We start from the raw sequence: 114,880 nt of genomic DNA, 5'->3' as shown, positions 1-114,880 counted from the left end.
AGACTGATCTTGCATTTGAAGCACCTCCAATATTGATTAGGTGTCCAATAATTGGGGTGCAGTACAGTTTTACGAGGAGGCTCGGGCGTTCGTCCGCGGAAAGGGAATGGTCTGTGCTCCTGGAGGCAAGAAAAAAAGCTTGTAGAAAAACACGAGGTTTCTCTACAAGCTGAGAAGCTGTATGAAATATACAGCTTCTCCTTCCAAGTTGTTTAGTTGTTTCCTTGATTCTGCACCATTTTGATCATGGTATTAGCAAGTGCTTGTTGTTCTTCTTCAGAAGCAGCGTTCCATAGTTCTCTCAATACTGCTTCCTCACTATTCTTCGCTTCCACATTCTGAGCCAGGTAGTCCCCGACTTCTTCGGCCATATTGGAAATGGTCTGTTGGCTCATTCCCTGCTGTTGTGCCTGTTGCAGCTTGTTCGCTAAGAAGCCTTTCCAAGAATCAAAGTTATCCAACACTGACATAGCTTATCCTCCTTCAATATTATCATGTATAGTATTTGAAGTAACCAATGGTTTATACATGCTTGAAGGAAGAATTATATCTACCATCCGCCACTGATTTTAATAATTTCTCCTTGAATATAGGAGGATTTCTTTTCCAGCAGGAAACTTACGACATGAGCTACTTCGTCCGGTTTTCCTGCCCGGCTTAAAGGAATTTCTTCCATGATTGCCTCTCTTTCCTCACGCGAGATCTGTTGATTCATTTTCGTTTCAATAAACCCTGGACTGACGGCATTAACGAGAATTCCGCTGGGACCAGCTTCCTTTGCCAGAGCCTTGACAAACGCATTCTGAGCTCCTTTGACCGAAGAATAGATCACCTCGTTGCTTGCCCCCTCTTCTCCCCAAATAGAAGTGACTAGGACGATATTGCCAGCTTTGTCCTGGATCATACGAGGAAGTAAATGCTTGGTAATCATCCAAGGAGCCTTCACATGAAGCATGAGCATTTCATCCATGATTTGTTCAGGGGCTTCTTGAAAAAGCCCGTAATGAGCCATTCCACTGGCAAACACAATATGATCCACTGGGAAGACCAGTTCTGTCAGAAACCTTTTGATTTCCTCTTCCCTCGACAAGTCAGATTGAATGACCGCAAGAACGGATTCTCCCTCCAACTCTTCCCTCAGCGTATCGATCGGCTGCCTGTTTCGGTTGAAATGAAGAAGCAGATGATATCCCTCTTCGGCAAGCCTCCGGCTGATCGCTATCCCGATATCACCGCTAGCACCGACTACTAATACATTTTTCTTCACCGTCAGCTCATTCTCCTGCGATGGTAAGGACGGTTATCCGGTCTTCTTCCATCCAAGTGCGTAAAAACCCATTGGCATCCTCAAGTGTCAATTGCTCAATTTGTGGAATGATTTCAAATAAATCAAGACCAAACATATGATAATGCGTATACTTGCTTGCAATGAACTCCAGAGAGTTCATCGACCGGAGGAGCTGGCCGATTTTCTTCTTCTTCATTCGGTCGAATTCATCAGCATTCAACTCCGCCTGGTTCGTGGATAGCAATAGTTCCTTCATTTTGGCAGAGAATCGCTCAGGGTCTTCCGTATTCCCACCAATCAAGGTATAGCCGAAGTTTTTCTCCAGGGTCGTTTCAAAGTGAAAACTGCTGTCAATCAGATTTTCTTCATATAATTGCTGGTAAAAATCTCCGCTGGTAGAAAAATAATGATCCAGCAACATATTGATCAGCAGGTCTTTCTTGAGAAGTTCATCCCGGTCCAAGACAGTAGAAGAATCTTTTATGCCGACAGTACACTTTGGAACAGATACAGGCATAATCATTTTTTCTTCCCTCTTTACTACTTCTTTCGGCTCATCCGGAAACTCCCTGTCTATTTCCTCCATTTTCTGAAAGTCTTTCCGCTTCTGGTTTTCTTCAATCAGTTCGAACATGCTATCCTGATCAAAGTTTCCAGCAATGAAGAGTACCATGTTCTCAGGGTGGTAGAACGTGTTATAGCATGTGTAAAGGTCATCTTTCGTGATGGAAGTGATCGAGTCGACCGTACCGGCAATATCTACATTGACCGGATGATGATGGAACATGCACTTGATGGTTCCCATGAACGACTGCCAGTCCGGCTGATCATCATACATTTTTATCTCCTGTGAAATAATTCCTTTTTCTTTCTCTACAGATTCCTCTGAAAAATAAGGGTTCTGTACAAAATCGATCAGTGTCTCTACATTTTTCTCGATATGATCTGTTGCAGCAAAAAGGTATGCAGTTTTGGTGAATGAAGTATAGGCATTCGGAGAAGCACCTTGCTTTGTGAAATCTGCAAACACATCCCGATCTTCTTTCTCAAATAGCTTATGTTCTAGAAAATGGGCGACTCCTTCCGGCACAGTTATTTTTTCTTTCCTATCAATCGGTACGAACCGCTGATCAATCGAGCCATAATCTGTTGTAAATAAGGCATAGGTTTTGGACATTTCCTGTTTGGGCAAGAGATATACCGATAGACCATTCTCCAGTTTTTCGGAGTACAGTGTTTCATTTATATACTCATACGTGTGCTTATTCATCTAAACTCCCTCCTTTGCTCGTCAACAGGTAAACAGTGTCTTCCTGTACCTTCCCAGCCACTTCAATAACCTGTTCTTTCGTCACTTTCTGAATCGCATCCATAAGCTGCTGTGGGCTGCGCTCTACAGATGCAGCTTCCTGTTGATAAAGCAGTTCTATCATTCCCTGCGGATGATCCATGGTTTCAAGTAGCTGATTCATAATAAGGTCCTTTGTCTCAGACAACTGTTCTTCTGTAAAATCGCCTTTTCTCATAGCTTCCAGCTGTAGTCTTATAATATCTCTTGCTTTCTCGTAATCGCCTGGGGCTATCCCGCTGAATACAAGCATCAACCCTTTATGACTTTCCAGTCTTGAGGCAGCATAATAAGCAAGACTATTCTTCTCACGTACATTAATAAACAGTTTGGAACTCGGGAACCCTCCAAAAAGTCCGTTAAAGACCTGAAGAGCCGGGTATTCTTTGTCACCAAACGTCGTATTCGTCCGATAACCGATATGGAGCTTGGCCTGATTAACCTGCTCTTCCTCCACTACTTCCTTTGGCTCTTGGATATCCTTATCCTTTTTATCGGAAGCTGGCGGCCTGCTTTCAGTCTTCTCCTTGTGTGAGAAAGCTTTTTCCATCTCGTTAAGCATTTCTTGAGGATTGAAATCCCCAGTGACATAGATATCCATTTGGTCTTGTGCAAGCATTCCCCGATAATGCACATATAAATTTTCAGGGGTCAATGTCTGCAAATCTTCCATATAGCCATGTACATGGAGTTGATATGGTTCATCTTTACACATTTCATCAATTAGCCTCATATTGGCATATTGCATTTTATCATCTTTAACGGAGCTTATTTTTTGTTTTAGCGTTTCTTTTTCCCGCTGGAATGCCTTGTTTTCAAAAGCTTCTCCGTCAGTGTTCGGTTCAAATACGATTTCCCTGAGAAGGTTGACCCCTTCCTGAACGATGGAGCTGCCATCAGGGATGAACTTTTCATTCGCGATATCGAGCCGGAAAGTGATGATATGATTTTCACCCTTTTTCCCTCCATTTATGGAGAAAGATGCTCCATATAGTTCATCCAACCTGCGTTGCAACTCTTTCCTGCTGGGGTAATTCTCTGTTCCTTGTTTCAGAATATATGGCAGCAGTGCCCTCTTGGTAATAGTTTCCCTTTTTAATGGTGCTTTCAGCTTTACAGCAAAATGGATGGTCTTGAACTTTTTGCTCTCCACAAAATGAAAGTTGATACCATTTCTGCTCATGCGCTGTTCTTCAATTATTGTCATTGCATAGCCTCCAGTCCGATAAGAATCCAACATTATTCTGTACAATTTTTCCAGTTAGCATCCATTATACGGTAAAAAAAAAAGACTTGCTATGAATTCATAGCAAGTCTTCGGCATGATACCCCGGATTAATTACGCGTTCTGAGTACATGGAAGCTGAATGTATCGGAACGAAAATAGTTGGAAGAGTACAGTACCGGCTCATCCTCTGCTGTATAATGCATCTGTTTCAATAGCAATAAGGATTGATCCGGCTCACAATTGAGCAGGTCATAAATTCGGTCGTGATAGCTGATTGGCTCAATATATGTGACCGCATATTCTATTCGTTTCCCTGAATGTTCTTCCATAACTTTGAAAAGGGAGTCCTCTTTATTTACAGACTCAATCGGGACCAGACCTTCAGGAACCTTATCAATGCAAAATACGACGGGACGTCCGTCAGCTGTCCTGATTCGTTCAATTTTTGCCAGCTGTTCCACTTTGACAGGCGAGAATCTCATGGAATCCTCGTCCGTAGGGCCAAGTATTTCCGTACTCAGGTATTGGGACCCTGCAGTTTTACCGGATTGTTCAATCATAAATGTCACACTATTCAACTGTTCTATGCCAGAGGAAAATATCGGCTTGGCATTTACAAACGTACCTACACCATGACGACGTGTAACCACATTATCCTCTTCCAGTATGCGGAGTGCCTCACGTAAAGTCGCACGGGATACTCCAAGCTGTTTGGATAATTGAAATTCGGAAGGAAGCTTTTCTTTTTCCTTATACACTCCGTTCTCTATATCTCTTTTAATCTCATCAATTACCTGTAGATACAAGTGTCTTGCATCTGTTTTAATCGACAAAGACTCCCCCTCCTTTCCTGTTGATTAGACATCAGACGTTCAACCGGAAGTTGTCTTATAATAATATAGCATTTTTCAGAGAAATAATAAATACACGAAAATACTTCTGTATTCTCTCGATTATATAATCAAAACCAGTATGCAGGCCTCTAGCCATCCATGCATACTGGTTTTTAGACTTTCCTGTGTATTAAGAGGATTTTTCCTCCGGACTACTGGGGACTAGAACGGATCTAGGCTTACTACCCTCATAAGGTCCGACAATCCCTCTATCCTCCATGGCATCTATGAGCCTAGCAGCCCGGGTATAACCGATGCGAAAACGTCTTTGAAGCATAGATACACTAGCACTCTGCATTTCAGTTATCAATTGCACGGCTTCTTCATACAGGTCATCATCCACTTCCTCTGCAGCTTCGTTCGTATCCTCTGGAATCATCTCCTCCTGATAAGCAGCCTTTTGTTGGTCAATACAGTGATCAACAACACGCTCAACTTCCTCGTCCGATAGAAAAGCTCCCTGAACACGGGTCGGTTTGGAGTTACCGACAGGCATGTACAGCATATCACCTCTGCCCAGCAGTTTCTCTGCACCACCCGTATCTAAAATTGTACGGGAATCCGTTGCAGAAGATACACTAAAGGCGATTCTTGAAGGAATATTCGCCTTGATGACGCCTGTAATGACGTCTACGGATGGCCGCTGGGTCGCAATAATCAAATGGATGCCGGCGGCTCTTGCCATTTGTGCAAGCCTTGTAATGGCATCTTCTACATCATTGGAAGCGACCATCATCAAATCGGCCAATTCATCGACCAGGACAACAATGTAAGGCAGATTAGGTTGGGCCTCGTCTTCCCCGACCGTCTGGTTGTACTTTCGGATATAATCATTATAGCCCTCTATATTTCGAGTACCTGTATCAGAAAATAGTTCATATCTTCTTTCCATTTCGGAAACCACTTTTTTCAGCGCCCTGGATGCTTTTTTCGGGTCGGTTACAACAGGGGCAATCAGGTGAGGGATACCATTATATACATTCAGCTCCACCTTTTTCGGATCGATCATCATCATTTTTACTTCATGCGGCTTGGTTCTCATCAAGATTGTTGTGATAATGCCATTCACACAGACACTTTTACCGCTTCCTGTAGCCCCAGCAATCAGTAAATGCGGCATCTTATTCAATTCTCCGACTACAGCGTCTCCAGATATATCCCTTCCAAGTGCAAACTGCAGCTTGGAAGATTGTTTAGTTGATTTGTTATCTAGCACTTCCCTCAATGATACCATTGCCACTTCCTGGTTCGGGACTTCGATGCCGACGGCAGACTTTCCAGGGATTGGAGCCTCGATCCGTATATCCTTTGCTGCCAGAGCCAAAGCAAGGTCATCGTGCAGGTTGACAATTTTACTGACTTTCACGCCTGCTTCCGGATAGACCTCGTATTTCGTAACAGCGGGACCAACATGGACCTTGGTGATCCTTGCTTTTACCCCAAAGCTTTGGAACGTCTTCTCCAATTTTCTTACAGTCCTTTGTATCATGGACTTCTCTTGCTGTTGTGAATTATAAGAGGGTTCAGCTAATAGATTCGAAGGTGGCAACTCGTATTCGTGGTTCTCTGTTTCTGTCATAGGCATCGGTGATAGAGCAGTATCCTCCCGCTCGTCCGAGTTATCATCTTCTGGGGTTTCATCTGCCTCTGTCACCGGGTTCTCCTCGGTTTCTGGAGCAGAGTAAGCCACGTCTGTAAAATCCTGTATAAAGGGTTCCTGCTCTTCAGTTTCTTCCGTGGCAGGGTCGGTGGCAGGTAGAGACGATATTTCTGGTTCATTACGTGATTGTTGTTCCTCCCTTTTCACCTTCCACTGCTGCCAATTGTTGATGAAGAATCCTTTCACCTTATCCCATATTATACCGAAAATCTTGCCTACAGAGATCTCAGTCATAAACAGGAAACCGATAATGATGGAAAATGCTGCCACAATTTGGGAACCCGCAGAAGAAAATAGATAAAAACAAAGAGTATATAGCAAAGCCCCGATCATTCCTCCCCCTGTCTGCGTGGCAGTCCCTTGACCGTCAAGATAGGAGATGAAAATATACCAAGTAGATCCAAGAATAGACTCGCTAGACGGGTCAATCAGAAGGCTTTCCAATGTCTGAATATGTGTGAGTAACAGTACTCCAGTAAAAAGAATATAGAGCCCAATCATTTTTTTGCTGCCAAAATCAGGTAGCCGGCGTTTGATCAATAGAAAGAAGCCTGTAATAAATAATGTGATAGAAGCAGTAAAGTACCAGATTCCAAAGAAGAAACGGAACAGGTTTTCAAGCCCTCCTGGTATTGCCCCATCACTGATTGCACTGGCCCCGCTGCCGAATATGGCAAGGAAGACGAATAACAATCCAAGCATTTCCATTTTCACATATTGTTTTAGTTTTCTATTTTTACGTTTTTTCCTTTTTTTCGGCATATTAGTCACCTCACTTCATATAGCCATTTATCACAGAACAGTAAACCCCTGCCTGAGTTGGCAAGGGTTTACGCACTATACAATTATTGTCATTATACCATAAAGTGAAACTTCATTCAGTGGCTTTACCGCGTGTGCCTATATAAACTGACTGACTTTATAAGCCGTTGGCCTTGCACTCCAACTGAGCCACATATTAATGGTTTGCACATATGGCAATGACTAAGTGTATTTTTATTCCGTTAGGTTGGCTCATTTTTAGTAAGGTGACTTGCTTGACTATCCTATAATGCTGCCTGGGCTGAACGTTTCATCCATATAATCCTGTGGATTTGTTGAAAGCAGTTGAAGAACTTGATAAGAACCATCTTGCTGTCTCTCAGCGTAAACAGACCTTCCTTGAATGGATAGCAGGTGTTTATTGGTAAATTGTTCTGCTTGCTGCGGATAGATGTCATACTCAGAGAGAGGGGTATAATGGATCATTGGATCACCTGATTTCCTGCTGTTTCCTGTGTACCTATCATCTCATTGACTTTTTCCATTGCTTCCTTCACTCCGCCTATTCCATCAATCAAACCATATTCAACGGCATCTGTTCCCACTACATTGGTTCCAATATCCCTGGTCAGGTTGCCTTTAGCAAACATTAGATCCTTAAACTTTTCTTCCGGGATATCGGAGTGGTTTACTACGAAGTTAATTACCCTGTCCTGCATCTTATCCAGATATTCAAACGTTTGCGGAACTCCTATGACCAGACCATTCAAGCGGACCGGATGAATGGTCATGGTTGCTGTTGGAGCAATATAAGAATGGTCCGCGGCTACAGCGATCGGCACTCCAATCGAGTGGCCACCTCCTAAAACGATGGAAACCGTCGGCTTGGAAATGGAAGAAATCATCTCTGCCAATGCAAGACCTGCTTCCACGTCTCCCCCTACTGTATTCAGCAAAATGATCAGACCTTCAATTTTCGGGTTTTGTTCTACTGCGATCAATTGGGGTAGCAAGTGTTCGTATTTTGTCGTTTTATTTTGAGGAGGAAGCTGTACATGACCTTCCACTTGGCCAATGATGGTTAGAACATGAATATTGGAATCCGGCGCCTGTGCTACATTAGATGAACCTAGTTGCTGGATTTTTTGTACTAAGGCAGAGGAATTCTGCTTATCCCCCTGATTCTGATCTTGGTTCGGGTTTTCCTTTTTATCCGTTTCATTATTCATCTGCGAACAACTCCCTTTAAATTGAAATCAATATGTTTTTAGTATGTGCGTATCATATCGGCTTCATGCAGAGAGTACATCGCGCTTTTTTATAAAGCGCTGGTTCCGAGACGAAAGTAAAAATTTAAATATAAAAAAATACCGGCCTCTCAGCCGATATTTTTTAGCTATCAAGCAGTTGTTTCAATTCTCCTCTTTCCTGTTCGGTTAAATCCAGCAGTGGTAGACGGACTCCGCCTGTATCCACGCCTTTCATTTGAAGAGCTGCTTTGGTAGGCGCCGGGGATGGCTGCTTGAACAAACCTCTCATCAGAGGAAGCAATTGACGGTGCAGTGCTGCAGCCGTTTTATAGTCGCCATTAGTAAAAGCCTTGACCATCTGCTGTAGTTCATTCCCTGCCACATGGGATGCTACGGAGATCACCCCATCAGCCCCGATGGAAAGCAATGGAAGTGTCAACCCATCTTCACCACTGTAAACCGTGAAATCATCTGGTGTATTTTGAATGACCTCTGAAGCTAAATCAAAGTCACCTGATGCCTCTTTCAGCGAAACGATATTATCGATCTTGCTCAATTCTACAATTGTTTCTGCGTCCACTTTGACAACAGAACGTCCAGGAATATTATACAACACAACAGGAAGAGTAGTTGCCTCAGCAATTGTTTTGAAGTGTTCATACATTCCCCGTTGTGTCGGTTTATTATAATACGGTGCAACAATCATGACAGCGTCTACTCCGATTGCCTCCGCTTCTTTGGTCAGCCCCACGGAGGCATACGTATCATTGCTGCTTGTTCCAGCGATGACAGGAACTCTTTTGTTGACTACTTTGACCACGTGTTTAAATAGGTCGATTTTTTCCTGAATAGAAAGAGTCGGTGATTCACCGGTTGTTCCATTGATCACCAGACCTTCTGTCCCATTCTCCAATAAATACTCAATTAGAATGGTGGTTCTTTCCAAGTCCATTTTACCTTCTTCATTGAATGGTGTAACCATTGCTGTCAAAACCTTGCCGAAATCCATTGCATATCACCCTTCTTTTGCATTTCTCGATTTCTCCATACTCAAGCCGAACACATCATGCAGCGCATTGACTGCTTTCTTCAAATCTCTATCATGGATTAGAATCCATATTGTGGTACTGCTATCAGCAGACTGCAGGATCTGTATTCCCTTATTGGTTAATGCCTGCACCATTTTAGAAATTACTCCGGGAATACCTGCCATCCCAGCTCCAACTGCTGATACCTTCGCACAATTTTCAGTTACAACCGGCTGAAACCCTAAATTTTCCAGTATGCCGACCGCTTTCTCTGTATAGATATCGGGAACAGTATAAATGACATCACGAGGCGAAATATTGATGAAATCAACAGAAATTCCCGAAGCGGCCATCGCTTTAAAAACCGCCGGTTGCAGATGATATGCTTCTTCTTTTTTTGCCGGTACCCTAATCTGTGTAATGTTAGTCATATGAGCAATCCCTGTAACGGTTCCATCCCCAGGTTGCATATGCCCCTTCCTATGAAGGGAGGAAGTGACAAGGGTTCCCTCATCTTCCGTATAAGTGGACCTTATCCTTACTGGTATATCAGCCTGCATGGCAATTTCCACTGCCCTTGGATGTATGACTTTGGCACCTTGATAGGCCAAGTTGCAAATCTCCTGATAGGTGACCACGTGAAGCGGTCTCGCTGCATCTACGACTCTAGGGTCGGCTGTCATGATTCCATGAACATCCGTGAAGATATCGATATATTCGGCATCTAAGGCGGCACCGAGAGCAGCTGCTGTCGTGTCGCTGCCGCCCCTGCCAATGGTAGTTATTTCGCCGCCGATCGACTCTCCCTGGAATCCGGCAACGACAATCACATCATTTTGCTTCAACTCTTGCAGTATACGTGACGGATTAACTTTTTTTATTTTTGCCCGAGTAAAATCCTCATTAGTTAATATGCCTGCCTGCGGGCCGGTTAATGCCATCGTACGAATCCCCTCTTTCTGCAGTTCATTCGACAGAACTACTGACGAAATGACCTCTCCGCAGGACATGAGCAGATCCATTTCCCGGTTTCCGGCTGCATGGGCAGGGTAATCAACCAATCCAAGCAACGTATCTGTAGCATAGGGATCAGGATTCCTTCCTAATGCAGATACCACCGCCACCAGCTTATATCCTTCCTGTAATGCAGCTTTAATATGTTTGATGACATGTTCTCTGTTTTCCTCTGATTTTACAGAAGTACCACCAAATTTTTGTACTAATATCTGCATTATAACACTACCTTACAGCCATTTATTTTGAATCAGACTCTGTGCAATCTGGATCGAGTTCCATGCAGCTCCTTTCAGCAGGTTGTCGGATACTACCCATAGATGGAAGCCGTTCTTCTGATCCAGATCCTTTCTCACCCGGCCGACAAATACTTCCTCTTTGTTTTCAGCACTTAAAGGAGTCGGGTATGTTTGACTTGCCGGATCATCTTCCAAAACAACACCATCTGCTCCCTTTAGTGCTTCCCATAGGTCAGCCACTTCAAGTCCATCCTTTTCTACTTCAATATATACACTTTCTGCGTGAGAGGTGAAAAACGGCAATCTTACACAAGTGGCTGCTACATTCAACTCAGGAGCATGCATGATTTTCTTTGTTTCGTTTATCATCTTCATTTCTTCAAACGTATATCCATTTTCCTCAAATACATCAATTTGCGGAAGCGCATTAAATGCGATCGGGTAATGCTTTTCTTCTCCTTTTACCGGCAGAAGCTCCGCCTTCATTTCTTCCCCGTTCAGCTTCGCCTTCGACTGCTCTTCCAGTTCTTTGTTGGCTTCATTTCCGGCACCGGACACTGCCTGGTACGTAGAAACAATGACTCGGTCAAGGCCAAAGGCATCTTTGATCGGTTTTAAAGCAGCTACCATCTGGATGGTCGAACAATTCGGATTGGCAATGATTCCATTATGTTTGGCTATGTCCTCATTATTCACCTCAGGTACAACCAACGGTACATCTTCGGTCATACGGAAAGCACTTGTGTTATCCACCACTACTGCCCCGCGTTTCACTGCTTCAGGCGCCAATTTCTTTGAAACGGAACCGCCGGCAGAGAATAAGGCAATATCAATACCATCAAAACTTTCCGGTGTTGCAGCCTCTACTGTTAACTCTTTATTTTGGAAATTTATCTTTTTCCCGGCTGACCTTTCAGAAGATAATAGTTTCAGTTCATTAATTGGAAAGTCCTTAGCATCCAGAAGGTCGATGATCTTCTGTCCAACTGCACCTGTAGCCCCCACTACTGCTATATTAAATGTTGTTTTTTCTGTCATGTACAAAACTCCCTTTCCTATGAAAAATCAAAATCATCAGTTCTTAGCATATTATTCTATCATATATTAGGCATTATGAGTAATGATTACAGGCTGAATTTGTTTTCCTTTTAGCGCAAATTCGACAGTTTCCGGCAATTTCTCCATATCAGCTACCAATGAATTCGGTTTATCATAGGGGTTATCCTGGCCATATGGAATAAAATAAATGAATTTGGTCGCCATCAGTTTCATCAAATTTACTCCATTGAGCCCTAAAGCATCATTGGTGGAGATGCCCAATACGACAGGCTGCTGATTACGGATCGTTGACTTAGCGGCCATTAAGACGGGAGAATCAGTTAACGCATTCGCCAGTTTACTTAAGGAATTACCAGTAAGTGGAGCAATCACCATACAATCCAACGGGTCTTTGGGACCAAATGGTTCTGCCTCCGGAATGGTGGAAACTACTTTTTTTCCTGTGATTCTTTCGAGTTTGTCGATATGATCTTGGGGTTTTCCGAACTTAGTGGTCGTATTTTTTACAGTACTGGATATTATTGGTATGACCTCTGCTCCATCGGCAATCATTTTTTCTATCTGCGGAAAGACCTTGGCATGCATATGATGTGACCCGGTCAATCCAAAACCTATCCGCTTGCCTTTCAATTCCATATGGATCTCCTTTCTTCCAATAATATTTGCTTGATAACATCGGCCAATATTTTCCCAGCCGTTTTTGGTGCCACGATCCCTGGAAGACTCCTTGCAAGGATGGCCTGGATTCCACGCTGTTTCGCATAATCGAAATCAGTTCCCCCCGGTTTGGAAGCTAAATCCAATATCAGGGCGTGCGGCGGCAAGTGCTGAATGGATTCCCTCGTTATTACAGGGGCGGGAATGGTATTGATAAGAAGGTCACAATTCTCGGCAGTTTCCTTCAGATTATCCAATGGTACAGCTTTCAGACCCATTTCACTTATTCGGGCCAAATCTTTACTGCTTTTGGTGCTTACACTTACCTCTGCACCCAAAGCGGCAAATTTGTTGGCTACAGTCTGGCCGACTCTTCCAAAACCGACCACAACCACTCTCGATGAGTGGATAGTATAGTCCGTGTGTTCAATGGCCATCATAATAGTCCCTTCAGCAGTCGGGATGGAATTGTAAATGGCTACGTCATCCCGCTCCAATAACGGTATTAATGATATGCCCGCTAGCTCAGCAGCGTTCCTCAAGTAATCATTCACGATGCCACTGAATATTACAGCATCCTTCTTCAAATCTTTCATCCAATCTTCCGTTAATTGAATATGCTGGTCAGAGAATACCGTATCAACGTTTCCTTCTGTATCGGTTCCAGTTATAGGTAGGATGACAGCGTCCAACTGATCTTGCTCCAATTCTGTAAAATCCATTTGCTTCATACCAGTAAATCCTTGTTCCAATTTATCGAAGCCCACCAGTATAATATCGGTGCCGGGTAGTTCCTGAAGCTGACGGATTAATTCGAGATATCGGGCATCTCCGCCTATTACAGCTATTTTATGTTTCATCGTCATGAGACCCCTCCAGACATTCAGCCTTTAATATTTCTTTATAGCTTATGAATTTCCACGCGGAGAGTGATAATGTTTTGTTAAAAATGCCGTAACTATGGGGCTATATCCAATAACTAAAAAACTCCGGCCCTGTTGCTGCCGGAGTATCGCTTATTCATCCAATTCGATCATAATCATGTCATCACCGATTTTCCGGATAGAATTCCAGTAAATCTTTCTTTCTTCTCCTTCTTTCTTGAGTCCGAACCATTTGTAATTAGGAAGGATCAAAGCTAAGATTTGGCCCGTATTCTCATCGATTTCCAGGTCCGTCTGTCCCAGTATGCCCAGCCTGGCCCCCTGATTAATGTTGACGATTTCCTTGCCGCTGACCTCTTTGTACCGCATGATTATCCCCCATTTTGGTCGTTTTCTTCCTATGTATATGCAGTAATAAGCCAGTCATTCTTTCGTTTCATTTTCTTCCTCGATAAAAAAAACCTGTGCAGGTACACAGGTTTTAATCAGCTTTCGGAGCAATCAACGCCGTGGAAGGAGATTGCTTGAAAATTCTCTCTATTACACGTTGAATGGATTGATGGTCCACTGCATCGATCTCTTCTACCATCTCGTCCAGACTCCGATGACGGTTCAACAACATCTCATTCCTTCCATTACGGCTCATCCTGCTGTTGGTGCTTTCCAAGCTGAGCATCAAATTCCCTTTCAGTTGTTCTTTGCTGTTCGTCAATTCCTTGTCAGTAAGTCCCTTTTCGATTAGATGGTCGACCGTCTGATCCATCGTATCCTGAAGCAAAGGGAGTTGGTCTTTTCCAGTACCAGCATAGATTGTCAACAGACCATTATCAAGAAAAGATGAGTGATAGGAAAAAACAGAATAGGCTAATCCTCTTTTTTCACGGACATCCTGGAACAAACGAGAACTCATACTGCCGCCGAGCACATTATTCATGACGGTAAGACTGAATACATCTTCATCCCCCACTGCCAATCCGTCATATCCTAGACAAAGATGTGCCTGTTCTGTATCTTTGTTCCGTTCAATTTTTTCAGCGATGAAATCTGGCTTTACCAACGCCGAGCTCGTCTTATTTCCTTGGTATGAACCAAAATAGCCATCCACTTTTTCTAAAAATGGCTGATCGACATTTCCAGCAATAGAGACGACAACATTTTCAGGTCTATACTGCTCCTCCATATAGTTCCTCAATGTGTCGGCTGTAAAGGACTTCAGCTGCTTTTCCGTACCTAGAATAGGGTACCCAAGCGGGTGCTCGCCATAAGAAGCTCTGGCTAAGAGATCATGGACAATATCATCCGGAGTATCCTCATACATCTTGATTTCTTCATATACTACTTTTTTCTCCCGCTCCATTTCTTCTTCATCAAAAGAAGAATGGAAAAACATATCAGCCAGTATTTCTAGTGCATACTCTTTATGGGTATCAAGCACCTTTGCGTAGAAACACGTATATTCTTTGGAAGTGAAGGCATTCACCTGGCCGCCAATAGAATCAAAAGCTTCGGCAATTTCTTGAGGAGATCTTTTATCTGTTCCCTTGAAGAACATGTGCTCTAGAAAGTGAGAAATCCCGTTATTGCGATCTGTTTCATTTCTTGAGCCGGTAAGGACCCAGATACCTATAGTTACCGAGCGTACTGAAGGTATATTTTCCATCACTATTCGAAGACCGTTTTTGCTTGTATGTTTTTCAATCATAGTTTCCCTCCTACATATAGATACCCTATCTTTCTTCTCTTAATAGCTTATCAATCGTATCGATCTTATAACCTCTACCTTTAATATTCTTGATCAACGGTTCCAGTCCTTCCACAATAGCCGGAGTCGGGTGCATCAGAATGGTGGCCCCTCTATGAATCCTGTCATTTACCCGGTTTATCATAACAGAAACAGATGGATTCTTCCAATCAATCGTGTCCACGGTCCACAGAATCGTCTCCATTTCCATCTGATGTGCAGTCCTGACCACTTCATCCGTATAATTGCCGCTAGGCGGCGCGAACCATTCTGGAGAAATACCAATTGTCGCTTTGATGATGTCATTGGTTCTGGAAATCTGTTCGGCAATATCTCCCGAGGAGAGCTTTCTCATGTCAGGATGATTATACGCATGGTTGCCAACAACATGTCCTTGTTCATGAATCATTTTCACGTACCCTGCATTTTCCTTTGCCCATTTTCCCTCGATAAAGAATGTAGCCTTTACGTTATTCTCTTTTAGTACCCGGAGAATATCGGGAATATGTTCCGTCCCCCACGATACATTGATCAAGAATGCAACCATTTCTTTGTCCGGATGGCCTCTATATATAGGAGAGGCGGGCAAATCCTTCAATTTCGTAGCCGGAGGAATCTGCTTGTATTCCAGAAGTGCCTCATCATAAGAGCCCTTTTCCTTCATCTTTTCATAGGATGCCTGTATGTCTACTTCCAATCCATTTCTACCTGGTGTCTTATGCCAAACTTGATCTATGTAGGCGTCTTGCGGCTTTTCGGCCAATTCTCTGCTTTTTTCCTGTATTTCTTGATATAAAGGATCCTCAGCAGACATGCTGGTTGATATGGCAGGAAATTCTGAAACGAAAAAGGGATTGTGGTTTATATCAAATGCTAAAGCCACAATAATGATAAACACCAGCAAATGAACAGCTTTTGAAAGATGACGCATGGCTATCCCCTCCTGTTAAACTTTATGTAAGGAAGGGACAAGGTATGCCATCTATTGTCTTCGATTGTTGCTGTATTTGCTTTAGAGAAGCCTCTTAAAAGGTACAGCCTGCCCCATGTACCGTTATAAATCCCAATAAAAAAAGAAACTGGAATCCAGCTTCTTGTTTTTAAGACATTTTATTGTTGGGCCTTCTCTGCTTCTTCTCTCTCTTCTTTCAGCACAGCTTTACGTGACAAATTAACCCGGCCTTGGCGGTCGATCTCTTTGACTTTAACTTTAATCTGATCACCGATGGATACAACATCTTCCACCTTATTGGTGCGTTCTTCCGCTAATTCGGAAATATGGACGAGTCCGTCTTTTCCTTTGAACAACTCGACAAACGCCCCGAATTTTTCGATACGCTTCACAGTACCCAGGTATATTTCACCAGCTTCTACTTCGCGAACGAGGTCTTCAATGATTTTCTGAGCTTTTCTGTTCATATCTGCATCGGTGGAAGAGATAAATACATTACCATCTTGCTCTATATCGATTTTCACACCTGTTTCATCAATAATCTTGTTGATCTGTTTACCGCTTGGTCCAATGACATCACGGATTTTATCCGGATTGATTTGCATCGTCAAAATCTTTGGCGCATACTCGGATAGTTCAGCCTTTGGCTGTTCGATGGTCCCTTGCATATGTTCAAGAATTTGCAGGCGGCCCGTTCTAGCCTGTTGCAATGCCTCCTGTAGTATCTCTCTTGACAGTCCGTCTATTTTGATATCCATTTGTAATGCGGTGACACCCTTCTCTGTACCGGCCACTTTAAAGTCCATATCGCCAAGGGCATCCTCCATGCCTTGAATATCAGTCAGGATAGAATAATCTTCTCCTGATTTGACAAGACCCATAGCAATTCCGGCAACAGGTGCTTTAATTGGAACGCCGGCAGCCATCATAGCTAAGGTGCTTGCACAAATACTGGCCTGTGAAGTGGAGCCGTTCGATTCGAGCACTTCGGAAACGAGACGGATGGTGTACGGGAATTCTTTTTCATTTGGAACTACTTTCTCCAATGCCCGCTCTCCAAGTGCGCCATGGCCGATTTCACGACGTCCCGGTCCTCTGATTGGTCCTGTTTCCCCAACACTGTATTGTGGGAAGTTGTAATGATGCATGAAACGCTTGGACTCTTCCAGATCCAATCCATCTAGAATCTGAACATCACCCAAGGCTCCCAGGGTACATATGCTCAATGCTTGTGTCTGTCCTCTAGTGAAAAGACCTGATCCATGCGTACGGGGAAGTACATTGATTCTGGATGACAGTGCACGGATTTCATCGAGGCCACGTCCATCCGGTCTTACCTTTTCTTTGGTAATGAGCCTGCGCACTTCCTCTTTCACCATTTTATCCAATACATTTTTCACTTGTTTGATAACATCCTCTTCCTCTTCTTCATAAGAGTCAAGAATTTCTTCTTTCACATTGCTGATTGCTTCTTCCCTTGCATGTTTCTCTTTCACCCGGATTGCCTCAGGCAATTTATCTTTTGCTTGGGCTTCCACCTGGGCGGCGATCTCTTCGTCAGTTTCGACCAAAGTTACCGGTGATTTAGGAACACCGACTGCTTGGACGATTTCCTCTTGGAACGCAACCAGCCTTTTGATTTCCTCATGGCCGAACATAATGGCTTCAAGCATCACTTCTTCGGGCACTTCGTCAGCACCGGCTTCCACCATATTGATAGCATCCTTGGTTCCTGCCACAGTCAACTCGATATCGCTCTGTTCCTCCTGCTCTATTGTCGGATTAATGACGAACTCTCCGTCAACCCTGCCGACATGTACCCCGGCAATAGGCTCTTCAAAAGGTATATCAGAGATGCTTAATGCAATAGAAGAACCGATCATTGCTGCAATTTCGGAGGAACAATCCTGATCTACACTCATTACAGTGGAAATGACTTGTACTTCATTTCGAAAACCATCAGGGAAGAGAGGACGGATTGGTCTGTCGATCAAACGCGATGACAAGATTGCTTTTTCGCTTGGTCGCCCCTCTCGTTTGATGAATCCTCCAGGTATTTTCCCGACCGCATAAAGACGCTCCTCATAATTTACAGTCAATGGGAAAAATGGCAGGTCTTTTGGTTCTTTGGAGGCTGTAGCAACGGATAGCACAGCGGTATCTCCATAATGGATCATACAGGCACCATTCGCCTGTTTAGCTAATTCGCCAACTTCAACGGTAAACGTCTTACCGGCGATTTCTGTAGAAAATAAGCGTTTTTCTTCTGACATTAATCAACGTGCTCCTTTCAGTAGAACATTCTCCACCCCATTTTATAGTTTATAACTTAAAATGTAAATTTTATGTAGGCTGGGATGTATACATATTAAAAAAAGCAGGATTTCTCCTGCTTTTTGCTTATCGACGTAGGCCGAGGCTCTTAATTAGTTCACGGTAGCGGGTAACGTCTTTTTTACGAAGGTAGTTCAGCAAATTACGACGCTTACCAACCATTTTCAAAAGACCGCGACGTGAATGGTGGTCTTTTTTATGAACACGCAAATGTTCATTTAATGTTGTGATCTCTTCAGTAAGTACAGCGATCTGTACCTCTGGAGAACCAGTGTCATTTTCATGAACCTTGTATTCATTGATGATTTCATTCTTACGTTCTTGTGTGATTGCCATCTGGTTCACCTCCTATCAATCTGTCTTATCCCCACTCCCCTAGCAAACGCCGGAGTTGCGATTTGCCAAGCGATGGTTCTACCTTGATAATCTTACCTTGTTTTGTACGGAAATGCAAGGGGAAAGCTGGAATTCTTTCATTCCATTCCATTGGCGGCGAAAAAGGAACGAATTTCACGCTCGTCCTGAGCAATACGCTCCACAAGTTCTTTTACCCCATTGAATCTCTCTTCTTCCCTGATATACCTGTACCATTCAACCTGCAGCATTTCTCCATAGAGGTCGTTATCGTAATCAAGAATGTTCACTTCGATGGATAAATCTTCCCTCTCTGCCGTGAAGGTTGGGTTGGTCCCAATGTTGGCCATCCCGTAATGAGTTGCTCCTTTATAGTTCACCTTTACTGCATAAATCCCTGGTTTTGGCAGCAGGGAATCATGGTCGACTTGCAGATTGGCTGTAGGGTATCCAATTTCTTTTCCACGTTGGTCTCCATGTATCACGAGACCCTCCAAGATGAAAGGCCTTCCCAGTAGTTCATTCGCCTGTTCCATCTCTCCTGATACCAACAGTTTCCTGATCCGGGAGGAACTTACTTTTTCTGAATCCATGGTTACCTTATCAACGGTGGTATGGGTAAAGAAACCTCTTGTATAATTTTCCAGGTTGTCCATGCTTCCCTGACCTTTATGGCCAAATGAATAGTCGAAACCAGCCACCATGTGTCTAATATTCAAACCGATAATAAAATGATCTACAAACTGCTGAGGAGAGAGGGAGGACAATTCCTTGTTGAAACGGATGATATACAGCCTGTCGACGTCCATCTGTTCCATTATTTCTTGTTTCTCTTTTAAGGTGGTCAGATATTTTACCTGGTCTGCCCCTTTCAACACTACTGATGGATGTGGGTGGAACGTGATGACCGCACTTTCCATCCCTCTCTCCCGGGCTTCAATAACAGCCGTTTCAATAACTTTTTGATGTCCTTGATGAACACCGTCAAAAAAACCGACGGCACTCACAGTTTCTGGCAGCTCTCCTTGTTCAAAAGAATGAGGATATTTCAATTCAAACGTTCTCAATATCTTTCACCTGCTTTTTCACACCTGAAAGACCCGGACCGGCTTGATTTGTCCGTTCTTCTCTGGGTGATTTTGATAGATTGCCAGTAATTCCCGGCCATGCATAACTCTGAAAGGATCCGTTTTTATCGGTTGCTCGGGCTTTTCTAATTTCCTGCCGTTTTCCACCTTTCTCTTGATACTCTCGTCTACTTGCAGTTCATCAAGATGGTCTACCCCCCTGAGTAAGGGGCAAAGCAGCTGTTCTTCCTTCTGATTCATAACAGCCTCTTCAATTTCCGTGAAACTTAAGCCATCTTTCTCATCAAATGAACCTGTCTGGGTGCGACAAAGATCGGACATATGGGCAGGATATCCAAGTTTTTCACCAATATTGACACACAACGTACGGATATATGTACCTTTGGAGCAGACAACCTTGAAACGGATCTTCTCTTCTTGCAGAGAAATTCTCTCTATTTCAAAAATGGTTACACTCCTTTTTGGCCGTTCCACTTCTAAATTCTTCCTGGCATATTCATACAGTTTTCTGCCGTTCACCTTGACGGCAGAATACATCGGTGGTATCTGAGTAATCTCTCCTTTGAATGATTGTAGCACATTATCCACCGTTTCTTCAGTGGGAAAATCGGTCACTGGCTTTCTTTCTATGATTTCTCCCTGATCGTCTTCCGTCTCTGTTGACCAACCGAGCTTAAGCTCCGCAATATATGTCTTTTTTGTATCGGTCAGGAAAGGAACGATTTTGGTAGCCTGCCCAATACAGATAGGAAGAATACCTTCTACCTCAGGATCCAACGTACCTGTGTGCCCCACTTTTTTAGTTTTGAATAATCTCCGAATTCGTACGACACAATCATGGGAGGTCATCCCTTTCGGCTTCCATAAAGGCAGAATACCGTGCATATCATCAGCCTCCAAAATGTAGTAGTTGCAGTAAAAATCTGACCCTATATAACCTAAGGTCAGATTCAGATGTCCCTATTTATTGAGATCTCGCAGAATGGATTCAATCCTATTGCCATAAGCATACGCTTCATCAAATTCAAAAGATAATTCAGGTGTCTTCCGCAGTCGAATACGTCGGCCGATCTCTGAACGGATGAACCCTTTAGCTTTAGCAAGACCCAGAAGTGTATCTTTTTTTTGCTGATCATCGCCCAGGACAGAAATGAAGATTTTGGCCTGCTGTAAGTCTCCGGTTACTTCTACATCTGTTACTGTAACAAACCCTACTCGGGGGTCTTTAATTTTTCTAGTAAGGATTTCTCCCAACTCTTTTTTCATCTGTTCTGCGACTCTGTTCGCACGCAAATCTGCCAACATTTTCACCTCATTCATTCGAGAATACTGGTTCCATTTACCTTATGATTGATCAATGAAGGGGAGGTCCCCTTCCGACCAATGGAATTGTAGGTCAGCGGCGCTCCGTGTTTGTAAGGGTTCTTTCCATCTCCGGATAAGAATCAATGACCCTCAACACTTCTTGAATGACTTTTTCGGCATGTGTGCCATCTGTAGAGATGGTTACTATGCCAATTTTAGTCCGCTGCCATAGATCATGATAATCCATTTCTGTCAGTGATATATTGAAATCTTTTCTAAGCTTGGAAAACAAGCGTTTGATCACTGACCGTTTTTGCTTCAAGGAATGCCCCTCATACAACATACATTCCACTTCTGCGTACAGGATCATTAGCGTGCAATCTCCTGCATGATAAATGCCTCGATAATATCGCCTTCTTTGATATCATTGAAGTTTTTAATGGTAATACCGCACTCGTAGTTTGTAGCAACTTCCTTCACATCATCCTTGAATCTCTTCAAGGTATCTATTTCACCTTCATACTGGACTACACCATTACGGATAAGTCTTACACCGGAATCTCTTGTGATCTTTCCTTCTGTAACATAACTCCCGGCAATGGTACCGATTCTGGAAACTTTGAAAGTCTCCCGTACTTCTGCCTGGCCAATCACTTTCTCTTCAAATTCAGGGTCAAGCATACCCTTCATTGCAGATTCAATCTCTTCGATGGCTGTGTAGATGACCCGATGCAGTCTAACATCCACTTTTTCCGATTCAGCCGCTTTTTTGGCATTGGCATCCGGACGGACATTGAAGCCGATGACAATGGCATTTGATGCAGAAGCAAGGATGATATCAGACTCGGTAATCGCTCCGACACCTGAATGGATAATCTTGATGTTTACACCTTCTACATCGATCTTTTGCAGAGAACCGGCCAGTGCTTCTGCTGACCCCTGTACATCGGCCTTGATAATGATATTGATTTCTTTCATATCTCCCTGCTTGATCTGCTCAAAGAGGTCATCAAGGCTCACTTTTGTCTGTTCCCCACGGTTTTCCATTATTTGTTTCTGTTGGCGGGCTTCTCCGATTTGTCGAGCTTTTTTCTCGTCTTCAAATACCAAGAATTGATCCCCTGCCTGTGGTACATCATTCAACCCGGTGATCTCAACCGGAGTAGATGGAGCAGCCTCTTTCACCCTTTGTCCAAGATCATTGACCATTGCCCGTACACGACCGAACGTATTTCCGACAACGATGGAATCCCCTACCTTCAGTGTACCATTTTGTACAAGAAGCGTTGCTACAGATCCTCTTCCTTTATCGAGCTGGGCTTCGATCACAGTGCCAAACGCTTGTGTATCGGGGTTTGCTTTCAACTCTTCCACCTCAGAGACAAGCAGAAGCATTTCCAGCAGATCATCAATCCCCTCACCTTTGATGGCAGACATATTGACAAATATGGTGCTGCCGCCCCAATCTTCGGGTATCAATTCATATTCAGTCAATTCCTGCATCACCCGATCTGGGTTTGCTCCTTCTTTATCCATCTTATTAACTGCGACGATAATAGGTACTTCAGCTGCTTTAGCATGGTTGATGGCTTCTACTGTCTGAGGCATGACACCATCATCTGCAGCAACTACTAATACCGCAATATCAGTCACTTGAGCACCACGGGAACGCATACTGGTAAACGCAGCATGGCCTGGTGTATCTAGGAACGTGATCCGCTTTCCATCATTCTCAATTTGGTAAGCACCGATATGTTGTGTAATTCCTCCTGCTTCACCGGCTGTTACCTTTGTATGTCGGATGGAATCAAGTAATGTGGTTTTACCATGGTCGACATGGCCCATGATGGTGACAACGGCAGGACGCTCCACAAGGTTGTCCGCATCGTCTTCTTCCCTGTATTTATCCAAATCGGTATCTTCTAGAATTATTTCCTTCTCTACTTCCACATTGAACTCTTCGCATATCAGTTCTACAGCGTCGTCTTCGAGGTCTTGGTTTTTAGTGGCCATCACACCCAGGAACATCAGTTTCTTGATGATTTCAGCTGATTCCTTGTTCAGTTTCTCGGCAAGTTCACTGACCGTCAATGTACCGCTATAAGTGATTTTCTCTGGTGTCGGTTTGGAAGCAGGTTTCTGGGCACTGGTGGTGGATTGGTCTTTTCTACCTTTATTGTTGCGCTGGTTGTTTTTCTGCTGGCCCTTCCCCTTTTTATTCTGTTTGCCAGAATGATTGCCTGACTTCCCTTTATTGTCCGGCTTTCCGCCTTTTTTATTCTGCTGGTTGTTAGGCCTGGAATCCTTACCATTCTTTCCCTGCTGCTGATTCTTTTCTCCGTTACCCGCAGGTTCAGGGCTGAATTTCTTGTCCAGCTTGGCAACTGTGTCATCTGATATTGTTGACATATGATTGGAAACTTCTATTTTTGACTCTTTCAGATAATTGATCACATCTTTACTTGCTATATTCTTTTTTTTGGCATATTCATATACTCGCATTTTGCTCATACGTTCACCCCCGAAATTATTACCCGAGCAGCGATTTAATTTTATCCGCAAAACCTGCATCTAAAATGGCAACAGCTACTCTTTGGGACTTGCCGATCGCGTGTGAAATAGTTTCCCTGTCATCCACTACCTCGACCGGTATTCCATATGTCTTGCATTTATCCGTAATCTTCTTTTTTGTCTGGGGCCCTGTATCATCGGCAAGGATGACCAGTTTCGCCCTCTTCTGTCTTATATCCTTCATTACAGCCTCTCCAGTGGAACACTTTCCTGCACGAAAGGCTAATCCAAGAATATTTAAATAATTATTTTTCATTCTCGACACGGTCTCCGGTGAGCTGTCTTAAATCTTCATAAATGGAAGCATCTACTTCTGCATCCAGTTGCCGATTCAACACTTTCGTCTTCTCCGCCTCGGCAATGACATCCAAATCCTTCGATAGATAGGCTCCACGCCCATTCTTTTTACCGGTCGGATCAACAAACACTTCGCCGTCTTTATTACGTACAATCCGAATCAATTCCTGCTTCGGTTTCATTTCATTAGTGACTAAACATTTGCGTTGAGGTATTTTCTTTTTCTTTGCCATAAGACTTCCTCCTTATTCAAACAAATCTTCTTCATTGTCAGAATAAGTCTCCTCCACTTCTGATTCAGCTTCTGTCAAGAGGCCTTCTTCCCTGGCTTCTGACTCACTTTTGATATCGATTTTCCACCCTGTCAGCTTTGCAGCAAGCCTAGCGTTCTGGCCACGTTTTCCTATTGCAAGGGAAAGCTGATAATCAGGCACAATTACTGTGGTGGCTTTCTCTTCTTCATCGACCAGGACTTCTACTACTTTGGAGGGACTGAGTGCATTGGAAACATATACCACCGGGTCTTCTGACCATTCGACGACATCAATCTTTTCACCTTTCAATTCATCGACGATCGCCTGGACTCGTTGGCCCCTTTGCCCCACACAGGATCCGACCGGATCTATGTCCGGGTCAGGTGCATGGACGGATATCTTGGATCGGTCGCCTGCCTCCCTGGAAACAGACTTGATTTCTACAATTCCATCATAAATTTCAGGAACTTCCATTTCAAACAAACGCTTCAACAGACCGGGATGTGACCTGGAGATGTAGATCTGTGGACCTTTGCTGGTATTTTCAACCTTGGTCACATACACTTTTAAACGGTCATGGATATTGTATTCCTCTGTTGGCATCTGCTCAGGCTCTGCCAATTTGGCCTCAATCTTTCCAAGGTTCACATAGATGAAGCGGGAATCCTTCCTCTGGATGATTCCTGTCATCACATCATCTTCCCGATCGGAATACTCACTGAATATCACACCTCGTTCAGCTTCACGAACACGTTGGGTCACAACTTGCTTTGCTGCTTGTGCTGCAATCCGGCCAAAATCTTTCGGAGTTACCTCTACTTCAATGATATCGTCCACTTCGTAATTAGGGTCAATTTTCTTGGCCTCTTCCAAAGAGATTTCTAATTGATGATCTTCCACTTCTTCTACCACCGTTTTTCTGGAATAAACAGCCATTTTGCCTGAATCTTCGTCAAGCTCAACCCTGACATTGCCTGCAGATTTGAAATTTTTCTTGTATGCAGAAATGAGTGCAGCTTCAAGTGCTTCCATCAAGACCTCTTTATCAATACCTTTTTCTTTAGCTAAATAATCAATCGCGTCAAACAACTGACTGCTCACTTTTATTATCCCCCTTTAAAACGTAACAGCAAGTCTCGCTTTTGCTATCTTATCAAATGGAATCTCCACCGTGCTTTTCTTTGTCTTCACTTTGTATTCAATTATTGCCGTATCATCAGAAAAACTGGAAAGAATCCCTTCATATTCCTTATTGCCATCGATTGGTTCATACAACTTGACATACACATTGCTGCTAATATTGGCAGCAAAATCTTCTTTCGTCTTTAATGGCCTTTCAACACCCGGAGAGGAAACTTCAAGGAAATAAGCATCCTTAATAGGGTCGGCTTCATCCAGCTTATTGCTAAGTTCTTCGGAAACCTCTCCACACTCTGCTATATCCACTCCACCTGGTTTATCGATATAGACACGGAGAAACCAGTTTTTTCCTTCTTTCACATATTCTATATCAACCAGCTCCAGCTTTTTCTCCGTGAGGATTGGCTGGATTAATTCTTCGGTTGTATTGACTACTTGAGAACTCAATATACATCCTCCTTCAATTCAACATTGTCATCTGATTCCATTACCCAAACAAGCAGTACATTCCCACCTAAACAATACAAAACCCCTGCCTGGAGATGTGGCAAGGGGGAAGGATAACTCAAAGTCAGGTCGAGGTATGAAGAAAGAGTGGGTGTCTGCCCACTCTTTAGCCGTTCGTATCATTACTTACCAAAAAAATTATATCATAACGGTTTTCATGATGCAAGCTTGGGAGTTGCTATTATTATATCCTACATGATCTCCCTTTAAACCAAATCCGTTATATTTCCGGTTTGCTCAGATATATCCTGTCGGAAGTAATTCTCCAAGGCCTTTTGCAGGGTTCCCCTAGCTTCCACTTTCTTGCTAAAGTCCATATCCACTTCCTGGATGCTTGTTACCACTTCTGGTCTCAAACCGGTAACGACCGCCCTGCATCCCATCATGGAGAGTCCATCCAAGAGTTTAAGGAAGTGTTGTGTAGCCTCTATATCCATCTCCGCTATACCAGAGAGGTCCATAATCAAGGTTCCCACACGCATTTTACCTACTTCTACCAGGACTTTTTCTTCTATGATTGTAGCACGGTAGGGATCAATCGTTCCGATCAACGGAAGGATACTGACAGAAGATGAGATGGGAATGATCGGAACAGACAGATTATCCACCAATTCTCGTTGGGATTCTATCAGTTCATCCTTATATTTGGAATAATGGATAAAAAATCCCTTGAAAAATTCATCTATAAGTGAATTTATTTTATATTCCATTTCATAGAATTGGTCCCCGTTATATCCTTTTTCTTTCTCTTCATCAAATTTAGAAAGGAAGTACCACATCGTCCTGCGGATGGTTTGCACCCATTCGAGTTTGAATGCTAAGGTCAATTGGTTCTTTGCCCAGGCAATACCTTCCTGTTTGGCAAAATCAACGACTTCCTGCTCCTTTTGCTCGACTACATAGAGTGCCAGTTTATGCGCATTTTCAATGAGATTGATATTTCCGATCAGCTTGATCTCTTCAATTTTATCCCTTACATTGACTGCTTCCGATAACAGCCTTTTCTCAAAATCCTCCCTGTTTTGTAAGAAGAATTCTTTCATATCATTATCAGGTTCGAAACTTTTTTCCCTCATTACAGCCACATCCTTCAGCATGTTATTCTCTATGGATTCAACAGACATCCAATCATATATACTAAACGCATGTTGTATTATAACACACTATCTTCTGTTGATTTAAACAGAAAGGGCTGCACAAGATGAACTGAATGGGTTGGAATAGTGTCAAATTAGAAAAGTGATAATTGATTTTTCTCAGCCATTCCTTCCAAACAGCCATGATTATCCAGATACTCCAATACTGTTTTGGATATTCTGCTCCGTTCACGGAGGTCTTCTTTAGATAAGAACTCTCCTTCTTCTCTAGCTTTGACAATGTTTAATGCTGCATTAGTACCCAGCCCTTCCACTGCATTAAACGGTGGAATCAACTGATTTCCCTCTACGATGAACTCCGTGGCGCTGGATTTATAGAGATCCACCTTGCTGAACGAATAACCCCTCTCAGACATCTCCAAGGAGATTTCAAACACAGTCAGCAAACTTTTCTCTTTAGGTGATGCATCATTGCCTTTGGACATGATTTCTTCTATCCGTTTTCTGATGGCATCGGATCCTTTTACCATGGTATCCAATTCAAAATCTCCCGCTCTGACAGTAAAGTAGGCAGCATAAAAGAGAATAGGATGATGCACCTTAAAGTAAGCAATACGGACAGCCATCAACACATATGCCGCAGCATGGGCTTTCGGGAACATATACTTGATTTTCTTACAGGACTCAATATACCAATCAGGTACACCGTTATTCTTCATCTCAGTAATCCATTCATCTTGCAGCCCTTTGCCTTTCCTCACAAATTCCATGATTTTAAAAGCAAGTGAAGCCTCAAGCCCTTTATGCATCAGATAGACCATAATATCATCACGGCACCCGATAACGTCTGGCAGTTCGCAAATCCCATCATTGATGAGGTCCTGGGCATTCCCCAGCCATACATCCGTTCCATGGGAAAGACCGGAAATGATAACCAGTTCAGCAAAGGTGGATGGCTTTGTATCTTCCAACATCTGTCGTACAAATCGAGTGCCGAATTCCGGCACACCCAATGTACCGGTTTTACAATTGATTTGACCGGGGGTGACGCCAAGCGATTCGGTACCAGAGAATATTTTCATCACTTCCGGATCATCAATCGGTATCGTCTTCGGATCTATCCCACTGAGATCCTGAAGCATACGGATGACTGTGGGATCATCATGTCCGAGTATGTCTAATTTCAACAGGTTATCATGAATGGAATGGAAATCAAAATGGGTAGTTCTCCATTCACTGGTGCGGTCGTCCGCCGGATACTGAATAGGTGTGAAATCGAATATTTCCTTATCTTCAGGAACAACAATAATACCGCCCGGATGTTGTCCGGTAGTTCGCTTTACACCGGTACATCCTTGGACAAGACGATCAACTTCGGCATTTTTATAAACAAGCTGGTGGTCCGAAGCATAACCTTTCACATACCCATAGGCTGTCTTCTCCGCGATGGTTCCAATTGTCCCTGCTCGGTAGACATTGTCCACCCCGAACAGTTCTTTAGTATAGTTATGGGCGGTCGGTTGATAAGCGCCAGAGAAATTCAAATCAATATCCGGAACTTTATCCCCTTTGAATCCAAGGAAGGTCTCAAATGGTATATCCTGTCCATCTTTTGTCAACTCTTCTCCACAGTTAGGACAAGCTTTATCTGCAAGGTCAAAACCGCTTCCCACCGAGCCATCTGTAATAAACTCATTGTAATGGCAACCCATACAGACATAATGGGGCGGCAACGGGTTCACTTCTGATATTTCCGTCATCGTTGCAACGAAAGAAGATCCTACAGAGCCCCGAGAACCAACAAGATAACCATCATCCAATGATTTTTTCACCAATTTTTGCGAAATTAAGTAGATGACAGCAAAACCGTTGCCAATGATGCTTTCCAATTCTTTCTCAAGCCTGTCTACTACAATCTTAGGGACTTGCTCTCCGTATATAGCCTTGGCACGATTGTAGCACAGGTCTCTGATTTCCTGTTCGGCACCTTCAATCGTTGGTGTATACAATCCGTCCTTCACAGGGGAAATATCCTCGATCTCGTCTGCAATGGCGTTTGTATTATCAATAACAATTTCCCTTGCTCTATCTGCTCCTATAAATTGAAAACTTTCCAGCATTTCTTCGGTAGTACGGAAAGGCGTATCCGGCAAAGTCTGGCGGTTCAGCGGATTACCTGCCTGGGACGCAATCAAAATCTGGCGGTACATTTTATCATGATCCTCAATGTAATGCACATTGCCAGTAGCAACAACTTTCTTATTCATTCTGCTGCCCATCTCTACCAGTTTAGAGAGGATATCCAGTATTTGGGCCTCATTTTGCACCAAGTCTTTTTCTACCAGGTGAACATAATTTGAAGGCGGCTGGACTTCGATATAGTCATAGAACTCTGCTGCCTGTTCAGCTTCCTCTGCTGATTTCTGCATCATTGTTTCAAAAACTTCACCCTTGTCACAGCCAGATCCTACTAGCACGCCTTCCCTGAACCTTTGCAGCAAGGAACGAGGCACCCGCGGAACTCGGTAAAAATAATCGATATGGGCATGGGATACTAATTTATAGATATTTTTCAAGCCTTCTTGCGTTTTAGCCAGCAGGGTACAATGATATGGTCGTGAACGCTGATAGGCATTCCCTTCTCCCATATGATCATTCAATTGACTATGATTGTGGATATCTTTGTTTAACAACCGCTGAACAAGCTTCCACAACAAATAGCCAGTTGCTTCCGCATCATAGATGGCCCTGTGATGTTGGGTCAATTCAATATCCAACTGCTTACAAAGTGTGTTCAATCGATGGTTTTTTAATTCTGGTAACAGAAACCTGGCCAATTCCAAGGTATCAATCACCGGATTTGTGGCTTTATCATATTCAATCCGTTTAAACCCTTGATTAAGAAAGCCCATATCAAAACTTGCATTATGGGCAACAAGAATATCATTTCCCATCCATTCGTGGAAGTCCTTCAATACCTGTTCCACTTCCGGTGCATCCTTGACCATATCATCTGTGATGCCTGTAAGATCTACGGTTGTTTGAGAAAGCGGATGATGGGGGTTGGCAAAGGATTCAAACCGGTCGACTATTTCCCCCTCATGTACTTTAACTGCTGCCAATTCGATGATCGTATCATAGACAGCAGAAAGTCCAGTGGTTTCCACATCAAATACTACATAAGTATCAGATGCCAGATCACGGTTCTGTTCATTGTAGGCAATCGGAACCCCATCATCTACGAGGTTAGCCTCCAACCCGTAGAGAACCTTTATCCCATTCTTTTCTCCTGCTGCATGTGCCTCAGGATAAGCTTGAACGCCGGCATGATCGGTGATGGCGACAGCCTTATGCCCCCACTCAGCAGCCTTTGACACCAATGCTCCAGGTGAAACCACTGCATCCATCTGGCTCATGGTTGTATGGGCATGCAGCTCTACCCGTTTATCTGTTGCTTGGTCTTTACGAGTTTCTACTTTCACCTCATGTATATCGTTGGCCATCATAGCAAGTTCGTTTGTATACATATCTGTTTGGATACTGCCTCTTGCCTTTATCCAGATTCCTTTCTTGACTGCGTCAAATTTTTCCGCATCTTCTTCCCCTTTGGAGAACATTTTTATTTGTAGGGAATCTGTATAATCGGTAGCCTTGATGATCAGGAGACTCCTTCCGGAACGAAGCTTTCGGACTTCCGCATCAAATATATAGCCTTGTACAGTAACCCTACGCTCTTCTTCTAGGATTTCCTCCATTTGGATAGATTCATCTTGAATCTTGTACCCAAGCATAAGAGGTTTATCCTCATTGGCAGATTTCTTCTTATCTCTCTTTTCTTTTTCCTGGACTGTCTTTAATACAGCTTGCTGGTCTTCCAACGCCTTTTGCTCTTTGAATTTCAGGATATCTGCCTGGTCCGCCTTCACTGAAACTTCCAACGAGTAAGACGCTGCACCAATCTTGCTGCAGTACTGGCGAAAGCTGTCCTCCAACCGCTTTTTGAGTGCTGTGGCCTCTGCTTCATTCCTGGCAGTTAACATAATTTTATTATTGTTTACTGAAGGTTTCTGTTCGTGGACAAGTTCTTTGTATGCCGGGGAGAGATTGGTGAGTGATTGGATAAAGCTGCTCCAATAGCTGCATATCATGTCTTCTCCGCAATTTTTATCGTCTGTTTCGATGGTCAAATCAACAGTGGCCATCTGCTGGAATTCTTCCTTCAGCTTTCCAAAAAGCAGATGGTAAATTTCTACAGGGAGTACCCGGGGCAGATGAATATGAAAATGCCAGGTTCTCTTACTCTTATGAACTTGAAGCTTATCCAGATATGCTCCATCAAAAAATTCTTGCCTATATTCATGGGGTATTTGCAGCTGTTCCAACAATACGTCCATTTTTTCCTTTTTTGAAATATCCATACGATCCCCTCCTGCTGCGAAACACAGCTGTAATGATGGAAACCCTTGCCAGGAAAAAGACAAGGGTTTCTATAAAATCCTTCTGCTATTTGCTTCTATAGGAACAGGCGCTGAATATCATTCCAAGTAACGATGATCATCAGCAGCATTAACAAAGCAAACCCGACGAAATGGAAGACACCTTCCTTTTCAGGAGAAATCGGTTTTCCTCTGACGGCTTCCAATCCTACGAACATCAGCCTCCCGCCGTCTAAAGCCGGGAGGGGTACGAGGTTGACTACTCCCAAGTTGACACTTAATATGGCCGTCCACATGAGGAAATTCATGAGGCCAGTCTGCACTACCTGATCGGTGGCATCGTATATACCAACCGGGCCTGAGAGGAGTTCAATGGAAACCTGGCCGGTAATAAGCATCATGAGGTTCGTCAGAATGGTCTTCGTCGTATCGACTGTTTGTGTGAAACCATACTCAAATGTTCCAAGGAAAGATTTTTCAAAAGCTTGATAGACTCCTATCTGGCCAATTGGATCTTGACCCTCTATTGGGACTTCAGCAGGCACTACGGTGATTTCTTCCTGCACCCCATCCCTTAGTATGGTCATGGAAAGTTCCCTGCCTGGATTTTCCCTTACAATTGAAGTGAATTCTTCCCATGTTGACACCGTGTTTCCTTCAATTTCAACCACTTCATCACCTGGCTGGAATCCAGCTTCTTCTGCCGGTGTGTCCGGTTGTACTTCACTCATCTTCGCTTCATCCACCGGTATGCCCTGCACGAGTCCGATAGCTATGAAGAGTAGAATTGCCAGCAAAAAATTCATCATTGGCCCGGCAAACAACTGCATTGCCCGTTGGCCTGTGGTTTTGGAAGCAAACTGGCGGTCATAAGGGGCAATCTGCGTCTCTCTCTCATCCATCACGAAAAAGGCCTTAGGGTCTACGTCAAAATGGAGCTTCTGATTTTCTTCATCAATATCATAACCTTCAATGACCAGTTCATGATCAAGGTCCACTCTCTCAACCTCAAGCGGTCTGGCGTTTGGATGCTTGGACTTGTTATTAACAATGATTTTCTCCACTTTACCTGTTTCGTTGAATTCCAAGCCAATATGATGTCCGGGTTTTAACTCAATAATCTCCGGATCTTCCCCCGCTACACGCACATACCCTCCTGCAGGAATCAGACGAATGGTATATAACGTTTCATTTCTCGTAAAGGAGAATACTTTTGGACCAAATCCGATGGCAAATTCACGCGCAAGCATACCTGCACGCTTTGCAAAAATTAAATGTCCCCACTCGTGCACAAAAACAAGCAGGCCGAACATGAGTATAAAAGCGATCACTGTAGTCAACTGTTACACCTCCTAGAGGGTATAAGTGCGGGTAATCCTGAATCCATAACAAAAATATGCTTATCTTTCCGAATAAGAATTCCACCCATCCAGTTACTGAATAAACCCTATGAAATGAAGCAAGGGAAGTACAAAAAGCAGGCTGTCAAACCTGTCCAGAATGCCGCCATGGCCAGGAAGCAGTTTTCCAGAGTCTTTGACACCATAATGGCGTTTAAAAGCAGATTCTACCAAGTCTCCTATCTGGCCAAAGATGGAAGCAAGAACAGTAGCACCTATTACGACCATCATGGGAAAAGAAAATGGATGAACCAGCTGGAATATTGCTGCAATGAAACACGCAAGCAAGACTCCTCCCAAAGCTCCCTCAACAGTCTTATTGGGACTTATTTGTGGCCAAAGCTTTTTCTTACCGAATTTCTTGCCAAACAGATAGGCACCTGTATCTGTTGCCCAGATGATGAATAGAGCAAACAATAAGTAATCAAGCCCCGCATCTTGTGTTTTGATAAGATATAAGAAGCCCGTCCCTACGTAAAGGACTGAAAGTAAGATAAAGCCTGTGTCATCAAAAGTGAATTTGTTTTTAACCAGTACCGTGTAGGATAACAGTAATAGAACGAACAACATGATGATTTCTGTCTGGCTCATCCATGCCGAACCGCTCCATTGAGGGTACAGGATCAACCATAACAACCCTGCTGCCAAAACAACCGGCAGTGAAGTCAACTCTATTTCGTGCATTTTCATTAATTCGGCCAACCCTATGGTAGCTAGAATATAGACAAAGGCGACAAATGGCCAGCCTCCATAGATGACAAATGGCAGTAAAATGAGTATTGCCACGAATGCTGTGATTGTACGTTGTTTCATAAACCTTTCATCACCTTAAATACCTCCATATCGCCTTTTCCGCTGCTGATACTCTAAAAGGGCCGCATTGAATGTATTTTCATCGAAGTCCGGCCAATACGTATCAGTAAACCACAGTTCGGTATAAGCTAGCTGCCAAAGCAGGAAATTACTCAATCGCTGTTCACCGCTCGAGCGGATAAGCAAGTCCGGATCTGTGAGCCCCTGTGTAAATAGATAGTCCGAAAACATTTTTTCATCTAATGAATCTATGGTGTTTGCAGAGTGTTCTAAATCGGTCATGAGCTTTTTGACGGCCTGTATGATTTCAAATCTACCACCATAGTTTAAAGCAAAATTCAATAATAATCCATTGTTATCTTTTGTCTGTTCTTTGGCGTATGTAACTGCTTCCTGTGTATACTCGGGAAGTGCTTGGATATCTCCGATTGTTTCTATCCGTACATTGTTTTCCATAAGGTCAGGCAGATAGACATGAAGGAATTCCTTCGGCAGTTTCATAAGAAAATCTACTTCTGAGGCTGGCCTCTTCCAGTTTTCGGTAGAAAAAGCATACAAGGTAAGTACTTTGACATGGGATTGGGCTGCCGCCCGAACCACTCTATTTATTGCTTTAACACCTTCCCTATGGCCCGCTATGCGAGGGAGCCCTCTCTTCTTTGCCCATCGTCCGTTCCCGTCCATAATGATGGCAACATGATCGGGCGTACTGCCTGGGTCTTGCTCATCACTTTGTTCCGTTTGTTTTTTCTTAAAAAAAGGAAGTTTCATTGACATATTTTGTCCTCCGAATGCTGTTGTTTACCCTTTGCAATCCATCAGCCAACTCTCCATTCACATGGGTAAGGGGCTTAGAAGATTGTATGAATCACCATTATATCATTAAAACCCTAACTAATTATATCTATTTTCTCACCAGAATACAAAATGATTTTCAAGGGCAAATTTGAGGTACAGAAAGAAAATAATAGCCCCCTTAGTAATAAGAGGACTATTATAGCTTATTGAGCATTCTTATGAATTATACTTCCAGAATCTCTTTTTCCTTATCTTTTGCGAGTTGGTCGATTTGAGCGATGTGGCTGTCCGTCTCTTTTTGTACTTTATCCTGGGAAGACCGCGATTCATCCTCTGTAAGATCCCCGCTTTTTTCGGCTTTCTTCAACTGGTCATTGGAATCTCGACGGACGTTACGAATTTGCACACGAGATTCTTCCGCGTACTTTCCGACGAGCTTCACTAAATCTCTGCGCCTTTCTTCCGTCAGTGCCGGTATGTTGATACGGATGACGTTGCCATCATTGTTCGGAGATAAACCAAGGTCAGCCTTCTGAATAGCTTTCTCCACCTCAGGAAGTGCGGATTTGTCGTATGGAGTAATCATCAGCAGCCTTGCTTCTGGTGCGGAAATGGTGGCCAATTGGTTCAATGGTGTGGAGGCTCCATAGTAATCCACGTAGACACTATTCAGGATACTTGGATTAGCTCTTCCCGCCCTTACAGTAGCAAGGTTTCGAGAGAAGGCTTGAACTGCCTGCTCCATCTTTTCGCGCGTTTGTTTCATGATTGCTTCTGACATGACTATTTCCCCCTTATCGTAGTTCCGATTGATTCGCCTTCAACAACCCTTTTAATATTACCCTCTTCAGTAATAGAGAATACCACCAACGGGATATCGTTGTCCATGCATAATGAGGAAGCAGTAGAGTCCATGACACCCAGACCCTCATTAAGCATCTCCATATAGGATAGATTATCATATTTCTCGGCATTTTTATTGATTTTCGGATCATCGGTATAGACACCATCTACATTATTCTTCGCCATCAGAATCACTTCTGCTTCAATCTCAGCAGCCCTGAGTGCGGCTGTTGTATCTGTTGAGAAGAATGGGTTTCCAGTCCCAGCTGCAAATATTACTACACGTTTTTTTTGCAGATGCCGGATTGCTTTTCTTCTTATGTAAGGTTCTGCCACCTGACGCATTTCAATGGATGATTGCACTCTGGTTTCTACACCGATATTTTCCAAGCCATCCTGCAATGCAAGAGAATTCATGACGGTTGCCAACATTCCCATATAATCAGCGGTTGCACGGTCCATTCCCATCTCGCCGCCAACCTTACCACGCCAGATGTTGCCCGCACCGACGACGATTGCAATCTCAACCCCCATCTCAGCAACTTCTTTCACCTGATTGGCCACGGATTGGATGATTTTGGGTTCAATCCCGTATCCCTGCTCACCACTGAGGGCCTCTCCACTAAGTTTTAGCACAATTCTCCGGTAACGAGCTGTTGTCATAATTACCTCCATGGAAATGAATTTGTAGACACTGAGTTCTCCAGCTGAAAATAAGCCAGGGAATTCAGAAATTTGCCTGATTATGGAAGAATAGGGAACATTGCATGTCCCCTATTCTTTTTTTATTTATTTTTTGATTTGGCTCATCACTTCATCAGCAAAGTTCTCTTCGCGTTTTTCCATTCCTTCTCCTACTTCATAGCGGATAAAGGATTTAACGCTGGCGCCTTGATCTTCTACATATTTTTTCACTTTCTGGTCCGGATCTTTGACGAAGTCCTGCTCAAGCAGCACGATACCTTCAAAGAATTTGCCTAAGCGGCCTTCCACCATCTTTTCGACAATCTTTTCTGGTTTCCCTTCGTTAAGGGCCTGTGTTTTCAAGACTTCACGCTCACGGTTTACTTCCTCTTCAGCAACCTCATCACGGGAAACATACTGAGGGTTTACAGCTGCAATATGCATTGCAACGTCTTTAGCGATTGCTTCCTCCTTCGTTCCTTCAAGCAGAGCAAGGACACCAATACGTCCACCTGCATGCAAGTAGGCACCGAAGGCATCATTATCTGTTTTGTTCACTACAGCGAAACGGCGGAGGGAAATCTTCTCACCAATTTTAGCAATTGCAGAGTTCAAATAAGCTTCCAAAGTTTCACCTTCACCATGCAACTTTTGTTGTAGTGCTTCTTCTACTGATGCCGGCTTTTGGGAAAGAATATGCTTGCCAAGTTCGGAGAGAAGCTGTTGGAACTGCTCGTTCTTTGTTACAAAGTCAGTTTCACAGTTCACTTCGATGATGGCTGCTGTATTGTTATCCACTTCAATATGTGCAGAACCTTCTGCTGCAATACGGTCCGCCTTTTTGGCAGCTTTAGAGATGCCTTTTTCGCGAAGATAATCAATTGCTTTGTCGATGTCGCCATCCGTTTCTTGCAGGGCTTTCTTACAGTCCATCATACCTGCACCAGTTTTTTCACGCAGTTCTTTAACCATTTTGGCTGAGATTGCCATATATAATTCCTCCTTCAAAAGTTTGTTTGAAAAAGGGTGATAAAAGGCTCTTATCCTCTTATCACCCTCACCTTTTTAAAAAGTATTATGCTTCAGTTGATTCCGTTTCAGCCTCTTGGCCAGCTTCAGCTGTGTCTGCATCTGCTTCTACTTCAGCTGTTTCTTCGCCTTGCTTTACTTCGAGAACGGCATCAGCAATTTTAGAAGTCAAAAGCTTCACAGCACGAATAGCATCATCATTGGATGGAATGACATAGTCAATTTCATCCGGATCACAGTTTGTATCAACCATACCGATGATTGGAATGTTCAATTTATGAGCTTCAGCGATCGCAATACGCTCTTTGCGGGGATCGATAACGAACAGAGCATCAGGAAGCTTGTTCATTTCCTTGATTCCGCCCAAGAACTTCACAAGACGATCTTTCTCTTTCAATAAGTCAACTACCTCTTTTTTCGGCAATACTTCAAATGTGCCGTCTTCTTCCATTTTTTCAATATCCTTCAAACGATTGATACGTTTGCGGATTGTTTGGAAGTTTGTCAATGTACCTCCCAACCAACGTTGGTTGATATAGTACATACCAGCACGGGTCGCTTCATCACGTACAGACTCCTGTGCCTGTTTTTTCGTACCTACGAAAAGAATTGTGCCGCCATTTGCCACCAATTCCTTAACATAGTTATAAGCTTCATCAACCTTTTTCACTGTTTTTTGCAGGTCGATGATGTAAATGCCGTTACGCTCCGTGAAGATGTATTTTTTCATCTTCGGATTCCAACGGCGTGTCTGGTGTCCAAAATGCACACCAGCTTCAAGCAGTTGCTTCATGGATATTGCTGCCATAAAAAATTCCTCCTAAATGGTTTTTTCCTCCGTCCAGATCATCTTTGCATAGCAACCAGTTCAAGGAACATGGCACCTGCTGTACAAATAACTGAACGTGTGTATTTTCCGCTCGCCCTCTGACAGGGACAGAGCATTTACACCAAGAGTTAATATACCACACTGTTTTTACTTAATCAAGTATAAACAGGTATTTATGGATAATCTGTTCCTTACTAATATACCTGAACCCGTTTTATACCCCTGAATAGTGCCCAATGGCAAGAAGACAGTAAAAAAAGCCAGAGAGCAACTCTGGCCTTCTTTCCAATGGACATTAAGAACTTACCTGGAACGCAGTTTTTCCAACTCAACAAGGAACTTGCTGTTAAGCACTTTGATATAAGTTCCCTTCATTCCTAAGGAACGGGATTCAATCACTCCAGCACTTTCCAGTTTTCTGAGAGCATTGACGATGACAGACCTGGTAATTCCCACACGATCTGCGATTTTACTAGCTACCAACAGCCCCTCATTGCCATTCAATTCTTCGAAAATATGATCGATTGCTTCTAGTTCACTGTAGGATAGTGAACTGATTGCCATTTGTACAACTGCCTTGCTTCGAGCTTCCATCTCGATCTCTTCTGTTTTCTCATGAAGGATTTCCATACCAACTACAGTTGCACCATATTCAGCGAGAAGAAGATCATCATCATTGAAACTTTCATTGATTCGTCCGATGACCAATGTGCCCAAGCGCTCTCCTCCGCCGATAATAGGTACAATTGTTGTAAGGCCGTTCTGGAACAATTCACGGTTCTCTACAGGGAAAACAGTGTGCGGGCTGTCTATATCCAGGTTGGCAGTAGTTTCATGGATATTGGATAACCCTTGGATATAGTCCTCTGGAAAACGCCTCTCTTCCAACATGTTTTTCATTCGTTCATTTTCAATTTCCTGATTGATCGCGAATCCTAATAACTTTCCTCTTCTGCTGACAATATAGACGTTTCCTTTAATAACATCCCTCAGAGAACCTGACATATCGTTGAAGTTCACCGACTTCCCTGTGGCTCCTTGCAGCATTGCATTGATTTTTCTTGCTCGTTGTAATAAATCCATGATAATCCTCCATTCATTTCTTTGAGTTATAGTATAAATTGGCTTAAGTCTTTGTTTTTTACGATATTGCTCAATTTTTCATCTACATAGGCTGGGGTTATTTCTATTTCTTCCATATTAATATCCGGAGCCTCAAATGATAAATCTTCCAATAGTTTTTCTAGAATGGTATGAAGTCTCCTTGCACCTATGTTATCTGTCTCTTGATTCACTTCATAGGCAACCTCTGCTAATCTTTCTATAGCTTCGTCTGTAAAAATAACATTTATACCTTCCGTTTTCAGAAGACCCTGATATTGTTTGAGCAGTGCATTGGAAGGTTCCCTTAGTATTCTCTGAAAATCTTCCACAGCCAGTTTTTCAAGTTCTACACGTATAGGGAATCTACCTTGCAATTCAGGTATGAGGTCAGAGGGCTTCGCCATATGGAATGCACCGGCAGCAATGAACAACATATGATCTGTCTTTACAGCACCATGTTTGGTGACTACAGTAGACCCTTCCACTATCGGCAGAATATCCCGCTGGACACCTTCGCGGGACACACTTGCTGAGTTCTCCTGTTTCACTGCAACTTTATCTATTTCATCAATGAAGAGAATGCCAGACTGTTCTGCCCGCTGAATAGCCTCTTGGGAAACCTCTTCCATATCAACAAGCCTCGCTGCTTCCTGTTGGGTAAGAACCTTTCTCGCTTCCGAAACCGGAAGCTTTCGGCTCTTTTTCTTTTTCGGCATGAACTGACCGAAGACATCCTGCATGTTCATGCCCATTTGTTCCATACCCGACCCCTGCAGCATATCAAACATGGAAGGAGGAACATCGTCGATCTCCACGGTGACCATATGATCCTCCAGTTCACCTAGAGCCAATTGGTGTTCCACCCTCTTGCGTTTATTTCGGATTTCGTCATCTCCATCTGATGAAGTACCATCCTCATCTGCATCATGGTTGGAAAACAGCATCTCGAAGGGGTTTTTGACATTATTCTGCTTCTTCGCCTGTGGGACCAATAACTCAACAAGTCTCTTGTTAGCAGCTTCTTCTGCTTTACCCTTAACTTCTTCCATCTTTTCTTCTTTCACCATGCGGACCGACATTTCAACAAGATCACGCACCATGGACTCGACATCCCTGCCGACATAGCCCACTTCTGTAAACTTGGTTGCTTCCACTTTTACGAATGGGGCTCCAGCCAATTTCGCCAGCCTTCTTGCAATTTCTGTCTTACCCACCCCTGTCGGACCGATCATCAGAATGTTTTTAGGGACGATCTCCTCTTTAATGGATTCATCCAACTGCATTCTGCGGTATCGGTTGCGCAGAGCTACTGCCACAGATTTTTTCGCCTTCTTCTGGCCAATGATGTATTTATCCAATTGTTCCACTATTTGCCTTGGAGTATAATTGATCCCCATGGTTGCACCAGGCCTCCTCATCAATCAAGTACCTCTAAGGTTATTTGATCATTCGTGAACACACAGATTTCGCCCGCTGTCTCCAGTGCGGCTTTAGCTATATCCTTAGCGGAAAGGTCACTAGAGTATCTTGCCAAAGCTCTTCCGGCGCTTAATGCAAAATTGCCGCCTGAACCTATGGCAAGAATCCCATCATCAGGTTCTATTACCTCTCCCGTACCAGATAACAGAAACATCTTTTCTTTGTTCAGAACAATAAGCATTGCCTCCAGTTTACGGAGGACCTTGTCGCTCCGCCATTCCTTCGCCAACTCAACGGAGGCTCGCGTCAAATTGCCATTATAGGTATCTAGTTTCGCCTCAAATTTTTCAAACAAAGTGAAGGCATCAGCCACGGAACCTGCAAATCCTGCTAGAACCTGGCCATTGTATAGAGTTCTTACTTTTTTGGCTTTATGCTTCATTACGACCGAGTTACCTAAAGTCACTTGGCCGTCACCACTCATCGCACTTTGCCCTTTATGCCGAATGGCAAAAATGGTGGTTGCATGCATCTCATTCGCCAATCACCTCACCCCTTCCGTAGTACATTCTATGCACGAGGATGGCTGTTTAAATAAACATCCCGTAAATGATTTTTAGTTACATGGGTATAAATTTGAGTAGAAGAAAGATTCTCATGACCTAATAATTCCTGGACTGTTCTTAAGTCTGCACCTTCATTAAGCATGTGTGTTGCAAACGTGTGCCGAAGTTTATGCGGATGCAAATGAACAGTTAACGCAGCGCGTTCCACCATCTTATTCAAAATCAGCCGGATCCCTCGCTCAGTCAGCGGGTTTCCCCTGGCATTCAAAAAAACGGTATCTGTTGCTACGCCTCTTTTTTTCATCAATTGTTCCCTTCCATCCCTTATGTAGGTATCCAAGACAGTCGACGCAAAACTGCCGAATGGAACATAGCGTTCCTTTCTGCCTTTTCCTTTTACGAAGAGAGTGCCTATCGTGAAATCGATATGGGAAAGCGAGAGGTTCTTGCATTCACTCACCCTGATCCCGGTAGCGTATAGCACTTCCAAGATCGCCTGATTACGTTGTCCCAGTGGGTCTGTCAGATCACTGACCTCAAACAGTTTCTCCAACTCCTCGGCATAAAGGAATCCCGGTATCGGTTGATCTTGTTTAGGAAGGCTTACATGCATAAACGGGTTAGTGGTGATTTTTTCTTCTCTCTGAAGAAAACGATAAAAACTTCTTAATGAAGAAATCGTACGGGAAACAGACCTCCTGCTTAAACGTTGATGGTACAGACCGGTCAAGAATAATCGGACCACCCGGTAATCCACATGCTCCAGACCATCAATTCCTTCTGCCGATAGAAACAAAAAGAATTTTTCCAGATCATTCTGATAATACTTTACAGTATAAGGTGAAGCATTCTTCTCTATTTGCAAATATTCAACGAATTGTTTGGATGGTTCCATATAATCATTCAATCTTCACACCTCAATTAGCTAATAAATCATAACACACATAATTTACAGCTGCAATAGATTTAACAAAATTGCAATAAAATTCTGAATTGGGCCTAGACTTGCTGATCTATCCCTTGCTTTTTAAAAGTCCAATGATCGTTTTCTATTACTCATACAAAACGACAAGACCAGCAAATTACACTAAGGTGTCAAGTAAGTTACCTTACCAATGCGTTATTATATCTGTTTCAAATTCAATAGTCAATAAACTCCCTTTCCTACACTTCCACAAAATTGATCACTGTGAAAAGTTTGTGAAAACATGATACTAAAGGTATGGCCAAATAGTTAGTTTATTATTCCTAATTCACTAATTTTTTCTTTCGTCTCTTTGGTACCCAACTCATATACTTTTCGATAGACTTCCACCATGTGTTTGTTATAGGAAGCCCTTTCCTCATCTGCACCCCACTCATCGAATGGCTTGTGGACATAATTGGAAGCATTCACTGCGTTTTGATTGCGTTTTATAAATAGGTGGCGCAGCTCTTCCACCTGTCCTTCGGTTGCTTCGATTTCAAATTCAATGCCACTATCAGGAATAGACACTTCCCGAATCTCTTCCGTATCAATGGTTACAAAGTATTGTTTTTTCTCTGCCATCCTTATCCCCTCCTTTATTCCACCTCTTCCCTAATCTCCGTAAATCAAACCATGGGGCTCCTTCCGCAAATTCAAAAAGCTGCCCGGGGTTCCGGGCAGCTTCTAATTCTGTGCGCTCTCTTCATAGTCACAATTAGTACATTGGATTTGTGTTTCTTTTTTCTTGCGTTTTTCCACTAGCAGGGAATCACATTTAGGACATGGCCGGGAAATAGGTTTATCCCAAGAAACAAAGTCACAATCAGGGAATTGATCACAGCCGTAGAAAGTGCGGCGTTTTTTGGACTTCCTTTCTACGATGTTCCCATCTTTACATTTAGGGCATTTGACTCCAATTTCCTTGAGAATAGGCTTGGTATTCCTGCAGTCAGGAAAGTTTGAGCACGCAAGGAATTTTCCATAACGTCCCATCTTGTAGACCATTTCATGCCCGCATTCCTCACAATCTATTCCAGCAGGCTCGTCTTTTATTTCTACCTTTTCCATCTCTTTTTCAGCTGTCTCCAACCGTTTACTGAAACCTTGGTAAAAATTGTCAATGACTTTTATCCACTGGCTTTTTCCTTCTTCAATTGAATCAAGATCTTCTTCCATTTTCGCGGTGAACTCTACACTAATGATTTCTGGAAAGAATTCTTCTACCAGGCCGCTCACAATCGTTCCAAGTTCTGTTGGAAGAAAACGTTTGTTGTCTATGCTTACATACCCTCTACGTTGGATGGTGTCCAAAGTGGGAGCATAGGTAGAAGGTCGGCCGATCCCTAATTCTTCAAGCGTCCGTACAAGTCGTGCTTCGGTATATCTTGGAGGAGGCTGTGTAAAGTGCTGATTTGGTGTGATTTCTTTCGCTTGTACTTTCGTGCCTTCTTCCAAGTCAGGAAGCAGTTTGTCTTCTTCCTTCTTATTATCATCATTTCCTTCCACATATACCTTCATAAATCCTTTGAATTTTATCTTGGAGCCGGTAGCTCTGAATTCCACTCCGTTAGCTGTCAAATGGACTGTCATGGTATCCATTATTGCAGGGGCCATTTGACTGGCCAAAAACCTTTCCCAAATCAATTTGTACAATCGATATTGATCTCTGGATAGGTTATCTTTTAATGACTTAGGGTCCCGCAGGGCTGAAGTGGGCCTGATAGCTTCGTGGGCATCTTGTGCTCCCTCGCTGTTTTTAGCTTTTTTTGCTCCGCCAAGATATTCTTTGCCGTATTTTTCTTCTATATATGTGGTTGCCTCATCTTTGGCTGTTTCAGAAATTCGGGTGGAGTCTGTACGCATATAAGTTATAAGACCGGTGGTGCCTCCCGCCTTCTTTCCTAAATCTATCCCTTCATATAGCTGCTGGGCAACCATCATAGTTTTCTTTGCTCGGAAGTTCAATTTCCTTGCTGCTTCTTGCTGCAGAGATGAGGTGATGAACGGCTGTGCAGGGTTCCTCTTTCTCTCCCGTTTTTTTACCTTGTCCACAAGAAATTCCTTTGTATCCAATTTCTTCGTAATTTCCTTGACATCATCTTCTGTTTTCAATTCTTTCTTCTTGCCGTCAATTCCATAAAAATTCCCTTTGAATGATTCCTTGTCTTTGAGAAATTCAGCATCAATGGACCAGTACTCTTCCGGCTTAAAATTCTCAATTTCTTTCTCTCGGTCGATGATCATTTTCAATGCAACAGACTGAACACGTCCTGCACTCAATCCTTTTTTCACTTTTTTCCAAAGTAATGGACTGATATTATATCCGACCAGTCGATCGAGGATTCTTCTGGCTTGCTGTGAATCGACCAGCCCTTCATCAATCGAGCGGGGATGTTTAAAGGATTCTTTCACGGCATCTTTTGTGATTTCATTAAAAACAACCCGGCATTTGGAATTCTCATCAATATTAAGAACATGCGCCAGATGCCATGCAATTGCTTCCCCTTCTCTATCAGGGTCGGCAGCTAGATAAACTTTTTTGGCTTTCTTCGCAGCAGATCGGAGCTCTTTGAGTATGTCTCCCTTTCCACGTATGGTGATGTATTTCGGCTTATATTCATTTTCAACGTCTACAGCCATCTGACTCTTTGGCAGATCCCTTATATGGCCCATGGAGGCTTTAACTTTATATTTTTTTCCTAAGTATCGTTCAATCGTTTTCGCTTTTGCGGGTGATTCAACGATTACCAGATAATCTGACATGATCTTTCCTCCCAAAATGAGGTTGCAATAAAAATTAATAAATCGTCACTAATACTAAATAGATACGAAACATTTGTCAAACATATGTGAAAAAACTATTCAGTAGAGTAAGCGTTTTCCAACTATTTTATTAAAGTGAAAAATCCCTCTGGTGTATTTGCCAATCTTCCAAAATATCTTTCGGCTCCATCACCAATTTTGCTCCATCCTGGATCATACGGTGACAGCCTTTGGTCTGGGGGCATAAAGGAGAACCAGGCAAGGCATATACCTCCCTGCCTTGATCCAGTGCTTGACCTACGGTAATCAGTGTACCACTTTTCTCGGTGGCCTCTATGACTAGGGTCCCAGAACTCAAACCACTAATAATACGATTTCTCTCTGGAAAGTGAAATTTCCTAGGGGGATTATTAGGAGGGTACTCTGATACCAAGAGACCCTTATGTGCTATCTGTTCAAATAACGCTTTATTCTCTTTGGGGTACATATGCCAAAAGCCACTTCCAAGCACTGCTATCGTCTTTCCTCGATGGGAAAGAGCCAATCGATGGGCATGGCTGTCAATACCCTTGGCCATCCCGCTGACGACCAACCAGCCACGCTCGATCAATGGCTCTAGAATAAATCTCATTTTAGCTGGAGCTTCCATAGTAGGATTTCTCGTCCCAATGACACTCAATGACGGGCGATGTGTAAGAAGCCTAGTATCTCCCAAGGTATATAGAACGAGCGGCTTGTCTTTAATTGGTTTTATCATAGGGGGGTAGTTTTCGTCAACCATGGTGATGATTTCATAGTCTTGTTCATCTCTTTCTACTTGATACCACAATTGATCATGGTGATAGTCAGTATATAGTAGGGAAGCATTCTTATAGGGCAAGGTAAAGAAATTGGAAATCTCTTGAGGGGAAAGGGTTGGAAGAAGTTGTAAAGACGGGTCTGTGTGAAGGATTCGCCGGATTACTCTCCTGGTTACACCTCTGCATCGATGCAATACTATTAAATTTTTGCGTATCTGTTCCAAATCATTCACCAACCTTGGGGAAGTATAGTGAACCGGGCCTTTTCCCAGGCCCGGTTCACTATGGTCTTAATGTGTTTTACATTTTTCCTTTAGTCCTTTTTCCTCCAACACAGTAATCATTGTTTCCCCGATAACTGCCGGAGTTTCAGCAACTTTGATGCCACACTCGTTCATCACTCGAATCTTCTCATCTGCAGTACCTTTCCCGCCGGAAATAATGGCACCCGCATGGCCCATCCGCTTTCCTGGGGGAGCAGTAGTACCACCAATGAAGCCGACAACCGGTTTGGACATATTTGACTTCACCCATTCTGCGGCTTCCTCTTCAGCAGTTCCGCCAATTTCCCCGATCATGACAACTGCCTCTGTTTCAGGATCTTCATTAAATGCTTTCAGTACATCAATAAAGTTTGTGCCGTTGACCGGGTCACCACCGATGCCTACCGCAGTAGTTTGACCATATCCTGCTTCCGACAGCTGGTGTACTGCTTCATATGTCAGGGTACCAGAACGGGAAACGACGCCAATGTGCCCTTTCTTATGGATGTACCCGGGCATAATACCGATTTTTGTTTCGTCTGCAGTAATAACTCCAGGACAGTTCGGTCCTACAAGTCTTGTATTCTTGCCTTCCAAGTAACGCTTCACTTTTACCATGTCCATTACCGGAATATGCTCCGTAATGCAGATGACAAGCTCAATCTCAGCATCGGCAGCTTCAATAATGGCATCTGCTGCAAATGGAGCTGGAACATATATGACAGATGCGGTTGCACCTGTCTCGTCTACTGCATCTTGTACAGTATTGAAGACAGGGACCCCTTCCACTTTAGTGCCACCTTTTTTAGGTGTAACACCGCCAACTATCTTGGTTCCATAATCCAACATTTGTTTTGTATGGAATTTTGCCGTACCACCAGTAATCCCCTGGACAATCACTTTTGTATCTTTATTGATATATATACTCATCTTCGTCCGTCCTTTCTATATGAACTGTACGTTTTGTCCGTAATAATTAAAAGTATAGATATTATTTCACCATGGAAACGATTTTCTCGGCACCGTCTGCCATTGACCCTGCAGCAGTGATATTCAATCCAGACTCGTCAAGAATCTTTTTACCCAATTCCACATTCGTACCTTCAAGTCGCACAACGAGCGGTAGTTCTAAACCAACTTGCTTGGTTGCCTCAACTACTCCTTCAGCAATAACATCACATTTCATGATACCACCGAAAATATTGACAAATATTCCTTTTACATTGGAATCAGACAAGATGATCTTGAATGCCTCGGTAACCTTTTCTGCAGTTGCACCGCCCCCGACATCAAGGAAGTTTGCGGGTTCTCCGCCGGAATGTTTGATAATATCCATTGTGGACATGGCGAGACCAGCTCCATTAACCATACAGCCGATATTCCCATCTAATGCTACGTAACTCAAATCATATTTGGAAGCTTCGATTTCCTTCTCATCCTCTTCATCCAAGTCACGTAGATCTTGGACGTCCTTTTGACGGAACAAAGCATTGTCGTCAAAGTTCAACTTGGCATCAAGCGCCAATACTTCTCCATCGCCAGTAGTCACCAGTGGATTGATTTCTGCAACAGAGCAGTCTTTTTCCACAAATGCAGTATATAGGCCTGTCATGAATTTAACAGCTTGTCCCAGAAGTTCATTCGGGATGTTGATATTGAATGCAAGTCTGCGAGCCTGATAAGGTAATAGACCAACTACAGGATCGATCACTTCCTGGAAAATTTTCTCAGGAGTTTCAGCAGCCACTTCTTCAATTTCTGTACCGCCTTCTTCAGAAGCCATCATGACTACACGGGATGTTGTGCGGTCAAGGACAACACCGACATAGTACTCCTTCTGGATATCACTTCCTTCTTCGATCAGCAAGCGCTTAACTTCTTTTCCTTCCGGACCAGTCTGATGAGTAACCAGTGTTTTTCCCAAAATCTCATCAGCATATGTACGAACCTCATCCAAATTTTTCGCAATCTTAACCCCACCGGCTTTCCCGCGACCGCCAGCATGGATTTGTGCTTTTACTACTGTAACAGCACTGCCGAGCTTTTCTGCTGCTTGCACCGCCTCATCGACACTATGTGCAACATACCCATTGGGAACGTTTACACCAAATTCTCGCAATACGTCCTTGCCTTGATATTCATGAATATTCATCCTACATCCTCCTATCCATATTCGTGCATACCTATTGTATAAAAAAACTGCACATTTCACAACTTATTGAAAAAACTATTTGTAATCGTTCTCTCTGGGATTTTCTCCCACTTTTCCTGATCCTTTCATCCATTCAGATCTTTGACTGGAGCAAAAGACCTTCGATGAAAAGGTGTGCTCCCGTGTTCCTGTAGCGCCTTCATATGATGCTTGGTTCCATAGCCCATGTTTGACGCAAAGTCATACATCGGATATTGTTTGTGCAGTTCTCTCATTTTCTCATCTCGTGTCACTTTGGCAAGCACACTCGCTGCAGCTATAGAAATACTTTTACTATCTCCTTTTACGAGCGACTCCGAACTGTAAAGATATCCCTCCAGTTCCATTGCATCAATTAACAAGTGATCCGGAGCAGGTTCGAGTTGAGATACCGCCTCTACCATTGCCTGTTTGGCCGCTTCGTGTACATTGATCTTATCAATTTCCTCATTGCTGATGATGGAGATGCCATAACTAACTGCCTGTTCCTTGATCATTTCACAAAACACTGTTCTTGATGATTCGGTTAGTTGTTTAGAATCATTCAATCCCAGCAATTTAAAATTTTCGGGGAGTATGACAGCTGCAGCCACGAGCGGTCCAGCAAGGGGGCCTCTGCCTGCTTCATCTATTCCCGCTATGTATCTTTTGCCAGCTGCCCGGGCCTTTCTCTCATACAAACCCATTTCATGAAATTTATTCTCCAGCTGAAGTTCCGTCTGTTTTTCTCTTTCATACGCTTTCACGAGTTGTTGGACACCTTTCCTGGTGTCACTTTTCAGTTCACAGACCTTCTGGTCGTCCAACTCCCCGGCAGCCAATAATTCTTTTAATACACGTATCGATTGCTTTTCCATAATGCACCTGTCTTTCCATGTAGCGATTGATTATGTAAGGTCAAGATAAACAGGCATCCATCAACGATGCATGCCTGAAAATTATACAGTTTCCAATGTCATTCGGCCAAGTCTTCCTGTACGAAGGTCCCTCAATATAATATCCGCCACTTTATCAAAGTTGACGCCACCCCCGCTTTCCAATGCTCCACGCTGCTTGCCGATGGAGGTGAAGACATCCCACATATCTTCCATATCGGCTTCGATCTGATATCTCTCTCTAAGTGCATCGGGATAAGCTTCCTGCATATAGTTTATGGCAAAAGCTGCAATATCTTGAAGTGAGAGCAGTTGGTCCTTGATGGTACCAATTGCAGCAAGCCTGTACCCTACTTGTTCATCCTCAAACTTAGGCCATAGGATACCGGGTGTATCCAGCAGTTCAAAATCCTTTTTGACTTTGATCCATAGTTGCTGTTTAGTCACTCCCGGTTTATCCCCGGTTTTTGCGATTTTTTTATTTACCAGACGATTGATCAACGTAGACTTGCCTACATTAGGAATACCGACGATCATTGCCCTCGACGGACGAGGTTGTATCCCCTTTTTCTTAAGTTTCTCCATCTTTTCGCGACCCATTTCCTTCGCAAGCTGTATGACCCGTTGGATATCCGACTTTTGGTTTACATCTACCGCAATAGCAGGAATTCCATGATTGTCGAAATGGGCGATCCATTTATCAGTTTGCTTTGGGTCAGCAAGGTCTTTCTTCATCATTACGATCATTTTCGGTTTGTTTTGCAACACTTGCTGAAGCATGGGGTTTTGCGAAGACACCGGTGTTCTGGCATCTACCAATTCCATTACAAAATCCACTAACTTCAATTTTTCTTCCACTTCCCGCCTAGCTTTCGCCATGTGACCGGGAAACCATTGTATAGCCATTATATCACCCTACTCTCCGACTAATTGTATTCGGTCTAAAGGCCAATAAATTAAACTGGCTTCACCGACGATTTCATCCATGGGAATGACTCCGAGCATGCGGCTGTCTGTTGAGTTGCCACGATTATCTCCTAAAACCAACAGATGCCCTTCCGGAACAGTCTCATGGTCTCCTGGGAGATTTTCCAAGGAAAAGTCCGTTGTATGCAGTTGATACATATCTTCTTTCTCCTCCATGAATGGTTCTTCTACAGGTTCACCGTCTATATATAACACATTGTCTTCATAAGCGACGTGCTCTCCCGGCAGGCCGATGACACGCTTAATAAAATCCTGCTGTGCTGATGCATGGAATACTACGATATCAAAACGTTCCGGCTCACTAACCTGGTAAATAAATTTGTTGACGATCATTTGATCTCCATTTTCCAGGGTAGGCAGCATAGATGGTCCGTCCACCACGATGGGGGCAAAGAAGAACATCCGAACCACAAATGCTAGGCCGAACGCAATCAGTAATGCTTTAACCCAGTCAAACCAGTCACTCTTTCCGCTCTTTTCTTTATCTGCCATGTGTTCCCCTCCGGCAACTGCAATTTTGCTCTAAACTATTGTAATCCAGCAATCCTTCGTCATTCAACTTTTCATGATATCTGTTTAAGTATACAAAAAGGAGCTTGTGCATATGTATGAACAAGCTCCTTTCCTTCCGCAATTTTTATCAAATTACATGGTTCAGCGACGTTCTTTGATACGAGCTGCTTTTCCACGAAGATTACGCAGATAATACAGTTTCGCACGACGTACACGACCACGGCGGGTAACTTCAATCTTATCAACCCGAGGTGAATGCAGTGGGAATGTACGCTCCACACCTACACCGTAAGAAATTTTCCTTACTGTGAATGTTTCGCTGATTCCACCGTTCTGGCGTTTGATGACAACACCTTCGAACACCTGGATACGCTCGCGGGTACCCTCAACAACTTTCACGTGCACTTTTAACGTGTCACCAGGGCGAAAGTCAGGGTGATCCGTACGTAGCTGATCTTTTGTGATGTCTGCAATAAGATTTTGCATTTGTTTCACTCCTTCCAAACCAATGTTCATGCTTCTCTATGGAACAGCGGAACATCGTTTCTACGACTCAGGAATCTCCCTGAGCACAACAATTAATATACCATAATCACTCAGATAGTTCAACCGATTCCTGCATCATTTATGCAATCTAAATCTTATGGCTCCCTTTTGATGTCTTCCAGCATCCGTTGGTCCTCTTCCGTTAAATCGAATTGCTCCAACAGGTCGCTTCTGCGTTGGTATGTTCTTCTTAAAGACTCTTTTTTTCTCCATGCGGCGATTTTTGCATGATCGCCTGACAATAGAATATCCGGCACCTTCATCCCCCGGAAGTCTGCTGGGCGTGTATACTGTGGATGCTCAAGAAGGCCAGTAGAAAAAGAGTCCTCCGGGGCAGAAGATTCATTGCCGAGAACGTCAGGCAACAGACGGACAACACTATCCACAACAACCATCGCTCCAAGTTCTCCACCTGTCAGGACATAATCACCAATAGAAATTTCATCGGTAACCAAATGTTCACGGATTCTTTCATCATACCCTTCATAGTGCCCGCAAATGATAATGAGATGTTCTTCTTTAGCCAGGTCCTCAGCCTTGCTCTGACTGTATGGCTCTCCTTGGGGACACATGAGAACAATGCGTGGTTTCGTGCTGTTTTGCCTGGTTACACTCTCTACGGCATCGAACACCGGCTGCGGGGTCAGCACCATTCCAGCGCCCCCTCCATACGGATAGTCATCAACCTTTTGATGTTTATTTGTGGTATAGTCTCGGAAGTTCACTAAATTATATTGATACTTTCCTTTTTCATGTGCCTTTTTGAGAATGGAAGAATTAAAAACACCGGAAATCATTTCTGGAAAAAGCGTCAAGATATCAATTTGCATTAGTCAAGCAGTCCTTCCATCGGTTCGATTACCACCTTTTTTGCTTCCACATCGACATCCTTGACCACATCCTCAATATAAGGGATAAGGATGTCTTTCCCTTTCTTCTGTTTGACTACCCAGACATCATTCGCACCCGGGGAGAGAATTTCCTTTACTACCCCGAGTTTGTCTCCAGTATTATCGGTAAACACCTCACAGCCGATGATTTCATGATAATAGAATTCATTTTCTGCCAAATCTGTCAACTGTTCTTCCGATATTTTCAGGAATTTCCCTTTGAACTGCTCTACATCATTAATATTTTCATACCCTTCCAACCTTACCAGATCAAATCCTTTATGCTGTTTATGGGAACTGATGGTGAAAGATTCAGGCATACCATCGCTCGCACTTTCACCTTCCATATATACAGTCTGCCCCTTCATAAAACGCTCTTCAAAATCACTGATGCGCAAGACCTTCAGGTCGCCGCGTATACCGTGTGTGTTTACAATTTTTCCAATATTATACATGTTGGTCATATTATCACCTGCTACTTGTCAATTCGATGTACCACACCATCCTTGATGATGATGGCATGTTCCTGAGTGATTTGTTCCCAATGCGCTCCAATTTCCACCTCAACAAGAGCTTCAACTTCTGTCTCGGTGATTTCACTGCCCATTTCCAGCATGTCCAGCTGGTCTATTTTAAAATCAATCAGCTTCATTTTATCTTTTCTTTCATCTATTTCCTTTTGAAAACGCTGATGTACCTCCTGTTTGGACACACCTGGTTTATTTTGCAGCTTCCTCTGTTCAAATCTGAGCTGTTGACACTCTTGTTCAAGCCGCATTTTTGTCTTCTGGAAGTTCTCATGGATTTTTCCTTTGCTATTCTCAGTGACAACTTGTTTGACAGGAACCTTCTTGATTATTTTCACGATATTTTCCTCACCTCACAGCATATCAGGAGCGAACAGAAGAACTATGTGTAAAAGGGAAAGAGGTCTTCACCTCTTTCCCTTTTACATAATATCCAAATAAATTCGTTGGTTTTCCCTGCTTCTGGCGGCATAAACCACCGTACGTATTGCCTTGGCAACCCGTCCATTCTTGCCGATCACCTTTCCCGCATCATTCGGATGTACCGTCAGATGGTAGACAGTTCCTTTATCTTCTTCTCTTTCCGATACAGCGACATCATCCGGGTGATCAACCAATGGCCTTACAATTGTTTCAATCAGGGCTTTCACGAAATCACACCACTTTACTATTGGTTTTTCTGTTCGTGGAATTTCTTCATGATGCCTTCTTTTGAAAATAGATTGCGGACTGTATCACTTGGTTTAGCACCTTTTGTCATCCAATCAAGAGCTTTATCTTCATCTATTTTAACTTCAATTGGATTAACTACAGGGTTATACGTTCCAATCTGCTCAATAGAACGACCATCACGTGGAGCACGTGAGTCAGCAACTACAATGCGGTAGAAAGGATTCCTTTTGGACCCCATACGCTTTAAACGAATTTTCACTGCCATGTCTTGCACCTCCAATAAATGTTTATCACAAGTTTAGATTCTAACAGAAACTTTTGTGTCTGTAAAGTGTTTTTCCATTACATGAATGGAAAGTTCATTCCTTTTCCTTTTTTCCCTTTTTGCATATTGGTCATCTGCTTCATCATTTTCTTCATTTCCTCGAACTGCTTCAGGAGGCGGTTGACCTGGGAAACAGATGTCCCCGACCCCTTGGCGATACGCTTTTTGCGGCTAGCGTTCATTAAGCTCGGATCTTGACGCTCTGCTTTGGTCATGGATTGGATGATTGCCTCTACATGGGCCAGCTGTTTCTCATCAAGCTGAGCATTTTTGAGCCCTTTCATTTTGTTGGCACCCGGGATCATCGACATCAGTTCATCCAGCGGTCCCATATTTTTCACTTGCCCCATTTGCTCGAGAAAATCATCGAAAGTGAAGGACATATTACGCATTTTTTCTTCCAGATCCTTCGCCTGCTTCTCATCCACATTAGTTTGTGCCTTTTCAATCAAAGACAGTACATCACCCATTCCGAGAATACGGGAAGCCATACGTTCCGGATGGAAGGGTTCAAGCTGGTCTAATTTCTCGCCCATACCAGCAAATTTAATCGGCTTGTCTGTAACAGTCTTTATCGAAAGCGCTGCACCACCACGAGTATCTCCATCCAGTTTTGTGAGGACGACACCGGAGATATCCAACTGTTGGTTAAAACTCTCTGCTACATTGACAGCGTCCTGTCCGGTCATGGCATCGACCACGAGAAATATTTCCTGTGGTCCTACAGCATCCTTGATTTGTTGCAGTTCATCCATCAGGTCGTCATCCACATGCAGGCGACCTGCAGTATCAATTATCACATAATCATGATGTGCTTCTTTCGCACGTTCTACTGCCTGTTTGGCAATATCCACTGGATTCGCCTCAGTCCCCATGGAGAACACGGGCATTTCCAACTGGCTGCCTAATGTCTCCAGCTGATTGATCGCAGCAGGCCGGTAGACGTCTGCAGCAACCAGCAAGGGGGAGCGATTATGTTTTTTCCTTAGATGATTGGCAAGTTTTCCAGTGGTCGTTGTTTTACCCGCACCTTGAAGACCAGCCATCATAATTACAGTAGGCGGGCGGTCAGCAACGGCAATCTTGCTCTGCTCCCCGCCCATCAGTTCCGTAAGTTCTTCTTTCACCACTTTTATTACCTGTTGGCCAGGTGTGAGGCTTTCCATCACTTCCTGTCCCACAGCCCGTTCCTTGATACGCTTAATCAAGTCTTTAACGACTTTAAAATTCACATCGGCTTCCAATAGGGCCAGGCGGACTTCTCGAGTCATTTCCTTTACATCCTGCTCTGATACCTTCCCTTTGCCTGTAATTTTCTTGATCGTTCCCTGCAATCGTTCGGCAAGTCCTTCAAATGCCATAGAAGGTGCCCCCCTAATCTAATTCTTGTAATTGGTTGATAATCTCCTGTGCATCATCGTCCTTTACCTTGTCTTGGAGTTTAGACATAAGGTTGGAACGCTTTTCAAACTTATCATATAGGTGGAGTTTCTCTTCATATGTCTCCAGCATTGCTTCTGTTCTCCGTATATTGTCATACACAGCTTGGCGGGAAACCTGGAATAGCTCGGAAATTTCACCAAGTGAATAATCCTCCAGATAATACATTTCCATATAATTCCGCTGTTTGGGTGTAAGCAGTGCTTGATAGAAATCAAATAGATAATTGATACGTGTCGTCTTTTCCAGCAATCCTTCCACCCCTTGTTAAGTGAATTCACTTTACGTTTAATCATAACGGAGTAATTGTCATACTGTCAAGTTAGCTCCTTACTCTTCATCTTCCAACATATCGGCAAACAGACCATAGACAAACGCCTGTGCATCAAACTCACGCATGTCTTCCACTTGCTCACCAAGACCCACATATTTTACCGGTATTTTCAACTCATTCCGGATGGCCAGTACGATGCCACCTTTAGCTGTACCATCAAGCTTGGTCAATACAATGCCGGACACGTCAACAGCCTCAGAAAATGTCTTAGCCTGGAGAAGGGCATTTTGCCCCGTTGTAGCATCCAATACGAGCAGCACTTCATGAGGTGCCTCCGGAATTTCCCGTTCAATTACCCGCTTGACTTTGGACAGTTCATTCATCAAGTTCACCTTGTTTTGCAGGCGGCCTGCTGTATCACAGATCAATACATCTGCATTTCTCGATTTGGCTGCCTTGATACCATCAAAAATTACTGCAGCAGGGTCACTCCCCGCTCCTTGCTTGATGACATCGACTCCGGCGCGCTCCCCCCATACATCAAGCTGTTCAATGGCACCAGCACGGAAGGTGTCTCCGGCAGCCAACACGACCTTCTTGCCCTCTTCTTTCATCTTATACGCAAGTTTCCCGATGGATGTTGTCTTTCCAACACCGTTGACTCCCACTACCAATATAACAGACAGTTCCCCTTCCTGGAGGTTCAGTGTTTCAGGCTCTTCTTCTTCCTCCTCGTAATAGATTTCCACGAGTTTCTCTGAGATGACGTCCTTCATATTTTTTGTGTCTTTGATATTCTGCCGTTTCACTTCCATTTCCAGTTCTTCAATAAGATCCATCACCGTTGTTACCCCAACATCAGCGGAGATCAGTACTTCTTCCAATTCTTCAAAGAACTCCTCATCGACTTTCCGGTAGCGCGCAATCAAGTCATTGATTTTCCCAGTAAACGAATTGCGGGTCTTTTTCATTCCTTCTTTATACTTCGTGGATGTCTCTTCATTTTCCTCTGATTGAGTGAATCTGCTTTTCAATTTATCCATAAACTTCATTCGTCATTTCCTCCTTATGTTTCAATAAGATCCTGTGTCTCCTCCAGCCTGACAGATACAAGACGGGAAACACCGGATTCCTGCATTGTTACGCCATATAATACATCGGCCTCTTCCATGGTGCCTTTGCGGTGGGTAATGACAATGAACTGGGTTTTTTCACTGTACAGCTTTACATATTTTGCAAATCTGGCAACATTGGCCTCGTCCAACGCTGCTTCCACTTCATCCAGCACGCAAAATGGCACCGGACGGACGCGCAGGATGGAAAATAGTAAAGCTATTGCCGTCAAGGCACGCTCTCCACCTGAGAGTAGCCCAAGATGCTGCAGTCTTTTCCCTGGCGGTTGGGCAATGATTTCCACTCCAGTGTCAAGAATGCTTTCTGGATCTGTAAGCTGGAGCTCTGCATGTCCCCCGCCGAATAATTGTTGGAATACTTCGGTGAATTCCTCTCTGATCTGATTGAATGTCCCCTGGAAAAGGTTCTTCATCTCTTCGTCCATCTCAGCGATGACAGTATGAAGAGTACCCTTGGCTGCTGTTAGATCGTCCCTCTGCTCCGTCAAGAAATCATACCGCTCACGGACTCGTTGATATTCCTCCACAGCCCCCAAATTGACGGTCCCCAACTGTTCAATCCTTTGCTTCAGCCGATCGACCTCTGCTTGTACAGATGCTATATCATCTGTCTGCGGATAGGATTCATTGGCCTTTTCAAAGGTGATCATATATTCGTTTTCCAATCTGGTCAGTCGATTATCTAATTCAACATCCAATCGGTTCACATGTACTTCCTTCTGCTGAATGGAATTGGTTATACCTTGAAGCCTGACTTCTTCTTCCTTCAATCGATTTTTCTGGATGTGCATCTCCTTTGTAAGCTGGCCTCGTTCCTGTTTCCTATGTTCAATATCTTCTTCTGTCTGCTGCTTTTGTACTTTATTGTACTGAATGCTTCTCTCCAGTTCCTCTTCTGTCACAGGTGTCTCATTCACATCATTCAAGTTTCGCAGCTCTTGTGAATATTCATCATACTGTGCTTCCATTTCCTCTAGTTGCAATTGGAGTGTCTTCGTCTTTTCCAGTTGGTTTTTTCGGCGCTCTTCCTGCTCTGCCAATTCTACCTGCCTATCATGTAGTTCCTGTTGTATATTCTCTTTGTTTTCCTGAAAACCGGCTTCTTGTTCAGTCAATCGGCTTATTTCCTGTTCGGCGGCCTCCAAATCACTAGCCAGCTTTTCCAGGTCTTGTACGAGATTCTCTTCACGCTTAACGAGCTGTTTGATATCCTGCTCAAATTGTTGCTTATCCTGATCATAAATGGAAAGGTTTCCGTCCAGTGAGTTCTTTTTCACTTCCAGCTCCTTGTAGGAGGATTCGAGTTTATTCAAGGAATGACGGGCAGCAGATGAATCCGCTTCTTCTGTATCCAACTGCTTTTCCAGTTCTCCGATCTGCCTTTTCTGCTGCTGTACCTTCCGTTCGAAATCTTCCACCTTGCTTTGGTAATCAGCCAGTTTATTAGTTGCTTCCTCTAAATCTTTTTCTCGGGAAAACAGAGATTGATTTGTTTTTTTACTTGCTCCGCCTGTCATGGAACCGCCCGGGTTTACCACATCTCCTTCCAGCGTGACTACCCGGTATCTGCCCTTGGTCTTTGCTGCAATATCATTGGCGTCTTTGAGGGTCTTGGCAATCAGGACGTGCCCCATCAAATGGTCGGCAACAATTTTATATGTGTTTTCCATGCTTACCAGGTCTGAAGCAACACCCACAAAACCAGAGTGTGATCGTACTTTGGCAAGCATGTCCCGGGTGACAAATCGTGCTTGGATGGAACCGAGGGGCAGGAATGTGGCACGGCCTTGCTTCATTTTTTTCAACCAGTTTATTGCATTTCTTGCGGCCTTATTATCGGTAACGACAATATGCTGTGCCTGTCCGCCAAGCACAGTCTCAATGGCTGTAATATAATCCTTCGGCACATTGGCCAGTTCAATAACTGCTCCGTGGATTCCATGGAGTGTCTGGTCCTCCCTTGCTTTCAGTACTGCTTTCACTCCCTGGAAAAAGCCCTGGAAGTCCTCTTTCATCTCTTCCAGCATTTCCTTCCGAGATTTCAATTTCTCAATATATTGATAGCCTTGAAACAGTTTTGCCTGGGCTTCCTCAAAAGCTGATCGTTTCGTATCCAAGTCTTTTTTCAGCTGGACGATTGTTGCATTCTTGCCTTTCACCAATCTGTCCTGCTTCAGCCATTCCGAATGGACACGCTGCAACTGACCTTCCAGTTCTTCACGCGAAGAAAGCAACCCTTTGAATTTCTCGGCCTGCATTGATTTTTTTCCGGATATTTGCTCCAGTTGCTGTTGTACAGACTGTCTTTCGTTCCGCTTAGCTGCCTGTTTATTAAGCAATTCAATATAATCCGATTTTCTATCTTCTATTTGTTCGGCAATGCTTTCCTTTCCGGCCCTCAGCTGCGCTCTTAGCTGCTGGATTTTCTCTCTGGTCTTATCTCTGGCCGTATCAAGGTCCGCCAATTTCTTGTTCTCTTTCACTACCTGATCATGTAGATTCCCGATCCGTTCTGCTGTCTGCTGTCTGTTTGCCTCCAATTCTGTTTTCCGTTCCCCAAAATGCTTGGTCCGTTCCTCAAAGAGCTGTTTTTGCCCTTCGAACTTTTCCAGATTCTGAGCTGCCTTCAACAGTTTGGTCTGCAGCGAATCAATATCATCATCCAAATTCTTCAATGTTTTTCTTTCCGTTTCAATTCGTTCACTTTTCTGTTGGATGGTCTTTTTAAGCTGCTGTTCCATTTTCCTTTCCTGTTCAAGTTCGGCCGACAAGTTTTTCCAGGATCCATGAAGCTTTGCAATCTCGGTGACTAAGAGGGTTATCTCCTTTTCCTTCAGTTCTTCTTTCCACTCCAAGTATTGCCGGGCTGCGTTCGCCTGCTGTTCGAGCGGACCTACCTGCTTTTCAATTTCATGGATGATATCCTCCACTCGATTCAGGTTTTCCTGTGTTTCCTCCAGTTTATACTCCGCTTTCTTCTTCCGCTGTTTATACTTCAATACGCCCGCAGCCTCTTCAAAGATCGTCCTTCTTTCTTCTGGCTTGGAGCTCAGGATTTCTTCCACCTTCCCTTGACTGATAATGGAGAAAGCTTCCCTGCCAAGCCCGGAGTCCATGAACAAATCCACTATATCCTTCAATCTGCATGATTGTTTATTGATATAGAACTCGCTTTCACCTGACCGATAAACTCTCCTGGTTACACTGACTTCTTCATATTCAAGAGGCAGGGACTGGTCATGATTATCAAGAACTAACGTAACCTCTGCGAAATTGAGTGCCTTCCTTGTATCACTACCTTGGAAGATGATGTCCTCCATTCTAGATCCCCGGAGGGACTTTACCGACTGTTCGCCAAGCACCCACCGTATGGCGTCGGTAATATTACTCTTGCCGCTGCCATTTGGTCCTACAACCGCTGTGACACCGGAAACAAAATCAACGTTTATTTTTTCGGCGAAAGATTTGAATCCTACGCTTTCCAGTTGTTTTAAAAACATATACATTTCTCCTATTTATTTACAAAAACCGTCGCATTACCAACATCTTCTCATTAAATTCTAAAAATTATTTGGCTTTTTACCGCATTTATTTTATCATAAAGTCAGAGACAAAAGAAGTACAGAGGGAGTGCTGGCATGACTTTAGAAAATGCGTCAAAAGAAAACATGAAAATTATACTGGATGGTCTTGCGGATAAATTAAACGTAGTGAACCGTACGCTGTTGGACCCTGAGGATTATGATCTCGAAAAATACGATGACTTGAAGTTCATGTATGATATGGTACAGCAAAAGGGCAGTCTCAGTGCAGCAGAGACTCAGGCCTTCATTGAGGAACTGCGGACCGTAAGAAAAGGGTAGGAAGGAAAATCATTTAGAGCAGAAAAGCTGGCATTCTATAAAATGCCAGCTTTTCTGCTCTAGTCATGATATTTATCAAGGGCCTTTTTAGCCGCACGTTGTTCCGCTTCTTTTTTGGTTCTGCCTATGCCTTCTCCTGAAACTTCATCATTTATAAAGACTTGGGCTACAAATTCTTTATTATGAGACGGGCCGATCTCTTTTACAATCTTATATTCGACGGCCATGCTCTTATACTGCTGGATCAGTTCCTGCAGTTGACTTTTATAATCCATCGCATGCGAAAAAGCACCTGTATTGATTTTAGGAAAGACATGCTCCTCCAGGAAATTCAAGGATATATCAAACCCCTGGTCGAGATACAGTGCTCCAAGGAAAGCCTCAAATACATCTGCCAGCAAGGCGGGTCTTCCTCTTCCCCCCGTTTGTTCCTCTCCTTTACCAAGAAGAATATGAGAGTCGAAACCGAGCTCACGGGCAAAATTCATCAAGGAAGGTTCACAGACGATGGCTGCACGCAGCTTCGTCATCTCCCCTTCCGGCATAGTTGCATTCTTCCGGAACAGGTACTGAGAAACTCCAAGTTCGAGGACCGCATCCCCAAGAAATTCGAGTCGTTCATTATCCTCATAATTTTCCTGCCGATGCTCATTCACATAGGATGAATGGGTAAAAGCCTGTCTCAGCAATTGATAGTCATTAAAAGTGATACCTAACTGCTCTTCCAGTTTCCGAGCATCCACTGGCGTCACCTCCGCTTCTTCCAATATACGGAAAGCCCCGCGAGTGCGAGACTTTCAAGTAATAAAAGGTGTTAGACTATTGTAAACTATTTATGTAGTTTACAGCGTCACCAACTGTATTTATTTTCTCAGCTTCTTCATCCGCAATTTCCATATCAAATTCGTCTTCAAGCTCCATCACCAATTCAACTACGTCCAGTGAGTCTGCCTCCAGGTCTTCTTTGAAGGACGCTTCCATCGTTACTTGGGATTCTTCCACATCAAGACGATCAACAATAATTGCTTTAACTCGATCAAATACGTCTGCCATCTTCATTCACCCCCTTTCAAGTTACTATGCACCGATATCGATTACATCACCATTCCTCCGTCGATATGAATGGTCTGTCCGGTAATATAATCTGCTTCCTCGGAAACAAGGAAGCGGACAACATTCGCAACACTCTCTGGCGTGCCCAATCTATTGAGGGGGATCATCGCCAGCATTTCCTGTTTCTGGTCCTCTGTCAACGAGTCGGTCATATCGGTTGTTATGAAACCCGGTGCCACGGCATTCACTAGAATATTCCGGCTGGCAAGCTCCTTGGCAGTTGTCTTTGTAAATCCGATCACTCCGGCTTTGGCGGCAGCATAATTTGCCTGCCCAGGATTGCCACTCACGCCAACTACAGAAGCTACATTGACAATTTTACCAGCTTTCTGCTTCATCATCTGTCTTGTCACAGCTTTCGTACAGACAAATACGCCTTTCAAGTTGGTGTTAATAACTTGGTCAAACTCGTCTTCTTTCATTCGCATAAGCAGGTTGTCCCTGGTTATACCAGCATTATTTATCAAAATATCCAGGCTGCCGAACTCTTTCGTCACCTGCTTGATCATCTCTTTTACCTCGGATTCATCAGCGACATCAGCCCGGATGGTCACTGCCTTGCCACCGAGCCCTTCAACTTCCCGAGCAACTTCTTTGGCTTTTTCTTCATTCCCAGCGTAATTGATGGCGACGTTCGCCCCCTTGCTCGCCAGCTCCAGGGCAATTGTGCGACCAATCCCACGTGAAGCACCTGTAACCAAAGCATTTTTTCCATCCAACATCAAGAATCCTCCCTGTACCATGTAATAAATTTGTCAAGCGAATCTGCATCCTGAACAGCAAAGGTAGGTGTCCGCCGGCTGATCTTCCGTACAAGACCACTGAGCACCTTGCCACTTCCCACTTCGACAAATGCTTCAACGCCTTGATCAATCATATGCCGGATTGATTCCTCAAATCGTACAGGGGAAAACAGCTGTTTGACCAGGAGATCCTTGATTTCTTTTTGATCTGTTACCGGCTGTGCGGACACATTAGCATACAACGGGATATTGGCACCCTTGATATCCACCTTCTCCAAATATCCGGAAAACTCTTCATTTGCCGGCTTCATTAGACGAGAATGGAATGGACCGCTCACATTCAGCGGCATCACCCGCTTGGCCCCTTTTTCCTTAAGGACCTCTCCAGCCTGCTCAATTCCTTCCACAGACCCTGAGATTACGATCTGTCCCGGGCAGTTCAAGTTTGCCAGGTCTGCAATATCCGTCACTTCATTCAAGCCCTCTTCTACTTCTTCCTTGGACAGTCCGAGGACAGCGGCCATGGTTCCTTTTCCTTTTGGAAAGGCCTGCTCCATGAGCCGCCCCCTTGTTTGGACAAGAGGAAGTGCTTCTTCAAGAGTAAGGGCTCCAGATGCAACCAATGCACTATACTCCCCCAGACTGTGCCCGACGGTCATTACAGGCTGAACCTCTTCCTTCAATAGGAGTGTATGGGCAGCTATACTGGACAATAACAGTGCCGGTTGGGCATTCTCCGTTTCGGTCAGCGTATCTTCTGGTCCCTCAAACATCAGGCGGGCAATATCCATATCCAAGGATTCACCGGCTTCCTTGTATAGTTCTTGGATGGAAGGATACTTATCATAGAAATCCTTGCCCATTCCAACTGTCTGGGAACCCTGACCAGGGAACATAAATGCTATCTTCTTCATTCGCTAGTCTCCTCCTTCTCCTGCCGAACTGATTCCATCGTCGACTTGATCGTATCGGCCACTTTATATTCCACCATGTGGCCGGCCTGTTTGATGGCATTATATATGGCTCTAGAGTTGGATGAGCCATGTGCCTTGATAACAGGGGCAGCCAGTCCAAACAGTCCGGCACCTCCGTATTCCGAGTAATCCAATTTCTTCTGAAGACCCTTCAGATCCTTCTTTACCATTCCGGCTGCAATTTTTGACTTCGTGGATGACATGAATGTCTCTTTGAGCATAGAAAACATGGTTAAGGCTGTACCTTCAATCGTTTTCAATGCTACATTCCCGCTGAAACCGTCGGTAACGACTACATCCGCTGCACCAGCAAGTATATCTCTAGCTTCAACATTACCAGTAAAATTTACCGGTGCTTCCTGCAATAGCTGGAAGGCTTTTTTAGTCAGTTCTGTTCCCTTGCCGTCTTCTGTTCCAACGTTCAACAGACCTACAGTCGGGTTGGAAATTCCCCGGACATGCTCTGTATAGATGGACCCCATCACAGCGTACTGAAGCAGGTGGTCAGGTTTTGCATCCACGTTCGCCCCCACATCAAGCAGCAGGAAACCTTTCCCATCGACTGTCGGCAGGGTGGGGCTCAGGGCAGGGCGGTCAATCCCAGGTATTCTCCCTACAACAAATAGGCCTGCACTCATCAAGGCGCCTGTATTTCCTGCAGAGATGCAGGCATCGGCCCTTCCTTCCTTTACTTCCTTGGCCATGAGCACCATGGATGCATTCTTTTTTCGTCGTACAGCCCTTACCGGTTCATCTTCCCCTGTAATGACCTCTTTAGTATGTAGGATTTTGATCTTTTCATGTTCTTTTGTATATTTATTAATCTCCTCTTCATCACCAATTAAAGTAATGGAGAGGTTGTCCATCTTGGAAACAGCATCCACTGCCCCAAGTACAATCTCCTTCGGGGCATGGTCCCCTCCCATGGCATCTATGGCCAATCTCATAAGTCATTCCCCTTTTTGATCATTTGACTGATACATATAGAAAGTTCCACTGAATACCTTCTCATTCTCTACAAAACTATCTACCTTCACCATAGTGAATCCTTTTTCATCAGTCCCCTCTACGTTAGCCTTTGCAACTACGCGTTCAGCCAGTTTCACCTGCCGGGTGAACTTCAAATCTGATTTAGCCGTTAAGGCCAGTTCATCATTGATTACAGCAACAGCGAGGGAATTGGCCTGTGCAAAGAGATGATGGCCCCTGGCAATGTTGTTTCGGGAAAAGACATGCTCCCGCCGAATATCCAAAATGGATATGGCTCGATGGTCGAGCTCAAGATCGATCACTTCACCAATAACTTCTTCCATGGGCAGAGCTTTTACCGTTTCATTCCAGCGGTTGCTGGCAACATGCTTGATTCTTTCCCTCAACTCGGGAATAGAAAGTTCCATTCGATCCAAGCGGATGGTCTGTATGCTGACGTCGAACATATCTGCCAGCTTTTCATCGGTGATAAACGGTGTCTCTTCAATCGTCTCCTTCAGCAACTTTTGACGTTCTGTTTTAGATTTTTTCATGTCTGACCCCATTTTAACTATTCCTAACCGAATATTATTTCCTTTGAACAGAGAGAATACGCTGTACAGCTAATCTGTGCAGGTGAACTGGTAAAGCGTCCGTACATTCCAAGAATAACTGAATTATGACTTGGTACTAGTAGTAATATATAATACGCTTTTTAAATATGCAAGCATTCCATTTAATCAAGCTTATCCGTCATAGAAAAATGCTCTTCCAGCCAACTCTTCAGTGGCTGGAAGTCGATGTCTTGGTCGAGAAGGCCACCTTCGATGATTTCTTCTGCGTCTTTCCGAGCTGTCTCTAATGCCCGGTAGTCGTGAACCATGTCAGCCACTTTGAATTCCGGCGCTCCACTCTGCTTCTTCCCGAAGAAATCTCCTGGTCCCCTGAGCTTCAAATCTTCTTCCGACAGTTCAAATCCATTGGTAGTCTCTGTCATAATCCTCATCCGCTCTTTCCCTGTCTCTCCTTTTGGGTCTGCTATTAAAATACAGTAGCTCTGCTTGTCGCCCCTTCCCACACGACCCCTCAGCTGATGGAGCTGAGAAAGACCGAAACGTTCCGCATCATAGATGATCATCGTGGTTGCGTTAGGAACATTTACTCCAACTTCCACTACCGTCGTGGAAACAAGGATCTGTATTTCATTTGCTGCAAATTTCTTCATAATGTCTTCTTTTTCCTCTGTACGCAGCCGTCCATGCATAAGACCTACCTTGATTTCGGGAGGGTAGAATTCTTCCAACTGGTGATAGAGGTCTACCGCATTTTGAATATCCAACTTATCTGATTCCTCGATAAGCGGACAGATGACATAAGCCTGTTCACCTTGTCTGATGTGTTTCTCCACAAACCCCAAGATCCTGTCGAGCATATTCTCTTTCGCCCAATATGTTTCGATCTCTTTCCTGCCGACAGGCATCTCATCAATGACAGAAACATCCATATCTCCAAAAGCTGTAATAGCAAGCGTCCTGGGGATGGGTGTAGCTGTCATGAACAAAACATCAGGGTCCAGCCCTTTTTCTTTTAAGATTCGCCGTTGTTCTACGCCGAACCTGTGTTGCTCATCAACGATTACCAATCCAAGATTTTGGAAGAAGACATCATTCTGTATAAGGGCATGTGTGCCGACAACGATGTCCGCTTCTTGCTTTTCGATTTGTTCCAATATTTCCTTCCGTTTCTTCCCTTTTACTGATCCTGTCAACAAAACAATGCGGGCATCGTCTCCAAATAACTCAGACAATGATTCATAATGTTGTTCGGCAAGTATTTCCGTCGGAACCATCAAGGCCCCCTGCTTGGATGCAGTAATGGCTGCAAACAGACAAATAGCAGCCACCGCTGTTTTCCCAGACCCTACATCCCCCTGAAGCAGCCGGTTCATCCGATAGGGAGACCTCATATCCTTCAGTATCTGCTCGAGGGACTTCTTTTGTGCTCCTGTCAAAGTAAATGGCAGGTGATTCATAAAGCTGGTTACTTTTTCCTCCAAGTAGTGCTGGGCATTGCCACGTGTTGCTTCCCGTTGTATTTTCCTCAACATTTGCATTTTCAGCTGGAACAGGAGGAACTCCTCATAGATGAATCTCCTTCGCGCATGTTTTAAAGCTGTTCTGCTTGCAGGAAAATGCATCGTATACAGCGCCGTCTTCCTTTCTGGCAGTTTATATGCCTGTAGATATCTCTGCGGCAATATTTCTTGAATGAGGTGGGAGAAATCCTTGAAACCATTTTCTACTGCTTTCTTTAGTTTATAGTTGGTCAAGTCCCCTTTTACGGAATAGATCGGTTGGATATCCTGCTGGGTCTCTGCTGCTCCTTTTTTATAATTGCTTACCGTTAGCTGCAACCGATGTGCATCCCATTTCCCGGCAAGCGTGACAATATCGCCAGCCTTTAACTGTTTTTTGGCAAACGCCCGATTGAACATAACAGCTTTGACGGCCACATTTTCTACATCCACGGTAAATGTGAGCCTTGATTTTTTTCTTCCATAAAAAGCGAGGGAAGGCTCATGGATGACCCTTCCCTCGACAGTAGCCTTTTCCTCATGGACCAATTCACTTAGCGGCTTGATTTCATACTGATCGTAACGGTTCGGGAAATAGTGAAGCAGATCTTCTACCGTATAAATATTCAAACTTGCCAGGTCCCCAGCAAGCTTGTCTCCTATACCTTTTATTTCTGTTATGTATTCGCCGATCATTTTTGATCACTCTCTCTATCCTTATAATGCAAAACAAGCCTTGCCCATCAAGTGCCTGAGACCTCATAACCCTTGATGTTCTTGGTTTGTATATTCAAGTTGTCTATTGTAAATTATAACAAATAATCGTATAATAATCATTTGTGGATTGTATAATTCTTTATACAATTGGGCGGGAGAGGGACAACAATATATAATGAGGAGATTACATGCCTTACAGCAAGAAGAACAATGATCTTCAGCCTGAAGGGAATCTTAAGGACGAACTAACGGCCGGAATTGTCGGCTATCTGACAATGGTCTATATTGTTGTCGTCAATGGCTCGATATTAAGTGAGGCTGGGATAACACTGGAAGCGGGAATGATGGCAACGATCCTCGCCAGTTTTCTAGGTACCCTGATAATGGGATGGTTTGCTAAACTGCCTCTGATTTTAATTCCCGGTATGGGGATCAATGCATTATTTGCCTATTCAATTGTAATAGGATCAGGTCTTACGTATCAAGAAGGGCTGACAGTTATTTTGATTGCAGCGATTATTTTCATGATCACTGCTTTCAGCAGGCTTGGGGTACTTCTACGGGATGCCATCCCTGATACCTTAAAGCATGGAATTACTGCTGGCTTGGGGCTGTTTCTAATCCTGATCGGACTGGAAAAAATGGGATTGGTCGTGAGTGGGAGCAGTTCAGTTATAGCAATTGGGGATTTCACCTCTCCCATCGTGATCGCTGGGATTATCACGCTATTCCTGGCAATCTTCTTGTTTATCCGGAATGTACCTGCCAACTTTCTCATTACCATGGTTGCAGGTACGGCCATTGCCTATTTGTTTGGTACAGTTGATATGAGTGCAGGTACCACCTTGGAAATCAACCCAGGGGAACTGTTGTTCATACCTTCCTTTACAGCGATAAATGAATTATCGTTCTGGTTGGCTGTTTTCCCTTTGGCGATTATCCTGATTTTCGAGAATATGGGAATTCTCCATGGGCAACTGGAAATGCTTGACCGGCACGAGCAGTACAAGCGTGCTTATCAGGTTACATCTTTCTCTACGTTGACCTGTGCTTTCTTCGGTACTTCGCCTACTGTTTCAGCTGCAGAAAATGCAGCAGTCATTGCATCAAAGGGAAAGACTGGTAAAGCAGCCATTACCGCTGCCCTGTTGTTTCTAGGAACCATCGTCATAATACCCTGGATTTCAATCATACCAGATACTGCAATCAGTCCGATTTTGATTATAGTCGGCATCTTGATGGCACAGAACCTCCGTCACATTCCATTGGATAACCTGGCTGAGGCGATGCCCGGATTCTTGATCGTTGTCTTGATACCATTCACTTACAGTATTGCAGACGGTATGGCTTTTGGATTCATTGCCTATCCAATCATAAAGCTGGCCCAGGGAAGACTGAAGGATCTGTCACCAACGCTGATGGTCATTTCCCTGTTATTTTTATTCGATTTAACCATAAAAGCGATAGGATTATAAAAAAGGATTTTCGGAAGCCTATGTTGCTTACCGAAAATCCTTTTTTTGCAGGGGAGAAAGGGAATTCAACCAGAATAGGCCTATGAAGCACGTTGACTTTTACACAGACCTAAGTATACAGACAACAACGGGATGTTATTCCACAGAGAATATATAGGAATAAATAGGCTGGCTGCCCTTATGATGTTCAACCTCTATTTCTTCATATGTTTCTTCAATATACTTTATTAATTCCTCTACTTCCCTATCTTCTGCATCCTCGCCTTGGAGGATCGTGAGGATTTCATCTTCTCCATCGATCATTTGTTCTAGCAGTGATTTAACGGTTTCCAACCTATCTTTATTGGAGGATTCTATCTTTCCATCCAGTATACCCATAAAATTCCCATTCTCAATCGTCAGCCCATCAATTTGCGTATCTCGTACAGCGTAGGTTATTTGACCTGTCTTCACCTGTTTTCCCGCTTCAGCCATCGCTTCTTTATTCTCTTTAATATCTGCTTCCGGGTGGAAAGCAAGCATAGCACTGATCCCTTGTGGAATCGTCTTAGTCGGCACAACTTCTACCTGGCACTCAGCAAGTTCAGCAGCCTGGTCTGCTGCCATCAAGATGTTCTTATTATTTGGCAGGACCAGAACTTTTTTCGCGTTCGCCTGTTGAATTGCTTCTGTAATATCCTGGGTGCTCGGATTCATGGTTTGACCGCCCTCGATCACTACTGTTGCTCCAAGACTTTCCATGAGGTTCTTCAACCCACTGCCCATGGCAACTGTAACAATCCCATATTCCGCCTTCTCCTTTGCTTTTTCTTCCTTGGAGCGCTCTCCGACAATGGCGGTGTGCTGTTCTCTCATGTTTTCTATTTTCATATTGATTAGGCTCCCGTACTTCTGACCGATTGTAAGGGCAGTACCCGGGTATTCAGCATGGATGTGCACCTTGACGACATCATCATCAGAAACAACCAGTAATGAATCGCCATGCTCACTGAGCTCATTGCGGAACTCTTCTTCACTGAAGGAGTGATCTGCTAGTTTGTCCTCTTCAAATTTGACCATGAATTCCGTACAGTAGCCGAATACTATTTCCGATGTGTCCATAAAATCCTGGGTGATTTTATGATGTTCAGCACTAACCATGTCTTCCATATCGATATCCGAGTCTACAGCTGGAAGTTCCTCCCCTTTCAATGCAGCCAAAAAGCCTTCATAAATAGTAACAAGGCCCTGACCCCCTGAATCGACGACCCCTACTTCTTTCAGAACCGGAAGCAGTTCAGGTGTCTGTTTAAGAGAAGCCTTCGCCGCACTCAGCACTTTTTCCATTAAAGCGATTACATCCTTTTCCGTTCCGGCAACTCTCGAAGCTTCTTCTGCAGCTTCTCTTGCAACCGTCAGGATCGTCCCCTCTACCGGCTTAATAACAGCCTTATACGCAGTGGTTACACCGCTCTCAAACGCTTCTGCAAGGTCTTCTGGCGTCAGTACCTCTTTCTTGCCCATCCCCTTGCTGAAGCCACGGAAAATTTGTGACAGGATGACCCCTGAATTTCCTCTTGCCCCCATCAGCAAACCTTTGGCAAAGGAGTTCGCTACTTCGGAAATATCATTGCTGTTCAATTTTTTCACTTCATTTGCTCCAGAAGTCATCGATAAATTCATATTTGTCCCCGTATCCCCATCTGGGACTGGAAAGACATTAAGTGCATCTATTTTTTCAGCATTATTTGAAAGATGATAGGCTCCAGAAAGGACCATTTGTATAAATGTACTGCCATCTAATCGTTGAACCGTCACTATGTTTCCTCCTTTGTTCACAAAAAACGTCGTCATTCTATGTTGTATGTATCTTATAGGCAGTCAGGACGGCAGCCAGATTCCCGACACACAGCAGCAAGTCTTCTTTTCTTCCGGATCAATCCTGTGCGCCGTTGAATGGACTGTCCCACGCTAGTCTTTTCCTACACGCACGCCCTGTATATATATGTTCACAGAATCAATCTCCAGGCCAAGCGACTGATTCAGTGTATACTTCACCTGTGACTGCATATTATGGGCCACTTCTGATATTTTCGTTCCATAGCTCACAATTATATACATATCTATATGGAGATGATTGTCCTCTTGACGAACTACTACCCCTTTGGAGTAGTTTTCCTTTTTGAGCATCTCGGCTATTCCATCACGGATTTGGCTCTTTGATGCCATCCCTACTATGCCATAGCACTCCACAGCAGCACCACCGGCTATGGTGGAAATCACTTCATTGGTGATGGTCACCTGACCATCATTCGTATTTAATTCAATGGACATTTTAATCCTCCTTGAACTCGACTGTTGTATAGACATATTCTACTACATGGCGTCTCATTTTAAAAGCAGAGACCAATCCCAGTAAATTTATCCCTTATTACAATGGACGATAACGGATATTCTGTCAAGCTATTTATCTTTATACTTCATCAAAAATAAATTGCAATCTGCCAACACATGTGATAAATTAAGTAAGTATCAAAAATGACACATGTAAGAGTAGGAGGGATTATCATGGCCAGAAAATGTGTTGTTACCGGTCGTAAAACCCGCAGCGGAAATCAGCGTTCCCACGCTATGAATTCCAACAAGCGCAACTGGAAAGCTAATGTGCAAAAAGTACGTATTATGGTAGACGGAAAACCAAAACGTGTTTATGTTTCTGCTCGTGCCCTGAAATCAGGTAAAGTAGAGCGCGTATAATATAAGCATTAGTCATTTCATAGAAAAAGCACCCTGTAACAGGGTGCTTTTTCTATATCCTGTAAACATATCAGGAAAAAATAAGCTTTTGCCACAAAAGTACTTGACAAAAGCCCAATCCATTTTACTTATCTTTCTTAAATGTACCGATGACAACTTTGACAAATCCACCAATAAATCTAGGGAGTTTAATCGTATAAAATTTCATGAGTGCACCCTCCTCTAATAACAAAGCAAACCTAGAAAGGAATCGTGTCACGACTCTTTACAAGTAATAATATGCCTTCATCAAAGGAAAAAGTACCATATTTTGAAATAAGCTCATTGGAGATGCACAGGGTGGATCCCCAAGAAATATCTTGCTTTGTCAAAGGGTACTTGAAACCGGACAGAGAAAGCCCATGTACTTTCCGGGAATATGGAATAAATGAAACGAGCGGAAATTCAGCCGTATTTTCCACCTGATGGTTTCCAGGGAACTTCATTTCCAGCAGGTTTGATTTATCTGCAACTACTCCTCTAGCGCCCTCTTTGATAATCGAATAAAGCAATTGGATGTTGACAAGCTCATGATCAAGTCTACCACCAGTTACGCCAAACAAATAAATGGTCTGAGGATGTAGCGCATAAGCCTGGAGCAAAGCTATCTCCAAATCAGTCTCGTCCTTATCTGAGGGATGCTCCTCAAAAACCTCTGCTGCCTTTTCAATACGTACCCTCTGTTCGAATTCTACGGAATCAAAATCACCGACTGCATAATGTAGCGGCAATTGTTGCTCCATAAGTGTTAAAGCTCCTCGATCAGCCCCTATCCAGATATCGATATGGTCGGCGAAGTTTGCCAAGTCGGCACATAGAGCCGGTGGCCCATTACCGACTATACCTACTATTGTCATCGGCTATTTCTCCTCGGCCGCTTCTCTTATTTCTCTGATCGCTTCATGTCGATTGCTGCGGTTGAAAACGGCACTGCCGGCAACCAACACATCCGCACCAGCCTGCGTACACCTTCTTGCCGTGTGAATATTCACACCTCCGTCGACCTCAATTTCAAATTCCAAATCTCTTTCCTTCCGCCATTCTGCGACTTGTTCAATTTTACGTATCGTATTCTCAATGAATGACTGCCCGCCAAAACCCGGGTTGACAGTCATAATGAGAACAAGGTCGATCTCTTCAAGTATTGGCAGCAGGGTTTCGGCTGGTGTTGCCGGATTGATCACTACTCCTGCTTTCACTCCATGGTTCTTGATTTGCTGGATGGAGCGGTGCAAATGTTTTGCAGTTTCCTGGTGTACGGTGATAATGGAAGCGCCGGCTTCAGCAAAAGAAGGAATATATTCGTCCGGATTCTCGATCATCAAATGGACATCCAAAGGCAGATCTGTTACTGGTTTGATGGCTTCCACCACCGGAAGACCTATGGTTATATTGGGAACAAAATGGCCATCCATGACATCTACATGGATGTAGTCGGCTCCTCCCTTTTCTACGTTTTTTATCTCTTCCCCAAGCTTGGAAAAATCTGCAGATAATATGGATGGTGCTATTTTTGTCATTCTTAATACCTCGGCTTTCTAGTTTGTATTTCTTCAAGGAACTGAAGGTAATGTTCATACCGGTAGGATTTTATCTCTCCCGTTTCCACCGCTTCTTTCACGGCGCATTTCGGCTCCTTGTGATGCCGGCATCCCCGGAATTTACACAGTCTCTTTCGCTCCCTCATCTCAGGGAAACAATCAGCTAGCTCTTCTTCTTCCACTTCTGCAAATTCGAGGGCACTGAATCCGGGCGTATCAGCAACCAGTCCTCCCCTGACTGTCACCAGCTCCACATGTCTTGTAGTATGTCTGCCTCTTCCCAGGCTTTTAGAGATTTCACCCGTCTCCAGTAAAAGGGATGGGTGCAGTGCATTAAGCAGGGAAGACTTCCCTACCCCTGACTGTCCAGCAAACACGGTGACTTTGTCTTGGAAATAATGATCCAAGACTGGCAGGTTTTGGCTGTCTTTGGCCGATAATAATTCCACATCATAACCGATACCCTGGTAGTCTTCTGCGTATTGACGGATTTCTTCTTTCTCTTGCTCCTTTGCAGCATCCATTTTAGTTATGAAGATAACTGGTGTAATTTCCTTATTTTCGATCAATACCAGAAACCTGTCCAGAAGCATGGAGCTGAAACCCGGAGCAACAGCAGAAGTGATAATGATGACTTGGTCGATATTAGCGATTGGCGGTCGTACCAGCTCATTTTCACGTTCTTTTATATTCATGATATAACCACCGCCGTCATCATTTTCATCAAAGGATACAAAGTCTCCGACAAGCGGGGTGACTTTTCTGTTTCGAAAGACTCCTCGTCCTCTGCACTGATAAACTTCCCCACCGGCCTGGACATAGTAGAACCCGCTTAATGCCTTGATAATTCTTCCTTCCGCCAATTCATTCACCCTCTTCATACGGTACGACTTCAGTGGTAATGACTTCATCATCCCTCATAATCATGTATTCTGCTTCTTCGTCTGGTGCAATGGTCAATTCGAACGTGAACTCTTTGTCTTCTGTAATAACTTCTTCATAAAACACTTCTGACAAGTTATTATTCATATCGTCCACGTAGATCCGAACTCTCTGTCCTTCAGGTGATTCCCCTTCGTTGTGGGTCTCGGTCTGGTTCTCATTCCCTGGCTGTAAATATTCGACCGTATAACTGACAGATTGGGTGGCAGGTGGCATTTCCTTGGGCCCAGTAGACAAATACACCTTGACAGTCGAGCCTTTTTCCAATTCGGTATTTGATTCAGGTTCTTGACGAATAACATTTCCAGCCGGGACGTTTTCCGATGCCTCGTTAATCACTTCCATTTCGAGGTTTTCACCTTCCAGATATTCTCTAGCCTGGTCTTCGTCCATGCCACGGAGGTTATTCAGTTGAATCAATTCTGGTCCAGTGCTCACTTCAAAAATGACTCGCGCCTCACTTGGCACCACTTCACTGTCCGGTGCAGGTTGTATCTGGGAAATTATTTCCCCTTCCGGCCGTTCAGAATGCTCCCCGTAGCTTCTTATATCAGTATATCCGGCATCCTGGAGAATTCGTTCCACCTGATCGTAATCCCTGCCAACATAATTATCAAATGACAATTTTTCTTTTCCCTGGCTGACATAGACGGTGATCGCTGTCCCTTCTTTAACAGTTCTTCCTGCCCTTGGATTTGTCCGTTCCACTAAATCCTCCTCTATATCATCAGAATAGACCTGTTGTTCTTCAACATTGAGATTCAATGCAGCCAACTCCTCAGCTGCTTCGGCATATTCGAGCTCGATGACATCCGGCACCGTAACATCTTTAGGTTGTGCCAGTACGTAGGTCGTTGCCCCACCTGCAACCAACAGAAGCAGGATAGAAATAAGCCATAACCAGGTTTTTTTTCCTTTTTTCTGAGGTTTCTTCCCTTTTTCTTTTTTGGGTTTGCTCTTTCCATTGGATTGGCGGTTCTCTTCTTCTGCAAAGGATTTGGTATTTCCGCCAGTATGATGGACCATCGTCTCTTGGTCAACAGTCGACTGGAGCTGATCGTCTGTGATAACAGGTATCGCCTTTGTCTCTTCCCCTACATCTTGTGGCGGACTGTATACTTCTTCATTCAGCCTTTCTGGATCGAGAGCATGGGCAACAGCATCTTCTAAGTCATAGATCGTTTCATAACGGTGGAAAGGGTCCTTTGCTGTTGCTTGCAATACGATATTTTCCACACTTTGAGGAATATCAGGGTTGTATTTTTTGACAGAAGGTGTATCGCTTTGAAGGTGTTTCAGAGCAATGGAAACAGGCGATTGACCAGAGAAGGGAAGCCTTCCTGTGAGCAGCTCATAGAATACAATTCCAATAGAGTAAATGTCCGATTTCTTCGTCGCCATTCCGCCTCTTGCCTGCTCTGGTGATAAATAATGCACAGATCCCAAGATGGAGTTCGTCTGGGTCAATGAGGTCGCGCTCAGAGCTATAGCAATGCCAAAATCAGTGACTTTCACCTGCCCATAAGCATCTATCAGGATATTCTGTGGTTTTATGTCACGATGGACAATATCATTTTCATGGGCGTGTGTTATGGCTGCTGTAATTTGATGCATGATGTCCAGAGCTTCCTGTACATCAATCGGGCCATATCGTTGTATGTATTCTTTCAATGTCATCCCATCAACGAACTCCATGACCATATATAATATATGGTCTTCTTCACCGACATCATAGATGTTCACAATATTTGGATGAGCCAGGCTTGTAGCTGCATGTGCTTCCCGATGAAACCGCGCAATGAATTCTTCATCATTTGCGTATTCTAGACGCAGGACTTTTACAGCAGCATCCCTGTCGAGTATGATGTCTCGAGCCAAATAGACATCAGCCATTCCTCCTCCGCCTATCGATTCTCTGATTTCATAGCGGTCACTCAGTAAACGTCCGTTCAGCATCATCCGTCACCTGCTTTCGATGCGTTATCATGATGGAGTATGATCAATGATATATTATCTTCCCCACCTCGGTCGTTTGCGACGTTGATCAGCCGTTCGCCGATATCCGTCAAATCATCTCTGGATAGGAAAGAATCCGCTATTTCTTCATCCATTACCTTGTCTGTAAGCCCATCCGTACATAGAAAGTAGATGCTGCCTGATTCAAGACTGAGTGTCTTGATATCTGCAGAGACATCCGATTCCGTTCCTAAAGCCTTCAATACAACATTCTTTCTCGGATGATGCTGTGCCTCTTCCTTAGAAATTTGTCCCGATTGGACGAGAGCATTTACCAGTGAATGATCTTCTGTTACCTGTTTGAAAGTTCCGTCTTGGATTCGGTAACATCGGCTGTCCCCGATATGGGCGATAGTTACGAAATCGTCGACAAAGATGGTTATCACGATCGTCGTACCCATACCCTGACACTCTTTATTTTCCTGTGACTTGGTAAAGATCGCCTGGTTAATTTCCTCTACCGCCTGTGCAACCCATTCTTCCGTCTGGTCGGGCTTTGTAAATAAACTGCTTTCAGCCCATTTCTTCTCCAACAAGGATGTAGCCATTCGGCTTGCTACATCCCCGGCCTTGTGTCCTCCCATCCCATCAGCTATAACTGCAAGACACTGGCCTGCAGCATTATGGAATATTCCTCCTGCATCCTCATTGTGGCTTCTCACCCGGCCGGTATTTGTCAGGAATGTACCTTTCATCCTATCCCCCCTATATAACAGCTGATCCTCTTCGGAAAATCAGCCTGCATTGGTTAGCTTATACGTCTTAATCTGGACAGGAAAAATCCGTCTGTCTGAAAGGAGTGCGGAAATAATTGGAGTCCGTATTCCGTTATCCCTGCGGTCTCCTTGATAGGGTCAGGAATCTCTTCAAAAAAAGCGTCATCCACTTGAAAATCAGGATGGTTTTCAAGAAATTTCTGTACCAATTGTTCATTTTCATCCAAATCAACGGTGCATGTGCTGTATACAAGAAGACCGTCCTTTTTGAGCAGAGGAGCCACATGTTCCAGGATGTCATATTGGATTTGCGAAAGGCGCTCGATATCAGTCTCCTGCTTATCATACTTAATTTCCGGCTTGCCCCTGATGACTCCAAGGCCAGAACATGGGGCATCAACAAGAATCCTGTCAAAGCTTTCTTCGGGATGTTGTTCACGAAGCTTCCTCGCATCCCCTGAATTGGCATCAATAATGGAGAGCTGTAGTCCAGCTGCTTTTTCATCAATCAGTCTTACCTTTTTCTTATGCAAATCATACGCATGAATGGTTCCTTCATTTTCCATTTTTTCGGCAATGTGAGTGGCTTTTCCCCCCGGTGCACTACAGGCGTCGAGCACCTGCATTCCCGGTTCCGGCCGAAGCATTTCCGCCACCAACATGGAGCTTTGGTCCTGGATGGTCAAGTAGCCATCTCTATATAGATCGGTCTTCAGCACATTTCCTTGCTCGACAATTATACCCTGACTTGAGAATTCGGAAGGTCTTACAATGAGCCCTTCTTGTTCCAATCTCTCAACTGCTTCGTTCCGTGATATTCTCATAGGCTGCACTCTAACAGAATGCACTTTTTTTGCAAGGTTTGATTCTGACATTTCTTTGGCGGTGTTAAAACCGTAAAAGGAGATCCACCTGTTTACCAACCACTCGGGGTGACTCGTTTCAACAGCCAGTCGCTTTATATCATCCTTTATAGCTGTAGTGTCAGGTGCCCCTTTTCGCTGGAGACTGCGGAGCACACCATTTACAAAGGAAGCGATTCCTTTATTTCCACGTTGTTTGGCTATTTCAACTGCCTCATGGATAATGGCATGATCAGGAATCTTATCCAGAAACACCATTTGGTAGACACTCATCCTCAACAGCATTCTTACCCATTGATCCAGCTTCTTCCGGGGATTGATAAAACTTTCCAGATAATAATCCAGCGTGTACTTGCGTTGAATCGTTCCGTATACTATCTCTGTCAAAAGCCCTTCATCTCTAGGATCTATCTTACCTGACTTCAATGCATGATCGATTATCAGATGACTGAAACCCTTGTCTTTTTCTATTCTCATCAGTACATCGAGTATGGTTTTCCTCAGTTGATAGTCACTCATATGATTCTCCTAATATGATGCCTGTTTGAATTCTGTCCGAAGAACCAAGCAGGTAATTTTTTACCGGCATCCGTTTCTTGCCTGCCGGTTGGATTTCCGTGATCTTTATACCTTTTCCGTTCCCGGTGACGGCCGTGAAGGAATCTTCCGCCAAGTGGATGATTTCACCCGGTCTACCTTCGTATAGGCTATCATCTCTTTCTCCCCACCAAATCTTCATGTTGCTTCCTTGATAGGTAGTAGATGCTACAGGCCATGGACGGAGCCCGCGTATCTGGTTATAGATCTCATGGTTTGACCGGGTCCAGTCAATCCTTTCCTGTTCTCGTTTTATATTGGGGGCGAAGGTTGCTTTGGTATCATCCTGTTCAATGGATGTCAATTTGCCGCTGAACAGCCTTGGCAGCGTTTCGCTCAGTAATTCGGCACCAGCTTCTGCAAGTTTATCATGCAATGTGCCGACATCATCCGATTCCTCTATTTTCACTTTCGTCTGTGTGAGGATATCACCAGCGTCAAGTTTTTCTGCCATATACATAATGGTAATGCCTGTCTCTTCTTTCCCCTGCATTATGGCATAATGAATCGGTGCTCCGCCACGCAGCTCTGGTAACAGGGATGCATGTACATTTACACAGCCATATTCCGGACCATCGAGCAATTCTTTCGGCAATATTTGGCCGTAAGCGGCAGTGACAATCAAATCTGGCTGGTATGAAAGGATCTCTTCATACTCCTTCCTTACTTTCTCCGGTTGATATGTTGGAATGCCATGTCTTTCTGCTTCCATCTTTACAGGAGGCGGTGTCAATTTTCTTTTTCTCCCTTTCGGTCTGTCCGGCTGTGTAACAACAAGCACTACTTCGTATTCAGAGGCAATAAGTTTCTGGAGGACAGGCACGGAAAAATCCGGGGTGCCCATGAAGACAATTCGTTTCATCATATACCTTCTTTCTGTGTATCGTGCTACATTAAATGGTATGGCTGCATATCAATAGTGATCAGCAGGTCATCTTTCTTTATATTATCTGAATAGTAATCCAATATTTTTTCCATATAGTCACGTAAATGCGGTTCATTTTTGTATTTTACCATGCATTGGTAACGATATCTATCTTTGATCCTAGGAATGGCAGAAGGCGTCGGTCCCAATACAATGGTTTCTGGTTTTACTGCTTTCATCAGCATCTGAGCAATGTTCTGTGTTGCCTGTACTGCTTTCACCTGATTTTTATGGGAGACGGTAAGCAGGGCGAGGAACATATACGGAGGATACTGGAATGTTCGGCGGACACTCATTTCCTTCATAAAGAAATCCTGGTAATTATAGGTGGATGCTAGTTCTATGCTGTAATGATCGGGTGTGTAGGTTTGTACGATCACTTCACCTGCTAATTCATGCCTCCCTGCCCTGCCGCTTACTTGGGTGAGAAGCTGAAAAGTTTTCTCAGCTGAACGGAAATCAGGCAAATGCAGCATAGAATCAGCTGTTAATACACCAACAAGTGTCACATTTTCAAAATCAAGCCCCTTAGCAATCATTTGCGTGCCCAGCAGGATATCTGCTTCTTTATTGGCAAACTTCGTCAGCAACTTTTCATGGGCACCCTTCCGCCTGGTTGTGTCGACATCCATCCGTATAATGGAGGCTTCGGGCATCAACTGTGTAAGAGCTTCCTCCACTTTTTGTGTACCTGTGCCGAAATAACGGATTAAATCACTCTTGCATTCAGGACAGTTATCAGGCATGATCTCTTCATAAGAACAATAATGGCACTTCAGCCTACGGGTATTTTTATGGAAAGTAAGGGCGATATCACAATGAGGGCACTCCTTTACATGGCCACAATCCCGGCACATCACAAAGGTGGAATAACCTCTTCGGTTCAACATCAATACAACTTGTTCTCCCCTACCGATGCGTTGGTCCATCTTATCTTTTAGTTTGCGGGAAAACATCGTCCGGTTGCCTGCATGAAGTTCTTCCCTCATATCGACGATATCCACTTCAGGCATCGCCTGTTCATTGGTCCGCTTCTCAAGTGTCAACAGATGGTAAACCCCTTTTTTTGCCCTTGCATAGGACTCCAGAGTGGGGGTGGCACTTCCAAGGATTACCGGACAATGGTGGGTCTTTCCTCGTTGTATGGCTACATCCCGCGCATGATATCGGGGCTGGTCTTCTTGTTTATAAGTTGTTTCGTGCTCTTCATCTATAATAATGATCCCTAAGTTCTCAAAAGGAGCGAAGACAGCAGAGCGCGCCCCTACGACGACCTGTACTTCCTTTCGATGGATGCGCCGCCATTCGTCGTATTTTTCACCGGCTGACAAGGCGCTATGCATGACAGCAACATTCGACCCAAATCTTCCCTTGAAACGTTTCACCATCTGGGGCGTCAATGAAATTTCCGGTACTAGAACGATCGCTTCTTCCCCCCTATCCAATACATTCTGGATAGCCTGTAAATAGATTTCTGTTTTGCCACTGCCCGTGACACCGTGTAGGAGAAACACTTCATGTTCCTTATCTGAGATTTTCTTATTGATTGGCTCAATGGCAGTTGCCTGCTCCATTGTCAATTCCAGTGGGGTGGTCTGAGGGAAGGAGCCATCTTCATAAGGATTTCTGTAGGTCTCCATTCTGTATGTTTCCAGTAGTCCTTTTCCCTCCAAATTTTTCAATGTGCTTCCAGTGGTGCCTATCTTGTGAAGCAGGAGCTGCTTCTCTATCGGATCAGGAAATTCAATAAAGTACTGGAGAAGCTGTTTTTGTTTTTTCGCATTTCTTGGTAAATCTTGATGAGCTTCTTCCAAAAGGTAGGCTTCCTTGCCAGGGCGAACCATTGTCACAAATTTTTTCGTTTCTTTGGATTTGACCAAATACTCCATCGAAATATCTCCGTCCTGTACAGCTTTCTGTATAGTCCGATACGCAACAATAGACTCTTCTATCTCCTCATAAGGAATAACATGACGGCCAGCAAACAGGTTTTCGAGCTGTTGATCCAATTCTCCGTCGGTCAACCTTACCAATTCTTTTTTGTACTGAGCCTTAAGCACTTGAGGAAGCATCGCTTGGAGAGCAGTAATATAGAAGCTTATTGTACCTTTGGCCAGCCATTCACCTAATTGAATCAATTCAGAGGTGAGCACAGGTGTCAAATCAAGAACATCACCAATGTCTTTCACCTTGTCAAAAGATGTTTCTTCCGCCTCTCCCACAACGAACCCCATCACTTTCCTCGGTCCGAATGGAACGACCACCCGCATGCCGACCCGCAGAACACCGGCAAATTTTTCCGGCACACGATAATCAAATGTCTGATTGATATTACTGGCAGGCACATCTACAATCACTTTTGCTATATTCAACCTTCTTCATCCTTCATATCACGATCAATAAACCTCAGTATTTCTCCCGCAACCACGTGTTTGCTCGCCAAGGAGACCTCATGCTGCTGATTGAACTTGTTTAGATAAGTGACAATATTGGTCGCCCCTCCGAAGCCGGCTCCCTCAGATGACACATTGTTTATCACTATTGCATCCAAGTTTTTACTGGTCAACTTCTTCCTCCCATATTCGAGGGGATTGGATGTTTCCGCTGCAAACCCGACCAGGTATTGACCATTCTTCATTTCTCCGAGGGACTTGAGTATATCTTTTGTCCGAACCATCTCGATCGTGAGACCTTCCTCTTGTTTCTTCATTTTGTCCTTATATACCTGCTTGGGGCGATAATCGGCAACAGCAGCAGCTTTGATGACAATATCACTAGACGGAAAATGCTCATGCATGACATGGAACATTTCTTCTGCCGTAATTACATCCACCTGTTTAATGGCATCGTTTGTTAGCTTCAATTCAGTCGGCCCTGTAACTAAGGTCACCTCGGCTCCGAGATTCGCCGCCTCTTCCGCTAGTGCGTACCCCATCCTACCAGAGGATCTGTTTGTAAAGAATCTCACTGGATCGACATCTTCCCTGGTCGGTCCAGCGGAGATCAACACCTTCTTTCCAAGTAACAAAAGGTCCCTGGACTGATGCTGTTCTATTGTATGTATGATCTGCTCCGGTTCTTCCAGCCTTCCCTTTCCTACCCAACCGCATGCCAGATATCCGGCACCTGGCTCAATGAAGTGATAACCCCATTCCTCCAACTGCTTCATGTTCCGTACAACAGCCGGATGGGCATACATATTAACATTCATTGCTGGAGCAATATAAACATCTGCCTTTGATGCAAGCAATGTCGTGGCTAGCATCCCATCCGCAATTCCCCCAGCAATTTTCCCGATAATATTTGCCGTTGCTGGAGCTAGCAGGATGATATCCGCCCAATCTGCTACATCGACATGAGCAATCTTTTCCGGGTCTTTTTCATCAAATGTGTCTATGTAAACAGGGTTCCTAGTTAATGCCTGAAATGTCAGGGGAGCAACGAATTCTCGGGAATTTTCCGTCATCATCACTCTGACATCAGCTCCCTTTTGAGTCAGCTTACTGGCCAATGCGCAAGCTTTGTAGGCAGCAATTCCTCCGGAGACCCCTAACAGTATGTTTTTACCTTCCATCATGGTTATACACCTCTCCCATTGAATAGACCATCACCGTGATCACACTAAAAATTCTTGCACTTATTATACCAATCTTCCACCCTTGAAATAAATAAAAACCCCCGCAGCCAGCCGGCGGGGGATCAAACACACTTTATTTTTCGGCAGTAGTCAGTTTTTCTTCGATGATTTCTTCCAAAGCCATACCGACAAACTTATGGGACTTCGGATTCTCTACCAGTGTTTTCTTCGTTTCACTGATTTGTCTAGCACGTTTGGCAGACAGAGTGACGAGTGTATATTTGGAATTGATTTTTTCCTGCAGTGAATCGATGGATGGTTCCAACATCATTATAACTCAGCCTCCAATAACTTTTTATACTGTTTAGCGATACGTTCCCGCTTCAAGTGTTCGCTTTGAATGATTGCCTGTACTTTCTCCACGGCATGGTCGACGTTGTCATTGACTACGACGTAATCATACGCATCCATTAATTCAATTTCTTTCCGTGCTTCCTTCAGGCGGTTCAGAACCAGTTCACTTGATTCCGTTCCCCGGTTGATAATCCGGTTCTTCAGTTCTTCCAGACTCGGAGGGAACAAGAAGATAAACACACCCTCGGGGAAATTTTCTTTTACCTGCAATGCTCCCTGTACTTCGATTTCCAGGAATACATCTTTGCCGGCTTCCAAGGTTTCTTCAACGTATGCCCGTGGCGTGCCATAATAATTATTTACATACTGAGCGTATTCCAACAGCTGATTGTTTTTAATCAGTTCCTGGAATTCCTCTTGAGTTTTATAGAAATAGTCGATCCCGTCGGTCTCCCCCGGCCGTTTTTCCCTTGTCGTCATGGATATCGAATATTTCAGATCCGGGTCTCTTTCGAACAGTGCTTTTCTGACGGTTCCCTTCCCGACTCCTGATGGGCCGGATAAAATAAACAGAATGCCTTTTTCTTCTATCAAAATGGTTCCTCCTAGTTCATCAGTTGCTATTCATCAGCCATCTCTTCGTGGGTAAGGACCCTTTGTCCCACTGTCTCCGGCTGTACGGCTGAGAGGACGATATGATCGCTGTCCGTAATGATCACTGCTCTAGTTCTTCTACCGTAAGTGGCGTCGACTAGTTTATTATTATCCCTTGCAATGGTAATGATCCGCTTAATCGGTGCTGATTCTGGAGACACTATGGATATGATCCTGTTTGCGGAAACCACATTTCCAAAACCGATATTTATTAGACGTAAACTCAATCGTTTTCCCCCTCTGTTACTTCTCTGTTGCTGCTGCTCTGCTGCAATGTATGTCTCTGATACTTCATTATAAGGAATAATACTACAAAAACTCAAGTATAAGCCTGACCTTTGCTGTGATTTCTTCCTAATTCTCCGTTTCTCTTATATATGCTCCAATTCTATGTATTTAGCATGAAAAGGTGGAACGGAGAAACCATTCCCGCTCGTCTGAATATCATTATACCCTTGTATCCCTTCTATTATAACGGTAAACAGACAAAAATGAAAACCCATGCCTGTAATTTTTCCATTTACAGGCATGGGTGTATACTGCACAAGTGACTAATCATTCTATTTGCGATTCGTTTGAAAACCGAATAGAACACTGGGCAGAGCGCCCAGAACCAGGATCAGCATCCAATCGTGCATACTAAGAGCAGTAGTATGGAAGATTGGTTGCAGCGGCTCCCAATAAATAACTACTAGAAGTAGAAGCAATGAGGACAGGACTGCAAGTACCAGATACATGTTTTCGAAGGGGTTCCTCGCAAAGATCGATTGATCACTGCGGCAGTCGAACACATGGATCAACTGAGCCATAACCAACGTAGTGAATGCCATGGTCTGTGCATAAATAAGATTAGCAGGATCATCTTGGTATGCCAGCATAAAGGCAATAAGCGTCACTGTTCCTATCAAAAACCCTCGGCTGACGATTCGACTTCCGAGCCCATTGGAGAACACACCTTCTTTTGGATCCCTTGGGCCCTTCCTCATTGTATCTCCTTCTGCCCTGTCCATCCCTAAAGCCATGGCTGGTAGTCCGTCAGTTACAAGGTTTACCCAGAGGATTTGGACAGGTACCAATGGAAGTGGCAGTGCAAGCAGCATAGCAAAGAGCATGACAAGTATCTCCCCGACATTGGAAGCAAGAATGTACCGGATGAATTTACGGATATTTTCATAGATGTTCCGTCCTTCTTGTATAGCCGATTTAATGGTAGCGAAATTGTCATCCAACAATACCAGGGAGGATGCCTCTTTGGTGACATCTGTTCCACTTATCCCCATACTAACGCCAATATCGCTGGCTTTAATGGCTGGAGCATCATTCACTCCGTCTCCGGTCATGGCCACGACATGCCCTCTCTGCTGAAATGCTTTTACAATCTTCAATTTGTGTTCTGGTGTAACCCTTGCAAATACATAGGTATCGTCAATGACATCCTCCAGTTCAGTAACAGACATCTTATTTAACTGACGCCCCTCCAGAACCATCCCATTTTCCGGGAGAATGTTCAGATTTTGAGCAATGGCTTTTGCCGTTTTCACGTGATCTCCGGTTATCATGACTGTCTTTATGCCAGCTCTGCGACATTCTTCGATTGCAGGCTTTACTTCTTTCCTTGGAGGGTCAATCATACCATACAAACCGTAAAAGGTTAGGTCATTCTCCAAAAAAGCATCCTCTGCTCTTTCCCCCTTGGTAAGTGGTTTCACTCCTATGGCCAGTGTTCGTAGAGCTCTGTCAGCCATCTGATCTATTGCCTGTTCTATCTTGTTTCTTCCTTGCTCCTTCAGCAATTCTCTGCCATTTGGCCTCATGTGATAGGAGCATCTCGGCAGCAGAACTTCCGGAGCCCCTTTGGTAATCAAAAATTTCATATGGTTCGAATCCTCCACAATGACACTCATGCGTTTACGATCTGAATCAAAGGGCAGCTCCTTGACAATACGATATTTCTCCCCTTCCATTGCTGATACTCCCATCTTTCTGGCGGCAATCAACAAGGCACCGTCGGTAGGATTTCCGTCAACCAAGTATTTGCCTCTTTTCACTTGGAGAGAAGAGTTATTGCAGAGCATGCCATATAACAGCATCGATTCCAGATTCGGATATTCCCCATCTACCTTTTTCTCCCGTAAAAAATAATCCCCGCGGATGTCATAACCATCTCCGGTTACATACAGATGGTCTCCATTTACAAACACTTCTTTCACTGTCATCTTGTTTTCCGTCATCGTACCTGTCTTATCAGAGCAAATGACTGAAGCACAGCCTAATGTTTCAACCGCTGATAGTTTGCGAACAATCGCTTTTCTTCTGATCATCCGTTGAACACCAAGAGCCAAGGCGACTGTGACAATAGCCGGAAGGCCTTCTGGAATGGCTGCGACCGCCAAAGAAACACCGGCGAGGAACATATGATATATTTGATGGCCTTGAATAACACCAAGAACCACTACAAGAGCTGTGAGTATCAGAGATACCACGATCAAGATTTTTCCAAGCTCTGCCAATTTCCTTTCCAATGGTGTGGTCATTTTCTTTGTGTTGACCATCAGGGAAGCAATTTGCCCCATCACCGTGTTCATCCCTGTTCCCACTATTATCCCAGTACCGCTTCCTCTTGTGATCATCGTCCCCATGAATCCCATATTGGTCTGATCTTGAGGATCCAGCTCATCAGCAGATATTGCTGTTGCATGTTTTGTGACAGGAAGAGATTCCCCGGTAAGCGCAGATTCTTCCGTCTCCAGACTGCTGGACTGGATGATCCGCACATCAGCCGGTATTCTGTCGCCACTCTGAAGTCTGACAATATCACCGACCACAATATCTTTAGAATTGACTTTTTCCCACTGCCCGTCTCTTAACACCTGAGCCATGGGAGCAGATAATTCCTTCAGCTTGTCCAGTGATTTTTCCGCTTTCTGTTCTTGGAAGTACCCTATCAGGCCATTGACTAGAACTATGACCATAATGGCAATGGCATCGATATATTCTCCCAAGAGACCGGCAATCAGTGTTGCGGCTAACAGAACCATTACCATGAAATCTTGGAACTGCTTCATAAATAGGAGCCAACGGGATGTCTTCTTCTGTGCTTCCAATAAATTCTCCCCGTACTCCTTCCGCCGCTGTTCCACTTGTTTATCTGTCAGTCCTCTGTTGGCAGTCACATGCAGCTTTTGCTCGATTTGTTCTACATCCAATTGATACCATTTCATATTTAATTCCTCCAAACCAGCCAGCATAGCCCTGGGATTTTCTTCATCCTGATATGTAATATGATTTGTATGCAGACTTGTCCCTAAAAATGCTATAATTGCCTAAGAGGTGATGAACGCATGCCATTTGACGGTATAGTTACACGTGCAGTAACGGAAGAATTGAAGAGGGAATTACTCCCTGGAAAAATCGCAAAAATCCACCAGCCTACAGAGTCGGAACTGGTTTTCACGGTAAGAAGCAGGGGGAAAAAGCACACACTGCTGTTTTCCATTCATCCTACTTATGCCCGTTTCCACTTGACGGATGATGTCTATCAAAATCCCAAAGAGCCTCCAATGTTCTGCATGGTCCTGAGAAAGCATCTATCAGGAGCAATCATTGAAGAAATCGAACAATACGGAATGGAACGGATCGTCACGTTTTCAGTCCGTACGAGGAACGAGATCGGCGACATCTCCTATAAGTCGCTTGTCATGGAGCTGATGGGTAAACATAGTAATATTATGCTGGTAGACAATGATAAAAGGCAGATAGTAGACAGTTTTAAGCACATTTCTATCGCCCAGAACCGCCATAGGACCATCCTTCCCGGCCACGAATACAAGCTCCCCCCCATGCAGGATAAATTGAACCCTCTCCAAATGGACAGCGGACTGTTGACCCAGAAGTTGGATTTCAATGCTGGTAGACTGGACAAACAGATAGTCGGTACACTTGTCGGCTTTTCTCCATTTATTGCCAAAGAATTGACGATACAGGCTGGACTTGGTGATGTCGGAAAATATGAGGCAAAGTTCAAGGAGCTGCAAGGAAAGTTGATTAATCATGAATATGATCCGGCCATATACCGGAATGGCAAAGAGGATTTTCATGTCCTTCCTATTTCCTCACTGCACGGGGAGAGGGAAGATTTTTCGAGGGTAAACAGTATGCTTGATGCATTCTTCTCCGGGAAAGCCGAGAGGGATCGCGTTAAACAACAGGCAAAAGATCTCTACCGTTTTATTAAGAATGAGAAAGACAAGAATCACCGGAAGTTGAAAAAACATAAACAGACATTGAAAAAAGCGGAAGGTGCCGACCGGTATCAAAAACTGGGTGAATTGCTGACAGCCCATCTCCATCTAGTAAAAAACGGCGACTCCTCGGTAAATGTTGTTGATTACTATGACCCGGAAAAAAAGGAAATGACTATTGAACTGAATCCTAATAAAACACCGAGCGAAAACGCTCAAGCTTACTATAAGTCGTACCAGAAACTGAAGAATTCGAAACAGGCAGTAGAAAAGGAGATACAAAAAGCCAATCAGGAACTGGAGTATTTGGATCAGCTGCTGCAGCAAATAGATGTTGCCAGTACAGAGGATATTGATGAGATTCGGGAAGAACTTCGGGAAGAGGGTTATTTGAAAAGACAGAGAACCCGCTCGAAAAATAAAAACAAACCGAAAAAACCTGTACCGGAGAAATATCAAGCTACGGATGGCACGCCCATCCTCGTCGGGAAGAACAATAAACAGAATGAATATGTTACAACCAAAGTGGCCCACCGTGACGATATATGGCTTCACACGAAAGATATCCCTGGTTCTCACGTGATCATCCGTTCTGACGACCCTTCGGAGGAAACCTTGCTTGAGGCAGCGGAAATTGCAGCCTATTTCAGCAAGTCTCAGGCTTCTTCATCTGTTCCAGTCGATTACACGAGAGTACGGCATGTAAAGAAACCGAATGGCGCCAAGCCTGGGTTTGTGACATATGACAACCAGAAAACGCTTTATGTAACGCCCCAAGAAAAAACCATTCAATCGCTGAAGGAAGATAACTAATCTTCACTGGAACATTTAAAAATGGATGATCCCTGCTGGGGACCATCCATTTTTTTGTTTTATACTGCCTTCGGATTCAGTTCTACTTCAATATTTCCTCTGGTCGCTTTTGAATAAGGGCAAAACTGGTGGGCTGCCTCTGCCAGCTCTTCAGCTTCTTCTTGGCTGACACCTTTTATTTCAATGTTCAAAGTGACACCAATTTTGAATCCGCCATCTTCTTCATCTTTCAAGAAACTGACTTCTGCCGTCGTTTCCGAATCAATTTCTTTCTTCTGTTCACCTGCCACATGGCTTAACGCACCATCGTAACAAGCGGAATAACCAGCAGCGAATAATTGTTCTGGATTTGAGCCACTATCTTTGCTATTATGAACCGGATTGACAAGGTTCAGATCAATTAATCCATCATCAGATTTTACATGACCATCACGGCCATTTTTTGCTGTCGCTTTAGACGTAAAGAGTACGTTACTCATGAAATACCTCCTTTAAGGGCTTCTCCAAAGAGTATTCCTTCCACCTCACCATTCTAAACATCCAGGAACGATTGATTAGTCAATGCATTGATGAAATGGTCTACATGGGGCAGGTCACGGACACCCTCCTGATAACATACCCAGGTGCCTCTTGTAACCGGTTTACCGTCCAAAAGCAGCGGAAGATGAGGATATTCTTCCTTCATGCTGTCGGAGACGCTTTCCGGCAGTACAGCCATTCCGATCCCCTGTTTCATAAACTGCTTGCATGTTTCAATTTGATCCACCGTAAGGGTTTTGACTGGTTTGATTTCCTCCTGATGCTCATAAAGCCATGTATCTACTACTTCATGCATGCTGTCATCACTGCTAAAGGAGATGAGCGGACGCTCCTTTAATTTATTCTTCGGGAAAGGCTCGGTATCAAATATATATAACGGGTCATCAAACAGTCGCACTGAGGTGCACTCCTTCAATTTCTCTCCGCGGATGATACATACATGATAGTTTTTGTGCTCCCTGCGTATGTTTTCACTGATTCCTGTTACGAGTTCGACCGCCACTTTAGGATATTTAGAGGTATATTCCCCCAATATGGAAGGAAGAAACCGTTGGCTGATCAGGGAGGAACAAGCAATGGAAAGTGTGCCCTGCACCCGCTTTGCTGAGGAAGCCAGGTGATTCTCCAGTTCCGCCTCTCCCTTCATCACATTTTTCGCATGGTTTAAGATTAATTCTCCTGCAGGGGTAGGCAAAAGCTTCTTAGGTGTCCGAATGAAAATGGTGTGTCCAAAATAACTTTCTATATACCTGAGCCGTTGTGTGACAGCGGGCTGTGAAATAAGTATCGCTTTAGCTGTTCCCCTGATTGTTCCAACCTCATTCATCTTTAGAAGTAACTTATAATCTTCTATCTTCATTCTCCGCAGCTCCCATTTTTAACACTAGTATTCTTCTATTATAGAATAACTCACTCCTTCGTGCATTTCAGGAATGAAAAAAGATGACCTGGTATATAGGTCATCTTTTCCATTAGTCCAATTGATCCCGCCATAAAAGCAGTTCCCTTTTGTCTTCTTCATTCAGTTCTCCATCGTCAGTCAATGCTTCGAGTAGTTGATCAAAACCTGTAATGGTTGAGAAATTGATTCCCGCCTCTTGGAAGACCGTGTCGGCTTTCTCTAACCCATAGGTGAAAATTGCAGCTACTCCTGTAACTACCCCGCCTTCCCGACGAACTGCCTCTGCCGCCTGCAGGGAAGAACCGCCAGTAGATATGAGGTCTTCTATTACCAGTACCCTTTTACCCGCTGGCAATTCTCCTTCCACTTGGTTTCCTTTACCATGTCCCTTCGGTTTGGACCGGACATAAACCATAGGAAGGGCCAGACGGTCTGCAAGCCATGCTGCGTGCGGTATTCCCGCTGTTGCACAACCGGCGATGATTTCCGGTTTCTCTTCCATTTTCTCTACCAGACTGACAAATGCTTCGGTAATGTTCTTTCGTACTTTAGGATGGGACATTGTCAGCCGATTATCGCAATAAATCGGTGACTTTATTCCGGATGTCCAAGTAAAATAATGATCTTTATTGATTTGGACTGCCTTGATCTCCAGTAAATCTCTTGCCAGATTATCCTTTATTTTCACACCTGCCACTCCTTTACTGCTCGTTCATATGCTGCACGTGGGTCATCGGCTTTTGTAACGCTCCGGCCAATAACTATAATGTCAGCATTATTTTCCTTGGCGTATCTTGGGGAGGCCACGCGTTTCTGATCATTACTGTCCGTTCCATCCAACCGTATACCAGGTGTCACAGTGAGGAAGTCAGCACTACAGGCTTCCTTGATTTGCGAGGCCTCATGGACGGAACATACAACACCATCTGCTCCATGTTCGTGTGACAGTTCTGCCAAGTGAACTGTGTTGTCTACTAGACTCCCGGAAAGCTTTAAATCCTCTTGTATTGTTGCTTCTTCCATCGATGTCAGAACTGTTACAGCTATCAACTTGGGCCCCTTTCCAGTAGAAGAGCCGGCAAGCAAACCTTCTTTGGCGTAATGGATCATCTCCCCCCCTCCGAGGGCATGCACATTGACCATGTCTACCTGAAGTTTTGCCAGGTTGCTCATCGCCTTCATGACGGTGGTCGGTATGTCGTGCAACTTCAGATCCAAAAATACAGGGTGCCCGCGATCTTTCAATTTTTCTATTATGATGGGTCCTTCCCTATAAAAAAGTTCCATTCCAACTTTTACTGGGACACCTTCCAATTGATTTTGCTTCAAAAAGTTCTCCGCTGCTGCGCCTTCGGGGAAATCGAGAGCAATATAAACATCCTTCGTCATGAGACAGGCACTCCTTTTCCTGAGGCTGCTTTTACGGAATCAAACCCATAAGTATGCAGGGTCTCCGGCAGTTGGTCAATGATTTCAGGACATACAAGCGGGTTCTGAAAATTAGCCGTCCCTACTGCTACTGCGTTTGCACCAGCTAGTAAGAATTCTAACACATCCTCGGAATTGCTGATCCCTCCCATTCCGATAATCGGAATGGCAACTTGCCGTCTGACCTCATAGATCATCCGGATAGCTATCGGTTTTATCGCAGGGCCAGAAAGGCCGCCAGTGCTATTAGCCAGTAATGGCTTTTTAGACGGAAGATGCATCTGCATGCCGGTTAATGTATTGATCATGGTTAAGCCGTCAGCTCCGGCAGCTTCTACAGCCTTTGCCATGGTGACAATATCTGAAACATTCGGTGAAAGTTTTACATATACAGGATGTTTGCTCACTCGCTTTACCGTTTTCGTCACCTCTGCAGCCATTGCCGGGTCCGTACCAAATTGCAGTCCCCCTTCTTTGACATTGGGGCAGGATATATTCAGTTCAAGTGCATGTACGTCGTTTGTATCATTGAATGCTTCCGCCACTTTTTGATATTCCTCTATGGTGCTCCCCGCGACATTGGCTATCACTGGGACATCGAATTCGGCCAGAAAAGGAACTTCCTTTTCGATGATTTTTTCCACACCGGGATTTTGAAGTCCTATTGCGTTCAGCATTCCTGAAGGTGTTTCAGCAACCCTTGGGGTATGATTTCCATATCTCTCTCCACCTGTAGCCGCCTTCATGATCACTGCTCCCAGTCGGCTTAAATCATAGAATTCGCTGTATTCCCTGCCAAAACCAAAACATCCGGATGCCGGCATGACTGGGTTTTTTAGAATAAGTCCGGGCAGCTGTACCGATAAATCTATCATAGAACAACCTCCTCTGCTTGAAAGACCGGTCCATCCTTACAGATCTTCCGGTAACCAGATGTTCCAGCTTCCGGTATGACACAAGCAAAGCATGCCCCAATTCCGCAGCCCATCCGTTCCTCCAAAGAGAGGTACCCATCTTTATGTGCAAGCTTAGACGTTACAGCCTGCAGCATTGGCATCGGTCCGCAGGTATAATACCGATCGAACGGTGTTACGTCATCAAGCAAATCTGTGACAAGGCCGGAATTCCCGTAAGATCCATCGTCAGTCACTATAAAGGTTTCTGCAAACTGTTGGAATTTTTTCTCATAAAAAACATGGCTTTTTGATTGGAAACCTAAAACGGCAATGACCTTCTTTCCTTGTTCAGCTAATGTTCGGCCTAGATAATGGAGAGGCGGAATCCCAATCCCGCCACCGATCAGCAGGATGGTATGATCCTCCATGCTTGCTGTTGCCGTTGGAAAACCGTTGCCGGATGGTCCAAGTATGTCAAGGTGCATTTCCTCCGTATATGCGGCCAGACGCTCTGTTCCAGATCCGTTGATCTTGAACAGAATCGTCGTGGTTCCGGCATCTTTGTCTACATCAGCAATGGATATCGGACGGCGTAATGTATGACCAGGCACACTAATATGAAGAAACTGGCCAGGACTGGCAGCTTGGCTTACCCGTCGATTTTTCAACACCATCTCGATGGTGTCTGCCGCTATAAGCTGCCGACTCTGGATACACATCTTTTCTTTATTAATCATGACAACACTACCTCTTTGTTTACTATGGCTTTGGCAGTGAAAGTCGTTGAATCAATGACATGCAGGATGGCATTGGCTGTATCCAGGTTGGTCAAACATGCAATCCCATGTTCGACAGCTCCCCTCCTAATCTTGAAGCCATCCGAACGGGGTTGCTGCCCGGAAGTAAGGGTATTGATGACAAATTGTACTCTTCCTTCTTCGATAATTGAAAGTACATCAGGATCACCTGAGCCAATTTTTGCCACCTCCGTTACCGGGATTCTGCTGTGTCTCAGAAAATCAGCTGTTCCTTTTGTTGCGTACAGCTGGAATCCGAGCTGATGAAAATGCTCTGCAAGCTGTCCTGCTTCCTGTTTATCTTTATCAGCCACAGTCAAAAGGATGGCCCCTTCCTGCGGAATTTTCACACCAGAAGCAATCAGCCCTTTGTATAATGCCTTCTCCAATGTCTTATCATGTCCGATAGCTTCTCCTGTCGATTTCATTTCCGGCCCTAGTATCGTATCCACTCTCTGCAGCTTCTCAAAAGAGAAGACAGGTACTTTCACGGACACGTCTTCCGCCTCTGGAAGGATGCCTGTTTTATAGCCGAAAGCGGAAAGTTTTTCCCCAAGAATACATTTTGTTGCCAAATTTGCCATAGTGACTCCGGTAATTTTGCTCAGGAATGGGATGGTTCTGCTTGCACGCGGGTTTACCTCGAGCACATATACTTCGTCTTCTTGGATGATGAACTGGATATTGATTAAACCTTTCACCGATAGACCTTGGGCAATCTTGGAGGCAGCTTCCATGCATTTATCCTTTACCTTTTCACTTAGACGCTGTGGAGGATAGACAGCGATGGAATCCCCGGAATGAACTCCTGACCGTTCAATATGTTCCATAATACCAGGAACAACTACTGTCTCTCCGTCACTGATGGCATCCACCTCCACTTCAATGCCTGTAATATATTTATCAATCAGAATCGGATGCTCACTTTGGACTTTTGCTGATTTTTTCAGATAGGCTTCCAGTTCCGTGTCATTATAGACAATTTCCATTCTGCTTCCGCCAATGACATAGGAAGGACGGACAAGCACAGGATAGCCAATCGAGTTTGCTGCTTCCATTGCGTGGTCCAGCTGTTTGACAGCCTTACCTTCAGGACGGAGTAAATCCAAATCATTCAAAAGAATTTCAAATTTATCTCGGTCTTCTGCCCGATCTATTGCGTCCAAATTGGTGCCAAGGATGTTGACCCCCCGGCGTTCAAGGCCTGCGGCTAGATTGATTGCTGTTTGTCCGCCAAACTGGACGATGACTCCCTCGGGTTTTTCCAGGTCGATCACGTGCATGACATCCTCTAAAGTCAGAGGTTCGAAATACAACTTATCGGAAATACTGAAGTCAGTGGAAACCGTTTCTGGATTATTATTCATAATGATCGCTTCGTAGCCCATTTCTTTGATGGCTAGTACAGAGTGCACTGTAGCATAATCGAATTCAATACCCTGACCGATCCGGATAGGCCCGGAACCTAGCACGAGTACTTTCTTTCTATCTGTCACATGGGATTCGTTTTCCTCTTCATACGTGCTGTAGAAGTAAGGTGTCTCCGATTCGAATTCTGCTGCACAGGTATCTACCATTTTATATACAGGCTGAAGTTGTTCTTCTCTCCTATATTGATAGACGTCATCTACAGTTACACTCCAGAGCCTTGCCAAATGTGCATCCGGAATCCCCAGTTTTTTCGCCTGTTTTGTTATGGAAGCATTAAATTTGTTCTGTTTCAATGTTTCTTCAAATTGAATCAACTTTTGTATCCTGACGAGATAGAACCGGTCGATCTTGGTCAATTGGAAGATATCATCGATGGCCATTCCCCTGCGGAATGCTTCAGCCAGCATGAAGACACGCTCATCTCCCGGCTTTTTCAAATGTTTGATGATCTTTGAATCGGATAAGCTTTCAACACTTGACAATCCCAACTCTTCTGTACCAATATCCAGGGAACGAATACCCTTCAGAAAGGATTCTTCAAAATTCCTGCCAATCGCCATTACTTCACCGGTAGCCTTCATTTGAGTACCCAGGTAACGGTCCCCTGTACTGAATTTATCAAATGGGAAGCGTGGAATCTTTGTGACTACATAATCCAAAGACGGTTCAAACATGGCATATGTTGTTCCGGTAATTGGATTGGTAATTTCATCCAATGTCAAACCAACCGCAATTTTTGCTGCCATTTTGGCAATTGGATACCCTGTCGCTTTAGAAGCAAGTGCACTAGATCGCGATACACGTGGATTCACTTCTATAATGTAATAATTGAAGCTGTCAGGATCGAGTGCAAGCTGTACATTACAGCCTCCTTCAATTTCCAAGGCCCGAATGATTTTTAAGGAGGCATTGCGGAGCAACTGGTACTCCCGGTCACTCAAGGTCTGAGACGGCGCAACTACTATGGAATCTCCCGTGTGGATACCGACTGGATCCACATTTTCCATATTACAAACAACAATTGCCTGGTCATTCTTATCCCGCATCACTTCATATTCGATCTCTTTATATCCGGCGATATTCTTTTCTATTAAACACTGGCTCACCGGTGAAAGGGACAAGCCATTCCTCGCTGTCTCCTTCAGTTCCTCTTCATTATTGCACATGCCGCCGCCTGTTCCACCGAGAGTATATGCAGGACGAACGATGACGGGATACCCGATTTCCTCCGCGAAATCGCACGCTTGATCCACGGAGTTGACAATGGAACTGTCAGGTACGGGCTCGTTCAACTCTCTCATCAATGCTCTGAACTGTTCCCGGTCCTCTGCTTTCTGAATAGCTTCTAAAGAAGTACCTAAAAGGCTGACGCCATATTGGTCGAGAATGCCGGCCTTATCCAGTTCCATGGCTAAATTAAGTCCAGTCTGCCCGCCAAGTGTAGGAAGTAAAGCGTCGGGCGTTTCTTTTCGGATGATTTTCGCCAAAAAATCAGCGGTTAGTGGCTCCATATATACTTTGTCTGCCACCGTATGGTCTGTCATAATTGTGGCGGGGTTGGAATTCGCCAAAATCACTGTATACCCTTCTTCACGAAGTGCTTGGCATGCTTGTGTTCCTGAATAATCAAACTCTGCAGCTTGGCCGATAATGATGGGGCCTGACCCGATGACCAGTATTTTTTGGATGTCTCTCTCTTTAGGCATAGATATTCTCCTCCTTTTTCGGTTGACTGTCTGCTATCATTTGCAAGAATTCATCAAATAAATGTCCAGTGTCTTCCGGTCCCGGAGAACTTTCGGGATGATACTGTACTGAAAATGCAGGATATACCTGATGCTTTACCCCTTCCACTGTGTCATCATTCAAGGCAATTTGGGTGAGATCAAGCTGTGTCCCTGCCAAGGATTCCCTACGAACCGCATAACTGTGGTTCTGTGAAGTTATGTATGTACGATTGGATGCTAAATCTTTCACCGGGTGGTTTGCACCTCTGTGGCCGAATCTCAATTTTTCTGTATCTGCTCCGCATGCCAGAGAAAGGAGCTGGTGTCCAAGACATATTCCAAATAGAGGCACCTTACCAAGGATACCTTTAATCATCTCGATTGCCTCAGGAACCTCTTTCGGATCTCCCGGTCCATTGGTCAGCATAATGCCATCAGGTTTCAGTCGTAGGATGGCATCTGCATCATAGTGGTAGGGGACCACGGTAATATGACATTCACGTTTTGTCAGTTCCCTCAATATTCCATGCTTCATTCCAAAATCCACCATAACAATTCGCTTCCCTCTGCCTGGCACGACATAGGGCTTCACAGTAGAAGTTCTTTCCACCGGGTTCCTCTCCAGCTGAGAACTGCTCAGTTGCCTTACAATATCGTCTGCTGTTTCGTCTATAGGTCGGATTGCCGCTTTCATGGTGCCGTGCTTTCGAATGACCTTTGTCAATTTTCTTGTATCTATACCACATATGCCGGGGATATTATGAACTTTCAAGAACTCACTCAATGTTTCACTGCTGCGAAAATTTGAAGGATCCTCAGATACTTCTTTGACAATGAAACCGTGGATGAAAGGATGGACTGTTTCAAAGTCATCCCGATTAATGCCGTAATTCCCCATTTGAGGATAAGTCATCATCACGATCTGACCGCAATAGGAGGGATCGCTGATCACTTCTTGATAGCCCGTCATACCCGTATTGAAAACCACTTCTCCTGACGCAGCACATTCACTTCCAAAACTTTCACCAACAAATACAGTGCCGTCTTCCAGAACCAATTGTCGTTCAGTCATTGTCATCCTCCTTGTATACAACTTTTCCTTCCGCTATAGTAAGCACAGGTATTCCCTGCACCTTCCACCCATGGAAAGGAGTGTTATTTCCTTTTGAAAAGAAACCATCTTTGTCGATGGTAGACTCTTTTTCCAAATCGATAATCGTAACATCAGCAGCTCCGTTCACCTTCAAAGTGCCAAACGGAAGGTTGAATACTCCTGCCGGCTTGATGGTCAGACAGTCGATTAACTGTTTTAAACTCATTTTGTTCGTTTGCACCAATTTGGTATAGAGAAGGGTGAATGCAGTTTCCAGTCCGACAATTCCGAATGGAGCTTTCAGAAAACCGGCTGCTTTCTCTTCTGAAGCATGTGGTGCATGATCGGTAGCGATAAAATCAATGGTCCCATCCAGAAGACCTTCCATTAGTGCTAGCTGATCCTCCTTGGCTCTAAGGGGCGGGTTCATTTTATAGTCTGCATCGTCTTCCGGCACATCTTCTTCATGAAGCAATAAATGGTGGGGGGTCACTTCTGCTGTTACCTTAATTCCCGCCTTCTTTGCATCCCGAATAACACGTACAGACTCTTTTGTGCTGACATGGCAAACATGGTAATGACAGTCAGCCGCTTCCGCCAGCAGAACGTCTCGAGCAACCTGTACAGATTCACTTATGGAAGGAATGCCTGGAAGTTCTAATCGTTCACTGACTTTACCCTCATGGAGAACACCTCCGTAAACAATGGAGTTGTCTTCACAATGAGCAACAATAGCCTTGCCGGCTTTTGCAGCTTCCTTCATAGCACGAAACATCTGATCTGCCGTTTGGATTCCGACACCATCGTCCGTAAAGGCAAAGATGCCCTGCTTGGCCAGTTCATCGATATTCGTCAGTTCTTGTCCCTTCAACCCTTTTGTTATCGCTGCGTAAGGTAATACACGTACGAGCGCATCCCGTTCTATTTTTTTCTGCAATGCCTGGATGTCTTTGGAGTTGTCAGGAACAGGGTTCGTGTTTGGCATGGCACAAACCGTAGTGAAGCCTCCTCGGGCCGCTGCCATGCTTCCAGTTTTTATTGTTTCTTTATGTTCTCCCCCTGGCTCGCGCAGGTGGATATGCACGTCAACAAAACCTGGGACAGCAAGTTTTCCCTCACAATCAATCACTTGATCCGCTTCTTCATCGATCCCCTCTTCAATTCTTTGGATTTTTTTATCTTCTATCAAGATGTCACATTTACGCTTCTCATCTGCTTGCCAAAACTGGTTGGTATTTTTTAATAGTATCTTCACCTGTCATCCCCCACTCTTGTAACATTCTCGCTATTACGGCCATTCGTACATAGACACCATTCTGCATCTGCTTGAAGATCCGAGACCGTCTGCATTCAACTAGATCCGAATCTATCTCTACCCCACGATTGACTGGGGCAGGATGGAGTATAATGGAATGATTCCTCATCTTCCTCTCCCTTGCTTTCGTAAGTCCATAGTTCTTCAAATAATCATCGGAAGAGCCCGATTCACCTTGATGTCTCTCATGCTGGATGCGCAGCAGCATTAACACGTCACTTATTTCAGCAGCTTCATCCATAGTTACATAAGGAAAATCGAGGGATTTATCCTGAAACCCTGGCGGTGCGCATAAATAGACGTCGGCCCCAAGTTGCTTCAGCGCTTTGGCATTGGACTGAGCTACCCTGCTATGCCTTATATCTCCAGCAATTACAATCTTTAAGCCTGAGAATCTAGCAAACTCCTGATATATTGTCAATAGATCTAGCATACATTGTGTCGGATGCTCTGCCTTACCGGCTCCCGCGTTGATGATCGGGATGGATAATTTCTGCTGAAGTTCATTCGACCATGTGTCAGAAGCATGGCGGATAACCAACAAATCCGCTCCTATTGCTTGCATCGTCCTAGCAGTATCATACAGTGTTTCTCCCTTTTTGGTACTCGACGTATCCATATGGAAGTCCAACGTTTCTATCCCAAGTCTCTTCTGTGCCATGGTAAAGCTCATTTTTGTCCTGGTACTTGGTTCAAAAAATAGATTTGCTGCAAACAATGGCTTTGAAAATTCCGGGGAGCCCCCCATCCGATAGTGTTCCGCCGTCTGGAGTAGATCCTGGATTTCGTCCTCAGTGAATTGATCTACAGAGATAAAATGCCTCATCAAACCACTCCCGTCTTTTAGGATATATTCCTCTTTTTTTCTGGCGCTTCTTCATTATGGAACAATTCCTCTCCTTGCCCTGCTTTCTCCTTTTGTGGGAGAACAAGATTGAGAAGGACACCTACTATTGCCGATAAAGCCATCCCTGCAATCTGCACTTCGTCAGTGATCTCGATAAAGGCTCCACCCACACCGATCACCATGATGACTGATGCTATGACAAGGTTCCTATTATCCCCAAGGTCGATCTTGCTGTCCGTCAGCATGCGCAAGCCATTGGAAGCGATGATCCCGAAAAGCAGGATGGAAACCCCGCCCATAACAGGTGATGGCACAGAGCTGATAGCTGCCGTAATAATTCCGATGAAGCCGAAGAAGATGGCTAGCACGGCCGCTCCAGCGACAACAAAGATACTGAAAACCCTGGTAATGGACAACACACCGATATTTTCCCCGTAAGTGGTATTCGGTGGCCCACCGAGCACTGAACCGATCATCGTTGCAATCCCATCACCTAGAATGGAACGGTGCAATCCTGGTTCTTTCAGGAAGTTACGTCCGGCTACTTTTGAAAGCACCATTTGATCCCCGATATGTTCAGCTATAGTGACTAGTGCTACCGGACCCATGATGAATAGAATCTGCATACTGAAGACCTCTGCAGGTGCGTAATCAACAAACGGGATAATGAATTCGGGCATCTGGAACACTGCTGTGAAAAAGTCACCGACAGATGCGGCCCCTGTTATTTCTGCCCACTCTTCCTTGATTCCCGTTGTGTCAACAATGCCTTGGAATAATGCGAAGACATATCCTGACACAATTCCGATTAAGATCGGAACAAGACTGAAAAACCCTTTGAAATAAATCGACGCGATGACAGTGACCGATAAAGTTACCAATGCAGTCATCATGAATGTACCGTTATATGCTCCATTCTCGTTCATTGCCATATCAATGGCAGTTGGCGCTAGTCCAAGCCCGATGACAATGATGACCGGACCGACAACCACTGGCGGAAGAATTTTCATCAGCCAATCGGTACCGATGAACGCTATCAGCATCGCTACCAGACCATAAACAATACCTGCCATGAAGCTCCCGATCATTGCTCCTGCAGGTCCTGAGGCAGCACTGGCTGCGAGGATTGGAGCAATGAAGGCAAAGCTAGAGCCTAGGTATGCCGGTATTTTTCCACGGGTGATTAAAATATACGCCAGCGTCCCTGCTCCGCTCGATATCAGTGCAACCGCCGGTGATAAGCCGGTCAAAAACGGTACGAGTATGGTCGATCCGAACATAGCGAATAAGTGCTGTATGCTCAACAACAACCATTTATTAAGCTTAGGCCTTTCATGTACATCCATTACCATCTCTTTTTCTGCCATTCTGAATCCCTCCAGTATTTTCTGTGTAAATCTTGATGCCTTGCTAAGAGCCATAAAAAAAGCGTGTACCTCCTGCATAAGATTGCATAGAGGTACACGCGTATACTAAACCGCACGTCTTCTTATACAACCTTATAAACCTCTCTGGATTTATTTAAAGGTCTTTTCCATTTCCGGTCATCTCAGCCTCACGGGGCCCCGGTACATCTTATTCTTTTTCGTAAATGCTCACTTGATCAGCATGATCGATCTCATCTAGCCGGACCACGACCACTTCCTGTTCGGATGTCGGGATGTTCTTTCCCACATAATCTGCCCGTATCGGAAGCTCTCTATGACCGCGATCAACAAGTACTGCCAACTGGATTCCGGACGGTCGTCCACTATCCATAACAGCATCCATTGCAGCCCTAATCGTTCTCCCAGTGTAAAGGACATCATCCACCAGGACTACTTTCTTCTCTGTCACGTCCACTTCGATATTCACTGCCTTGAGTTCCGGATCTTCATTGTCCGTAACCTTTTCCAGATCATCCCGGTAAAGAGTGATATCCAACTCACCAATTGGGACAATGACATTTTCTATTTGGTTTATCTTTTCCTGCAGTCTCTTGGCAATCGGAACACCCCTAGTTTTCACTCCGACGAGCAGCAAGTTGTCTCCACCCTTGTTCTTCTCCAGGATTTCATGTGCTATCCTTGTAAGTGCCCGATTGACTGCAGGTTGATCCAGAATTTCTGTTTTCTTTTTCATGGACATTACCTCCGTTCAAAAAAATCCCTTTTTCCATGAGGAAAAAGGGATTTGTTACACCATCAAACATCTCGGTTCCTTTTCAGCCTCACGGGACTTTATTAAAAGGTCATATTCAACTCTCTATATTATTGCAGGTTCTGTGTCACCTGTCAATATAATTTCTCAATATAAGACAAGATCTCTTGAAAAGCTGAGGGTGGAGCCACTTCATATTCCATCCATTCACCAGAGCGAGGGTGGACAAACCCCAAAGTTCTGGCATGCAGTGCCTGTCCGTCTGTTCCCAGTGTCTTTCTCGGGCCGTATTTCGGGTCTCCTACCAATGGAAAACCCGCATATTTCATATGTACCCTGATTTGATGGGTACGTCCTGTTTCTAATTGACATTCAATGTGCGAGTAATCCGGATAACTTTTAAGTACACGGAAGTGCGTAATTGCATTTTTCCCGCCTTCCACAACCCCCATTTTCTGCCGGTCTTTGGGATCCCGGCCGATTGGGGCATCCACCATCCCTGTCTCATGGGGAATCTCTCCATGAACGACAGCCTCGTATTTACGGGTGATCTCCTTGTTTGCCAGCTGTTCCGATAATTCGGCATGGGCATAGTCACTTTTTGCAACAACTAATAGCCCACTGGTGTCCTTATCAATACGATGAACAATGCCCGGACGCTCTACGCCATTGATCCCTGAAAGGTCATGGCAATGATGAAGGAGAGCATTCACCAATGTTCCCTTCTCATGACCTGCAGAAGGGTGGACAACCATTCCTTTCGGCTTATTGACGACCAGCAGATCGCGATCTTCATAAAGGATGTCAAGCGGGATATCCTCGGCAGTTAGATCAAGTGGTTCCGCTTCCGGAATAGACCACACGATTTCATCATTAATCTGGCATTTATAATTGGCCTTCATATTTCTGCCGTTCACTTGGACATATCCGTCCGAAATCCAGGTTTGGACCTGGGACCGGGAGTTTTCCTGGTTAAGTTCTGTCAGTAATTTATCTAAACGCTGATTTGCCTGGTTTTCTGTTACCAGATGGCTGAATGAGCTCATTTATTTGTCTTTCCTTTCTTCGTTTCCTCCAGTATTGTTCCGATGATGATCAAGATCACACCGATGGTAAGGGCCGAGTCAGCTATGTTGAAAATGGGGAAATCATACCCGAAAATAATCACATCAATAAAGTCGACCACTTCTCGATGCACCAGCCGATCGATAAAATTGCCGAGGGCACCTCCTAATATAAGGCCTAGGGCTGTTGCAAGCAGTTTATCGTTCTTGGCATATTTTTGCATATAAAATATAACGCCCGCCACCACAAGTAGGGTGACAATATAGAAAAACAGCATTTGTCCTTGGAATATGCCCCAAGCAGCCCCCGAATTCCGGTGAGAAGTAAAATAGAAGAATCCTTCCATTACAGTGATCTGCTCACCAAGCTCCATGGTTCTTATAACCACCCATTTAGTCAACTGATCAAGGATGATCACGATCAATGCAAAGAGATAGTACACATACATTACTTTTCCCCCGATTCCATTTCCTGCGTCTTCACTATCTTATACTGTACGAGATCCTTTTTCAATGAAAAATCCCCCTTGCCGTATACAAGGGGGACGTTTTTTAACTCTCGTAATGTTCTTTCACAACCTCTGCACATCGAGAGCATAATTCTGGATGGTCATGATCATGACCGACCGTTTCTGAAGCTACCCAGCAACGAGAACATTTTTCTCCCGGGTGTTTCTCCACGGAAACCTCCACGTATTTATAATCATTGCCTGAGGCGGTTTGATTGCTGATATCCGCTTCAGAAACAATTAGGAACTGATGTAGATGTTCCATCTCCTGAAGAACCTGTTTCGTATGAGCATCCTTAGGTGCCAAAGTAACTTTTGCCTCCAGGGATTTACCAATTATTTTTTCATTTCTGGCTTCTTCGAGGGCTTTCAGAACATCATCACGAACATTCATGAAATGATCCCATTTATCTTCAATCTGTTCGTATCCGGCAATGTCCCTCGGCTCCGGAATGTCAGTCAACTGGACACTTTCCGCTTCCACTCCCGGGATGTACTCCCATACTTCATCCGTAGTATGAGGAATGATCGGTGCGAGAAGTTTTACCAATGTCGTCAGGATTTCATAATAGCCTGTCTGGATACTGCGACGGCGTTTATTGTTCTTTGCTTCGATATACAGTACATCCTTGGCGAAATCCAGATAAAAGGAGCTCAGATCAACCGTACAGAAATTATGAATCTGATGGAAGATTGGTGAATATTCGAATCTGTCGTAGCTCTCCCTCACATCTGCAAGCAGCCGCTGCAGCCTATGCAGCATATAACGGTCCACTTCTTCCATCTCCGCCTCTGCAACCCTGTCTGTTTCTGGATTGAAATCGGACAGGTTAGCAAGCATGAACCTAAATGTGTTACGGATCTTACGATAGGCTTCCGATGTCTGTTTCAGTATCTCCTGGGAAATACGAACGTCCGCTTGGTAATCTACCGAAGAAACCCATAGCCTTAGGATATCTGCCCCTAATTGCTTTTGCACTTTGGATGGCACGATGACATTGCCTAATGACTTGCTCATTTTACGGCCATTTCCGTCCAGGACAAATCCATGGCTAATGATATTTTCATATGGTGCTTTTCCTGTTACAGCAACAGCTGTAGAAATTGAAGAGTTGAACCAGCCACGGTATTGGTCGCTTCCTTCAAGGTAAACATCAGCAGGACGGCGGTGGTCTTCACGGTTCATCAGCACCGCCTCATGGGAAGATCCAGAATCGAACCAAACGTCCATGATATCCGTTTCTTTCGTGAATTTGCCATTTGGGCTATGATCTGAGATAAAGCCTTCCGGCAGCAGATCCTTCGCTTCTTTCTCAAACCATATATTAGAACCATGCTCTTTGAACAGATTGGAGACATGTTCAATCGTTTCATCCGTGATAATTGGCGTATTATCTTCCGCATAGAAGACAGGAATTGGGACTCCCCAGGTCCGCTGGCGGGAAATACACCAATCTTCCCTGTCCCGCACCATGTTATGCAGACGTGTCTGGCCCCATGAAGGATACCAGTTAATTCGGTTGATCTCATCGAGAATATCCTGACGGAAATCCTTAATGGAAGCAAACCATTGGGAAGTTGCACGGAAGATGGTCGGCTTCTTTGTACGCCAATCATGCGGATAGGAGTGAGTAATGAACGTGAGCTTCAACAACGCTCCTACTTCTTCCAGTTTTTCTGTAATATTCTTGTTTGCTGTGTCATAGAAGAGTCCTTCAAAACCTGGTGCTTCTGCAGTAAATACACCTTTGTCATCAAGAGGAGATAAAGGTTCAAGACCATAGGCCTTGCTCACAATGAAGTCATCTTCCCCGTGCCCAGGTGCCGTATGGACACACCCTGTACCTGCATCGGTAGTTACATGCTCTCCCAGCATGATCAAGGAATCCCGATCATAAAATGGATGTTGTGCTACGATTCTATCAGCTTCCTTGCCTTGGAAGGTTTTTACAATCTGCACATCTTCCCATCCCAGTTCCTCTGACACTTGTTCCAATAGTGCATGGGCAATAATGAATTTTTCCTGTCCTACCTGAACGACATTGTACTCCAATTCAGGGTGGATGCTGATTCCCAAGTTGGCTGGCAACGTCCAAGGAGTAGTGGTCCAAATTACGAACTTTTCATCTCCCTCCAAGAGATCCTTGCCATCTTTCACTTGAAATGATACATAGATGGATGGAGAGCGCTTATCATGGTATTCTATCTCAGCTTCTGCCAAAGCAGATTCGGATGAAGGCGACCAATAGACAGGCTTCAGACCTTTATAGATATAGCCTTTCTTAGCCATTTCCCCGAACACCCGGATTTGTGCCGCTTCGTAATCCTTTGTCAATGTCAAGTACGGATTGTCCCAGTCTCCTCGGACACCCATTTGTTTAAATTGCGTTCTTTGACTATCAACCTGTCCCATCGCATACTCCGCGCACATTTCACGAAACTCAGCAATGCCCAGCTCTTTCCTCTTGATTTTTTTCTTTTTTGTCAACGCTGTTTCAATCGGAAGCCCGTGTGTGTCCCATCCCGGGATATATGGCGCATGATAGCCGCTCATTGACTTATAGCGAACAATGAAATCTTTCAGCACTTTATTGAGTGCATGGCCTATATGTAAATCCCCATTGGCATACGGAGGTCCGTCATGAAGAATAAACAATGGACGGTCTTTGGTTCTTTCCTGTACTCTTTCATAAATATTGTTTTCATCCCATTGTTCCTGTCTCTTCGGCTCTTTATTCGGCAGATTTCCTCGCATTGGAAATTCTGTTTTCGGCATGAGCAGCGTTTCTTTATAATCCATTGCTGTTCCTCCTGTTCTTTAGTAAATTCCAGCATGTGTTTCCATCAGTTGCGATTGTTTCTCTCAACTAACATGGTTTGAACTCAACTTGAAAAAGGTGTATGAGATAAAAAAAACGAGCATCTGCATCCCCAAAGGGACGAGAAGACTCGCGGTACCACCCTTATAAATTTAAAATACTATAAGATTATTTTAAATTCACTCGATATTCGTAACGGGAATAGACCGTCCATCATTACTATCATTCATAATGGATACTCAGGAGTGATATTCCAGAAGCTTCGCTGTGCCGGGCTTCCACCATTTCCCGGCTCGCTTGGCAGCTTTAACTACTGTACTGTCTCCATCATTGTAATTGAAAAGTATTCAATTGAAGATATATCTGTATGAATTATATGTAATATTTGATTGTGAGTCAAGTCTGTGAGCGATTTTCAATCAATTCAAGTTCATCACCGATTTCTTCGTCAAAAAGATCCTCCCAATCATTATTCTCAATCATTTCCAATTGGGCTTCCACTAACATCTTCAGACGTGTTCGGAAAACCTTTGCCTGCTTTTTCAATTCTTCTACATCCATGGAGATTCTCCGCGACTTGCTCAATGCATCATTGATGATTCGATCTGCATTCTTTTCCGCCTCTTTGATAATGAGTTTCGATTCCTTGGAAGCACTTCCTTTAACCTCTTCAGCTGTTTCCTGTGCTACCAGGATCGACTTATTGAGCGTTTCTTCAATATTAGTGAAATGGCTCAATTTCTCCTCCAACCGTGCTGCTTTCTCCTGTAAGTCTTTTTTCTCCCTGATTGTTGCCTCGTAATCCTTGATAACCTGATCCAAAAATTCATTCACTTCGTCTTCATCATAGCCGCGGAACCCTCTGGTAAATTCTTTATTATGAATATCCAACGGTGTTAATGGCATCCCCGCCACCTCCTATAAAAGAATGGATTACTATATTCTTTCGCCATTCCTTGCAAATGTCCTGCAACAATGGTTATTTCAGAATTGCTGTAGTTATCCTCCACTTGTCCTTCTTGGTCCGACCGTTTACCGCAACCAATTTACTTCTTCCTTTACCTCTGACAGAAAGGAGGTCCCCCTCTTGCAGAATAAACTTACTGTCATCTACAAGCCTGAAGTTTACTTTCACCTGCTGACTCGAAATGAGTGCTGCCGCGTCCTTTCTCGACATACGGTAGATTTCCTTTAACACAGCATCCAGCCGTAAGGAGGAAACCGTTTGGTCGGATTCCTTCCACTCCTTCTCCTCTTCCAGAAAATATGTAAAAGGCTTTTCTTCCAGGCTGATTTTTGCTTTTTTCACTTCGGTCAAGTTTGCCACGATATATGGTGCAATCTCGTCTGCCGCCACTACCTGAATTTTTCCTTCATCCACTAGCATGTCCCCCAGTTTTTTGCGTTTGATACCAAGTGACATGCATGCTCCCATAACATCACGGTGGGAGAGGGATATGAACTTAGTTGGATATTCCGCCTGCAATAGAGAAAGTTGAAAGTCTGCTTCAGTTATCTCTTCATAGTAAGGAGCAATGATAGCCCGCTTCCTTTCCACATGAATGCCTCCACCACTCGTGAGCAGCTTCAGTTCTTCATTCTGGCTTCCGATGACCGTTTCCAGAATCTGCAGTTCCCTCGGATCGAGGAAATCCGTCAACTTGGGGACAAAGGTGTCCTCCACACTCTCTTTCCATGAAAATGCCTGATCGATGAACGGCTGTTCTTCTTTCCTAAAATGCTGATAAATTTCCATATCTATCTCCTACATGCCTACCATGTAAAATAATTCGACCAGTCCATACCTTGCAAAATGCAAGACAATGATTGCCACGATCGGCGAAAGGTCGATCATTCCCAGCGGAGGAATGAAACGTCGGAACACTTCAAGATAAGGTTCCGTTATTTTTGCCAGCATCTCCCCAAACGAAGATTCCCGGGCACCCGGGAACCAAGACATCAGGATATAAATGATGATGGCATAGCTGTACAACGTTAATGCAGTGTTCAATACACTAAAAATAAAACCCATCTTCTACCATCCTTTGTTATAATCATCGGTTTCCATTAATGTGTCTGTAATGGTACCGGACACATCTACATTATCCGGAGTGCAGAGGAACGTAGCTGCACCGAGTTTTTGAATGTCCCCATTCACCGCATATACGGTTCCGCTCAGAAAGTCGACAATCCGTTTTGCCTGCTGCGTGTCCACTCTCTGCAGGTTAATCACTACAGCTCTGCGGTTGACGATATTATCCGCGATTTCCTGTGCCTCATTATACGTGCGTGGTTCACAAAGCACGACCTTGGAAGAAGGCTGCTGCATGCTAGTCAAATTGACAACATTCTGCCCCTTCTGTTTAACCATTGGTTCGTTCTCCTGTTCGGTGGCATCTTCCACATATTCATACTCGTACTCATCATCTACAGTGAAATAATTTTTGAGTTTTTCTTTGATACTCATCTTGTCACCTCGCTATCATATTTGTGAACCAACCAGGCTGGAACCGATGCGAATGTGGGTAGCTCCCTCTTCTACAGCAAGTTCATAGTCATTGCTCATGCCCATAGAAAGATAATTGCATGGAGCATGATGGAGTTCCAATCCTTGCACTTCATCCCTTAAAGCGGATAGCTGTCGAAAATACCTTCGAATCTGCTCTTCATCTTCAATATGAGGGGCCATTGTCATCAACCCGACAACGCGCACTTTATCATAAGATTCGATTGCATGGAGGAAAGGCACCACCTCATCCGGAGCCATGCCGTGCTTCGTGTCTTCCCCGCTCACATTTACTTGGACAAAACAATCAACAGGCTTAGATGCCCTTTTATTGATCTCTTTCGCCAGAGACTTGCGGTCGAGAGAATGAAGGTAATCCACCTGATTAATTACTTCTTTCACTTTTCTGGACTGAAGTGTGCCAATAAAGTGCCATATAGCTTCATTATTTAGATGGTTGTATTTCTCCAAAAAACCTTCCATGCGGTTTTCGGCAAGATTTTTAACCCCCGCCTGAACCGTCTCCTCTGTTCGTTCTATTGTAACATATTTCGTTACTCCTATAATGGTTATTTCATCAGGATTTCGATTACTTCTTTCACATGCCTGTCTGATTTTCTGGTTTATATCTTCCAGGTTTGCTGCTACATCCATTGTTTCTCCTTGCTCCTCCCTGTACATTTATGGCTGATAGCCAATATAACCAAGCATTCTTCCGGTTCTTCCCTGATCACGCCGATGCGAGAAAAATAGCTCTTTATGTTCATAGGTGCAATATTTTGTTATATCTATATTATTACGTACCAGCCCTGCTTGTAAAAGAATTTCTGCGTTTAACTGTTTCAAATCCAAGAAATACTGATTTATTCCCTTTTCATATACAGCAGTCTCTTTTTCATCCGAAGTCAAATACCGAACGACATGCTCATCGACTTCATAATTTTCTTGTGATATACACGGGCCAATCACTGCCAAAAGATTAGACGGGTCTGAACCCAGCTTTTGAAAGGCTTCAACCATTTTCTCAGCAATGCGCTGCACGGTTCCTTTCCACCCTGCATGTGCCACACCTACAAAGCCTGTAGTCGGGTCAAAAAAGAATAACGGTACACAATCGGCGAAAACGGCCGCACATAAGAGACCTTCTTCACTAGTTATAAGCCCATCTGTACCAGGCACAGCCATCTGCTGGGAAAGCGCCCCTCGTCCTTTATCCTCTGCTGTCACGCTCTTTACTTTTGTCTGATGCACTTGTTCGCCCACAACCCAATGTTCCAGGGGAATTTTCAGATGTTCAGCAAGCTGCCGCCGATTAGTAATCACATCATTGACATCGTCATTTACGTGCAGTCCCATGTTCAGTGAATGGAAAGGCGGTTTACTAGAACCGTGCAGTCTGGTGGAGATACCAGCCCGGAGACCCGGATGAATCTGCTGCCATTTTTCTATCTGTAAATGGAAACCGTCCTGGTTGATAAAAGGTTCCTGCAAAAAATCTCCTCCCTAAGAATCTATCTGCCTTATTCTAACATAACTCCTTTCTTTATTCTTTCTCGGCATACGATTGATTCCCATATAACAAAGGGGTATGAACCTCTCTAACCAGAATCACATCTGATCCGATCCGTACGATCCTATTCCAGGGGATGACAAGTTCTTCCGATTTACTGAATAGGCTATCTCTTTTATCCTTGACAATCAGAATAATGGCCAGGATTTTACCATGATCCGGGTCGATTTCCAGGTCGGAGATATGGCCGATCCGTCTGCCGTCATCAATCATAATCACTTCTTTGACTTGCAGTTCTGAAAGTTTCACCATCTTCGCACCTCCTGCTTTATACAATATATGCGATAATGGCAGTTTTTTTCATTAAAATAAGAATATTGCTTGTAAAAGCATAAATTAACCAAAAAAATCAGGCATCGGATATCCGATTGCCTGAGAACTATGTATTTCTTGATTAGTTTGCACTTACAGCTGTGCTAATATAAGCAGGGACACGGTTCACATGGAATGAATATGCTCTTCGGTCACCTGCTTATGAAAATGACACTGATCATAATTATTCAAACATTTGCTTATTCATTTGACTGATTGCTGCTTTTTCCAAGCGGGATACCTGTGCTTGGGATATGCCAATTTCATCGGCAACCTCCATTTGTGTTTTGCCCTGGAAAAATCTTTTATTCAATATCATCTTTTCACGCTCATTCAATTGATACATGCCTTCCTTCAGAGAAAGCTTGTCTATCCATGTTGAGTCTTTATCCTTATCATCACTGATTTGATCCACTACATAGATCGGGTCACCGCCGTCATTATAAATCGGTTCAAACAAAGATACTGGATCCTGGATGGCGTCTAATGCGAAAACAACATCAGCATGCGGAATATCCATTTCTTTTGCGATTTCCATCGGGGTAGGTTCTTTAGACGTTTTACTGATCAGCTTTTCTCTTACCTGCAATGCTTTGTAGGCAATGTCTCTTAAAGATCTGGATACCCGGATCGGATTGTTATCTCTTAAATATCTTCTGATTTCTCCAATAATCATCGGAACAGCATACGTTGAAAAACGGACATTATGTGATAAATCGAAGTTATCAATCGATTTCATTAGACCAATACAACCAACCTGGAATAAATCATCCACATACTCGCCGCGATTATTAAAACGCTGGATGACACTCAATACAAGCCTTAAGTTGCCGTTTACCAATTGTTCTCGGGCAGAAAGTTCGCCGTCTCCTTCTTGCATTTTTTTAAAGAGTTCTCTCATTTCTTCATTTTTCAATACAGGCAATTTTGATGTATCAACACCACATATCTCAACCTTATGTCTTGTCATTCTGTTCAACCCTCCCAGTTGGTGATGCTGTTCATGGACAGTATCACCGACAGGGGGGGTTTTTATGCAGACATCTATCCCCCTCAAGAGGGTGGGAAGGCCGTGAAGGGTTCACATGACAAGGTTAAACCATTTTATTAAATTCTTTTTTCAGACGTCTGATTATTTTCTTTTCCAGGCGGGAAATATAGGATTGGGAAATCCCTAACATATCTGCTACATCCTTCTGCGTTTTTTCCTCCTCCCCCACTAGTCCAAATCGGAGCTCCATGATTTGCTTTTCCCGGTCATTCAACTGAGAGAGTGCCTTCTTCAGCAGTGTTTTATCCACCGTGGATTCCAGATTCCTTGTAATGATGTCCTCATCCGTGCCAAGCACATCCGAGAGCAGCAGTTCATTGCCGTCCCAGTCGATGTTCAGCGGCTCATCAAATGAGACCTCAGATTTCAACTTATTGTTCCTGCGCAGATACATGAGTATTTCATTTTCAATGCATCTCGATGCATAGGTTGCCAGTTTGATTTTCTTCTCTGGGTTAAAAGTGTTTACAGCTTTTATCAAGCCGATGGTTCCGATACTAATTAGATCTTCAATATTGATCCCTGTGTTTTCAAATTTCCTAGAAATATAGACGACCAGACGAAGGTTTCTCTCTATCAGCATGGCACGTGCTGTCTTATCACCTTTAGGAAGAAGAGTGAGGAGCTCCTGCTCTTCTTCCTTCGACAACGGTGGAGGCAGCGCTTCGCTTCCTCCAATGTAATAGATTTCCTCCGATTTGATTCCCAGTTTCATTAATGCTTTATACCACCACAAACGCAGACGTAGACGCACCTTAGTTATGATCATGAAGAGTCCCCCTTATGCAGAATGTAAAGTTTCGAGTTTGATGATTTGTGGATGAAGCAGGCAATGATAACTTTCATCCTTTGTCATTTTAGCGAATTGCATGCCGATCAACACTTTATCCGTACTAATTTTCTGTCCGTCATAATAGACTGTTAACTGGTCCGGTCGGATAGTGAAAAGAAACCCATTGCTTCCTTGTACTCCCTGATAGGGAACAAGCTGGATATGATGATCCCAAGAGGCAGGAAGACTTTGTATATCCAAATTTTCTTCCGCTTTTTTTAAAGCAAGCCACTCTTCTTCCGTGAACCACTGGCGAAGGATCGTCTCATCGCAAATGATCACCGGTTTCTTAGTGATTGGATCAATCAATTGATTTCCACTGTCAATGTAACCGGTCGTATGATAAGTTCTCTCCTTGACTAGAATGGTTACAGGACAAACTTGATCATATCTGATTTTCTCTACTGCATGCTTGTCCATACGAATTTTCGTGAATTTCCAGGCGACTGGGAAGGCAATAAGTACAAACAGCCAGCTGACTGGATCTCCAAAACCAGTATTATAGGTGGTTAGACTATTAGCATGGACCTCTACAGGACTTTGTAGGAGAAAATGAACAGCTACCATTCCACCACCTACTGCAAAAGTCGTAAAATAAAATAATAGCAAGAGCTTTATAGATCGGTGGACACTAACAAAACGAAAAGCGCACACAATGATGACCACTGAGTACAAAAACTTTCCCGCGGGGCTGCTGATCAATGAATCAGGATAATAGACAGAAACGGGTACGAGCAGCGAAGCGACGAATGCACCCAAACAGATCCTCCATTTATGTGTGTTGTCCCTCGCAAGTGCCTGGGTCAGTAAAAGGAGCATCATGTCCAAAAAGAAGTTCAACACCCAGACGGCATCTAGATATATGGCCACGTAATCTCCCCTCTGCAGAATGGTTATTACTATTTTGATAGATTATATGTGTAAGGAGAAGTATATATGAGCGGAGGAGCAAAGTCTGTCACATTCTGGAGGTTATGAGGGGCTAATTTTAACAAGTTATCGGGGTGTTTGTCGGTCATCTCCAATGAAATAACCCTTCGGATACAATAATCCCCACCGTCTCCCATAAAAAGCACCAGTGAAACTTGACGAAAAATCGCTTATGTAAAGCCTCTTCTAACCAAAAAAAGCGGCCAGTCCTATCGGACTGGCCGCTTTTTTCACCATCATGTCTTTCTTAACGATTACGGTTTCGATTTCGATTTCTCAAGAAAGTCGGAATATCGAGTGTATCCTCTTCTGGTTTAGAGCGCTGTGATTGTTGCTGATGTTGCGGTTGCTGCTGTTGACCTGTCTCCCTTTCTCTTGGGCTTTCTTCAGGTGCACTGGTCGCTGCCTGTTGATTGTGATTGATGACCGGACGTTGCTGTCTTGGCTGCTTTTCAGCCTTTTTGACATTTTCATCAAACCCCGTAGCAATTACAGTAACGATTATTTCATCATTGAGATTCTCATTAATGACAGAACCGAAAATCACATTCACTTCGTTATCAGCAGCTGAAGTAACAAGGTCGGCGGCTTCCTGTACTTCATATAGGCTCAAGTTGGTCCCACCGGTAATATTCATCAGAATCCCATGCGCACCGTCAATGGAAGTTTCCAATAATGGAGAGGAGATTGCCTTCTTGGCTGCTTCCGTTGCCCGTGTTTCTCCAGTAGCAATACCAATTCCCATTAATGCTGACCCTTTATCGATCATAATTGTTTTTACGTCGGCAAAGTCAACATTAATCAACCCTGGTTTTGCTATTAAGTCGGAGATGCCTTGAACACCTTGTCTCAGCACATTGTCAGCTTCACGGAAAGCTTCCAGCATTGGTGTGTTTTTATCCACAATTTCCAACAAGCGGTCATTAGGAATGACAATTAGTGTATCAACCGCGGACTTCAGGGAATCAATACCGGAAATCGCCTGTGTTGATCTTCTTCTTCCTTCGAAGGAGAAGGGTCTAGTCACCACACCGACTGTCAAGGCTCCGAGATCTTTGGCAATTTGAGCAATGACAGGGGCTGCCCCGGTACCTGTTCCTCCGCCCATACCTGCCGTGACAAAAATCATGTCTGCACCCTGGAGGACTTCTTGGATTTGTTCCTTGCTTTCTTCCGCTGCTTTCTTACCGACTTCGGGGTTTGCACCGGCGCCTAGCCCTCTGGTGAGTTTTCCTCCTATTTGCAGTTTCACTTCTGCCTTGGAGAGATTGAGTGCCTGTGCATCCGTGTTGACGGCAATGAACTCAACACCCTCTACACCGTGCTCGATCATACGGTTAACGGCGTTATTGCCGCCACCGCCTACCCCAATTACTTTTATTGACGCCAGTTCCTCCATATTTGTATCAAACTCTAACATTCTCCGTTCCTCCTAATATGCAAAATTACATCTGTTTCTGATCGAAGTGATTCCTCACCTTCTTTGCCGGGCAATGATATGACGCGTGACATTGCCTGTCAATCAAAGAAATATTTGAACAAATTGGCTACTTTGGATTCTTTTTTCGTCTCTTCTTTCGACTGGTTCGGGTGGTCCTGCTGCTTTTTATTACGCTTAGGCTTCGGTTGTTGTTCATAATGATCCGCTGCCACGGCAGGAAACAATTCTTTTCCTTGTATTCTCGCATTACGATAGGCAAATTGCAAGATTCCTACTCCTGCGATGAACTGAGCTTCCCTGACACCTATATAATCAGGAATGGCTATCCGAACATTCGACTGGAACAGGTCTTCCGCCAACTCCAAGGCGCCCGGCATGGACATGGCTCCTCCAGTCAGGACAAAACCTCCCGGCAGCTCGCGTATACCCATCTTGCGAATTTCCTTCTCAGCGAAGGCAAAAATTTCTTCCATTCTCGCTTCAATCATATCAGAAATTTCCAGTTGGTTATAGGTCTGTTTGGTGTTGCTGCCTATGATGGAAACCTCAAAAGTCTCTTCTTCTTGGGCTGTATCATAGAAAGCGTGCCCGTAATTCAGTTTGATATCTTCTGCTTCTTCGGTAGAAGTACGTAGGCCAATGGATAGGTCCTTCGTAATATTGTCACCACCCAGATGCACCACACTTGTGGATAGGAGATGGCCGTTCCCGAAGACAGAAATAGTGGTACAGCCTCCCCCTACATCTATCAGT

General features: G+C 44.1%; 112 protein-coding genes and 1 other annotated feature (1 of these 113 running past the window's edge). Of the genes, 4 read left to right on the top strand and 108 right to left on the bottom strand.

The annotated features are described in order from the left end of the window. Positions 1-212: 212 nt before the first annotated feature. The 58 genes from ACFOGI_RS08820 to smc form a co-directional block, all read right to left on the bottom strand. Positions 213-470, bottom strand: a complete 258-nt coding sequence (locus ACFOGI_RS08820) for a DUF3243 domain-containing protein (protein ID WP_390271512.1) — start codon at positions 468-470, stop codon at positions 213-215. A gap of 80 nt (positions 471-550) precedes the next feature. After that, entirely contained in the window at positions 551-1,267 is a 717-nt protein-coding gene (gene ymfI, locus ACFOGI_RS08815) for an elongation factor P 5-aminopentanone reductase (protein ID WP_390271510.1), read from the bottom strand. A 7-nt stretch (positions 1,268-1,274) separates the two neighbouring features. Further along, entirely contained in the window at positions 1,275-2,558 is a 1,284-nt protein-coding gene (gene yfmH / locus ACFOGI_RS08810; RefSeq protein ID WP_390271508.1) for an EF-P 5-aminopentanol modification-associated protein YfmH, read from the bottom strand. Further along, positions 2,551-3,843 (bottom strand): EF-P 5-aminopentanol modification-associated protein YfmF, encoded by a 1,293-nt coding sequence (gene yfmF / locus ACFOGI_RS08805; protein ID WP_390271506.1) that lies wholly within the window; start codon positions 3,841-3,843, stop codon positions 2,551-2,553. Before yfmF ends, yfmH begins: the two co-directional genes overlap by 8 nt. Positions 3,844-3,971: 128 nt before the next feature. After that, on the bottom strand, positions 3,972-4,697 hold the full coding sequence (locus tag ACFOGI_RS08800; protein WP_390271504.1) for a GntR family transcriptional regulator: 726 nt from the start codon (positions 4,695-4,697) through the stop codon (positions 3,972-3,974). Positions 4,698-4,887: 190 nt separating this feature from the next. After that, positions 4,888-7,179, bottom strand: a complete 2,292-nt coding sequence (locus ACFOGI_RS08795; RefSeq protein WP_390271502.1) for an FtsK/SpoIIIE family DNA translocase — start codon at positions 7,177-7,179, stop codon at positions 4,888-4,890. Between the two features lie 279 nt (positions 7,180-7,458). Then, positions 7,459-7,665 (bottom strand): YlzJ-like family protein, encoded by a 207-nt coding sequence (locus ACFOGI_RS08790; protein WP_390271500.1) that lies wholly within the window; start codon positions 7,663-7,665, stop codon positions 7,459-7,461. Further along, positions 7,662-8,408 (bottom strand): ClpP family protease, encoded by a 747-nt coding sequence (locus ACFOGI_RS08785; protein ID WP_390271498.1) that lies wholly within the window; start codon positions 8,406-8,408, stop codon positions 7,662-7,664. The genes ACFOGI_RS08790 and ACFOGI_RS08785 overlap by 4 nt, the downstream gene beginning before the upstream one ends. Positions 8,409-8,571: 163 nt before the next feature. Continuing rightward, positions 8,572-9,438, bottom strand: a complete 867-nt coding sequence (dapA, locus tag ACFOGI_RS08780) for a 4-hydroxy-tetrahydrodipicolinate synthase (protein WP_390271497.1) — start codon at positions 9,436-9,438, stop codon at positions 8,572-8,574. 6 nt (positions 9,439-9,444) lie between these two features. After that, positions 9,445-10,689, bottom strand: a complete 1,245-nt coding sequence (gene dapG / locus ACFOGI_RS08775; RefSeq protein WP_390271494.1) for an aspartate kinase — start codon at positions 10,687-10,689, stop codon at positions 9,445-9,447. Positions 10,690-10,701: 12 nt separating this feature from the next. Continuing rightward, positions 10,702-11,748, bottom strand: a complete 1,047-nt coding sequence (asd, locus tag ACFOGI_RS08770) for an aspartate-semialdehyde dehydrogenase (protein WP_390271492.1) — start codon at positions 11,746-11,748, stop codon at positions 10,702-10,704. Positions 11,749-11,814: 66 nt separating this feature from the next. After that, on the bottom strand, positions 11,815-12,405 hold the full coding sequence (dpaB, locus tag ACFOGI_RS08765) for a dipicolinate synthase subunit B (protein ID WP_390271490.1): 591 nt from the start codon (positions 12,403-12,405) through the stop codon (positions 11,815-11,817). Next, positions 12,396-13,286 carry a dipicolinic acid synthetase subunit A gene (gene dpaA, locus ACFOGI_RS08760; protein WP_390271528.1) on the bottom strand — a complete coding sequence of 297 codons (891 nt, stop codon included), beginning with the start codon at positions 13,284-13,286 and terminating at the stop codon, positions 12,396-12,398. The genes dpaB and dpaA overlap by 10 nt, the downstream gene beginning before the upstream one ends. 156 nt (positions 13,287-13,442) lie before the next feature. Beyond that, positions 13,443-13,679, bottom strand: a complete 237-nt coding sequence (locus ACFOGI_RS08755) for a YlmC/YmxH family sporulation protein (protein ID WP_390271488.1) — start codon at positions 13,677-13,679, stop codon at positions 13,443-13,445. A 112-nt stretch (positions 13,680-13,791) separates the two neighbouring features. Next, a complete protein-coding gene (locus ACFOGI_RS08750) occupies positions 13,792-15,012 on the bottom strand; it encodes a M16 family metallopeptidase (protein WP_390271486.1) in 1,221 nt (406 codons plus the stop codon). A gap of 25 nt (positions 15,013-15,037) precedes the next feature. Continuing rightward, positions 15,038-15,982: a polysaccharide deacetylase family protein gene (locus tag ACFOGI_RS08745; RefSeq protein WP_390271484.1), complete on the bottom strand. Its 945-nt coding sequence runs from the start codon at positions 15,980-15,982 to the stop codon at positions 15,038-15,040. 179 nt (positions 15,983-16,161) lie between these two features. Beyond that, positions 16,162-18,276: a polyribonucleotide nucleotidyltransferase gene (locus ACFOGI_RS08740; protein ID WP_390271482.1), complete on the bottom strand. Its 2,115-nt coding sequence runs from the start codon at positions 18,274-18,276 to the stop codon at positions 16,162-16,164. 127 nt (positions 18,277-18,403) lie between these two features. After that, positions 18,404-18,673 carry a 30S ribosomal protein S15 gene (rpsO, locus tag ACFOGI_RS08735; protein ID WP_390271479.1) on the bottom strand — a complete coding sequence of 90 codons (270 nt, stop codon included), beginning with the start codon at positions 18,671-18,673 and terminating at the stop codon, positions 18,404-18,406. Positions 18,674-18,810: 137 nt separating this feature from the next. Then, positions 18,811-19,758: a bifunctional riboflavin kinase/FAD synthetase gene (locus tag ACFOGI_RS08730; protein WP_390271477.1), complete on the bottom strand. Its 948-nt coding sequence runs from the start codon at positions 19,756-19,758 to the stop codon at positions 18,811-18,813. Between the two features lie 18 nt (positions 19,759-19,776). Continuing rightward, entirely contained in the window at positions 19,777-20,664 is an 888-nt protein-coding gene (gene truB, locus ACFOGI_RS08725; protein ID WP_390271475.1) for a tRNA pseudouridine(55) synthase TruB, read from the bottom strand. 75 nt (positions 20,665-20,739) lie between these two features. Beyond that, positions 20,740-21,081 (bottom strand): 30S ribosome-binding factor RbfA, encoded by a 342-nt coding sequence (gene rbfA, locus ACFOGI_RS08720; RefSeq protein WP_390271473.1) that lies wholly within the window; start codon positions 21,079-21,081, stop codon positions 20,740-20,742. 94 nt (positions 21,082-21,175) lie between these two features. Further along, entirely contained in the window at positions 21,176-21,454 is a 279-nt protein-coding gene (locus ACFOGI_RS08715) for a DUF503 domain-containing protein (protein ID WP_390271471.1), read from the bottom strand. After that, positions 21,454-23,595, bottom strand: a complete 2,142-nt coding sequence (gene infB, locus ACFOGI_RS08710; RefSeq protein WP_390271469.1) for a translation initiation factor IF-2 — start codon at positions 23,593-23,595, stop codon at positions 21,454-21,456. The genes ACFOGI_RS08715 and infB overlap by 1 nt, the downstream gene beginning before the upstream one ends. A gap of 19 nt (positions 23,596-23,614) precedes the next feature. Then, positions 23,615-23,911: a L7Ae/L30e/S12e/Gadd45 family ribosomal protein gene (locus ACFOGI_RS08705; protein ID WP_390271467.1), complete on the bottom strand. Its 297-nt coding sequence runs from the start codon at positions 23,909-23,911 to the stop codon at positions 23,615-23,617. Beyond that, positions 23,901-24,185, bottom strand: coding sequence for an RNase P modulator RnpM (rnpM, locus tag ACFOGI_RS08700; protein WP_390271465.1), 285 nt, complete (start codon positions 24,183-24,185; stop codon positions 23,901-23,903). The genes ACFOGI_RS08705 and rnpM overlap by 11 nt, the downstream gene beginning before the upstream one ends. A gap of 12 nt (positions 24,186-24,197) precedes the next feature. Next, entirely contained in the window at positions 24,198-25,307 is a 1,110-nt protein-coding gene (nusA, locus tag ACFOGI_RS08695) for a transcription termination factor NusA (protein WP_390271462.1), read from the bottom strand. Positions 25,308-25,322: 15 nt separating this feature from the next. Further along, complete coding sequence (gene rimP, locus ACFOGI_RS08690; protein WP_390271460.1) at positions 25,323-25,793, bottom strand: ribosome maturation factor RimP; 471 nt, start codon at positions 25,791-25,793, stop codon at positions 25,323-25,325. 266 nt (positions 25,794-26,059) lie between these two features. Next, a complete protein-coding gene (locus tag ACFOGI_RS08685; RefSeq protein ID WP_390271458.1) occupies positions 26,060-26,929 on the bottom strand; it encodes an STAS domain-containing protein in 870 nt (289 codons plus the stop codon). A gap of 155 nt (positions 26,930-27,084) precedes the next feature. Continuing rightward, positions 27,085-31,368 (bottom strand): PolC-type DNA polymerase III, encoded by a 4,284-nt coding sequence (locus tag ACFOGI_RS08680; RefSeq protein ID WP_390271456.1) that lies wholly within the window; start codon positions 31,366-31,368, stop codon positions 27,085-27,087. 95 nt (positions 31,369-31,463) lie between these two features. Further along, positions 31,464-32,726 (bottom strand): RIP metalloprotease RseP, encoded by a 1,263-nt coding sequence (gene rseP, locus ACFOGI_RS08675; RefSeq protein WP_390271454.1) that lies wholly within the window; start codon positions 32,724-32,726, stop codon positions 31,464-31,466. 93 nt (positions 32,727-32,819) lie between these two features. Beyond that, positions 32,820-33,599: a phosphatidate cytidylyltransferase gene (locus ACFOGI_RS08670; protein ID WP_390271452.1), complete on the bottom strand. Its 780-nt coding sequence runs from the start codon at positions 33,597-33,599 to the stop codon at positions 32,820-32,822. Between the two features lie 15 nt (positions 33,600-33,614). Next, positions 33,615-34,376, bottom strand: a complete 762-nt coding sequence (locus tag ACFOGI_RS08665) for an isoprenyl transferase (protein WP_390271450.1) — start codon at positions 34,374-34,376, stop codon at positions 33,615-33,617. A 244-nt stretch (positions 34,377-34,620) separates the two neighbouring features. Then, positions 34,621-35,178, bottom strand: coding sequence for a ribosome recycling factor (gene frr, locus ACFOGI_RS08660; RefSeq protein ID WP_390271448.1), 558 nt, complete (start codon positions 35,176-35,178; stop codon positions 34,621-34,623). A 2-nt stretch (positions 35,179-35,180) separates the two neighbouring features. Continuing rightward, positions 35,181-35,903 (bottom strand): UMP kinase, encoded by a 723-nt coding sequence (gene pyrH, locus ACFOGI_RS08655; RefSeq protein ID WP_390271446.1) that lies wholly within the window; start codon positions 35,901-35,903, stop codon positions 35,181-35,183. A gap of 126 nt (positions 35,904-36,029) precedes the next feature. Beyond that, on the bottom strand, positions 36,030-36,914 hold the full coding sequence (gene tsf / locus ACFOGI_RS08650) for a translation elongation factor Ts (RefSeq protein ID WP_390271444.1): 885 nt from the start codon (positions 36,912-36,914) through the stop codon (positions 36,030-36,032). A gap of 85 nt (positions 36,915-36,999) precedes the next feature. Then, positions 37,000-37,761, bottom strand: a complete 762-nt coding sequence (rpsB, locus tag ACFOGI_RS08645; RefSeq protein ID WP_390271442.1) for a 30S ribosomal protein S2 — start codon at positions 37,759-37,761, stop codon at positions 37,000-37,002. 324 nt (positions 37,762-38,085) lie between these two features. Next, positions 38,086-38,865 carry a GTP-sensing pleiotropic transcriptional regulator CodY gene (codY, locus tag ACFOGI_RS08640; RefSeq protein WP_390271440.1) on the bottom strand — a complete coding sequence of 260 codons (780 nt, stop codon included), beginning with the start codon at positions 38,863-38,865 and terminating at the stop codon, positions 38,086-38,088. Positions 38,866-38,891: 26 nt separating this feature from the next. Then, the gene (hslU, locus tag ACFOGI_RS08635; RefSeq protein WP_390271438.1) at positions 38,892-40,283 is read right to left on the bottom strand and encodes an HslU--HslV peptidase ATPase subunit; all 1,392 of its coding nucleotides are present in this window, start codon (positions 40,281-40,283) and stop codon (positions 38,892-38,894) included. Positions 40,284-40,303: 20 nt separating this feature from the next. Then, positions 40,304-40,849 carry an ATP-dependent protease subunit HslV gene (hslV, locus tag ACFOGI_RS08630; RefSeq protein ID WP_390271435.1) on the bottom strand — a complete coding sequence of 182 codons (546 nt, stop codon included), beginning with the start codon at positions 40,847-40,849 and terminating at the stop codon, positions 40,304-40,306. A gap of 26 nt (positions 40,850-40,875) precedes the next feature. Beyond that, positions 40,876-41,778 carry a tyrosine recombinase XerC gene (xerC, locus tag ACFOGI_RS08625; protein WP_390271433.1) on the bottom strand — a complete coding sequence of 301 codons (903 nt, stop codon included), beginning with the start codon at positions 41,776-41,778 and terminating at the stop codon, positions 40,876-40,878. A 327-nt stretch (positions 41,779-42,105) separates the two neighbouring features. After that, complete coding sequence (locus ACFOGI_RS08620) at positions 42,106-42,420, bottom strand: hypothetical protein (protein ID WP_390271431.1); 315 nt, start codon at positions 42,418-42,420, stop codon at positions 42,106-42,108. Between the two features lie 102 nt (positions 42,421-42,522). Next, positions 42,523-44,601 (bottom strand): type I DNA topoisomerase, encoded by a 2,079-nt coding sequence (gene topA, locus ACFOGI_RS08615; RefSeq protein WP_390271430.1) that lies wholly within the window; start codon positions 44,599-44,601, stop codon positions 42,523-42,525. A 130-nt stretch (positions 44,602-44,731) separates the two neighbouring features. After that, on the bottom strand, positions 44,732-45,625 hold the full coding sequence (dprA, locus tag ACFOGI_RS08610) for a DNA-processing protein DprA (protein WP_390271427.1): 894 nt from the start codon (positions 45,623-45,625) through the stop codon (positions 44,732-44,734). A gap of 66 nt (positions 45,626-45,691) precedes the next feature. Next, on the bottom strand, positions 45,692-46,594 hold the full coding sequence (sucD, locus tag ACFOGI_RS08605) for a succinate--CoA ligase subunit alpha (protein ID WP_390271425.1): 903 nt from the start codon (positions 46,592-46,594) through the stop codon (positions 45,692-45,694). Between the two features lie 61 nt (positions 46,595-46,655). Continuing rightward, positions 46,656-47,816 (bottom strand): ADP-forming succinate--CoA ligase subunit beta, encoded by a 1,161-nt coding sequence (gene sucC / locus ACFOGI_RS08600; RefSeq protein ID WP_390271423.1) that lies wholly within the window; start codon positions 47,814-47,816, stop codon positions 46,656-46,658. A 125-nt stretch (positions 47,817-47,941) separates the two neighbouring features. Next, complete coding sequence (locus tag ACFOGI_RS08595) at positions 47,942-48,712, bottom strand: ribonuclease HII (protein ID WP_390271421.1); 771 nt, start codon at positions 48,710-48,712, stop codon at positions 47,942-47,944. Between the two features lie 81 nt (positions 48,713-48,793). Then, entirely contained in the window at positions 48,794-49,636 is an 843-nt protein-coding gene (ylqF, locus tag ACFOGI_RS08590) for a ribosome biogenesis GTPase YlqF (protein ID WP_390271419.1), read from the bottom strand. A gap of 9 nt (positions 49,637-49,645) precedes the next feature. Continuing rightward, on the bottom strand, positions 49,646-50,209 hold the full coding sequence (gene lepB / locus ACFOGI_RS08585) for a signal peptidase I (RefSeq protein WP_390271417.1): 564 nt from the start codon (positions 50,207-50,209) through the stop codon (positions 49,646-49,648). A gap of 162 nt (positions 50,210-50,371) precedes the next feature. Next, complete coding sequence (gene rplS, locus ACFOGI_RS08580) at positions 50,372-50,716, bottom strand: 50S ribosomal protein L19 (RefSeq protein WP_390271416.1); 345 nt, start codon at positions 50,714-50,716, stop codon at positions 50,372-50,374. 155 nt (positions 50,717-50,871) lie between these two features. Next, entirely contained in the window at positions 50,872-51,606 is a 735-nt protein-coding gene (gene trmD, locus ACFOGI_RS08575) for a tRNA (guanosine(37)-N1)-methyltransferase TrmD (RefSeq protein WP_390271414.1), read from the bottom strand. Next, the gene (gene rimM, locus ACFOGI_RS08570) at positions 51,606-52,130 is read right to left on the bottom strand and encodes a ribosome maturation factor RimM (protein ID WP_390271412.1); all 525 of its coding nucleotides are present in this window, start codon (positions 52,128-52,130) and stop codon (positions 51,606-51,608) included. Before rimM ends, trmD begins: the two co-directional genes overlap by 1 nt. Positions 52,131-52,141: 11 nt before the next feature. Further along, entirely contained in the window at positions 52,142-52,531 is a 390-nt protein-coding gene (locus ACFOGI_RS08565; RefSeq protein ID WP_390271410.1) for a YlqD family protein, read from the bottom strand. Positions 52,532-52,615: 84 nt separating this feature from the next. Continuing rightward, positions 52,616-52,843 carry a KH domain-containing protein gene (locus ACFOGI_RS08560; protein ID WP_390271408.1) on the bottom strand — a complete coding sequence of 76 codons (228 nt, stop codon included), beginning with the start codon at positions 52,841-52,843 and terminating at the stop codon, positions 52,616-52,618. 17 nt (positions 52,844-52,860) lie between these two features. Next, on the bottom strand, positions 52,861-53,130 hold the full coding sequence (gene rpsP, locus ACFOGI_RS08555; protein ID WP_390271405.1) for a 30S ribosomal protein S16: 270 nt from the start codon (positions 53,128-53,130) through the stop codon (positions 52,861-52,863). A gap of 77 nt (positions 53,131-53,207) precedes the next feature. Beyond that, on the bottom strand, positions 53,208-54,551 hold the full coding sequence (gene ffh / locus ACFOGI_RS08550; RefSeq protein ID WP_390271403.1) for a signal recognition particle protein: 1,344 nt from the start codon (positions 54,549-54,551) through the stop codon (positions 53,208-53,210). Between the two features lie 13 nt (positions 54,552-54,564). Further along, positions 54,565-54,882 (bottom strand): putative DNA-binding protein, encoded by a 318-nt coding sequence (locus ACFOGI_RS08545; protein ID WP_390271400.1) that lies wholly within the window; start codon positions 54,880-54,882, stop codon positions 54,565-54,567. 78 nt (positions 54,883-54,960) lie between these two features. Beyond that, positions 54,961-55,956, bottom strand: coding sequence for a signal recognition particle-docking protein FtsY (gene ftsY, locus ACFOGI_RS08540; protein WP_390271398.1), 996 nt, complete (start codon positions 55,954-55,956; stop codon positions 54,961-54,963). A 14-nt stretch (positions 55,957-55,970) separates the two neighbouring features. Beyond that, positions 55,971-59,537 carry a chromosome segregation protein SMC gene (gene smc, locus ACFOGI_RS08535; RefSeq protein WP_390271396.1) on the bottom strand — a complete coding sequence of 1,189 codons (3,567 nt, stop codon included), beginning with the start codon at positions 59,535-59,537 and terminating at the stop codon, positions 55,971-55,973. 138 nt (positions 59,538-59,675) lie between these two features. Here smc and ACFOGI_RS08530 point away from each other — a divergent pair, with 138 nt between their 5' ends. Beyond that, on the top strand, positions 59,676-59,900 hold the full coding sequence (locus tag ACFOGI_RS08530; protein WP_390271394.1) for a DUF1128 domain-containing protein: 225 nt from the start codon (positions 59,676-59,678) through the stop codon (positions 59,898-59,900). Positions 59,901-59,959: 59 nt separating this feature from the next. Here the strand turns inward: ACFOGI_RS08530 and rnc are convergent, their stop codons facing one another. The 7 genes from rnc to recG all read right to left on the bottom strand — a co-directional run bounded on the left by rnc (position 59,960) and on the right by recG (position 66,469). Then, positions 59,960-60,643: a ribonuclease III gene (gene rnc, locus ACFOGI_RS08525; RefSeq protein WP_390271392.1), complete on the bottom strand. Its 684-nt coding sequence runs from the start codon at positions 60,641-60,643 to the stop codon at positions 59,960-59,962. A gap of 76 nt (positions 60,644-60,719) precedes the next feature. Continuing rightward, positions 60,720-60,953, bottom strand: a complete 234-nt coding sequence (gene acpP / locus ACFOGI_RS08520) for an acyl carrier protein (RefSeq protein WP_390271390.1) — start codon at positions 60,951-60,953, stop codon at positions 60,720-60,722. Between the two features lie 41 nt (positions 60,954-60,994). Next, positions 60,995-61,735, bottom strand: coding sequence for a 3-oxoacyl-[acyl-carrier-protein] reductase (gene fabG, locus ACFOGI_RS08515; protein WP_390271388.1), 741 nt, complete (start codon positions 61,733-61,735; stop codon positions 60,995-60,997). Beyond that, positions 61,735-62,670, bottom strand: a complete 936-nt coding sequence (gene fabD, locus ACFOGI_RS08510) for an ACP S-malonyltransferase (protein ID WP_390271386.1) — start codon at positions 62,668-62,670, stop codon at positions 61,735-61,737. The genes fabG and fabD overlap by 1 nt, the downstream gene beginning before the upstream one ends. Next, positions 62,667-63,677, bottom strand: coding sequence for a phosphate acyltransferase PlsX (gene plsX, locus ACFOGI_RS08505; RefSeq protein ID WP_390271384.1), 1,011 nt, complete (start codon positions 63,675-63,677; stop codon positions 62,667-62,669). Before plsX ends, fabD begins: the two co-directional genes overlap by 4 nt. Before the next feature lie 3 nt (positions 63,678-63,680). Beyond that, positions 63,681-64,253 carry a transcription factor FapR gene (fapR, locus tag ACFOGI_RS08500; protein WP_390271383.1) on the bottom strand — a complete coding sequence of 191 codons (573 nt, stop codon included), beginning with the start codon at positions 64,251-64,253 and terminating at the stop codon, positions 63,681-63,683. A gap of 182 nt (positions 64,254-64,435) precedes the next feature. After that, on the bottom strand, positions 64,436-66,469 hold the full coding sequence (gene recG, locus ACFOGI_RS08495; protein ID WP_390271381.1) for an ATP-dependent DNA helicase RecG: 2,034 nt from the start codon (positions 66,467-66,469) through the stop codon (positions 64,436-64,438). Positions 66,470-66,678: 209 nt separating this feature from the next. Here recG and ACFOGI_RS08490 point away from each other — a divergent pair, with 209 nt between their 5' ends. Next, on the top strand, positions 66,679-67,965 hold the full coding sequence (locus tag ACFOGI_RS08490) for an NCS2 family permease (protein WP_390271379.1): 1,287 nt from the start codon (positions 66,679-66,681) through the stop codon (positions 67,963-67,965). 135 nt (positions 67,966-68,100) lie between these two features. Here ACFOGI_RS08490 and ACFOGI_RS08485 read toward each other — a convergent pair whose 3' ends face one another. Both ACFOGI_RS08485 and ACFOGI_RS08480 read right to left on the bottom strand, forming a co-directional pair. Continuing rightward, the gene (locus ACFOGI_RS08485; RefSeq protein WP_390271377.1) at positions 68,101-69,762 is read right to left on the bottom strand and encodes a DAK2 domain-containing protein; all 1,662 of its coding nucleotides are present in this window, start codon (positions 69,760-69,762) and stop codon (positions 68,101-68,103) included. A 153-nt stretch (positions 69,763-69,915) separates the two neighbouring features. Then, positions 69,916-70,278 carry an Asp23/Gls24 family envelope stress response protein gene (locus ACFOGI_RS08480; protein WP_390271376.1) on the bottom strand — a complete coding sequence of 121 codons (363 nt, stop codon included), beginning with the start codon at positions 70,276-70,278 and terminating at the stop codon, positions 69,916-69,918. Positions 70,279-70,512: 234 nt separating this feature from the next. Here ACFOGI_RS08480 and rpmB point away from each other — a divergent pair, with 234 nt between their 5' ends. Beyond that, positions 70,513-70,701 (top strand): 50S ribosomal protein L28, encoded by a 189-nt coding sequence (gene rpmB / locus ACFOGI_RS08475; RefSeq protein WP_072886868.1) that lies wholly within the window; start codon positions 70,513-70,515, stop codon positions 70,699-70,701. 124 nt (positions 70,702-70,825) lie between these two features. Here rpmB and spoVM read toward each other — a convergent pair whose 3' ends face one another. The 14 genes from spoVM to ACFOGI_RS08405 form a co-directional block, all read right to left on the bottom strand. Beyond that, a complete protein-coding gene (gene spoVM / locus ACFOGI_RS08470) occupies positions 70,826-70,909 on the bottom strand; it encodes a stage V sporulation protein SpoVM (RefSeq protein WP_390271527.1) in 84 nt (27 codons plus the stop codon). 31 nt (positions 70,910-70,940) lie between these two features. After that, positions 70,941-71,597: a thiamine diphosphokinase gene (locus ACFOGI_RS08465; RefSeq protein ID WP_390271374.1), complete on the bottom strand. Its 657-nt coding sequence runs from the start codon at positions 71,595-71,597 to the stop codon at positions 70,941-70,943. Between the two features lie 3 nt (positions 71,598-71,600). Beyond that, entirely contained in the window at positions 71,601-72,260 is a 660-nt protein-coding gene (rpe, locus tag ACFOGI_RS08460) for a ribulose-phosphate 3-epimerase (protein WP_390271372.1), read from the bottom strand. A gap of 2 nt (positions 72,261-72,262) precedes the next feature. Further along, on the bottom strand, positions 72,263-73,144 hold the full coding sequence (gene rsgA / locus ACFOGI_RS08455) for a ribosome small subunit-dependent GTPase A (protein ID WP_390271525.1): 882 nt from the start codon (positions 73,142-73,144) through the stop codon (positions 72,263-72,265). A gap of 1 nt (position 73,145) precedes the next feature. Beyond that, entirely contained in the window at positions 73,146-75,179 is a 2,034-nt protein-coding gene (gene pknB / locus ACFOGI_RS08450; protein WP_390271370.1) for a Stk1 family PASTA domain-containing Ser/Thr kinase, read from the bottom strand. Next, positions 75,179-75,934 (bottom strand): Stp1/IreP family PP2C-type Ser/Thr phosphatase, encoded by a 756-nt coding sequence (locus tag ACFOGI_RS08445; RefSeq protein ID WP_390271368.1) that lies wholly within the window; start codon positions 75,932-75,934, stop codon positions 75,179-75,181. The genes pknB and ACFOGI_RS08445 overlap by 1 nt, the downstream gene beginning before the upstream one ends. 53 nt (positions 75,935-75,987) lie before the next feature. Next, positions 75,988-77,337, bottom strand: coding sequence for a 16S rRNA (cytosine(967)-C(5))-methyltransferase RsmB (gene rsmB, locus ACFOGI_RS08440; RefSeq protein WP_390271366.1), 1,350 nt, complete (start codon positions 77,335-77,337; stop codon positions 75,988-75,990). Beyond that, entirely contained in the window at positions 77,330-78,277 is a 948-nt protein-coding gene (gene fmt / locus ACFOGI_RS08435; protein WP_390271364.1) for a methionyl-tRNA formyltransferase, read from the bottom strand. Before fmt ends, rsmB begins: the two co-directional genes overlap by 8 nt. A gap of 26 nt (positions 78,278-78,303) precedes the next feature. Further along, a complete protein-coding gene (gene priA, locus ACFOGI_RS08430) occupies positions 78,304-80,712 on the bottom strand; it encodes a primosomal protein N' (protein ID WP_390271362.1) in 2,409 nt (802 codons plus the stop codon). Then, complete coding sequence (coaBC, locus tag ACFOGI_RS08425; RefSeq protein WP_390271360.1) at positions 80,709-81,917, bottom strand: bifunctional phosphopantothenoylcysteine decarboxylase/phosphopantothenate--cysteine ligase CoaBC; 1,209 nt, start codon at positions 81,915-81,917, stop codon at positions 80,709-80,711. Before coaBC ends, priA begins: the two co-directional genes overlap by 4 nt. Before the next feature lie 133 nt (positions 81,918-82,050). Next, positions 82,051-82,248, bottom strand: a complete 198-nt coding sequence (gene rpoZ / locus ACFOGI_RS08420) for a DNA-directed RNA polymerase subunit omega (protein WP_390271358.1) — start codon at positions 82,246-82,248, stop codon at positions 82,051-82,053. Next, positions 82,248-82,865 (bottom strand): guanylate kinase, encoded by a 618-nt coding sequence (gene gmk / locus ACFOGI_RS08415; RefSeq protein WP_390271357.1) that lies wholly within the window; start codon positions 82,863-82,865, stop codon positions 82,248-82,250. The genes rpoZ and gmk overlap by 1 nt, the downstream gene beginning before the upstream one ends. Positions 82,866-82,891: 26 nt before the next feature. Continuing rightward, a complete protein-coding gene (gene remA / locus ACFOGI_RS08410; RefSeq protein ID WP_390271354.1) occupies positions 82,892-83,152 on the bottom strand; it encodes an extracellular matrix/biofilm regulator RemA in 261 nt (86 codons plus the stop codon). Between the two features lie 333 nt (positions 83,153-83,485). Continuing rightward, entirely contained in the window at positions 83,486-86,146 is a 2,661-nt protein-coding gene (locus ACFOGI_RS08405) for a calcium-translocating P-type ATPase, SERCA-type (protein ID WP_390271351.1), read from the bottom strand. 120 nt (positions 86,147-86,266) lie between these two features. Here ACFOGI_RS08405 and ACFOGI_RS08400 point away from each other — a divergent pair, with 120 nt between their 5' ends. Further along, positions 86,267-87,979: an Rqc2 family fibronectin-binding protein gene (locus tag ACFOGI_RS08400; protein WP_390271348.1), complete on the top strand. Its 1,713-nt coding sequence runs from the start codon at positions 86,267-86,269 to the stop codon at positions 87,977-87,979. Between the two features lie 59 nt (positions 87,980-88,038). Here the strand turns inward: ACFOGI_RS08400 and ACFOGI_RS08395 are convergent, their stop codons facing one another. The 27 genes from ACFOGI_RS08395 to ftsA form a co-directional block, all read right to left on the bottom strand. Next, positions 88,039-88,458, bottom strand: coding sequence for an organic hydroperoxide resistance protein (locus ACFOGI_RS08395; protein ID WP_390271344.1), 420 nt, complete (start codon positions 88,456-88,458; stop codon positions 88,039-88,041). 53 nt (positions 88,459-88,511) lie between these two features. Next, complete coding sequence (locus tag ACFOGI_RS08390; RefSeq protein WP_390271341.1) at positions 88,512-89,378, bottom strand: LysR family transcriptional regulator; 867 nt, start codon at positions 89,376-89,378, stop codon at positions 88,512-88,514. 112 nt (positions 89,379-89,490) lie between these two features. Continuing rightward, positions 89,491-90,102: an orotate phosphoribosyltransferase gene (gene pyrE, locus ACFOGI_RS08385; RefSeq protein ID WP_390271523.1), complete on the bottom strand. Its 612-nt coding sequence runs from the start codon at positions 90,100-90,102 to the stop codon at positions 89,491-89,493. A gap of 2 nt (positions 90,103-90,104) precedes the next feature. Then, positions 90,105-90,809 carry an orotidine-5'-phosphate decarboxylase gene (gene pyrF, locus ACFOGI_RS08380; protein WP_390271337.1) on the bottom strand — a complete coding sequence of 235 codons (705 nt, stop codon included), beginning with the start codon at positions 90,807-90,809 and terminating at the stop codon, positions 90,105-90,107. After that, positions 90,806-91,720, bottom strand: a complete 915-nt coding sequence (locus tag ACFOGI_RS08375; RefSeq protein ID WP_390271521.1) for a dihydroorotate dehydrogenase — start codon at positions 91,718-91,720, stop codon at positions 90,806-90,808. Before ACFOGI_RS08375 ends, pyrF begins: the two co-directional genes overlap by 4 nt. Continuing rightward, on the bottom strand, positions 91,720-92,481 hold the full coding sequence (locus ACFOGI_RS08370) for a dihydroorotate dehydrogenase electron transfer subunit (RefSeq protein ID WP_390271334.1): 762 nt from the start codon (positions 92,479-92,481) through the stop codon (positions 91,720-91,722). Before ACFOGI_RS08370 ends, ACFOGI_RS08375 begins: the two co-directional genes overlap by 1 nt. Further along, on the bottom strand, positions 92,478-95,678 hold the full coding sequence (gene carB, locus ACFOGI_RS08365; protein WP_390271331.1) for a carbamoyl-phosphate synthase large subunit: 3,201 nt from the start codon (positions 95,676-95,678) through the stop codon (positions 92,478-92,480). The genes ACFOGI_RS08370 and carB overlap by 4 nt, the downstream gene beginning before the upstream one ends. Further along, on the bottom strand, positions 95,671-96,771 hold the full coding sequence (locus ACFOGI_RS08360) for a carbamoyl phosphate synthase small subunit (RefSeq protein WP_390271328.1): 1,101 nt from the start codon (positions 96,769-96,771) through the stop codon (positions 95,671-95,673). Before ACFOGI_RS08360 ends, carB begins: the two co-directional genes overlap by 8 nt. After that, positions 96,764-98,047: a dihydroorotase gene (locus ACFOGI_RS08355; protein WP_390271325.1), complete on the bottom strand. Its 1,284-nt coding sequence runs from the start codon at positions 98,045-98,047 to the stop codon at positions 96,764-96,766. The genes ACFOGI_RS08360 and ACFOGI_RS08355 overlap by 8 nt, the downstream gene beginning before the upstream one ends. Then, positions 98,001-98,933: an aspartate carbamoyltransferase catalytic subunit gene (locus ACFOGI_RS08350; RefSeq protein ID WP_390271322.1), complete on the bottom strand. Its 933-nt coding sequence runs from the start codon at positions 98,931-98,933 to the stop codon at positions 98,001-98,003. The genes ACFOGI_RS08355 and ACFOGI_RS08350 overlap by 47 nt, the downstream gene beginning before the upstream one ends. A 17-nt stretch (positions 98,934-98,950) precedes the next feature. Continuing rightward, a complete protein-coding gene (locus tag ACFOGI_RS08345) occupies positions 98,951-100,321 on the bottom strand; it encodes a solute carrier family 23 protein (RefSeq protein ID WP_390271319.1) in 1,371 nt (456 codons plus the stop codon). A 208-nt stretch (positions 100,322-100,529) separates the two neighbouring features. Next, the gene (gene pyrR / locus ACFOGI_RS08340; protein ID WP_390271316.1) at positions 100,530-101,075 is read right to left on the bottom strand and encodes a bifunctional pyr operon transcriptional regulator/uracil phosphoribosyltransferase PyrR; all 546 of its coding nucleotides are present in this window, start codon (positions 101,073-101,075) and stop codon (positions 100,530-100,532) included. Between the two features lie 152 nt (positions 101,076-101,227). Further along, positions 101,228-102,139 (bottom strand): RluA family pseudouridine synthase, encoded by a 912-nt coding sequence (locus ACFOGI_RS08335; RefSeq protein ID WP_390271313.1) that lies wholly within the window; start codon positions 102,137-102,139, stop codon positions 101,228-101,230. Continuing rightward, on the bottom strand, positions 102,136-102,606 hold the full coding sequence (gene lspA / locus ACFOGI_RS08330; protein WP_390271310.1) for a signal peptidase II: 471 nt from the start codon (positions 102,604-102,606) through the stop codon (positions 102,136-102,138). The genes ACFOGI_RS08335 and lspA overlap by 4 nt, the downstream gene beginning before the upstream one ends. A gap of 103 nt (positions 102,607-102,709) precedes the next feature. Then, complete coding sequence (gene ileS, locus ACFOGI_RS08325; protein WP_390271307.1) at positions 102,710-105,466, bottom strand: isoleucine--tRNA ligase; 2,757 nt, start codon at positions 105,464-105,466, stop codon at positions 102,710-102,712. A 132-nt stretch (positions 105,467-105,598) separates the two neighbouring features. Further along, positions 105,599-105,825 (bottom strand) — a binding site (T-box leader). 56 nt (positions 105,826-105,881) lie between these two features. Further along, a complete protein-coding gene (locus ACFOGI_RS08320) occupies positions 105,882-106,391 on the bottom strand; it encodes a DivIVA domain-containing protein (protein WP_390271304.1) in 510 nt (169 codons plus the stop codon). A 73-nt stretch (positions 106,392-106,464) separates the two neighbouring features. After that, positions 106,465-107,241: a YlmH family RNA-binding protein gene (locus ACFOGI_RS08315; RefSeq protein ID WP_390271302.1), complete on the bottom strand. Its 777-nt coding sequence runs from the start codon at positions 107,239-107,241 to the stop codon at positions 106,465-106,467. Positions 107,242-107,250: 9 nt separating this feature from the next. After that, entirely contained in the window at positions 107,251-107,517 is a 267-nt protein-coding gene (locus ACFOGI_RS08310) for a YggT family protein (protein ID WP_390271299.1), read from the bottom strand. A gap of 3 nt (positions 107,518-107,520) precedes the next feature. Next, positions 107,521-107,952 (bottom strand): cell division protein SepF, encoded by a 432-nt coding sequence (locus ACFOGI_RS08305; RefSeq protein ID WP_390271296.1) that lies wholly within the window; start codon positions 107,950-107,952, stop codon positions 107,521-107,523. Positions 107,953-107,967: 15 nt separating this feature from the next. Then, on the bottom strand, positions 107,968-108,645 hold the full coding sequence (locus ACFOGI_RS08300) for a YggS family pyridoxal phosphate-dependent enzyme (RefSeq protein WP_390271293.1): 678 nt from the start codon (positions 108,643-108,645) through the stop codon (positions 107,968-107,970). A 27-nt stretch (positions 108,646-108,672) separates the two neighbouring features. Next, a complete protein-coding gene (gene pgeF, locus ACFOGI_RS08295; protein ID WP_390271290.1) occupies positions 108,673-109,482 on the bottom strand; it encodes a peptidoglycan editing factor PgeF in 810 nt (269 codons plus the stop codon). A 52-nt stretch (positions 109,483-109,534) separates the two neighbouring features. Next, the gene (locus ACFOGI_RS08290) at positions 109,535-109,813 is read right to left on the bottom strand and encodes a YlmC/YmxH family sporulation protein (protein ID WP_390271287.1); all 279 of its coding nucleotides are present in this window, start codon (positions 109,811-109,813) and stop codon (positions 109,535-109,537) included. 244 nt (positions 109,814-110,057) lie between these two features. Then, on the bottom strand, positions 110,058-110,843 hold the full coding sequence (gene sigG / locus ACFOGI_RS08285) for an RNA polymerase sporulation sigma factor SigG (protein WP_390271284.1): 786 nt from the start codon (positions 110,841-110,843) through the stop codon (positions 110,058-110,060). A gap of 124 nt (positions 110,844-110,967) precedes the next feature. Next, positions 110,968-111,687 carry an RNA polymerase sporulation sigma factor SigE gene (gene sigE / locus ACFOGI_RS08280; protein ID WP_390271519.1) on the bottom strand — a complete coding sequence of 240 codons (720 nt, stop codon included), beginning with the start codon at positions 111,685-111,687 and terminating at the stop codon, positions 110,968-110,970. 18 nt (positions 111,688-111,705) lie between these two features. Continuing rightward, the gene (gene spoIIGA, locus ACFOGI_RS08275; RefSeq protein WP_390271281.1) at positions 111,706-112,626 is read right to left on the bottom strand and encodes a sigma-E processing peptidase SpoIIGA; all 921 of its coding nucleotides are present in this window, start codon (positions 112,624-112,626) and stop codon (positions 111,706-111,708) included. 307 nt (positions 112,627-112,933) lie between these two features. Further along, the gene (gene ftsZ / locus ACFOGI_RS08270) at positions 112,934-114,106 is read right to left on the bottom strand and encodes a cell division protein FtsZ (protein ID WP_390271278.1); all 1,173 of its coding nucleotides are present in this window, start codon (positions 114,104-114,106) and stop codon (positions 112,934-112,936) included. A gap of 98 nt (positions 114,107-114,204) precedes the next feature. Beyond that, on the bottom strand, positions 114,205-114,880 hold the 3' portion of the coding sequence (gene ftsA, locus ACFOGI_RS08265) for a cell division protein FtsA (protein WP_390271275.1). It continues 614 nt past the right edge of the window; the window shows 676 of its 1,290 coding nt (coding positions 615-1,290); its start codon lies beyond the right edge, outside the window; the stop codon is at positions 114,205-114,207.

This window comes from Virgibacillus xinjiangensis, from assembly GCF_042643145.1.
Classification (GTDB): Bacteria; Bacillota; Bacilli; order Bacillales; family Amphibacillaceae; genus Virgibacillus_O; species Virgibacillus_O xinjiangensis.
The sequence above is the reverse complement of the archived record's forward strand: the minus strand, read 5'-3'. Positions and strand labels throughout refer to the sequence as shown.

Bases quoted from the DNA above. Each gene is read 5' to 3' on its own strand.
- ACFOGI_RS08820 (WP_390271512.1), bottom strand. From the start codon at position 470: ATGTCAGTGTTGGATAACTTTGATTCTTGGAAAGGCTTCTTAGCGAAC.
- yfmH (WP_390271508.1), bottom strand. From the start codon at position 2,558: ATGAATAAGCACACGTATGAGTATATAAATGAAACACTGTACTCCGAA.
- yfmF (WP_390271506.1), bottom strand. From the start codon at position 3,843: ATGACAATAATTGAAGAACAGCGCATGAGCAGAAATGGTATCAACTTT.
- ACFOGI_RS08795 (WP_390271502.1), bottom strand. From the start codon at position 7,179: ATGCCGAAAAAAAGGAAAAAACGTAAAAATAGAAAACTAAAACAATAT.
- ACFOGI_RS08790 (WP_390271500.1), bottom strand. From the start codon at position 7,665: ATGATCCATTATACCCCTCTCTCTGAGTATGACATCTATCCGCAGCAA.
- ACFOGI_RS08785 (WP_390271498.1), bottom strand. From the start codon at position 8,408: ATGAATAATGAAACGGATAAAAAGGAAAACCCGAACCAAGATCAGAAT.
- dapA (WP_390271497.1), bottom strand. From the start codon at position 9,438: ATGGATTTCGGCAAGGTTTTGACAGCAATGGTTACACCATTCAATGAA.
- dapG (WP_390271494.1), bottom strand. From the start codon at position 10,689: ATGCAGATATTAGTACAAAAATTTGGTGGTACTTCTGTAAAATCAGAG.
- asd (WP_390271492.1), bottom strand. From the start codon at position 11,748: ATGACAGAAAAAACAACATTTAATATAGCAGTAGTGGGGGCTACAGGT.
- dpaB (WP_390271490.1), bottom strand. From the start codon at position 12,405: ATGGAATTGAAAGGCAAGCGGATAGGTTTTGGATTGACCGGGTCACAT.
- dpaA (WP_390271528.1), bottom strand. From the start codon at position 13,286: ATGAAACATAAAATAGCTGTAATAGGCGGAGATGCCCGATATCTCGAA.
- ACFOGI_RS08755 (WP_390271488.1), bottom strand. From the start codon at position 13,679: ATGCGGTACAAAGAGGTCAGCGGCAAGGAAATCGTCAACATTAATCAG.
- ACFOGI_RS08750 (WP_390271486.1), bottom strand. From the start codon at position 15,012: ATGATTGAAAAACATACAAGCAAAAACGGTCTTCGAATAGTGATGGAA.
- ACFOGI_RS08745 (WP_390271484.1), bottom strand. From the start codon at position 15,982: ATGCGTCATCTTTCAAAAGCTGTTCATTTGCTGGTGTTTATCATTATT.
- ACFOGI_RS08740 (WP_390271482.1), bottom strand. From the start codon at position 18,276: ATGTCAGAAGAAAAACGCTTATTTTCTACAGAAATCGCCGGTAAGACG.
- rpsO (WP_390271479.1), bottom strand. From the start codon at position 18,673: ATGGCAATCACACAAGAACGTAAGAATGAAATCATCAATGAATACAAG.
- truB (WP_390271475.1), bottom strand. From the start codon at position 20,664: ATGCACGGTATTCTGCCTTTATGGAAGCCGAAAGGGATGACCTCCCAT.
- ACFOGI_RS08715 (WP_390271471.1), bottom strand. From the start codon at position 21,454: ATGATCCTGTACGCAGAAGTGGAATGTATGTTGTATGAGGGGCATTCC.
- infB (WP_390271469.1), bottom strand. From the start codon at position 23,595: ATGAGCAAAATGCGAGTATATGAATATGCCAAAAAAAAGAATATAGCA.
- ACFOGI_RS08705 (WP_390271467.1), bottom strand. From the start codon at position 23,911: ATGAAAAATAATTATTTAAATATTCTTGGATTAGCCTTTCGTGCAGGA.
- rnpM (WP_390271465.1), bottom strand. From the start codon at position 24,185: ATGGCAAAGAAAAAGAAAATACCTCAACGCAAATGTTTAGTCACTAAT.
- ACFOGI_RS08685 (WP_390271458.1), bottom strand. From the start codon at position 26,929: ATGAGGGAAAAAAGTTTCGAACCTGATAATGATATGAAAGAATTCTTC.
- ACFOGI_RS08680 (WP_390271456.1), bottom strand. From the start codon at position 31,368: ATGGATATTTCAAAAAAGGAAAAAATGGACGTATTGTTGGAACAGCTG.
- ACFOGI_RS08670 (WP_390271452.1), bottom strand. From the start codon at position 33,599: ATGAAACAACGTACAATCACAGCATTCGTGGCAATACTCATTTTACTG.
- ACFOGI_RS08665 (WP_390271450.1), bottom strand. From the start codon at position 34,376: ATGTCAATGAAACTTCCTTTTTTTAAGAAAAAACAAACGGAACAAAGT.
- frr (WP_390271448.1), bottom strand. From the start codon at position 35,178: ATGTCAGAAGCAATCATGAAACAAACGCGCGAAAAGATGGAGCAGGCA.
- pyrH (WP_390271446.1), bottom strand. From the start codon at position 35,903: ATGACAACAGCTCGTTACCGGAGAATTGTGCTAAAACTTAGTGGAGAG.
- tsf (WP_390271444.1), bottom strand. From the start codon at position 36,914: ATGGCAATCTCAGCCAAAATGGTTAAAGAACTGCGTGAAAAAACTGGT.
- rpsB (WP_390271442.1), bottom strand. From the start codon at position 37,761: ATGGCAGCAATATCCATGAAGCAACTGCTTGAAGCTGGTGTGCATTTT.
- codY (WP_390271440.1), bottom strand. From the start codon at position 38,865: ATGGATTTATTACAACGAGCAAGAAAAATCAATGCAATGCTGCAAGGA.
- hslU (WP_390271438.1), bottom strand. From the start codon at position 40,283: ATGGGGATCAATTATACTCCAAGGCAAATAGTGGAACAATTGGATAAA.
- ACFOGI_RS08620 (WP_390271431.1), bottom strand. From the start codon at position 42,420: ATGGCAGAGAAAAAACAATACTTTGTAACCATTGATACGGAAGAGATT.
- topA (WP_390271430.1), bottom strand. From the start codon at position 44,601: ATGTCAGATTATCTGGTAATCGTTGAATCACCCGCAAAAGCGAAAACG.
- sucD (WP_390271425.1), bottom strand. From the start codon at position 46,594: ATGAGTATATATATCAATAAAGATACAAAAGTGATTGTCCAGGGGATT.
- sucC (WP_390271423.1), bottom strand. From the start codon at position 47,816: ATGAATATTCATGAATATCAAGGCAAGGACGTATTGCGAGAATTTGGT.
- ACFOGI_RS08595 (WP_390271421.1), bottom strand. From the start codon at position 48,712: ATGGAAAAGCAATCGATACGTGTATTAAAAGAATTATTGGCTGCCGGG.
- ylqF (WP_390271419.1), bottom strand. From the start codon at position 49,636: ATGGCTATACAATGGTTTCCCGGTCACATGGCGAAAGCTAGGCGGGAA.
- lepB (WP_390271417.1), bottom strand. From the start codon at position 50,209: ATGGCAGATAAAGAAAAGAGCGGAAAGAGTGACTGGTTTGACTGGGTT.
- rplS (WP_390271416.1), bottom strand. From the start codon at position 50,716: ATGCAAAATCTTATTGCAGACATCACAAAAGATCAGCTACGTACGGAT.
- trmD (WP_390271414.1), bottom strand. From the start codon at position 51,606: ATGCAAATTGATATCTTGACGCTTTTTCCAGAAATGATTTCCGGTGTT.
- rimM (WP_390271412.1), bottom strand. From the start codon at position 52,130: ATGACCAACATGTATAATATTGGAAAAATTGTAAACACACACGGTATA.
- rpsP (WP_390271405.1), bottom strand. From the start codon at position 53,130: ATGGCAGTGAAAATTCGTTTAAAGCGTATGGGGTCCAAAAGGAATCCT.
- ffh (WP_390271403.1), bottom strand. From the start codon at position 54,551: ATGGCATTTGAAGGACTTGCCGAACGATTGCAGGGAACGATCAAGAAA.
- ftsY (WP_390271398.1), bottom strand. From the start codon at position 55,956: ATGAAGTTTATGGATAAATTGAAAAGCAGATTCACTCAATCAGAGGAA.
- smc (WP_390271396.1), bottom strand. From the start codon at position 59,537: ATGTTTTTAAAACAACTGGAAAGCGTAGGATTCAAATCTTTCGCCGAA.
- ACFOGI_RS08530 (WP_390271394.1), top strand. From the start codon at position 59,676: ATGACTTTAGAAAATGCGTCAAAAGAAAACATGAAAATTATACTGGAT.
- acpP (WP_390271390.1), bottom strand. From the start codon at position 60,953: ATGGCAGACGTATTTGATCGAGTTAAAGCAATTATTGTTGATCGTCTT.
- fabG (WP_390271388.1), bottom strand. From the start codon at position 61,735: ATGTTGGATGGAAAAAATGCTTTGGTTACAGGTGCTTCACGTGGGATT.
- fabD (WP_390271386.1), bottom strand. From the start codon at position 62,670: ATGAAGAAGATAGCATTTATGTTCCCTGGTCAGGGTTCCCAGACAGTT.
- plsX (WP_390271384.1), bottom strand. From the start codon at position 63,677: ATGAGATTGGCCATAGATGCCATGGGAGGGGACCATGCCCCGAAGGAG.
- fapR (WP_390271383.1), bottom strand. From the start codon at position 64,253: ATGAAAAAATCTAAAACAGAACGTCAAAAGTTGCTGAAGGAGACGATT.
- recG (WP_390271381.1), bottom strand. From the start codon at position 66,469: ATGATCGGCGAATACATAACAGAAATAAAAGGTATAGGAGACAAGCTT.
- ACFOGI_RS08490 (WP_390271379.1), top strand. From the start codon at position 66,679: ATGCCTTACAGCAAGAAGAACAATGATCTTCAGCCTGAAGGGAATCTT.
- ACFOGI_RS08480 (WP_390271376.1), bottom strand. From the start codon at position 70,278: ATGTCCATTGAATTAAATACGAATGATGGTCAGGTGACCATCACCAAT.
- rpmB (WP_072886868.1), top strand. From the start codon at position 70,513: ATGGCCAGAAAATGTGTTGTTACCGGTCGTAAAACCCGCAGCGGAAAT.
- spoVM (WP_390271527.1), bottom strand. From the start codon at position 70,909: ATGAAATTTTATACGATTAAACTCCCTAGATTTATTGGTGGATTTGTC.
- ACFOGI_RS08465 (WP_390271374.1), bottom strand. From the start codon at position 71,597: ATGACAATAGTAGGTATAGTCGGTAATGGGCCACCGGCTCTATGTGCC.
- rpe (WP_390271372.1), bottom strand. From the start codon at position 72,260: ATGACAAAAATAGCACCATCCATATTATCTGCAGATTTTTCCAAGCTT.
- pknB (WP_390271370.1), bottom strand. From the start codon at position 75,179: ATGCTGAACGGACGTTTACTGAGTGACCGCTATGAAATCAGAGAATCG.
- ACFOGI_RS08445 (WP_390271368.1), bottom strand. From the start codon at position 75,934: ATGAAAGGTACATTCCTGACAAATACCGGCCGGGTGAGAAGCCACAAT.
- rsmB (WP_390271366.1), bottom strand. From the start codon at position 77,337: ATGAGTGACTATCAACTGAGGAAAACCATACTCGATGTACTGATGAGA.
- fmt (WP_390271364.1), bottom strand. From the start codon at position 78,277: ATGAAACGAATTGTCTTCATGGGCACCCCGGATTTTTCCGTGCCTGTC.
- coaBC (WP_390271360.1), bottom strand. From the start codon at position 81,917: ATGATGGAAGGTAAAAACATACTGTTAGGGGTCTCCGGAGGAATTGCT.
- rpoZ (WP_390271358.1), bottom strand. From the start codon at position 82,248: ATGATGTTGGAACCATCCATCGATTCACTGCAGGAAAAAATCAATTCC.
- ACFOGI_RS08405 (WP_390271351.1), bottom strand. From the start codon at position 86,146: ATGAAATGGTATCAATTGGATGTAGAACAAATCGAGCAAAAGCTGCAT.
- ACFOGI_RS08400 (WP_390271348.1), top strand. From the start codon at position 86,267: ATGCCATTTGACGGTATAGTTACACGTGCAGTAACGGAAGAATTGAAG.
- ACFOGI_RS08395 (WP_390271344.1), bottom strand. From the start codon at position 88,458: ATGAGTAACGTACTCTTTACGTCTAAAGCGACAGCAAAAAATGGCCGT.
- ACFOGI_RS08390 (WP_390271341.1), bottom strand. From the start codon at position 89,378: ATGAAGATAGAAGATTATAAGTTACTTCTAAAGATGAATGAGGTTGGA.
- pyrF (WP_390271337.1), bottom strand. From the start codon at position 90,809: ATGACGAAGGATGTTTATATTGCTCTCGATTTCCCCGAAGGCGCAGCA.
- ACFOGI_RS08370 (WP_390271334.1), bottom strand. From the start codon at position 92,481: ATGATTAATAAAGAAAAGATGTGTATCCAGAGTCGGCAGCTTATAGCG.
- carB (WP_390271331.1), bottom strand. From the start codon at position 95,678: ATGCCTAAAGAGAGAGACATCCAAAAAATACTGGTCATCGGGTCAGGC.
- ACFOGI_RS08360 (WP_390271328.1), bottom strand. From the start codon at position 96,771: ATGACTGAACGACAATTGGTTCTGGAAGACGGCACTGTATTTGTTGGT.
- ACFOGI_RS08350 (WP_390271322.1), bottom strand. From the start codon at position 98,933: ATGAGGCATTTTATCTCTGTAGATCAATTCACTGAGGACGAAATCCAG.
- ACFOGI_RS08345 (WP_390271319.1), bottom strand. From the start codon at position 100,321: ATGGCAGAAAAAGAGATGGTAATGGATGTACATGAAAGGCCTAAGCTT.
- pyrR (WP_390271316.1), bottom strand. From the start codon at position 101,075: ATGAAAAAGAAAACAGAAATTCTGGATCAACCTGCAGTCAATCGGGCA.
- ACFOGI_RS08335 (WP_390271313.1), bottom strand. From the start codon at position 102,139: ATGAGCTCATTCAGCCATCTGGTAACAGAAAACCAGGCAAATCAGCGT.
- lspA (WP_390271310.1), bottom strand. From the start codon at position 102,606: ATGTATGTGTACTATCTCTTTGCATTGATCGTGATCATCCTTGATCAG.
- ileS (WP_390271307.1), bottom strand. From the start codon at position 105,466: ATGGATTATAAAGAAACGCTGCTCATGCCGAAAACAGAATTTCCAATG.
- ACFOGI_RS08320 (WP_390271304.1), bottom strand. From the start codon at position 106,391: ATGCCATTAACACCGTTGGATATTCATAATAAAGAATTTACCAGAGGG.
- ACFOGI_RS08315 (WP_390271302.1), bottom strand. From the start codon at position 107,241: ATGGAAATTTATCAGCATTTTAGGAAAGAAGAACAGCCGTTCATCGAT.
- ACFOGI_RS08310 (WP_390271299.1), bottom strand. From the start codon at position 107,517: ATGGGTTTTATTTTTAGTGTATTGAACACTGCATTAACGTTGTACAGC.
- ACFOGI_RS08305 (WP_390271296.1), bottom strand. From the start codon at position 107,952: ATGAGTATCAAAGAAAAACTCAAAAATTATTTCACTGTAGATGATGAG.
- ACFOGI_RS08300 (WP_390271293.1), bottom strand. From the start codon at position 108,645: ATGGATGTAGCAGCAAACCTGGAAGATATAAACCAGAAAATCAGACAG.
- ACFOGI_RS08290 (WP_390271287.1), bottom strand. From the start codon at position 109,813: ATGGTGAAACTTTCAGAACTGCAAGTCAAAGAAGTGATTATGATTGAT.
- sigG (WP_390271284.1), bottom strand. From the start codon at position 110,843: ATGACAAGACATAAGGTTGAGATATGTGGTGTTGATACATCAAAATTG.
- ftsZ (WP_390271278.1), bottom strand. From the start codon at position 114,106: ATGTTAGAGTTTGATACAAATATGGAGGAACTGGCGTCAATAAAAGTA.